This window comes from Alteromonas sp. 4NS20-0143 (genome assembly GCF_057542855.1).
This window is the reverse complement of record NZ_BAAJLR010000006.1, coordinates 115,343-230,685: the sequence shown is the minus strand read 5'-3', so window position 1 is coordinate 230,685 and position 115,343 is coordinate 115,343. Positions and strand designations below refer to the sequence as shown.

The window sequence follows — 115,343 nt, the reverse complement described above, 5'->3', positions numbered from 1 at the left end:
TTAAATCAATTCTCCATGAGAGATTTAGGCGTTATGCGCACTCGTTCAGATTCGGTGACCGATGTTGCCCGATTTGAGAGTAAGTCAGATACAGAAGCTGCGTGGTTTTACGCAAACCACTACACGCAAATTCCGTTTTATCACACCGAGACTTTGCTTAACCTGGCTGATAGCGACTTTCCTAGCACCGAAGGTGTGTCCGCAGGATTTTATAAAGATCAATTGCTGTACGCATTAGGATTAAAGCTATTAGACGAAGACAAGCAAAAAGGCCTTAATATTCTGCGCCTAGCAGACAGTGATAAAGCGAAAGAAAAATGGATAAGAGAAAGTTATAAACTCGGCTCTGTTGACGAAGTGAAAAGTGAACTTGAGTACATTATCGATAACCCTCAATCGGATACGCTATTGGCATTTGCTGAAGACTTCTATGCGCGCAAGTACAACAAAAAGCGCACCAGTACGGTGACCGATATGCTGCGCAATGCCAGCAGAGAACTATCGATTGATGTCAGCCAAAATCAGCAGGTTGAGCGTGGCGTGCTTGCCCATTATGCTAGGCATGGCATTGAAGGCTGGCGTACAGAAAACCGATTGTGGCGAAGCCTTTTTGGATTAACGTTTTGGAAGCAGCTTTATGAAGAGGATACCTTGGTAACGGAATTTGACCGACGCCCACTTTCGCTTAAGCAGAATAACTTTTACGCCAAATTTGAATCTAGTATTGAAGCGTTGCTGTCGTCGTTAGATACGCCGGAAAAATTGCTATTTCATATTCAAAAAATGGCGACGCAGCACTTCGGTAAGGTGAACAGCTTGTTCATGTGGTCTAGTCGACTATTAGTGCCCATAGAGTCATTGTTGCGATACGGAAAGCTTCAGTCTATTCACAGCTTATTGAGAATGATGTGCAAAGACTTTGAAAGTCTAAGAGATGGCTTTCCCGATATCATGGTGTACGACAACGGGTTGCGGTTTGAAGAGATTAAAGCACCGGGAGATCAGTTACGACGCAACCAGCTAGTTTCTATTCAGCGTTTGCAGCAGGCTGGGTTTGAGGTGGCAGTCACTACCGTAAACTGGGTACGCGACCCAGAACAGCCCTACGTTGTAGTTGATATAGAGACAACTGGCGGAAACAACAGCTATAACCGTATTACTGAAATAGGCATGGTTAAACTTATTGCTGGTGAAGAGGTTGCTCGTTATCAAACGTTACTGAACCCTCAGCGCCGCATTCCTTCAAATATTACTCGGCTAACTGGCATTTCAGATGAGATGGTAAAAGATGCGCCGCTTTTTTCTGAGGTTGCCAATGATATTGCAGAATTTACTGAGGATGCAGTATTTGTAGCTCACAATGTCAACTTCGACTACGGTTTTATTAAACAAGAGTTTGCCCGCCTTGAGCAGCCATTCCGCCGTCCGAAAATGTGCACGGTGAGAGAAATGCGTCGCACGCACCCTGGGCTGCCCTCTTATTCATTGGCCAATTTAACTAAGCACTTCTACATTTCGATGGAGCGCCATCACCGAGCACTCTCTGATGCAAAGGCAGCTGCCGAACTGCTAAAACTAGCATTTGAAAAAGATGACGAAGTTAATGACTTGGCCGGCGAGTAGGCGAACGACTAGCGCAGCACCTTCTAATAAAAATTGAACGAAGACGATATTTTTTCGTATGTACTGATAACGCAGTGTTTTACGTAAATATAGCGATATACAAGCGTTACCTTACGCAAAGCAAGCCCTGAAAAATACTGTAAAAAGACAACGTTAAAAAAGCGTTTAATAAGAGAGCGCTTCAATTTGATAATCGCTTTTACCTTAGACCGAGCAAAACCGTTTATGAGTACAACTATGTTAGACGAAGAACAACAGTCGCGAGTGATAGAAATGGCGTGGGAAGACAGAACGCCCTTTGAAGCCATTGAAAAGCTTTTCGGATTACCTGAAAAAGAGGTAATAAAGCTGATGCGCAAAAATCTCAAGCAGAAGACATTTAAAAATTGGCGAGCCCGTGTGTCTGGCCGCAAAACCAAGCATGCGAGTTTACGACCAGAGGGTGTAGACCGAGGTTATTGTCCGTCTCAGTACAAGGTAAAAAGTGCCAATAAATAGCGCCTGTTAGCAGGCGCTTTAAGGCAAATTTTCTGGGGTTATTCTACTGTGCTTACGGGCAATAAGAAGGCCATAAGCTGCTGTCGAAACGGGCTAGGGAATATAAGGGTGTTGCCTGATTCATTAATGGATTTAGCCTGGGCTATCATCGGTCGATATGCGGCATAAGCGGTGTCGTTTTTCTCCACCTCTTCTACCCTTTCCATAATGTTTTCAATAAACTCATTAGCGGACAACGCCTCCTCCCTCTTTAAATCCTCAGCTAATGCTTTTAACACGTAGGTTTCCCATTCTTTTCTATAGCTGTCTTGAAGTCTTTCGGGGTAAAGCGTTAGGTCGTCGATATCTTGTTTTAAGTCGACAACATCGAGAGGGTCGTCATACAAAACGCGCAGGGCGAGGAGCACATCGTCAGATAATCTGGAAATCGGGAGTTTCTCTTTAAGCTGTTTGTAACGGCTTTGCATAGTACTACCTTAAACGTCATGAAGTGTCCCTAAGGTTGTAGTTCGCTTCCTTGTTCTTAACACAAAGTCTAAAGAACTAGTGCCATAGTTTAAAGGCGTAGAGGTTAAAAATAAGTAATCTTTTATATATGAACTTGTGCAAATTACGGAGCGTATTTACTCACGCACTGTTAAAGTGTGTACGCGTTCTTGCTGTTTGGCCCACCGTTTGGTGGGCCTTTTTTTTTGCGCGTCATTTATGAGTGCAATTAGGGTGAGTAAATTGCTGCAATTTAACAGGTACGGAAATCGGGCATAAAAAAGCCGGTGCAAGGCACCGGCTGAAGTGGAGACGCGCTCCATAAGGTAAAACACACAAAAGAAAAAACAGTCATTACGGGAGACGTTTAAACTTGTGATAAGTATAGGCGTGTTGTTTGAACAAGAAAAACAGTAAAAATTGATTGTTGTAATCGTTAAATTAGAATCAATAGGAAACGAAAAACAAAAAGAATTAAGAGGGCATAAAGTTGGGCTGCACTTAAACAACAGTGCAACCCAAGGGGGATTAGGCTAGGCCTAGTTTCTTTTCAAGGTAGTGAATATTAGTGCCACCGGCAAAAAAGTTTTCATCTGCCATAATAGAGCGTTGAAGCGGAATATTTGTCTTTATTCCCTCTATCACAATTTCTTCCAGAGCATGGCGCATTCGCGCAATCGCTTCATCACGACTTTCACCGTAGGCGATAAGTTTGCCTATCATAGAATCGTAATACGGAGGAACAGTGTAGCCCGCGTAAATGTGTGACTCCCAACGAATACCCAAACCACCTGGAGCATGAAACATATTGATTAAACCAGGGCTTGGAATAAAAGTCTGAGGGTCTTCAGCGTTAATACGACACTCAATAGCGTGGCCGCGAATCTGAATTTGCGACTGATCAATAGACAGAGGCTGCCCTGCAGCTATACGAAGCTGCTCTTTGATTAAATCTACGCCTGTGATCATCTCAGATACTGGGTGCTCTACTTGAATACGCGTATTCATTTCAATGAAATAAAACTCGCCGTTCTCGTATAGGAACTCAAAGGTTCCCGCACCGCGATAGTTTATTTCAACACAGGCTCTGCGGCAGCGATCGCCAATTTTGGTTCGCATTTGCTCCGAAATTCCAGGTGCTGGCGCTTCCTCTACCACCTTTTGGTGACGACGCTGCATAGAACAGTCTCGCTCACCTAAGTGAATAGCATTACCTTGCCCATCGGCCAGTACCTGTATTTCTACGTGGCGAGGGTTCTCTAAGAACTTTTCCATGTAGACAGTAGGGTTGCCAAAGGCTGCGCCTGCTTCTGCTTGAGTAGTTTCTATGGCTTTTACGAGCTCGCCTTCGCTGCGAACAACACGCATTCCGCGACCACCACCGCCACCAGCAGCTTTAACAATGATTGGGTAACCAATGCGTTTGGCTATGGTTTTATTGCGCTCGTTATCGTCTGTCAACGGGCCATCAGAACCAGGAACACAAGGCACCCCTGCTTTCTTCATTGCATTGATAGCTGATACTTTGTCGCCCATCAGATTAATGGTGTCTGCTGTAGGCCCAATAAAGATAAAACCGCTTTTTTCTACGGCTTCTGCAAAATCAGCATTTTCCGCTAAGAAACCGTAGCCAGGGTGAATAGCAATTGAATTAGTTACTTCTGCTGCTGCAATAATACGAGGAATGTTCAGGTAACTCTCGGTTGCAGACGCTTTACCGATACAAATGGATTCATCGGCGAGTAATACGTGCTTTAAATTTTTATCCGCAGTGGAGTGCACGGCTACTGTCTTGATGCCTAGTTCTTTACAGGCTCTCAAAATACGTAGGGCAATTTCACCACGGTTAGCAATAAGTACTTTATCTAACATTGTGAATTGCTCACTTATTCGATGATGAACATAGGTTGGTCGAATTCAACCGGATCTTGATTCTCTACTAAGATTGCTTTAACAACACCGGCTTTATCAGACTCGATTTGGTTCATCATTTTCATGGCTTCAACGATACATAGTGTATCGCCAACTTTAACTTGCTGACCTACTTCGGCAAACGCTTTTGCAGTAGGTGAAGACGCGCGATAGAAGGTTCCTACCATTGGCGATTTAACCACATGGCCGGTTGGTGCTGCTGGTTCAGAGGCTGCTTCAGGCGCAGCTGGGGCTTGTGCTGGCGGTTGTTGTGGCGCTGCAGGTGCTGCAAAGCTGTAGTTAACCGGCGCATGAACGCCAGTTGGACCACGGTGAATACGTACTGACTCTTCACCTTCGGTAATTTCTAGTTCAGCTACACCAGACTCTTCAACTAGCTCGATGAGTTTCTTTATCTTTCTAATATCCATGTTCTTTCTCTGCGTTATTTTTGCGATTTCGGTAAATTGATTGCTGCGGTTAGTGCAAGGGAATAACCCATAGGGCCAAGGCCAACAATGACACCAGCTGCAACATCAGAAAAATAGGAATGATGACGAAAAGGTTCACGAGCGTGAACATTCGACAAATGAACTTCGATAAACGGAATGCTCACACTTAACAGCGCGTCGCGAATGGCCACACTTGTGTGCGTGAATGCAGCAGGGTTAATAATGATGGCATCTGTATTACCCATAGCGTCGTGTATGCGCTCAATAAGTGCATGTTCAGCGTTAGACTGAAAATGCGAAAGCGTCACATCGCTGGAGGCAGCTTGAGCCTGCAAGTCATCAACGATGTCTTGCAAAGTTTGCGTGCCGTACTTGTCGGGTTCTCTTTGGCCTAACATATTTAAATTAGGGCCGTTCAATAACAAAATATTCATCTAATTTGCTGCTATCTTCGTGTAACTGTCGTGGTATTCGTCATTTCAACAAAGTTTGCCGTCAGTTGCACGAAAAAAAGCCAATAACAGGTTCTGTTTTTAAATTTATATGTTGATTATAGAGATAGAGAAAGATTTAGCAGCAAAATACTGGTCTAATCAGGTGTTTTCGGCGCAAAGTTTTCGCTACATAAACATGATTTGAGCGTTTTTATTGTTAATGAAACGTTGCTTTTTTAAGCGTTGTATCACCTGCCATGCGTGGCTTTCAGCGATTTCCTGATGAGCTGCAAGCTAAAGTCGGGGGTTCTGTAGTGAAAACGGAACGCTTTGATAGCGACCGTGAAATTTTGCCACGTAAACACCGAAATGCAGGTGGGGAAGAGACGAAAAGCCGGTATTTCCGGTGTAACCGATAAGTTGCCCTTGGGTAATTCGTTGCTCTCGTTTTACCACAACACCTTCATATTTGAGGTGATAATATTCACCGGTGGTTCCATCGTCATGCAAAATGGCAACGTAATTTGCATGTTTCGCGAAATCTGGAGTAGGTCCGCCTTTTCTCCCATTGCGCTTGGTGTCTATAACAATACCTCCTCGCGCAGCAAGCACGGGTGTGCCTTCACTAGCACCAAAATCTAAAGCATATTTAGACGCACCAAAGTGACTAAATTTTCCGTTAACGCCCTGCACAATAGGATAGCTTTGTTGAGGTTGTAACGGAGACGCATAGGGATACTCACTATTATGAGCGGCACCGATATTACCTACAGTCCATTTCACGCGCATGGTGGACCAAAAGCGAGATGGTGACTGGGTCTCTCCTAAAATAATAGGGTCGTTATTAGCTAAAAAAGCGTTGGCATGGGCTTTATAACCGAGGTCTGTTGAATACAGCGTTAGGGCTACGGGTAAATCGATGAAACGCTGAACGCGTATGACATAGCTACCGCTAGTGTCGTCTTTTTCACTTAACAAAAAGCAAAAGCGGCGCTCATCAAAGCAACCCTCTCGTTGCACACTCTTTGAAAGGCTTTGCTTCGACGGGCTTTGATTCGACAGGCTATTTGACGGGACTTGTACAGCAGAGGTTAAGAGGCTGGTGGCCCGTAATGTCGTTGCCGAGGCGATTGGGTTTGATGAGGGCTGTGTTGATCCAACGAGCGTGGATAAAGCGTGTGTTGTTGAAGCCTGAAGTGGTGATGCCCAAATAAATAAAGCCCAAGCACCCAACGCCCACGCAAAGAATGCTCGTAACCGACCACTCACAGATTTTTTATGTAGCCACTTATTCTGCCACTGGTGTTGTCCAAGCCGCAGCGTGATGATGCTACTCGTCGCGGACATTATCGGCAGCGGCGCTGTCAGTAAGGGCTCTGTCATCAAGGGTACTGTCATCAAGAGCACTGTCGGCAAGCGCATTGTTAACGTGTGCTGCGAAGGCATCGGCTTTCATAAACCCGGTTACCCGTGACTGCCTTAACTCTTCACCGTTTTTATCAAAAAATAATATAGTAGGTAAACCGAGTACTTCAAACCTATCGAATACTTCCTGACGCTCGGGGGTGTTGTCGGTAAGGTCCATCTGCATCCATACGGTATTGCTCAGCGCGTTAACCACGTTTTGATCTGGGAAGGTGTATTTCTCGAACTCTTTACACGCCACGCACCAGTCGGCGTAAAGGTCTACCATTACCGTTTGGCCGTTGTCGTTAGCCTTTGCTATCTTCTGCTGTAAATCGGTAAGATCTCTTGCCTTAATAAATTCAGGGTGAGTTACTTTTTCGCCCCAAAGGCCAACGTTTTCACCAGTTTGATAAGTAATGCCTGCACTTCCCATAACGCCTGCCGCTACCAACATGGCCCGCAATAGCTTCATTTTGCTGTTAGGCGTCGCGCGATTTAACTTCCAATAGTAACCAAATAAACCGAAGCCCAGTGCTGCCCACAAAAAGTCTGAATACAAGCTGTTCCACAACCGCTCTACAAACACTATGGCGACGGCCAGCATCATGAAGCCGAATGTTACCTTCACGACGTTCATCCAGTTCCCCGCTTTTGGCAGCAGTTTTCCACCCGTAACGCCAAATATGATCAGCGGAATGCCCATACCAATACTCAGTAAATAAAGGGAAATAAATCCAAGGGTCATATCGCCGGTTTGCGCGATAAATAGCAATATGCCGGTAAGTGGCGCAGTGGTGCACGGCGAGGCAATTAGCCCTGACAGCACGCCCATAATAAATACGCCTAAAAAGCTGCCTGGGGTTTGGCTGTTACTTGCTGAGGTAAGCTTTTCCTGCCACTTTGCAGGAAGTTGTATTTCAAAACCGCCAAATAGGGCGACGGCTAACGTAGCAAATAAAGCAATGAAAACACCTAACACAATAGGGTGCTGAAGTGCCGCTTGAAATTGCGCCCCTGCTACTGCCACAACCAGCCCAAGTAGAGAGTAGGTAATTGCCATACCTTGTACGTAGACAAAGGTAAGCCAAAAAGAATGAGAGAGACTTTTTGTATTGCCTTGACCAATAACAATGCCTGACACAATGGGGTACATAGGGAATACGCAAGGGGTAAACGCAAGGCCGATACCCAAAATAAAGAATAACAACAGGGTAAGAGGGAGGTTTTCTTTATTAATTAACTTATTGGCAAGGGAGAATTGTTCACTCTCTGGTGCTAAAACGCCATTTTGAACAGATGCTTGCCCACCACTAACGATTTCATTGAGATAAACGACTTTTATCGTGGGTGGATAGCAAAGCCCAGCATCGGCACAGCCTTGATAACGCACTTTCACCACGCCATCAGAAGAGGCCTCTTCTAGTGGGAGCGTTATGCTAACGCTGTTATAAAAAACTTCCGACTTGCCGTAAAACTCATCTTCAATTATTACCCCTTTTGGATAGTTAGCTTCGCCTATTGCGGCGTCTTTAGCGACGTACTTAAACTGCTTTTTATACAGGTAATAACCATCTGCAATAGCAAATGTTAGCGTTAGCGTGCTGTCTTTCTGGTTAAAGTCGAAGGCAAACGCCTGCTCAACGTCTAAAAACTCAGGCTCTTGTGAGAATGCGTTGTCTAAGCTTTTGGGGAATTGTGCCTGCGCAGCAGCGGTTGCTGATGACGCGCTTACTAAAAAAAGAAAGATTGAAAATACCATTGCAGTAAAGGCAAACGTTCGACGGGGCAGAGATAATGTCGACACTCGGTTTAGTAGGGCATTAATCATATTAATAACTTCAACTTCTATTGTGAGTTCTAAATTGCTTATTTTAAGCCACTGTCAGTAAAGCCAGCGTTATTATTAGCTGACTCGGGACTTTTTCGGTGTTTTCTCAGTGTTTTCTCGGTACGGGCCCAGTACTGAATGAGCACTTTTATAGGCATTTATACACGCTTGCCTTACAAAAGGTGCTTAACTATACCAAAATACGGTATAGGGTTAGATATACTTCACCTTAAATAAGGGTAAGACTATCTACGTGACCGCTGCATGCCTTTTTAACAGAGGTTGTCCCGGCCCGAAATAGGTTGTGATGTTTTAGTTATCGGTCGTATTGAACCTGTATTTAACCGAAAGTAAACGAACCTTTGATTGCTTTTGGGCTCAACACCCATATAACACTTAATAGACTGTTTAAAGAGGACTCACCTTGCGGGTTTTATTCATTTTATTTGCCGTACTTCCTATTTTAGAAATCGCCTTACTGGTTAATGTTGGCAGCATTATTGGTGGTTGGAACACAATAGGGATAGTTATTCTCACCGCTTTTATTGGCTCTTATTTTGTGAAGCGTGAGGGGATCAGTACCCTTCAAACTGCGCAGGCAAAAATGCAGCGCAACGAAATGCCGGGGAAAGAGCTTGTTGAAGGGTTAATGCTAGTTGTAGCTGGCGTTTTACTGGTGACCCCAGGGTTTATCACCGACATATTGGGTTTCATGTTCGTATTACCCGGAACACGACATTTACTTGCTGCGCAGGTGAGCAAGCACATGAAAATGCGCGTTGTTATGCCCGGTGCGGGAGCTGGTGGTGCTGGGCCAGGTGCAGGTGGCTTCAATACAAACGGGCAACAAAGCCCATTTGGCAGCGATCCTTTTGGAAGTACTGATTCGCCATTTAATACATCAGCTAAAAAGAAAGACGATGTGATTGAAGGTGAATACACGGACAATACGCAAAACGACGAAGACAAGCGTTTGAAGTAAACTCACTCGATACCGCTAGCGAGTAGATTTTAATTTGATGCTGAGCCGTCTCATCCTCAAACTAATCTCCCCAAACACGTGTATTTCGCAAAAAAATCAATTTTTTTACATTTTTTTGCGGAAAAACACTTGAACTTGTTTGGGTACTGCCCCATTTATCCGTGCAGATAACATTTTAACTGCTCAGCAATGAGCGTTCCAGGCAATCAACATTCAAAACAGTGAATGTTGAATATTCTTTAATTTGAATAGTGGAATTTTCAGGAGACTTGAAAATGGCAATTCGTCCTTTACACGACCGCGTAATAATTAAACGCGCAGAGCAAGAAAGTAAATCTGCAGGCGGTATCGTTCTGACTGGTTCTGCAGCAGAAAAATCAACTCGCGGTGAAGTAATCGCTGTGGGTAATGGTCGCATACTTGAGAATGGTGAAATTAAAGCGCTAGACGTAAAAGTTGGCGACACCGTTATTTTCAGTGACGGTTACGGCGTTAAAACAGAAAAGCTGGATGGTGAAGAAGTTCTAATCCTTAGCGAAAGCGACATCCTAGCGATTGTTGAGTAATAACGACTAACGTTTAACCGAATTAGAGAGGAATTGAATCATGGCAGCTAAAGAAGTACGTTTTGGTGACGACGCTCGCACAAAAATGCTTAAAGGCGTAAACACGCTAGCAAACGCAGTAAAAGTAACGCTTGGTCCTAAAGGCCGTAACGTTGTTTTAGACAAGTCTTTCGGCGCACCTACCATCACTAAAGATGGTGTATCTGTAGCGAAAGAAATCGAACTTGAAGACAAGTTTGAGAACATGGGCGCTCAGATGGTGAAAGAAGTAGCCTCTAAAGCGAACGATGAAGCGGGGGACGGTACAACTACCGCTACTGTGCTTGCACAAGCTATTGTTACTGAAGGCCACAAGTCTGTTGCTGCGGGTATGAACCCAATGGACCTTAAGCGCGGTATCGATAAAGCTGTTATCGCAGCGGTTGCTGAGCTGAAAGCGCTTTCTACAGACTGTGCAGACAGCAAGTCTATTGCACAAGTTGGTACTATCTCTGCAAACTCTGACTCTGAAGTTGGTGACATCATTGCACAAGCAATGGAAAAAGTAGGTAAAGAAGGTGTTATCACTGTAGAAGAAGGTCAAGCACTTCAAAACGAACTAGACGTTGTTGAAGGTATGCAGTTCGACCGTGGTTACCTATCTCCTTACTTTATCAACAACCAAGAAAACGGTACTGTTGAGCTAGACAGCCCATTCATCTTGTTAGTAGATAAGAAAATTTCTAACATCCGTGAATTGCTTCCAACGCTTGAAGGCGTAGCGAAAGCTGGTAAGCCACTACTTATTATGGCTGAAGATGTTGAAGGCGAAGCGCTAGCAACATTAGTGGTAAACAACATGCGCGGTATCGTGAAAGTTGCTGCAGTTAAAGCACCTGGTTTCGGCGACCGTCGTAAAGCAATGCTTCAAGACATCGCGGTACTTACAGGCGGTACAGTAATCTCTGAAGAGATTGGTCTAGACCTTGAAAAAGTGCAGCTTGAAGACCTAGGTACAGCGAAACGCGTAGTTATCAACAAAGACAACACGACTATTGTTGATGGTAACGGCGACGAAGAAGCGATTGAAGGTCGTTGTGCACAAATCAAAGGTCAAATTGAAGACTCTTCATCTGACTACGACAAAGAAAAGCTTCAAGAGCGTTTAGCTAAGCTTTCTGGCGGTGTTGCAGTAATTAAAGTTGGTGCAGCAACTGAAGTAGAAATGAAAGAGAAGAAAGACCGGGTTGAAGATGCACTACACGCAACGCGTGCAGCGGTTGAAGAAGGCGTAGTGCCTGGTGGTGGTGTTGCTCTAGTTCGTGCAGCGGCTAAGCTTGCTGACCTAACTGGTGACAACGAAGACCAAACTGTAGGTATTAAACTTGCGCTACGTGCAATGGAATCGCCTCTACGTCAAATCGCGAGCAATGCTGGTGCAGAAGCATCTGTTGTTGTTAACGCTGTTAAAGGCGGCGAAGGTAACTACGGTTACAACGCTGGCAACGACACGTATGGCGACATGCTAGAGATGGGTATTCTTGACCCAACTAAAGTAACGCGTTCTGCACTGCAGTTTGCAGCATCAATTGCTTCACTTATGATCACTACTGAAGCCATGGTTGCTGAAGTACCTAAAGATGAAGCAGCTCCTGCAATGCCTGATATGGGCGGCATGGGCGGAATGGGCGGCATGATGTAATCTGCCCCTAAGCTTAACGCTTAAAGAAAAGGCGCTACTTCTTTGAAGTTAGCGCCTTTTTTATGTCTTGCCTTTCAGTTTTGGCTTTGCTTTCTACCCCTGCTTCTCTTCAATGTAAGCGTCAATTAACTCCTCAAGGATCGCCAAAGGAACCGCGCCATTTTTAAGTACCACATCATGAAAGTCTCTTAGGTCGAACTTATCGCCCAAGGCAGTTTTCGCTTTCTCTCGCAGTTCCAAAATCTTAAGCATGCCAACCTTGTACGAAGTTGCCTGTCCTGGCATCACAATATAGCGCTCAATTTCCGAGGTAACATCGCTGAGTGCCATACCTGTGTTACTTGCCATGTAGTCGATGGCTTCTTCTCGGGTCCAGCGTTTTTGGTGAATTCCAGTGTCTACCACTAAGCGTACCGCTCTGAACAATTCCGCTTGAAGTCGACCAAGGTTGTCCAGTGGATTGTCTTGAAAGCCCATTTCCCACGCTAAATACTCTGAGTACAGCGCCCATCCTTCTGTATAGGCAGTGAATGGAGACATTTTTCGAATAAAAGGCATGCCCTCCATTTCCATCGCTAGCGCTATTTGAAAATGATGGCCTGGAATACCTTCGTGGTAGGCCAGCGTTCGCATACTGTATTTAGGGGTAGCCTTTATATCGTAAAGATTAGCGAAGAAGCGCCCAGGTCTTGAGCCGTCTATGGCTGGCTGCTGATAATACGCACCAGGTGCAGTTTTTTCCTTAAACTCGGGAATGCGTACTACTTCCATACCTGCTTCAGGACGAATACGGAAAACCTCGCTCATACCTTTTTCAATTTCATCAAGAATGGTTTGATAGTCTTTGAGTATTTGTTCACGGCCAGCATCACTGTCTTCATAGTAATGAGAAGGATCTGCTGCAAGGGCATCCATTGCTTTTGTAAACCCTAACGTTACGTCGTAGCCTTCGCCTTCAAGAATTGTCAGCATTTCGCCTTGAATTCGAGCAACTTCTTTTAAGCCGATATTGTGAATTTCATCTGCAGTCATATCGGTGGTAGTGAAAAAACGAAGGGCGTTGGCGTATACCTTATCGCCATCGGGTAAGTGCCAATACCCGTGGTCGTTACCTGCCTTTGCCTGTAGTGTTGTGAAGTAGTCGATAAATAGCTGATAAGCGCGATTTACATCATCGTTAATGCGCGCTTCGGCTTTAGCCAAAAACTCATCCTGCTGTTCTTGCGACAGTGTTTCTACATCAGCCATTTTCTCTTTTAACGAGCTATACAAAATGTTTTCGTTAAGCGGCGAAGCAACAAAGCCGTTCATTTCATCGAGCACACGAGTAATAACAAATTGGGGAGGAATAATGCCTTTTTCCTCACGCAGTTTTAATCCTTCAAGTACTTGGGCAAACTTTTCATCTACCGCGCCTAAGCGACTTAGGTAATTTTCAACATCGGTTGCATCATTAATTTGATGTTGACCCTGCATGAAGCTTGGAAAGCCGTTTTGCACACCAAATAATTGGTTTACAGGATAGGTGTGGTATTGAAATGGCTCGTTGCCAATTAAATAATCCAGCAAATAAAGAGTGATTTTTTTAGAAAGTAGCTCGTCTTTACTCAGGTCTTCATTATCGTAATCGACGATAACTTGCCTAATGCCTCGGGCCTTATCAAAAAGGGCTTCGCCTTTCTCGGGGCTGGCATCGTCGAGTTCTGAATTATGACCTTTAATACCCACAGACTCTAGAAAGCCTAACGACGTTAAGGTTTCAGGGCTATCAAACGCTACCTTTACCATCTCTCTGTTTAAAAAATTATTAAAGTAAAAGGGTTTATCTGCATACCATTCGTGAGCAGCGAAGCTGCCGCCAAGCAGTACAACAACCAGTAAACCTGTACCAATCCATTTAAAAAATCGTTTCATTATTTTTATTGTCCACATTTTCGTTCCCACTCTACGTTAGCGGAATTTGCGCTACAAAGTAAACCAGATTAATGGGGGTGGTTAGCAAAGGCTGCTATATTTATGTGTCGTTTGCTACTGCCAGTATTAAGCGAAGACGGCCGGATAGTGAATCTCTCTTCTGCTGCACAAGCACCCGTGCAAGTTGATGCTATGAAAGGGCTTGTACATCTTCATGATGATTTTCAGGCTTATGCGCAAAGTAAGTTAGCGTTAACAATATGGAGTGAGCAGGTGTCCAAAACGCTTAAGCGTGGGCAAGTTAGTGTGTCGGTTAATCCAGGTTCGCTTTTAGCGTCTAAAATGGTGAAAGAAGGTTTCGGCGTGGCGGATAACGATCTGAGTATTGGTGCTCAAATACTGTGTAAAGCAGCCTTATCTGATGACTTTCAGCAGGCGTCAGGCAAGTATTTCGATAACGACTCACAGCAATTTGCTTCACCACACAATTTCGCACTGAATGCAGTAAACTGCCAAAAAGTGATGGAAGCGCTGCAGTCTGTTGTTGCGGGGTAGTTATAAAGCCGCTTATCAATACCTTTTAGAATAATGGCGTACGTTGTAAAAACCACTTGGATAAACAGTGATTTTTACAACGCCCTTATCTTATTTTAAGTGGCTGTTATGTTTGCTTTTTGTAATGCGCTTTTTATATCTTTACCGGCACAGTTGGGTACCCGAGACAGATATGATTCTATGCTTTCCATATTAAGCGTTAATCGTCTCTCATCTACATCTTTTGGGTCTTCCAACGGCTGCAGCCCGCAGCCATTTAACTGCGTTCCATAAAGCTGCTTTTCTCCATTATTGACCTTTATGCGATCGTAAAGATAGGCATAGTTACTTCCTTTCGCCATATCGTTATCAACGGCCTTCTTTACAATAGGAAGCATTTTTTTTTGTAGACTAAGGTTACTGTCGAGATGTTGAAAGACTAAAAAAACAGTGCTGCTCGGCTCATCACCAAAAACTGCTGGATCTGGCCAGCCGTGTTCCTTTAAGTATTTGAGCGTATAGTTTCCATGTTTATAAGTTTCGTTACTGATAAATTTTCGAATTAAGAAGTTCAAGGACTTACTTTCTGCTTCAGAAAAAGAGCTGTACCTCTCAGATTTTTTATTAACAAGGCCAAGCACAAGTTCCTGATCCCTTTCGGCCAAAACTGCAAAAGCGTGCTTTGTTTCTTCTACATTAAGACCAATAATTTGCTCAGGAAGATTTACGACAGAATCAGTTAGCGTTTTAAAAGCGTATTTAACACGAGCTGTGCTTGCATCAAATTCTTCTTTAGAATTGCTAGCGGCAAGTATTGTGACGGCAGCATTTAATTCGTAAAGTACACTGTCCGGTAGATGAAGCCCATGAAGTGAAATTTCATCATCCTTAAGCTGTTTGTATCTAGGCCTATTTTCGCGAATAAATTCGAGGGTGTATTGATGTAGCTCTGCTTGTAAGCTGTGCGCCTCACTTCTATGTTTTTCGTAAAAACGGTCGTCATCAACCATCACATTTCCCGTCAGAAGCGATTCAAGAGAGCCTTCTTCAGCACACGTTGGCAGTGCAAAACATAAAAATAGTAGATAAATAATGACGCGACTCATATTAGCTGTTCCCTGCTTTATTGTTAGAGATGTGGTGGTTTTAGAATGAACACTAAAAAGATACGTTAACTCTTTCGCTTACGTCAATGTTACGCGAAAGAGTTAAGTTAACGTCTGTAAATTTTTACACAATACAACGCCAATCCACGGGCTTATAACGGGAAGTGTTCGCTAGTCAGAATGCGCCACAATAGACACGGTATCATTGGCTCTAATGTATAAAACCGTTTCTTCATTGGCGCTGATGTTGTGCGAAAAAGAGCCTTTGGAGCTAAAGAAACTGCCAGGTTCAAGCATTACCGCTGTGTCGGTGTTCTTTGAATCATAGTTGGCCTTTCCTTTTATAATAACGCTCTTAAAATCTTTCGCCGTAGTGAAAATGTGACCTTCTTTGCCTTTAGCAAATTTGACCAAATAACCTTTTAGCTCAGCTTTGATATCAGATAAGTCACTTTTCTGCCAAAGGTGAGCTATTTCAACGCCATCGCCCTTAAGTAGTTCTGAGTCGTTTTCATTTAGCCAAATGAGGTTTGACGCATGCACGTTTATCGGTCTTTCGTTAGTGTCAAACTCAGCTTCTGGTGGCTTAACAAGATAGGGGCCGTTATCTATTTCAAGATAAATAAGGTTGGCTTTGCTGTTTGCCGCAGTAATGTGATTGTGTCCGGCAGGCTGAGTCCAGAAAGATAAGCTAGGCAACCACATGTGTTCTGCAGACGGCGTATCGTTATGAAGAAGCCCTTCAATAACAATACCTCTGTAAGTGATGTTGTGAATATGCGGTGGCGATGAAAACCCTTCTTTAAACTTAACCAACATACCCGTTGCTTGGTTTTTGGTTCTATCTCCCCACAAATCTGTTGCTGCTGGGCTTTTATCTCCGCGAAGTGGATTTAAATAACCCCACTGAAGCTCTGCAGACGATACAACTGAAGATGTACTATCATGGCTTTCTGCGGCTGCGTTGAATGACGCTATGGTAGTTAGTAAAAAGCCAGCGAGTAAAAGGCCGGTTAATAAAAAGCTGGTTAATAAAAGATTAGCTCGATGAATTGCATTGTTCATACATGTCTCCGTTTGAATAAAACTGCTAAAAGTTGAAACTGCAAAAGGAGCTGACTAGCAGCTCCCTATTGTTTGACGCGTTGTACTACTTATCAATAACGAACATTAATAAAGCTCGTTATCAAGCCCTTAGGCTATTAAAAGCAGTGGGTTAAACAGAAACAACAACCTTGCCTAACGCTTTGCCACTTTCTAATAGTGCATGGGCTTTACCTACTTCGGATAAGGTAAACGCCGAGTCGTCTACAACGGGCTTCACGCCGCCTGCTTCAACAATTTTGCTTAAATCGCTAAGAATGCGAGCATGGGCTTCGCGGCGATAGTTATGAAGCATAGGGATAAGCATGAATACCACGTGTATCGATAGCCCTTTAAAATGCGCGGTAGTGAGGTCAAGCTCTGTCATGGCCACTGTGGTAGCAACTTGGCCATTTAGCGCAGCCGCTTCAAACGAGTTGGTCATGTTAGCGCCGCCTACTGAGTCGAAGACGATATCGAATCCGGCGCCGTCAGTGTGCTTTTGTACGTAGCTTTCTACAGTCTCAGTTTTGTAATTGATAGGGCTAGCACCTAAGCTTTCAATTAACGATAGTTGAGTATCGCCGCCGCCGGTAGAAAATACATTTGCACCATAGTGTTTTGCCAATTGAAGTGCCACATGGCCTACACCGCCTGAACCACCGTGTACCAACACGTTTTGGCCAGCACTAATGCCGGCACGCTGTAATCCCTCATAGGCGGTTATGCCAACCAATGGCAGTGCCGCAGCTTCTTTCATCGATATATTTTTAGGTTTAAGGGCAAGTAGATTAGCATCTGCAACAATGTACTCAGCGAGCGTACCAGGAAGGTCAGCTAAACCGCCTGCGCAGCCATACACTTTATCACCAACGTTATAGCCAGTAACGCCTTCGCCTATCTCTTCTATTGTGCCCGCAAAGTCCATTCCTAACAGTGCTGGCGCAGCAGGTGATAAAGGCAAGTCGGCACCCATTTGACGAATCATAGTGTCAACGGTGTTGATACTGGTTGCTGCAATCTTCACCAAAATATGACCGGCTTTAACAGACGGCTTTGGAATGTCAGCGGCTTCAAAGGCATCCACGCTTCCGTATTGATTTACAATCATTGCTTTCATCTTCATCTCCTAGTGTATTCTTATCACTGAAACCCGTTGTGCAGGCATTGATGAGTCTGCGCTACGTGTTGTCTCTGTTGTTGATGGGTGTAGCTTAATAGTATTGATATTAGGAATAAATGACGTATAAAAGGAATGAGAATTCTGGTTTTGAATATAATCGTTAGAATAGTAACTTAATAAGTCAGAGGAACAGGAAATGGATACCAACGGCATTCGCTTATTTGTGATAGCGGCAGAAACGTTAAACATAAGCGAGGCAGGAAAGCGGCTAGGCCTCGCGCCTTCTGTCGCCAGTGCTCGCTTATCAAAGTTGGAAATGCAGCTAAAGGCCGACTTGTTCCACCGCTCTACCCGCAAGGTAGTGTTATCCATCGAGGGCGCGGAATTTCTCCCCTATGCAAAAGAAATTGTGGCCCAAGAAGATGCCGCTCATGCGGCGTTCGGACGAGGTAAAGCTACGGTGCAGGGCACGCTAAGGTTTGCATCATCTAGCAGCTTTGCACAGCTGTTTATCAGCCCTATATTGCCTGAATTCCTCGACAGATACCCTGGGATTAACCTCGAATTAAAGCTATCAGATACTCAAGCGAGCCTCATAGAGGGTGGGTTTGATTTAGCGCTGCGCAACTATGCCGTGGAAGACAGTAGCTTAATAGGTAGAAGGCTGGCAGACGATACCAGAATCATGTGCGCCTCTCCTTCGTACATTGAGAAACATGGTTTGCCGCGAACTGAAGCCGATTTGGCAAACCACCAAATCGTGATGTTTGCCAACGCTAAACCACGGGTATTGGTTAACGAAGCAACGGGGCATACATTCTCGTTTCCTGCGGCGTCTGAAAGGCCGCGGGTGGTGTGCGATGATGGCGCAAACATGCGTATCGCCGCAAAAGCGGGCGTAGGAATATGCATGAGCTCGGTGTGGAATGTGCACACTGAGCTATCTGAGGGAAGCTTAGTGAGAGTGTTACCCGATTACCGCATTAGCGATAGCGCGGCAATCTGGCTTGTTTACCCAAGATCGAATGTACTTACTGCAAAGGTGCGGGTGTTTATCGATTTTTTAATAGAAAAGTTAGGCGATTTATCGGTTTGGGATTCTAAGGCAGATACTAGAGTGAAATCGTAAAGCGAAATAGTGTAGCGAGCTAACACAACCAAAAAGCCAAAAGGGATAACCAAAAAGGAATAACCAAAAAGGAATAACAAAATAAAAACGTGTATCCTAACCGTCCTATTTCAAACTGCGTATTTCAGATTAAGGGCAATGTAATATGGCAACAGCAGCCGCAGTGCACATTTTGGTAAAAACCGAAAAAGAGGCGCTCTCTATTTTAGAGCAGCTTAAAAAAGGCAAAAATTTCGGCACGCTAGCCAAAAAACATTCAACGTGTCCATCGGGTAAGCGAGGCGGCGATTTAGGTGAGTTTCGTCGCGGTCAAATGGTGAAAGCGTTTGACGATGTAGTATTTAAAAAAGAAGTGCTAAAGCTACACGGGCCTATAAAAACTCGCTTTGGGTTTCATATTATTAAAACCCTGTATCGGAATAACTAAATTCCAGACTTTCATTTTAGATTCCCGATTCCCATTTTTCGCCGCATACGTGAGTTGCTGTATAAGCGTTAAAGGGGCTGTTGTATTGATGGATGTTTTTCCGCATTAAAGCATTGTGATCAACACTGATGAATGGGGTAGCGCTGGCTTTCCCAGCCTTATCTAAACGATAGTAGCTAGTAGAGTAGTCGGCCAGCAGCATTCGGTTAGTCGCGGCACTTTCTGTTAAACGCACTCGAGTCACGGCTTTAAACCTCGCCCTTTCATCACCTAGTGCCAAAATAGTGCGATAGTAATATCCTTTCTCTGTTTGTTGCTGAGAAAAACTATTCAGTGTCGCGATAAGATCTTTGAGGCTTATTGTTTCTCGCTGCAGCATAAAATCATGATGAATAATGTTGCCGCTACCGCTATTGTCACCACCGGCGGTATAGGCCTGCTCTTCCTCTAGTCGAGTTAAGTATTCTTGCCCTTCTTCGGTGTAATGCACAAGCGCTTCGGTATTCATGTGTACGAAGTAATCACTAATACCAGCAGGTACCACTTCAAATAGCATCACATCTGGTGTTACTGCACCCCGCTCTTCAGGCGTTTGTGGGCCTCTCGGTTCGCACTTTTCAGAAATAAAATAGTAGTATTGGCCAGCTTCAATGGCCTTGGCACTATGATGAAAAAAAGAAGATGCGATAACGATGCCGTATAACATCGTTATAAAGAAACGGAATGCCATAATACCAACGCCCTTATTTATATTAACTCACTCAAGCGTTAGTTTACGGGTATACGCATTACAATGCGATATGAAGTCTTGAATTGAAACAATATTGGCAGAGGCCAAAAACTACTGCTGTTTTTCAACTTCCTCTATTTTCTTCCACAGTTCTTCAGATTCTGCAGTAAGCATAGAATACGTTTTAATATCGCCTTTTCTTTGCGCAAGCATGGCTCGCTCTAAAAGCTGGTCGTATTCTTTCCGCATTTTCTTTGACGGATTCGATTTAAAAAGCCCAAACACTATTTTTCTCCCCACGCTGCACGGTAGATGTTTTACAAACACATTTTCTGAAAAAAAGCATACCGGCTGCGTACTCTGATGATGGTGTATTTGTTGTAATATTTTTAGTTAATAAAGCGCTTAGTCGCATATGAAGCTTTGTGCGCAATGAGTAAACGTTTTTTTTCTACTAACTGATCACATGATGGGAAAAAAGAAATGGCAAAAAAGAATGACAAGAAGAAATGATAAAAAAATGGCTCGCTTTTTTACCTAATAAACGAGTTGGAATTTTCGGTGCACTGCTAAATCTTGTTCGTTTTTTGTACCTTTACGGCTGTGCAAAAAACAACCTTCATACTTTAAATCTCCTTTTACTAATTACAATTCTGACAAATGAAAACAAACATAAGTGAGTTTCATATAAATTATAGTTATGTATTTAAACTTAAAAATTTTTGTAATAAATATCGCCAGGGCGTATGTTTACTAAGGTGTAGGGTGAAAATTGAACAGATTTTTTCCCGTGCTATCACGCAAATAAAATTTAAACGGGCGTTTAATTTAGTCAAAAAATAATCAGCATAAATGAATAAAATGGTTTCAATGAGAACAAAGAGTGTCATTCTCAAAGTGCCTAAGAATAAGGAGAAGCGTATGAAAGTTGTTGTTTTAAATGAATCTAAAACGCCAGACTCGCTAAATAAAGTGGAAAAGCGGTGTGCGGTTACGCCATCTAGCGCACAGCGCCTAATAAAGAAAGGGGCTTCTATTATCCTTGAGGCCGGAGCAGGACTACTTTCTGGCTACTCTGATAAAGAATATGAGGGTGTGGGTGTTTCTATCATTAGTGACGTGAATGAGTCGGTATCATCTGCAGATATGGTGGTGGCCGTAAACAAGCCGAGCGAATCGCAATTAGCGTTGATGAAAAAAGGGGCCATTGTGGTTGGCCATCTTGACCCTTTCTTTCAACAACCGCTTGTTGAGTCGATTGCTGAGAAGCAGCTTACGGCTATTTCAGTTGAAATGATCCCGCGTTCTTCCCGTGCTCAAAAAATGGATGCGTTAAGCTCTCAAGCGAGTTTAGCGGGCTATGTAATGGTGATGCAGGCTGCAAGTTTGCTCCCTTCTATTTTACCTATGATGATGACGCCATCGGGCACTATTAAACCCGCTAAAGTATTTATCATTGGCGCTGGCGTGGCAGGCCTGCAGGCTATTGCCACAGCAAAACGCCTTGGCGCTAATGTGCTTGCCTACGACACTCGCGAAGTGGTTGCAGAGCAGGTTGAGTCTCTTGGTGGAAAATTCCTTAAAATCGATATTGGTGAAACGGGCCAAACTAAAGACGGTTACGCCAAAGAGCTTACCGAAGAACAAAAAGCCAAGCAGCAAGACGCTCAGCGCGATGCAATTGCCGATTCAGATATTGTGATTACAACGGCGCAACTGTTTGGCCGAAAGCCTCCTGTGCTTATTTCAAAAGACACGCTGGCGCTAATGAAGCCTGGCAGTGTTGTGGTGGATATGGCGGCCACCTCTGGCGGTAATGTTGAAGGCTCAGTCGCTGGAGAAACCGTTGAGGTGAATGGCGTTAATGTTATTGGCGACGGCTACTGGAGTCAGTTTGTCGCGCGAGCTGCCACCGACATGTACGCCAACAATATTTATAACCTTGTGGACGAGTTCTTCGACACCGAAACCAATACGTTTAATCTTGATTTGGACGACGATATTCTTGCTGGCTGCGTTATTGCGCATCAGGGGAGCGTTACCAACGACATGCTGCTTAATGCATACAAAGGAGCTTAATTGTGGAAATCATATACTTACTTTTTATCGTGTTATTGGCAGGTTTTCTTGGTTTTGAACTCATCCGAAAAGTGCCTGCTACGCTTCATACGCCCTTAATGTCAGGTTCAAATGCTATTTCAGGTATTACCTTGGTTGGCGCCTTAGTGGCATCGGGTAGTGACAACAGCGTGTTAACTACCGTGTTGGGTACCATTGCGGTGGCACTGGCAAGTATTAACGTGGTGGGGGGCTATTTAGTCACCGACCGTATGTTAAATATGTTCAAAAAGAAAACGAAGTAAGGAGTACGCAGGTGAATGATATTGTAACCACGATTAACCTTGCGTACGTAGTTGCTGCGGCACTATTTATTCTTGGTCTTAAATTATTGAGTCACCCAGATACGGCGAAAAAAGGTAACTTTATTTCTGCTGTTGGTATGTTTATAGCGGTTGTTGTTACTCTGCTCGATCAGCAGATCATCAGCTACCACTATATATTGCTAGGGTTTGTTATTGGTGGCGCTTACGGTGCGTGGAAGGCAAAAACCGTTGAAATGACTTCAATGCCAGAGATGGTGTCGCTGTTTAATGGTTTTGGTGGCGCAGCATCACTGTTACTTGGTTGGGCGACGTTATCGAGCATGGGCATGGCGGCGCTAGAAACGGCCGGCGCGTTTACCTTTGTAACCTTATTTTTCACCATACTTGTTGGTGGAGTGACCTTTTCAGGCTCGGTAGTAGCGTGGGGGAAACTGTCGGGGAAGATGAGTTCAAAGGCGGTTGTTTTTACCGGGCTTCGCGAGCTGAGTATTCTTCATTTAGTGGGCATGTTAGCCGTTGGCTATTTGTTTACTACCGAACCATCAAACGCAGTGTGGCTGTATTGCGCTATCGCAATTGCACTTAGCTTTGGTTTATTGGCCACCATTTCTATTGGTGGTGCTGATATGCCCGTGGTTATTGCCTTGCTTAATAGTTACTCGGGCATAGCGGCCTCTGCTGCAGGTTTGGCCACCGGCAACACCATTCTTATTGTTACTGGCCTGTTGGTTGGCGCGTCAGGGCTTATCCTTACGAATATAATGTGTAAGGCCATGAACCGCTCACTAATGAACGTACTGCTATCTGGGTTTTCTACACCTGTTGAGGCAGGCGAAAAAATTGAAGGCGAGATTAAGGTACTTGCCGCACAAGATGCGTTTTACGTGTTAGAAGCAGCGCAAGCAGTACTCGTTGTGCCAGGGTATGGCATGGCGGTCGCGCAAGCACAGCACGCAGTGCGTGAGTTGCAGTCTTTACTGGAAGATAACGGCTGTACGGTAGATTACGGTATTCATGCAGTGGCAGGGCGTATGCCTGGGCACATGAACGTACTGTTAGCAGAAGCCGATGTTCCTTACGATCAGCTGTACGAAATGGACGACGTAAATCCTCGTATGGAAAATTATGACGTGGTGATTGTTATTGGTGCCAATGATGTAGTTAATCCAGCCGCAAAAGAAATGAAAGGTAGCCCTATTTATGGCATGCCGGTTATTGAGGCATACCGCGCCAAAACAGTATTTGTATTAAAGCGCTCTGCCAATGCGGGTTTTGCTGGGGTGGATAACCCTCTTTTCTTTAAAGAAAATACGCGAATGGTGCTAGGTGATGCGAAAGAAACCATCAACAGTATTATCCGTGAATTTGGTGACGACTAGTCACGTTCATCGGTAAGCCTAAAATGGGCCCGGCAATAACCCAGTTCGCCGGGCCCAACATATAGTCAAAACTCATGCCCAAGAAGCCGTCTTAATCGCATCACCCAAAACTACAAAATATGTAACGAGTGCAAGGTTGTTTAATCTTTCAATACGTTCTAACATCGAATCAATAGCTTTTTAGAATACTGAGCGTTAACCCTGTAATGAGTGACAACCCGTCTCATCGCCCATTTGATATTGAAATTTTTCAGAACTGTATTTTAGTGACGCTTCGCGGGCATTGGGATATGGGAACCAATATTAGTTACTTGGGTGAACTGTCAGATGCATTACAAAGCAGAAGAGGCAAACCCTTCCATTTATTTGTTGATATGCGCTCGTGGTCTATTCCAAATACCGATATTTCAAGGCGTATTAAAGAGCCTGTTCAACTCGACCGCAGAAACCAATTAAGTGAATTGTGGCTGGAAGATGATACGACTGATGCCAATCACATCGCAGATAAGTTTTTCAAAAATCAGCCTTGTACTTTTAGTCGCACTAACGATGTAACCACATTTTTAAGCGACGCTGGCAAGAGAGTTGAACCAAGCGTGATGGCATACGTAACATCATGGATAGATACAGCAACGCCGCGATAAATTAAATTAGTCGAAACAATCGATATTTTACGTCGCAACATTCATGGCTTTGTCTATAATACGCGACTCATTTTTGCACGCATAAGTTAGGTAAACCCTAACGCACTTTTTAAAAGGTGATCATATTGTCTAATTGGAGTATCGAGGAAGCAGAGCGCGTCTACGGCGTCTCTCAATGGGGTGGCGGTTATTTTCAGGTTGGTGAAAATGGCAACGTTCACATTACGCCCGTGCCCGAAAATCCGAGTATACGCATAGACTTCAATTCAGTTATTGAAGATATACGTAAAGAAGGTGTTCAGTTCCCTGTTGTTGTTCGTTTTCACGATATCTTGCGCTCGCAAGTAGCAGGGTTAAATAAGGCATTTCGTAAATCGATTGCCGAAGCTGAATACAAAGGCGAATATCAAGGCGTTTACCCAGTAAAGGTAAACCAAATGCGCGAAGTGGTTGAAGAGATTGTCGATGCTGGCAAACCTTACAACTACGGGCTAGAAGCCGGGTCGAAAGCCGAGCTTTTAACTGTGCTAGCCATGAACACAAACGAAGAGTCGCTCACCATTTTAAATGGTTACAAAGACGACGAAGTTATGCGCTTAGCCCTACTAGGGCGCAAGCTTGGCCGCCGCGTAGTCGTGGTTGTAGAGAAATACACTGAGCTATTGCTGCTGGTAAAAGTAGCAAAAGAATTAGATATCGATCCTATTATCGGCGTTCGCTCGAAAATGACGGTAAAAGGTCGCGGAAAGTGGGAAAGCTCAGGCGGCGAAAGAGCGAAGTTTGGCCTTACTATCACCGAGATAATCAATGCTGCTCGCTACTTAGAAGAGCAGGGCATGGCTCACTGCCTCAAACTTTTGCATTTTCATATTGGTAGCCAGCTTACCGATATCAGAGCGGTGAAAGAAGCTGTTACTGAAGGCGCTCGTATTTATGCCGACCTTCATAAAATGGGCTTTGAGCTAGATTATGTTGATGTGGGCGGCGGCCTGGGTATTGATTACGACGGCAGTAATTCAACCAACGAATCGTCGCGTAACTACAGCATGCAAGAATATGTTGCTGACGTTGTGTACGGCATGAAAGAAATGTGCGATCTAGAAGGCGTACCTCATCCTCACCTGGTGAGTGAGAGCGGGCGCGCCATTACGGCACATCACAGCTGTGTGATAACTGAAATTGTGGGCGAAATTAAATCTAATGCCGCCACCATGGATACGTCAGCCAAAGAAGGTGAGCACTTTTTCTTAAAGAATATTAGAGAACTCGCTGACACTTTTGACGAGCAAGAAAACATGCATGAGGTATATAACGATGCCTCGCAGTACAAAGAGCAAGCTCTTGATGCTTTCAAGCTTCGCGTCATTCCTCTTGAGGAACTTGCCAAAATAGAAACGTTGTATTGGCAAATTATGGGTAGGCTGCAAACTTGGTATCGCAACGAAGAATACGTACCGGAAGAACTGCAAGAGCTTGATTATAGCTTGTCGTCGCAGTACCTGTGTAACTTCTCTGTGTTCCAGTCGGCTGCCGACACATGGGCAATCGATCAGCTGTTGCCAGTAGTGCCATTAACGCGCATGAATGAGGAGCCAACGGTAAACTGCTCTTTGGTAGATATTACCTGCGACAGCGATGGCAAAATTGACCAGTTTACTATCGGCAGAGAGATTACCGATGTGTTGCCGATGCACCCGTTAAAACAGGGCGAACCTTACTATGTAGGGTTGTTCTTAACAGGGGCTTATCAAGACGTTATGGGTGATATGCACAACCTATTTGGGCGCTTAAACGAAGTACATATTTACAGCTATGACGACGATCCAGAAGATTTTTATATCGAGGAAGTCGTTAAAGGCTCATCGGTAGAAGATGTGCTTAACGTTATGCAGTATAACCCTCGTGCCATGGCATCTGACGTTAAACGCTTAATCGATAAACATGTGTGGGATGGTAAACTCAAGCCTAGAGAAGGCGTACGCTGGACAGACTTTTACGAAAAATGTCTAAACGGTTATACATACCTCAAACAGTCAAAGTAGATACCGTTGCGCTTGGCTAGCTTTTCTTCTGGATATGAAGATACAAAGTAGCCAGCACAGTGATAAGCAATTGAGTTAGTGCAAGCCGGCGAGCTTAGTCGTCGGCTTGTTTTAAAAAGCGTTTCCACAGCTCTGCGGTAGCGCTGTTAATCATGTTCGACTCTGCATTCATCAACATGACATACCCGGCCTTTTTCTCAGGCATGAAAGCCACGTCTGCACGATAACCTTTTACCCAACCGCCGTGATAATTTAGCTGTTTGCCATCAAGGTCGTAAACACGCCAACCCAAGCCATAGTGGGCGTCGTTAATCATACCTCGCCAGCCTCGACGATACGTTTCGCGCTTAGTGCGTACTCGTTCTGTGGTGACATATTCCACCATTTCTTTAGAGATTACGGTGGGAAATTCTCCCAGCAATGCCTGCAAATAAATGGTCATGTCATAAATACTGGCGTTAACCCCGGCGGCAGGTGAAAACCGGTAGTAATTGCTTTCTACTTTACCCTCGTGCCATTTATTGCGGGCAATGGCGATGTGTGGGCGTGCCCATGATTCTGAGGCTAGCAGCCCGCCTTTACCAACACTTGACGATGTCATACCCAGCGGAGAAAAAAGATAAGATTGAATTTGGCTAGAATAAGACGTGTCTTGCCCGCTGAAGTAGTACTCTAACGCGCCAAATAAGGCGTTTTGATACGTGTAGCAGTCTCCCGGTTTACACAGTGGCTCAAGCTCACCTAGGGAGGTTAGTACACGTTCTAATGAATAGTCGGCTTCAATTAAATTGTCGTAGGCATTTGGCATAAAGCCGCTTGATTGCCCAATAATATGCTGAAGTTCTAGTGCCTCCATACCCTTGCCCTTGAAAGGAATGTCTGGAAGCAGGGTTTTAATAGGCGTGTTCCACGATAGCTGATTTCGCTCTACCAATTTAGCGCTAAGCAGTGCTGTGAAAGTCTTCGATACGGATGCCAGACGAAATACGGTGTCTTTGGTTACCTTTTCGCCGCCCCGTTTGCGCGTTTTACCGTACACATAAACTCGGGGCGTTTTCCCCTGCTCATAAAAAACAAATGCATAGCCTGGTACATTGTATTTATCTGCCTCTTTTTTTACATAGCTGGCATAGTTATCAAGCCAGTCAGCAGACAATGTGTGCGAGTAAAGCATTAGCAGCGGGAATGCACACATTAGAAAAAAGCGCGACATCGAAATGCGCAAAATAGTTGGCATACAGTTAGCTCATTAGGCCGGCTTCTCTGCAATAAGAGATAGGCAGTTGTTATCAAGGTGGCGATATTATGCGGATAGGTTGGTCATTTATCAAATGCGCGTAAAAAACGGCACGTATGTAAAGAGTGCCGATAAATATTAATAAGCACTGAGAAACGGTAAAAAAGGCAATCCAGCGCGCAGAGCAGAAAAAGTATGACAAAATAGTGAGTTCCGATTTTGTCGCCTTAATTTCGATTTTTACGCGTAAACTTATTTTAAACGTGAACAAGGTATCTGTGGTTAAGCGCTTTAAAAAACAGCCAAGAAGCAAAAGCGTATGACCAAGGCCAATATAGCCAACGCAAGCTTAACGCGACTGATATGTGTAAGAGGTTTCAATGTCGTCAATAGACAGTGCTCAACAACAAGCCTATTCATCAGCCAGATGCAGCAGAGATGCGCGATTTGATGGTCGCTTTTTTGTTGCAGTGAAAACAACAGGAATCTTCTGCCGGCCTATTTGCCCTGCAAAGCTGCCGAAAGAAGAAAATGTGGCTTATTATAGTTTTGCGGCTCAAGCCATGTCTGATGGATTCAGGCCATGTTTGCGGTGTCGGCCTGACAGTGCGCCTCAATCTCCCGCTTGGGAAGGGGTAGACACTACGGTGCAGCGGGCACTGTCGTTATTGTCTGAAATACCAGCCCAGCCAATTAGTCATATTGCATCTCGCCTTGGCATAAGCGAGCGCTATGCCAATAAATTGCTTACCGACGCTATTGGTTTGTCGCCAAAACAATTTCAAACAATGCAGCAGGCGCTATTTGCTAAGCAACTTATACAGCAAACCACCTTGCCTCTGCTTGATGTAGCGATAAGCTGTGGCTTTTCATCTCAGCGTCAGCTACAAAGAGTCGTTCAGCAGTACTGTAAAACATCGCCATCAGGGCTTAGGCGCACTAGTAAAAAGGCTAGCCAAGAGCCAGGCCAAGAGAGAGGCCAAAATATCCGGCTATTTCTTTCCTATCGCCCTCCTTACGATTGGCCTTATGTGAGAGATTTTTTAGCTGGCCGTGCGGTTGCTGCAATGGAACTAGTGACCGAGAGCAGTTATCAGCGCTGGTTTGAGTTTGACGGCGTGAAAGGGCATTTTTGCGCCATACACAATGCTCGCAAAGGCGGGTTTGAAGTAGCAATAACATTGAGTGATTTATCGCCGCTTTACCGGGTAATTGAAAACATAAAAGCCATGTTAGATTTAAAGGCGGATCCTATGCTTATTGAGCGCGGCTTACTCAATGCAGGATTAATAAAGACGCAGCTTGTAGAAGGGTTAAGACTGCCAAGTGCATGGAGCGTGTTTGAGGCCGGTTGCCGAGCTATTGTGGGTCAGCAAGTTAGCGTAAAAGCGGCTATTGGCCAGCTGACTTTGCTAGTGCATCATTTGGGTAAAAGCGATGTCTTCGACGATGAGCTTCGCTATAGTTTTCCTTCAGCATCTGCGGTAGCGAGTAGCGATCTATCTTTTTTGCGGATGCCCCAGGCCAGAAAAAATGCGATTAAAAGCTTTGCTCAGCTGTTTTCTAGCAGTCAACCTGATGTCGCTTCGCCGAGTTCTTCAGATGGCTGTTCTGAGAGCCATTTTCCAAGCCGCTCTCAAAGTCGCTCCCCGAGCCATGAAGATATGCTGGCGGTAAAAGGTGTTGGGCCGTGGACAGTAGATTATATTAAGATGCGCGGCGAACGAGACCCCGATGTTTATCTTGAAGGCGATCTTATTGTGAAAAAAATGGCGAAGCGTTACCCCGTTTGCGCAGGTGATGCAGCGCCGTGGCGAAGCTATCTTACGCTGCAACTCTGGCAGCTCTCCCAGCTTCCTCAAGCAGGTGGCGCGCCTGAGCCGGATAAAAATTGTGCATCGAAACCAGACAGAAAACAAAGCGCCAACAGAGTCAAAAAGGATCTAAGCCAGTGAATACAGACACCGCATCAGAGGTTTTTTCTCAATCAATACTTACAGAGCAAGGCGTGGTAACGGTGACAGCAAGCAATATAGGCGTTACCCGCATTGCGTTTAGTGAGCCTGAAGGTTGCTTAAAAGACAGTGTAAAAGGCAGCGCTAAAGATAGCGCAAAAGATAGCGGTAAGGAGGGCGTACCTAATGGCATTACCGAAGAAGCTTGTTCACAGCTATCGGCCTATTTTGCAAAAACGCGTCACGAATTCGATTTGCCTATAGAAGTCAAAGGCACAGAGTTTCAAACGTCGGTATGGAAAGCGTTGCAAAGCATACCTTACGGACAAACCGTAAGTTACTTAGACATTGCAAAACACATTGGTAACCCTAAAGCAGTAAGAGCGGTAGGGCTTGCGAATGGTAAAAACCCCATTGCCATTGTAGTACCGTGTCATCGAGTTATTGGCAGCAATAAAACGCTAACAGGGTATGCGGGTGGTTTAGCGCGAAAGCAGTTTTTGCTCAATTTAGAGGGAGCCCAAGGCGGACTATGGGACTAAGAGATATAATCGCACTGGTGGTGTTAGCCGGTATCTGGGGGGGCTCGTTTATCTTCATGCGAGTGGCGGCCCCCGAATTTGGTATTTATGTGCTGGTGGCGGTTCGAACGCTGCTTGCTACGGCGGTGTTATTGCCGCTACTGGTGCTAAAGGGTGGGTTATCGCAAATTAGGCATCATTGGTTTGCCATCGCCTTGGTTGGCTTAGTGAATACCGCTATTCCATTTGTTCTTTTTAATTACAGCAGCCTGCACTTAGAGGCTGGGGTGAATGCCATATTAAATGCAACTGCGCCCATGTTCGGCGCCATTGTTGCCTGGCTGTGGCTAGGAGATAAGCTCACAAAAAGTGCCATTGTAGGTTTACTGGTTGGGTTTGTTGGCGTAGCTGTTATCAGTCAGCAAAAACTCGGTGAGGGTGAGGTGAGCTTCTTTCCCATTCTTACCGCACTGCTTGCTACTACTTGCTACGGAATAGCTGCCAGTATGATGAAAAAGTGGCTGCAAGGTGTTAAGCCTCTTGCCGTCGCGACTGGCAGCCAGGCTTTTGCGAGCATTATGTTAGCGCCCTTCGCCCTTGCTACGCTGCCGGCTACCATGCCAAGTAATAATGCGTGGATTAATGCGGTGGCATTGGCTATCGGTGGAACAGGAATTGCGTACATCCTATACTTTAAACTGATTGCTGATGTGGGGCCGGCAAAAGCGATTACTGTTGCCTATCTGGTACCGTTATTTGGCATTATTTGGGGCGTATTATTGCTGCAAGAACACCTTTCTGTGCAAACTATCGTTGGCGGTATCATGATATTGCTAGGCGTAGCGCTCACTACGGGTGTGTTAACCAAGCGTAGAAAAAAGTCGAAGCTTGAATCGGCCTAATTTAGCTTCATCCCAAAGTAAACAGCAATAAAAAAGCAGCGTGTTTCGGCACGCTGCTTTTTTTGTAGAACACAGGTTAAACGCCCTAGTCGATTAACTGCATACGCACTAGGTTGCTGCCATCTCGTTTAGCCTGATACAGAGCGTCTTCCGCATGGGCGGTCACTTCTTGTAATGGCCGTACTGAGGCGGTGTACGAAATACCAAACGATGCTGTAATCTGAATGTCTGGGTATTCGGCAAGTGGTGGCAGTGTTGCCACACCATGACGTAGGTTTTGTGCCAGCTCTAAGGCCACATGAGGCCCTGTTTGTGGCAAAAAGATAATAAACTCGTCGCTGCTCCAGCGCCCTAATACGTCTTGGTCTCGCAGCTTTTCTGATAGGTAAATAGCTACCTTATCTAAAATATCATCACCCGTGTTGCGACCGTGCGCATCAACAATGGTGGTCATTTCATCGACGTTTACCACTACAACACTTAGCGAACCGTGCTCTGCTAATAGGCTTTTGTAAATAAGCTGCAAGCTGTCCTTTTCGGGAAGGCGGTTTGTCTGGCGAACTATCAGGTCTGGCTGCATATCTTTTCTAAAGTAATACAGTAAGTTGTATATCAATAAAAATAGAGAGAACACAACCACAAGCAGTGTTACAACGCTAAATATAAAGGCTTGTGAAATCTCAGCTTGTCTGTCTTCTAGCGGGCTTAATAAAAACACCGTCCAGCCAAACTGATTCAGCTTTACCTCTGCAATCAAAAAGTCTTTTTCGTTAATGGTAACTAGCTTGTTGTTAAGCGCCTGCTCATTTTGAATGGAAAGCGGCAGGCTTGCGTACCAAGGTAATTCAGACAGGTTAGTAAAGTCTGAATAGGTGGCAACTAACGCTGGATCAGACGACAACATAATGTCGCCCTCTTTATCGACGAATAGAAAGTCGTAGCCGTACTCTTGTTTGTAAGAGTCGAATATTTCTATAAAGCTGCGCAAGCTTTTACCTACGCCAAAAAAGCCAAGAAATTCGCCTTCTTTATTGTGAATTTTAATGTCGATGTACAGGTGGGTGTCTTCCCACTTACCGATATCGGCCACTGCATCAGTAGGGTAATCGCGGTACTTAAAATACCAGCTTACTTCACCTTCAATTAGGTTAATGATGGTGCCATCGGAGTTGTATTGTTTTCTGTCTGTTTCGCTGGCGATGAAAAAAGACAGGCCAAACTCTTCTTCAAGGCGTTGTAAGGTGCTAAATGCAGCGTCGCTATCGACTGAATCTTGATTGAGTAAATCTACAAGCTCTGTCGAGTGACCAAGGGCGTCAGAAATATGCAGGGGTTTGAGCAGCTGTTCTACAATAAGCGATATAGCGGGTGAAAGTGACTGCTGCTGGGCGCGGCTTTGCTCTGCTACTATTTTCGAAATGCTAAAGTGCACTAAAGTTACAATCGCTACCACAACGACTGCAAAAAGCATCAATATGCTTCTATGTAGGGTTCTAAATGTGTTCACAGACTGCGCATGCTCCCTTGCCTGGCTGAACTGAAATTTTCCAAAACAAAGTATACCTGTTGCAAATATGAACTACTAGCACGTTTACCTCAAGATTAGCCTAAAGGGCTAACTAGAAAACAAACTGGCAGGTAGTTGGTGTATTTAAACCGTGACAGGGCGCATTCATCCGCTGACATCTCATCAATGCTTAGTTACACTACGTGCAGATAAAAACTATGTTTACACAATAAAGGGATTGTATGGCTTTTTCAGTGGTTGTTTTAGCAGCGGGTAAAGGTACTCGCATGAAATCTTCGCTTCCAAAGGTGCTTCATAAAGTAGGCGGCGTTCCAATGGTTCAGCGTATTATCAATACGGTGAAGTCGTTAGGTGCAGACAACATCCACCTTGTTTACGGCCACGGCGGTGACTTGCTGCAACAGACCATTGTTGAAGACAACCTAAACTGGTGCCTTCAGTCTGAGCAGCTAGGAACAGGTCATGCAGTTCAACAAGCCGCGCCTCATATAAAAAACAATGAAGATGTTTTAGTACTGGTAGGCGACGCCCCGCTTATTAGAGAAGAAACCTTAGATGCGTTAAAAGCGGTAAAAGCCAGCTGTGATTTAGCCTTACTTACCGTTGAATTAGACGACCCCACAGGCATGGGCCGAATTGTCAGAGAAAACGATAACATCACTCAAATTGTTGAACATAAAGATGCCTCTGATGAGCAGCGCGCCATCAAAGAGATTAATACCGGCATGATGATGATGTCTGGGGCTGATCTTAAGCGTTGGTTACACAACTTAAGTAACGACAATGCCCAAGGCGAGTATTACCTTACCGATGTTATCGCTATGGCAGCCTCTGAAGGAAAGCGTATTCAGTCTGCTCAGCCAGCGTCGGCGGTTGAAGTTGAGGGTGTTAATAACCGCATTCAACTGTCTAACCTTGAGCGCGCCTTGCAGGCTCGTCAGGCGCAGCAGCTAATGACTGACGGTGTTACGCTGTTAGACCCAGCACGCTTTGATATGCGCGGCACGTTAGCAGCTGGAAACGACGTTGTAATCGACGTAAATGTGATTGTGGAAGGTAATGTAACCCTAGGTAACAACGTTACTATTGGGGCAAATTGCATATTACGCGACTGCCACATTGCAGATAACGCTATTATTGAAGCCAACTCTATCATTGAGCAAGCAAATGTAGGCGAAGCCTGTGTGGTAGGACCTTATGCGCGCTTACGCCCTGGTGCGGTTATGCACAAAAACGCCAAGGTTGGCAACTTTGTGGAAATGAAAAAGACAGTATTAGGTGAAGGTGCAAAAGCAAACCACCTTACTTACCTTGGCGATGCCGAGGTTGGTGCTAACGCAAATATTGGTGCGGGCACCATTACCTGTAATTACGATGGTGTAAATAAATCGAAAACCATTATTGGTGAGAACGCATTTATCGGCTCTAACTCATCCCTTGTTGCGCCCGTAAATGTAGGCGATAACGCAACCGTAGGCGCCGGCTCAGTAATCACATCGGCAGTTGACGACAGCGCCCTCGCCGTCGCCCGTGGCAAGCAGCGCAACATAGCAAACTGGCCACGCCCCACCAAAAAATAAAATAAAAGGGGGTCAGAACCGAATAAAATAAGCCAGCAACATGGCTTGCATTTTATTCGGTTCTGACCCCCTTTATTGCTTTAGGAGTTGCTATGATCACTACGCTACTAGTCGGGTTTGGCTTTTCGGCCACCACTTTCCACTTGCCCTTTCTTCAGCACCTTTCTGATTTTGTCGTTGAGGGCGTTGTGTCCTCAAAGCCGGATGAGGTGAAAACTGCGTTGCCTGATGCCGTGGTTTATTCATCGTTGGAAGAAGCACTAAACAGCACGCAATTTGATTTGGTGGTAATAACAACGCCTAATCATTTACATGCGTCACAGTCCTTACTCGCACTTGAGCACAACAGCCATGTATTAGTAGAGAAACCTTTTACCCTAAGCGCAGCCGATGCAAAGCACCTGGTTGATGTGGCGCATGCGAAAAAGAAACAATTATGCGTGTTTCACAATCGGCGTTTTGATGGCGATTTTCTCACCTTAAAGCAGCTTATTGAGCAAGGTAAGCTTGGTGATATTAAGCGCTTTGAAAGTCGCTTCGACCGCTTTAGGCCTACTCCACGCAATCGATGGCGTGAAAACAAAGGCCCTGGCAGCGGGATATTCTGGGACTTAGGGCCACACCTAATCGACCAAGCACTTCAGCTTTTCGGCAAGCCCGTGGCGGTATCGGCCAGCGTACTAACGCTGCGAGATGGTGGGCAATCAGACGATACCTTTGACCTTACCCTTCATTACGCCGACAAGATTGTGAACCTTGGCAGTTCAGCATTTCAAGGCGGGGCAACACTTCGCTTTGATTTACAGGGAACGAAAGCAAGTTTTCGAAAGTTTCACCTAGACCCGCAAGAAAATCAGTTAAGGGCGAATATGAGCCTTGCAAGTGAAAGCTGGGCAGTCACTCCTGAAAGCGAACACGGCCTACTTTCAAATGAAGATATGACTGAGGTAATTGAAACCCGTCGCGGAGAATATTTGGCCTTTTTTGAACAGCTAGCGGGCGCTATCAAAGGCGATGCCGACTCACCTGCCGATGCAGCTAGCGTTGTTGAAGTGATCAACGTTATTGAAACAGCACTGAAAGCGAGCCAAGAAGAAAGAAAGTTGCTGTTAAATTGAGCAAAGTGCTTGAACACACTTTCATAATACCTTACGATTCTTTCAAATTGTAATTCATAGCTTTCGTTTTGAAAGTTATAAGCGTTTTTTCATATTTAAATGCGGTTTGTTTTTGAGGTATGGCAAATAAACTATGCCCCGACAAAGCTGCATACAAATGTGAAAGCTGAAACGCCGTATTTAAAGAAGTAGTTCAAGTTGAAGAGCAGTCATTCGGTTGATGAGCGTCGCAAAGGCATAGTGGAATGGGTTAATGACAATGGCCATACACGTGTAGAAACGCTAGCCAGCCAATTTAACGCGTCTGAAGTTACTATAAGAAAAGACTTAACTGCATTAGCAGCACAAGGTGCGCTAATTAGGCAGTTTGGCGGCGCTGTGCCTGCTGCTTCATCACGTACTGCTAATAATACCTCTGCAGTAACGCCTTCCGCTACTTCCACTACCCCTGTGTCTTCTACCTCTTTTAAAACAGAAGCATCATCACTAGCTGGTAGTGACCTTTCGAAGGCCATCGGACAATGCGCGGCCAATTTAGTTACGCCAGGTAGCAAGCTGGTGATTGACTGCGGCTCTACTACTTCTGCAATTTTACCTTATCTATCCGCTTTAGATGACCTAGTGGTAATGACAAATACGCTATCCACAGCCAACTATTTAACCCAGTGCGATACCGAGCCAACGGTACTAATGGCTGGTGGTACATGGGATGCCCTGTCTCAGTCATTTCAGGGCTCTATGGCTGAACAGCTAGTTAGTGCCTATAGTTTTGATATTGCGTTCATTGGCGCCGCTGGTATTGACGTTGAAAGAGGCACCACCACCTTTAATGAATTAACGGGAGTCACCCGCGCAATGGCCAATGCCGCTTCAAAAGTGGTGGTAATGGCCAGTGCAAAAAAACTATTGCATAAAATGCCTAACCTCGAGTTGGGCTGGGACAAAATTTCTGTGTTAATCACCGATGACACCATCAGTGATTCTGATAAAACGAATATTGAAAATAAGGGCGTGACGGTAATCGTCGCCACGCTTAATGGAGAATAAGCATGTGTGGAATTGTTGGCGCTGTTGCCGAACGTAATGTAGTTGAAATTCTGTTAGAAGGGCTAAAACGCCTTGAGTATCGCGGGTATGATTCGGCAGGCGTTGCATTACTGCAAAGCGATGGAAACCTAACGCGCATTCGCCGCACCGGAAAAGTTCAAGAATTAGCTGACGCGGTAGCTAACAGTGAAGCACTTGGCAGCACGGGTATTGCGCATACACGCTGGGCTACTCATGGTGGTGTAACAGAAGCGAACGCTCACCCTCACTTCTCCAGCGAACGCGTTGCCGTTGTACATAACGGTATTATCGAAAACTACGTAAGCCTTCGCAATCAGTTAACTGAAAAGGGCTACCGCTTTACCAGTGATACCGACACAGAAACAATCGCACACACAGTTCATGAAGAGCTCAAGTCTGGCAAGAACTTGCTCAGCGCTGTACAAAGCGCGGTGAACACATTTCACGGTGCATACGGCACGGTTATTATGGACAAAGAAGATCCTAGCCGTGTAGTAGTAGCACGCTCGGGAAGCCCTCTTGTTATTGGGCTAGGCCTAGGTGAAAACTTTATCGCTTCTGATCAAATGGCCTTGTTACCGGTTACTCGCCGCTTTATTTTCCTAGAAGAGGGTGATGTTGCTGAAATTACTCGCCGCACGGTAGATATTTTTGATAAGCATGGCGCACCAGTAGAGCGCGAAGTTGTAGAGTCTAATATAGAGCACGATGCGGGTGATAAGGGCGGTTACCGTCACTACATGCTTAAAGAAATTCACGAGCAGCCCACCGTTGTGCGAAACGCGCTTCAGCAGCGCATTACCGAAACGGGGTTAGCGCCTGACGTATTCGGCGAAGGCGCTGATGCTATTTTCAAGCAAGTAAAACATGTGCAAATTATTGCCTGTGGTACGAGTTATCATGCCGGCATGACCGCGCGCTACTGGCTAGAACAATACGCGAACGTGTCGTGCAACGTAGAAATTGCGTCAGAGTTTCGCTATCGCAAGTCCGTAGTACACCCAAATAGTTTACTTATTACTATTTCTCAATCGGGCGAAACTGCCGATACCCTTGCAGCGCTTCGTTTAGCGAAAGAGTCGGGATATATGTCGAGCCTTACTATTTGTAATGTTCCCGGGTCGTCGCTAGTCCGTGAGTCTGACTTAGCCTTTATGACCCGCGCAGGCGCAGAAATAGGCGTGGCATCTACTAAAGCCTTCACCACCCAGCTAACGGCGTTTTTAATGTTAACCCTCGCCCTAGGTAAAGAAAATGGCATGCTAGAAAGTGATGAGAGCGGCATTGTTGCAGCCCTTCACAGCTTGCCTGCTAAGCTAGAAGAAACGCTGGCTATTACTAACGGCATCGAAGATTTGGCAGAAGAGTTTGCAGATAAAAACCACAGCCTATTCTTAGGCCGCGGCGACCAGTACCCTATTGCAATGGAAGGGGCGTTAAAGCTTAAAGAGATTTCGTATATTCACGCCGAGGCCTATGCGTCGGGTGAGTTAAAACACGGCCCACTTGCGCTTATCGATGATGAAATGCCTGTGATCGTGGTTGCGCCAAACAATGAGCTGTTAGAAAAGCTTAAATCGAACGTAGAAGAAGTGCGTGCTCGCGGCGGCATTATGTATGTATTTGCCGATAAAGATGCTGCATTTGAAGGTGATGAGTCGATGCGCGTAATCAATGTACCTCACTGCGACGGCCCCATAGCCCCGATCATTTACACACTGCCTCTACAGCTGCTTTCTTACTATGTTGCGTTAATAAAAGGTACAGATGTGGATCAGCCTCGTAATTTGGCAAAATCGGTTACGGTTGAGTAACGGTAACTAGAAGCGACTGAGGAAATGTTAGAGCATATTATATTTGGTACTAGGCATATTATATTTGGTACTAGACATATTATATTTGGCAACAAATAAAAATTCAGCATTAAATTAGGTAATAAAAGTAGATTAGTTTATGCTCTATGTCATAGATGGCATAGGGCGTAGGCGATGAAGAAACTGCAATGGCTGACAAAAGAAGAAATCGATAAGCGCTTCGCAAGCGGCAGAGGAATGGGCCGTAAAAGCGAATATCAGCCATGGATTTACATTCAAGAAATATCCAGTGATGGCACGAGTTATCGTGCCTTATCTCACCGCACCGGCAGAGTAGTTCACTTGCTTTCCAAGCTAGAATACCTTGCTTTTTCACTCTACGACTGGAATGAGTCAATTTATGACATTCGAGAGCAGTATCCGTTTGCTCTAGAAACCACTCTGGAAGTAGCCGATAAAGCGGGCATAAAACATCCGCAAAAAGGCAATAAATATCACGTATTCACCACTGATTTGTTATTAGACTTTGATGGGTTAGAGAGCAATCAAATCGCGATTCAGGTCAAATACAATGATGAGCTGATGGATAAAAATGTTATTGCTAAGCTCGAAATAGAAAGGCGAAGTTGTCTGGCCAAAGGAATGCAGTGGAAGTTAATTACTGAACTCGACATACCTCATGTTCAACAAGCCAATATTGACTGGATACTAGGAGGAAAGGACCTTCACATTGGCGAATCTATTCAAATGCAAGTTTATGATCTTTGGGAAGAGATAAAGCGCTTCCCTGACATTAAGCTCGCTAAAGCTTGCTCAGATTATGATAAGCGTCATGGGCTTCCGTCAGGGGAAGCATTAAAGCTAGCTCGAAACGCCTTCAGCTACCGATTGCTGGCGTTTGATATCCATAAGCCCTATCAATACCTTATCTGCTCTGACATCCATAGCGTGACCTTCGGGTTCGATAGCGGAGATTTATATGCTGTTGGTTAATAGCGTAGTTGAAGATAACGGTCAATTTTATAGGGTGTTAGCCATCACACCGAATCACGCTATTTGGATTGATATATATAAACGACTTGCTGATCCTATCGAATTTGACATAAGCGCAATAGCCGAAGCTATTCAAAACAAATACGCACGAGTCGTCAATGATCCGTTCATTGATGAAACACTAAAACACCCCACCGAAGCTCAAAAAAACCGGCTAGAAGCGAACTGGTTAGTTATGCAAAAAGTTGCTGATAATCCTTATCGGCTCTTCAAGCATGGATGGCTTCGACTCTACGAGGAAGTTATCGATCAGAATCATCCTGAGTTTTCTAAAAAACACTTTTACAAGCTCCTGCGTCAATTTTTACAGCGTGGCCAGAACAAAAATGCCCTAAGACCTGATTTCCACAAGCAGGGTGCGCCAAAGCAACCGAGAAACATTGCTAATAAAAAAGTAGGCAGACCGCGTATCACGACTGTTGGCACAGGCATCCCAATTACGGATGAGATTAAACAATTGTTTAGGGAGGCCATTGATAAGTATTATTTGAATTCCATGAGAATGCCGTGGACAAAAGTTCATGACCTAATGCTACTTAAATTTAGGAAGCAATATCCCACTATTGCACGTCAAGATTCACCAACTGTTACGCAGCTAAAACACTTGTTTAATATGGAATACAAGGCCATTAAAACCGCACAAGCACGTAACACAGCAATAGCGTTCGAAAAGGACGTAAGACAACTTACCAGTACTGCAACGGCTCAAGTGTTAGGACCCGGAGACAGGTTTGAGTTTGACGCCACCATTATTGATCTTTATTTGGTCAGTGAAAAAGACCCATCAAAAATTATTGGTCGACCCACGCTTCTTATTGTAATCGATGTTTTTTCTCGTTTAACGGCAGGTTTCTACCTAACTTTTGAACCACCATCCTATGTTTTAGCCATGATGTCATTGGCAAACTGTTTAGAAAATAAAGTAGACGTTTGTAGGCGTTTAGGCATTTCAATCGAGTTTGAAGATTGGCCAGCGCTAGGTCTTCCAACGGCAGTATTAGCGGATAAAGGAGAGCTTCTTACCCACCAAGCAGATTCTTTAGTCAACGTGTTTAACACCCGTATAGAAAACGCAAAAGCTCGCCGCGGTGACGCTAAAGGCATTGTTGAACAGAGATTTAGAACCTTACAGGCTGAATTTAAGCCTTATGCCCCCGGCGTTGTGACAACAGAAACAGTTAAAAAAAGAGGGGGTAAGGATTATCGCTTAGATGCAAAACTATCTCTGCGACAAATGGAAGAGATAATTGCCTTACTTATATATAAGCATAATTTAAAAGGAATGAAAAAATATGATGCTGATGAAGGAATTCCCGAAGACCTGCCCTACACCCCAAAGGACTTGTGGAAATGGGGAATAATGAATAGGTCTGGTGCCTTAAAATCATATGACGTGGAAAAGTTTAAGGTACTAACTTTACCGAGAAATACCGCGACGGTTTCAAATGAAGGCATAAAGTATCAGTCTCTGACTTATAGTTGTTCAGAAGCATTCGAAAAAGGATGGTTTATTCGAGACAAGCACCGAACCAGACCACAGAAAGTCGAAATAGGATTTGACCCAAGGAGCACGAATAAAATTTATGTGTTCCCTCTGGGACAGACGTCTCAGTATTGGATCGCGCAGTTGACCGACCGAAGCCGTGCGTATAAAGATATGACGTTTTATGAAGCCAAGCTTTCTATGCAAGTAAGTAAACTAGCGAATAGTGAGGCTGCCAATGCCAATAAAGACAAACAGCTCTCTGCTGACGAAGAAATTCAAAAGCGCATGGAGTCAGCAGAAAAGCGTGCCAAAACTGGCAGTAAATCTGCGTCGAATAGTGCTCGTATTAAATCTATAAAAACTAATAAAAAGGAAGCTATAGCTCAAGAGCGCAAGGAACGTGCTGTCGGCAGCAACCCTGATAATGACCCTAAAACACCACCAAATAATGTTCAACCGATGAAAAGACAGGAAGATTTCTCTCACCCTGATATTCCAGATGATATTTATGGAGACGAAGATTGAAAACGCCTTATGTAGCGGTTACAGCAAATTATATTGATCCGGGGCTAGAAGAGTATCGTGGCAATCCGCTTATTGAAGCCTTGCCTAGGATTTACGAGGACGATCTTGTATTAGCAAAGACATTGGCATCCCGCCCAACACATAGTGAGGGTGACTTAAAGCTACATCCTAAATTGCGAATGCACGCGTTAGGGCGATTACTTGATGGTGACTTTTTTCATCCATTGCCAAACCACCTAAACCTCGAAAAAAAGTTGTCCCTGATGATTCGTAGCGGCTACGTTAAACGAAACCCTGCAAAACATTACGACAAACAATTGATGCAAGAAAACTATTTAAAATCTCAAGGAAAAGAAGAGAGAATTCAAGTATTCCCGACCACAGATCGATCAGTTCAGAGTACGACGTTAATTGGGTGCTCTGGCAGTGGCAAAACTACGGCGGTAAGGAAAGTTTTATCAACATACCCTCAATTAATTGAGCACCCTGACTACAATATGCATCAACAACTTGTCTACGTGGTTGTTGAATGTCCCTATAACGGCGATTTAGCGAGTCTATGTAAGAATTTCTTTCACTCGATTGACGAGGTGCTCAATACTAAGTATCACCGACGCTATGGTTATGAGATTCGAGTAGGCGAAAAAACTTTATTGCAAGCAATGAAACAGATAGTGATAGACCATTCGCTGGGTTTACTTGTGATAGACGAAATTCAGCACCTGCAAGATACCAAAGACAAACGTGATGAACTGTTAAAGTTTTTTACTGAATTGACTAATACCATCGGTGTTCCAGTACTTATCGTCGGAACCCCAAAAGCCTCGGGTATTTCGAAGGATTTGCGTGGCGCTAGGAGGGAAATTGGTTTTGGTAGTATGAACTGGGGAATATCCAAAACTGAAAGCGATATGAAGCAATGGCGGAGTTTTGCTATGCGACTATGGCGTTTTCAATGGGTTAAGAAGCGAACCCAAACGCCGGATAGCGATCTGCTTGAACACTTATTCGTACTGTCGCAGGGCATTATTGACATCACACTTAAGCTGTTTGTGATTGCACAGATAAGAGCAATTGTTACAAAAGCTGAAGAAATCACTATTCCATTGCTTGATACCGTTTATGCGGAAGAAATGAAAAGCGTACACCCTATGCTAGACGCTTTACGCTCTGGTAACGAGAAGGAAATCCTGAAGTATTCTGACCTTTTGATACCTACGGTTGATATTGAGGATGTTGTGAAAAACATGCCGCAATATGTTGAGGAACTTGATATCTCAGAGCAGAGGGAGCCTGAAGAAAATGGGCTGAAATCATTATTAGAGTTTTTCAAACTCGACTACAAGGAGCATGTCAGTGAAATTGCGCTTTTAAAAGATGAGTACCCGGACATCGACAATGTCAGCCTTGTAAGAAAGTTAATTGCTGAAGTTGATGCAAGCAAAGTAAGTTTAAAATCGGTTCAGAAAAAAGAGCAAAAACCAAAAACCAACGTCGTCCCATACGGGAAATGGTCGAAGCTTGATCATGACGATCTACGATATATTCGTTCCCAGTCCAATACTGAGTCCGAGATGCACTCGAATCTGGTCAAGGCTGGCTTAATAGCTGCTGTGGATTAGCTTTATTTGCATGAGGTTGATTTTGGTTGTGAGAGCTACCTGTATTTGAAACATCTGGCTGGCTTTGTCATTTATACTATGACAGGACTTTTCTTTCTCATGAATCAACACTATCTTTTATGTTGAAGTTATTTGGTAAGGCAAGAGAATTGGCGTATGAGCTTCTGGCAACTCTCGAAATTAGTCGGCTTTTAGCTTCTTATTCAAAGGAGGTTTCATGGATAAACTTGATGTTCTTCGACTTGCTGAAAGGGTCGCCCAAGAATCGGCATCGGGTTCTATTGCGGCTGAACTTTTGAGTAATGGAAATGATTTGTATGAGCCTAGTCAGACAAGTAAGAAACTCAGGCGAATTACACCCAATGGTGAAATCTCCGAAGGCTATCTTAAGGAAAATCGATTCGTCGTAGAAAAGATCTTTACCGTTTAACGCGATAGTTGATTTTTTGCGCAAATGGCTAACACTCTCCTCAGAGGTACTAGTGTGATCAGGAAGGGAAATTATCGGTCTAATTACCGAGCGACTTTGTCGCATGAAACTTAGCAGTTACTGTTATTATCCGCCATGAATCTATGAAAACTTGCTTTAAAGTATGACTTAATGCCACTTTTTGCTTAATGAAGATAGACTCAGACTATGCGGGGCAATTAATGTACACAATAAGTAAACTTGCGAAAGAAGCAAATGTAGGTGTAGAAACCATTCGTTTCTATGAAAGGAAGGCCTTATTGGAACAACCGATAAAACCATTGCAAGGATACAGGCAATATACACAGCAGGCACTTACCAGAGTGTTATTTATAAAGCGTGCTCAGTATTTAGGTTTTACATTGGCTGAAATATCATCACTATTAGTCTTGAGTACCAGCAGCTGTGACGACGTCCAGTCCCTCGCTGAGCATAAACTGGATATTATTGAAGATAAGTTAAAAGACTTAAGTCGTCTTAAAGGCAGCCTTGAATCCCTCGTATCAGACTGTAAAAACAACCCGAAAAACAAAATCTGCCCCATCATTCAGTCACTCCAGCCGTAAAATAACACTAACACTTGACTCCGTACCTAGATACGGAGTGTATGCTTCAGATTGTTTAAAAAATTACGTCATAATATGGTAAAAAGTAGTCAACTATCTATCTTAGGCGGTCTTGTTGCCGCCATCGGTGCTAGTGCATGTTGTGCTGGGCCGCTGGTGCTTCTTTTAATGGGTATTAGCGGAACGTGGATCAGCCATCTAACGCTTTTAGACCCTTATCGCCCTATTTTTATTTTTGCCGTAATAGTTTTATTTGGATTGGCAGGGTGGCAAATCCATCGGCCCGTAAACGACTGTGCAAAAAGTGAGTCATGTTCAATCTCTAAAGTAAGAGCGCGAAGAAAAGTAATTTTCTGGTCTACCGCGCTGTTGGCGTTTCTTTTTGTCACCAGTAATTACTGGATTATATGGCTAGTATAGCTACTACCACCTTAATTTTATCGGAGAAAAAATGAAGAAAATTTTAATCACATCACTGTTGTTAATAAGCAGCACTGCAACATTCGCGAAAGATGTAACACTTACTTTAGAAGTGCCTTCAATGGATTGTGCTACATGCCCGATAACAGTAAAAAAAGCGCTTGAGCGTGTTGAAGGTGTAATGGAAGTGGATGTTACATTCGAAAATAAACTTGCTGTTGTAAAATTTGACGATGAAGTAACTAGCCCTGATGTACTAACGAAAGCGACAGAGAATGCTGGTTTCCCTTCACGAGTAAAATCGTAACTTATTTTCGAATTGTTCTTTTTAACATACATGTGGAGCACCGCGCTTTGGCGAAAATAGAGCTTTTATCGACAATTACATGTCCTCAATGCAATCATAGCCAGCAAGAGGAAATGCCAACCACTGCATGTCAATTTTTCTATGAATGCACTCACTGCAAAATAGTGTTGAAACCTCTTAGCGGAGACTGCTGTGTTTATTGCTCATATGGAACAGTTAAATGCCCCCCAATTCAAGAGGATAGCGGTTGTTGCAGTTAGCAGATTAGCTGAGACTAATTATCCGTATTAGAAGAACACGCCTCTGCAATGCTATCTAACTGATGCAATACCCCGCACTCCTTAACCTTCTTATTATGATCACAAGCAGAACGAATTGAAACCAGTGTTTCTTGTAGTGATTTTAATTCAGCTATCCGATGTTCAATATCGTCAACATGCTTATCTATTGTGGTATTAACGTTTTCGCAGCTACTCTCTGGATTGGCTCGGGTTTCCAGTACTAACTTGATTTCCTCGATTGTCATATCTAAGGCGCGGCATTGCTTAATAAACAATAATTGTTTAAGTGCATCTTCTGAATAGCTTCGATAATTCGATTGTGTTCGCTCGGGTGCATGCAATAGCGATTTACGCTCATAAAAACGAATTGTCTGAATACTTACTCCTGCTTTAGCCGCTAAAGCTCCAATTTTCATCTCAACTTACTCATTGCTTGACCCTATACCAAGTATAGAGTTTACACTTTTGTCATAAGTGAGCAAAGCGAGTGTTTTTATGAGTGGTTGTGGGTGCGAAATAGAGATAAAAGACCAAGAACAAAAGGCAGTTCTCTACTGGCTATTGGGCATCAATGCTGTGATGTTTATCATTGAAATGAGTGTAGGCTTTATCGCTGACTCAACAGCGCTTATTGCAGACTCCCTTGATATGCTGGCTGACGCAGTCGTTTACGGTGTTGGTATATATGCAGTAGGGAAAACAATTGTTCACAAAGCCAATGCTGCAAAGGTAAGTGGATATTTTCAATTGGCATTAGGCCTATTAATTTTGTTTGACATAGCTCGTCGCGCAACCTTTGGAAGTGAGCCTGAATCTATGCTTATGATGGGCATGGGCTGTGTTGCACTTATCGCCAACGTTATATGTTTGGCGATAATCAGAAAACAAAAAAATGGTGAGGTGCATATGCGAGCAAGTTGGATATTCTCTGCAAACGACGTCATTGCAAACATGGGAGTGATATTAGCGGGTGGGATGGTTTATCTGTTTGATACTCGTTGGCCTGATTTGGTCATAGGTTTTATTGTTTCTATCGTAGTGTTACGCGGCGCAGTCTTAATTCTAAAAGACGCCAGACAGGAACTCCGTGAAAACAGCTCAACGAATGGAGAGATCGTATGAGTTTTAATCAAGCAGCAAAGCCTTACATACTTCAAAAACTGAGCGCCGCGCATAAATCCTTCTCGAACAATGACAATAAAGCAGCATTTAAGGCCTTAGAGGATGCTCATGTTATCGGTCAGCACTCTACATACCACCACACACGAGTGCATTATGAGATGCTTAAGTTTGGAATAAAACGCCGCGACCTTAAAGAGGTATCTGGGCAAATTTTTAGAATGCTAGGTGCGCTGACTAAAACAGCAATTGGCTTGTTGCCTGAGGGCAATACTGGTGGGGCGAACGTGAGTCCATTCAAGCCAATGCCCATTTCGCCCGAAAATAAAGCCATACTGGAAAAAATTAGAAATGCACAGTCATAACCATTCACACTCGCATGGGAATTCAGCCGACGCGTCTAAACGTATCGGCTGGGCGTTTTTCTTGAATGTGGTGTTCACTGTTATTGAATTCATTGGTGGATGGCTTACCAACAGCACCGCTATTATGGCTGACGCAGTGCACGATTTGGGCGATAGTCTGTCAATTGGTACAGCGTGGGGATTAAACAAGCTTAGCGATAAAGATTCTAATCAAACATTCTCATACGGCTACAAACGGTTTTCCTTACTCGGTGCATTGATCAACGGTATTGTGCTGACTGTAGGCTCCATTTGGATATTGTTTGAAGCGATACCTCGTTTGGCTGAGCCTGAAATGCCCCAAGTTGAAGGGATGGTTTTATTGTCTATCTTTGGGATGGCAGTAAACGGTTTTGCAGCTTATAAACTGAGTGAAGGTGACTCATTAAACGAGCGGGTGCTTAACTGGCATTTGCTGGAAGACGTGCTTGGTTGGGTAGCAGTATTTATCGTGTCCATCGTCTTAATGTTTAAGCCTTGGCCTGTTTTAGATGCAATCTTATCCATTGGCTTTACATTGTTCATCCTTTTCAATGTGTTTCGCAATCTCAAAGAAACCCTAATGCTATTTTTGCAAGCAACGCCCGATGAAGAGCAGCTTTCAAATATTCGAGGCGATTTACTTGCAAACGATAAGGTAAGTGATCTTCATCATTCCCATATTTGGTCTCTAGACGGTGAGCGTAACGTAATGACTGTCCATCTTGTTCTTGATGGAGATGTCAGTCTTGAGCACATCCAGTCACTCAAAGAAAGCATACACAGTTCGTTAGAAAAATATAATTTCGAACATACGACTGTTGAGCTGGAATTTGCTAATGAACAATGTCGTGACGAAGTGAAATAGGCTTGGTAGACTTTCATACATGAAAAATCTAAAACGCATAAGTTACATCGTGATCTCGCTGATACTCTTTCAGTCGTTTTCTGCTGTGGCGAATTCGTTAGATTTTCATGCAATAGACACTCAGCACTTGCAACACGAGCATAAGCATTCAGAACACAAGCAAGAGCAGTCTGAGCTGTCTGCCAATGATACCAGTGATAAAGTAAGTACAGAGCATCACAATCCTGCTGATTGCCACCATTGCGGCCACTGCCATGGCACACATGCACAGTGGGTTAGTCAGAATCATATCAACAGTCTGAAAACAGTGGTTTCAATCCACAATTTCAACTATTTAGATGCGGTAATTGACGCACCTATTAACCGATTACTTCGCCCACCCAAAATTACGTCCTAGTACTTTTTTCGATAGTGCCGCGCTGATAACACTCGCGACGCTAAACATTGATAAATTATTAGGATATTCCAATGAAAATGTTTCCTATTTTCGTGCATGCACCTGTCATTGTGTGCAGTTGCATACTGGGCTTATTACTCAGTCCACCGACCGCACATGCGGTGCAAGCTAACAGATTTGTAGACGAAAGTGTTCAAGCGCCAATACGAGAAACGCTGACTCTTGAAGACACTATTAGAATGACACTTGCCAACAATCCAAGTTTGTATGAGTTTGAATTTAAACAACGTGTTATAGACGGAGAGTCAAAAACGGCAGCGCTTAAACCAGCACTGAATGCCGGGGTTGAATTAGAAAACTTTTTGGGAACCGGCGAGGTATCGGGTCTCAAAGAGCTTGAAGTTACCTTGACACTTTCATCAGTATTACAGCTCAATGATAAGCCAGCAGCAAGGTTGAATGTACTCTCTGAACGGAGAATACAGCAAGATGTTGAAAAGCAAATACGCACCTTAGATATCCTCGGTGAGCTTAATCGTCGATACATCAAAGTACTCGTATTGCAGGCGAACTTAGAGGTAATAAAAGATGCAGAGACACTTGCACTTTATACATTGAATGCCGTAACGAAACGCGTTGAAGCAGGCGCATCCCCCTTGTTAGAACAAAAACGCGCCCAAGCCGCGCTTGCCCAAGCAAAGCTCGATGTTAGTCTCGCTCAACAAGACCTTCGATTTGGCCTGCGCAGTTTATCCATCATGTGGGGTGAGCAGACACCAAGCTTTAAGCGTGTGGAAGGCGATCTTTTTGCTTTTAATAAGATTGAGTCGTTTGATGCGCTGGCAGTCGCAATCCAAAGCAGCCCTCATATTGATCTATTCGCTAAACAAAGCCGTGTGCAAGCTGCGCAGCTTCGTCTAGCGCAAGCGAATAACCTCGCTGATATTGAGTGGTCAGCGGGGATTAAAAGAATGCAAGGTATTGATGAGACGGCACTGGTAGCCGGAATTAGCGTTCCACTGTTTCAAAAAGAACGAAACCTTGGTGAATACGAAGCACATAAAGCACGTCTTGACGCAATAGAGCTGCAAAAACAAAGCAACCTTCGCAGTCTATTACATTCAATTAATCAAGCGTTAGGCGAACATACACGTGCATTGCTAGAGGTTGAAACGATTCAACTCAACGTAATCCCCCCCTTAAAAGAAGCATTAGATTTAGTTGAGAGCGCCTACTTAGAAGGCCGTTTTAGCTACTTGGAATGGGTAATTACTCGACAGGAACTTCTGGCAACCCAGCTGACATTAATAGAGTCGGCGTCTCAAGTGCATTTAAGCAAAACAGAAATTGAAACACTCACAGGTCTCGCGCTGACGACTGAACACAATGATGACTCAACGCACTCAAGTCACCAAAACAATTGGCAGCAGTCATCTAACATTTCGATAAGAAGTCATGATTATGAATAAATTCACACTACAAAAAGTACTTATTTCTATCTTCACCCTTAGCCTTTATAGCTTCACCGCAATCGCAGGTTATAAACAAAGTGATGCAAATTCCAACGATAGAGGCAATCACGCAGGTGAAGTCGTAAGGATGAGCAATGAAACAGCAATTCATAGCGGTATTTCTGCAACTCCCGTGCTCGCACGCGAAATTGCGGTAAAAGCTACACTTTACGGACGAATTAGTGCAGATCCCGCCTCATTAAGTCATATAAGAGCACGCTTTGACGGCGTTATTAAGGATGTAAAAGTTAATATTGGAGACCCCGTTAAGAAAGGCGATATTTTAGCAGTTGTGGAGTCCAATGAGAGTTTGAAAAGTTATTCCATCACGTCACCTTTTGATGGCAATGTGATTGCGCGACATGCGAATAATGGTGAGCTATCAAACGGGCAAGTACTCTTTTCGTTAGCTAACTATAAAAAAGTATGGGCACAACTAACCGTTTTTTCGCAAATGCTTAGCAACATAAAGGTTGGACAGTCAGTTGACCTAAGCCACGCAGGTTTCAACCAAACCTCCAAAATTGCTTACATTACGCCTTCCGCTGATGGCAATCCACACTCTCTTGCCAATGTAACTGTCGACAATAGTACTGGATATTGGCCACTCGGTACGCTGGTCAAAGCACAGGTTACGACATCAACTAAGTCAGTCAATCATGCTGTTCCTCTATCTGCTGTGCAAGAGTATGAAGCCAAGCAAGTTGTGTTTGTGGTTGAGGGTGATGAGTATGAGCCCAGAGCGGTCGAGCTTGGGATCTCAGATGGTCACTATATCGAGGTCATCAGTGGCCTTGAAACAGGCGAACGTGTCGTGGCTTCCAATAGTTACATGATTAAAGCAGATTTAGAAAAATCGGAGGCAGGCCATGATCATTAACGCCTCACCACATAAAATGTTTTCCTGCCAATTGGCGTGTAGTTTTAAGGGAGGCTTATGATGCTAGCTTCCATTATTCGCACCGCAATCGAAAAGCGCGGCATTTTTCTGATGCTTTGTTTTTTGATAATTGGCTTTGGCTTATTCAGCTATCAAAAGCTGCCTATTGATGCCGTACCCGATATCACTAATGTTCAGGTACAAATCAACACACAAGCAAAAGGCTATTCACCGCTTGAAACCGAACAGCGTATCACCTTTTTGGTAGAAAACGTCTTGGCAGGTTTACCAAACTTAGACTACACACGTTCACTATCGCGCTATGGCTTGTCACAAGTGACGGCCGTTTTTGAAGAAGGCACGGATCTCTATTTTGCCAGAAACCTCATAAACGAACGGCTAGGCATTATCAAAAGCCAATTACCCGATGGTATTGAGCCTGAGATGGGGCCGATTGCCACAGGATTGGGTGAAATCTACATGTACACGCTTAGCGCGAAGCCCGGCACAGTAACTGCCGATGGCAGAAAGTTTGATGCAATGGCGCTTCGTGAGTTACACGACTGGGTGGTGAAACCTCAACTGGCCTTAGTGAAAGGGGTAACAGAGGTTAATGCTATTGGCGGTTTTACTAAACAATATTATGTGAAGCCTAATCCTCAACTCATGCTTAATTACGGCGTTAGTACTGACGATTTATTGCGGGCATTGGAGCGAAATAACGCTAATCAGGGCGCTGGGTACATTGAACGCAACGGCCAACAAATACTAGTACGTTCACAAGCGAGACTATCAAGCGTTGAGGACATCGGTAACGTGGTGGTAACGCTTACAAACCAATCTCCCGTTACGGTAAATGATATTGCAGAGGTCGCCATCGGTAAGGAGCTTAGAACGGGCGCTGCAACACGTGAAGGACAAGAGACTGTGCTTGGCACAGCGATGATGCTAATAGGCGAAAATAGCCGAGCTGTTGCGCTAGACGTGGCTGATAAAGTGGATGAAATCCAAGCAAGCTTGCCAGAGGGCGTGCTTATTCAAAGTGTTTATGATCGCACTGCGCTGGTAGATAAAGCCATCAACACAGTACGAAAAAACCTTATTGAAGGCGCATTGCTGGTTATTGTCGTCCTATTTTTACTATTGGGCAATATACGAGCTGCCATCATCACCGCTGCTGTCATCCCTCTTGCTATGCTTGCCACGATAACAGGTATGGTAAGAACGGGCGTAAGCGCGAACCTAATGAGTTTAGGCGCGTTAGACTTTGGACTGATTGTCGATGGTGCAGTTATTATTGTGGAGAACTGTATTAGGCGGTTAAGTGAATCGCAGCGGCGAACGGGTGCAATACTGCCTCTTAAAGAACGGCTGGAAGTCGTATTTGAGGCAACGAATGAAGTGATACGCCCAAGTCTTTTTGGCGTGATGATAATCACGATTGTGTACATTCCTATCTTTAGCTTAACAGGTGTCGAAGGGAAGATGTTTCACCCAATGGCGGCTACCGTAATATTGGCATTGTTAGCGGCAATGATATTTTCAATCACCATCGTGCCCGCAGCCGTTGCTATGTTCATGTCAGGCAAGGTTAGTGAAAAAGAGAGTCCAATAATAACAGGGGCTAAATCAGTTTACCGCCCTGTATTGGAGTGGGCATTAAAATTACGATGGTTAGTCGTAGGTGCTGCGACATTGCTTGTTATCATCAGTGTTTGGTTTGGGATGCGTCTAGGCTCTGAATTCGTGCCGCAACTTGATGAGGGTGACATCGCCCTTCATGCAATGAGAGTGCCCGGCACGGGAATTGAGCAGGCTGTCGATATGCAAAAACGGCTTGAACAGGTCATTATGCAATACCCACAGGTAAACACCGTGTTTGCTAAAACGGGTACTGCTGAGGTGGCTACTGATGCTATGCCACCCAATGTCACCGACACTTTTGTAATGTTAAAACCCATTGATGAATGGCCAAACCCTGCATTATCGAAAGCGAAGTTTGTCGAGCAATTAGAACGGGATCTTCAAAATGTGCCCGGCAATAACTATGAGTTTACGCAACCCATACAGATGCGCTTTAACGAATTGATTAGCGGCGTTAGAGCAGATTTAGGGATCAAAATTTATGGTGATGATCTGGATAAGCTGCGGGATTCAGCTGGTGATGTTTTAGCGGTATTACAAGGTATTCCGGGCGCTGCTGATGCACGAGTAGAACAAGTAGATGAGATCCCTATCTTCACGGTGAACCCGAAACCTTATGCGCTGGCGCGTTACAACTTAGACGTAACTGACTTGCAAACATGGTTAAGTGCATCCGTTGGCGGCAAAGAAGCTGGTTTGGTATTTGAAGGTGACAGACGTTTTGAGATTGTTGTTCGTTATTCTGAAGATATTCGCAATAACTTAGAAGCACTGGGAAATATACCCATCATGACCAATGATGGTGAGTATGTGCCAATCGCCGAGGTGGCTGAGCTTGAATATACCAATATACCCAGTCAAATAAGTCGAGAAAACGCAAAGCGCCGTATCGTAGTCACAGCAAATGTGAGAGATCGTGATTTAGGCTCTTTTGTGAATGATGCTAAAGAGCAGATCGCAGCCAATGTGGTACTGCCAAGTGGCTACTGGATAAGTTATGGCGGTACGTTTGAGCAATTGGAAAGCGCAAGTCAGCGACTGAGTTTGGTTGTGCCCGCAACGCTTTTTCTGATCCTTGCATTACTTGTGATTGCATTCGGCTCAGTCAAAGACGCCTTGATAATTTTTACAGGCGTCCCTTTGGCATTAACTGGCGGCATCTTTGCGCTTTGGATCAGAGATATGCCTCTTTCAATATCCGCAGGGATTGGTTTTATCGCGCTCTCTGGTATTGCTGTATTGAATGGTCTGGTGATGCTGTCTTTTATCAGGCAGAGGATGGAAGAAACTGGCGAGTTAGTAAACTCGATTATTGATGGTGCAATGACACGTTTGCGGCCAGTGCTGATGACCGCGTTAGTGGCGAGTCTTGGTTTCGTGCCCATGGCGCTTAACGTAGGTACTGGCGCAGAGGTGCAGCGACCTCTGGCAACCGTGGTCATTGGTGGGCTCATATCCTCTACCTTGTTAACTCTGGTTGTACTACCTGTACTCTATAGACTCGTTCACAGCAAAACTGCGATCTAATGTTAAGGGCTTTCTGATTAATGACGAAAGCCCTTATTTCGAATTATCCAGAACGGCGAAACTAGAATATTGTCGTGTCGTTCATTTTTTGACGTTGCAGGAAAGTATGGAACCAACAAGAAAAAGTGATTTGAAAAAGGCGAGAACGCTTCAAATATTAAATGTCATCTATGATGCAATTGAAGTAATAGTCGCTTTAATAGCAGGAATAATTGCCAATAGTTCAGCGCTCATAGGATGGGCATTGGACAGCACAATAGAGGTGATAAGTGCTGCCACCCTTGGCTGGCGTCTACACGGTGAGCTTAAAGGAATTGATGAAGATCAGGTAAATAGACGGAAGAAAATTACTCTCTACGTGATTGCAGTATCATTTACTTTGGTCTGTATATTTATATCTTATGATTCAATTACAAAACTTCTTAGTCAGCAAACTTCAAGCTGGAGCACTATGGGGTTAATCATTTTAGTTACTTCTTTGCTTATCAACCCTATTCTTATTTATTTCAAAAGAAAATATGGTCGTAAGCTGGACAGCCCAGCGTTACTTGCCGATGCCAAAGATACCTTTATCTGTTTATACCAGACTATCGTTGTTCTTGCTGGTTTGCTATTGGTAAATTGGTTAGGTTGGTGGTGGGCAGATCCTGTGGCGGCGTTGCTCATTGTACCTTATGCAGCAAAAGAAGGTTGGGAGGCCTACACTAAAGCAAGAGAAATCAACGTTGATAAGAAGTAACTGGCGAATACAATACTTTCTCTCAAAACTGACTTAATTCATAGTATAGAAACTATAATCGTTTTTTAGTTACTTAGATTTTTATCAGGTAATGCTGTTAACTGAGCAGATAAAACGAAGCGCCTAGTCTTCGGAAGACTACACAGAGTGTACGAAGCCATTTAGCCAATGTTTAGGATATAAAAATCAACAGGAATCCATAAAGCTTTTAACTGAATCAGGGTTAGATTTACATCGTGCGAAAGGAGGGGAAACATGAGTGAGTTTTTAACGCAATGGCAAGAGGCCGCCCACACTACTTTGGGCCTATTTTGGATGGCTTTTTGGGCCTTCGCGCTTGGTTACCTAATAAGCTCAATGATCCAAGTTTTTGTCACCAAAGAGAGAATGCAAAAGTCCATGGGAAAAACCGGACCCAAAAGCGTCGCATTGGGCACTTTCTTTGGTTTTATTTCCAGTTCCTGTTCCTTCGCGGCTTTATCAACAACGCGTGCTCTATTTGCAAAAGGTGCAGGCTTAATCCCTTCGCTTGCTTTCATGTTGGCGTCCACCAATTTGGTGGTGGAATTAGGCATAATCATTTCTATCTTTCTTGGGTGGCAGTTTGTTGTAGGAGAATATGTCGGTGGTATTCTACTTATCCTAGCCGTTTGGCTGTTGGTCAAACTGACGTGTAAAAAAGAGTTTGAGGAAAAGTCGCGAGAGCATGCAAAAAAAGCAGAAGGTGGCGATAACCAAGCGAATAGCAAGGAAAAAAGCTGGAAAGATAAAATAGTGAGTAAAGCGGGATGGCACCAAGTTGCTAGCCGCTACACGATGGAATGGAAGATGGTATGGAAAGATGTAACCATTGGATTCACTGTCGCCGGTATCATTGCGGTATTTGTTCCCACTGAATTTTTTCAATCACTTTTCATCGGAGCCGGGCAAGAATCGAATTCCTTTTTGCAAATTCTTGCGCAAACCATCGTTGGCCCCGTCGCGGCCTTTTTTACTTTTATCGGCTCCATGGGCAACATTCCGCTAGCGGCCGTGTTATTCGGGCTGGGGGTAAGTTTCGCTGGAGTAATGGCGTTTATCTTTAGTGATCTGGTGGTATTTCCAGTGTTGCGGATTCAGGCGCAGTACTATGGCTGGAAAATGGCCATTTATATACTGATTGTATTTCTATGTGCGCTTGTGGGCGTATCGCTCGTCATGCACTATGGACTCGATCTCTTGGGACACTTGCCTGATGCTTCAGGATTTCAGTCAATGACAGATCGTGAGTTTTTTAACATAGACTACACGTTTTTCTTGAACTTGCTCTTTCTCGCGCTAACCACTGCATTCATCGTTTGGCAGTACTATAAAAAAGAAAAATCGATGTCAATTAATCGAAGCCTTGGCGACTGGATACTGCTGTCGCTTTCGATTGTCGCGTATGGATGGCTTGCAATTGGTGTGGCTGTGCTTCCATTTTTCTAATCTACAAGCGCAGTTTTCTTAAATTGGGCGACTTGCATCGAGCCTACTTCTAGCCTCGTCTATACAGTCATATCTGAATTGCTGATAACCGTTGTGCTCAGTTAGTTTTTTTTGAGAGGGAATGCTCTGTATCATTTACACAAACACAAGTTTAGATTATCATGATAAGGTATTTTTAAGAGAACTGTATGTTTAAACCACTTTCAAAAGTCTTAGTTGTTGTTGCCATGCTTACTGCCTTTGTTGGGCAAGCATTTGCTTATACATCTATGTCTTGTGAAATGTCGGCAGATTCTCATCAATCTCATATGACTATGGAACACTCTTCAATGAAGTCTCATGAAGGTATGGAACATGGTGATATGAAGGCTAGTGCTTCAAGTTCAAAAGACTGCTGCGACGTAGACTGTATTTGTCCTGCAAATGCATGTACATCAGTCACATTTTTGAATTCAAACAATGGTTCACCTGATATTTTGGGCTTTACTGAAGCTATAGTGAACCAAGGCGCTGAACACCCAAAGTCAATGTCTACTTCCCTTTTCCGTCCACCAATATTTGCCTAACACAGGGTTAGTGCGTCCAAAATTTACGCACAGAATAACTTTTCTTGTTAATTAATTAAGCGCTATTGCGCCTATATTTTATCCAGCATTGTCTGGGGGCAAAATGATCAAATTATTTTTTAAGTTAGCGGTAGCTATACTGCTAATACCAGCGTTTACTCACGCTACCGAGCATAATCATGAAAGTCATGTCGAAGCAAAGCTAATCGAGTTATTAGTCTACAAAACTCCGACTTGTGGATGTTGCAAAAAGTGGATAACCCATATTGAAGATGAAGGGGTGATTGCGCACTCCAAAGATTACCGCAACATCTCCAATATAAAAACTAAGTACGGTATCAAACCTAATTATCGCTCTTGTCATACAGCCGTTACTAGAAATGGCTTTGCGTTTGAAGGGCATGTGCCTGCCAAATTCATAAAACAATTTTTAGCTGAAAAACACAACAACGCCATTGGTTTGTCAGTCCCAGCGATGCCTGTTGGCTCTCCGGGGATGGAAGTAGGTGAACGTTTTATGCCTTATAACGTGTTGATTCTATTTAAAGATGGTACTAGCGAAGTGTATGCAGAGGTGAAAACCTATGAGGAGCAATTCTAATGAAATTTGGAATTCCAAGTCTGTTAAAGATTACTGTTAGTTTAATGATCGGGTTTTCTGCATTTTATGCCCAAGCAGAAAAGATCATTTCACTTGATCAGGCGATAGCATTAGCACAGCAAAATGACCCTTGGCTGCACGGCAGCAAGTTGAAACAGCAAGCTGTTGAGTATAACAGTATAGCTTCTGGAACATTGCCTGACCCTATTATGTCTGTGGGCATGATGAATTTACCAACAGATACATGGAACTTAGATCAGGAAGGTATGACTCAATTTAAAGTTGGAGTTTCTCAAATGTTTCCTAGAGGAGATAGTTTGGAACTCAAACGACAACAGCTAAAAATCGAATCAACTAAATACCCGCTGTTACGCGAAAATCGTAAGGCGAAATTGAAAAGTGAAGTTTCCCAACTTTGGTTAGACGCTTTTCTAGCGCAACAAACCATTAAGTTAATCGAGAACGATTGGGAACTATTTGAGCAGATGGCGGAGATAGCAAAAGCCAGTTACTCAAATGTGATTGGAAAAACAAGACAACAAGATGTCATTCGAGCACAACTAGAAATCGTTCAATTGGAAGATAGGTTGACAGTCCAGAGGCAAAAATTAGAAACCTCAATTGCTCGTCTAAACGAATGGCTTCATCTTTATGATGACAGTAACTATGAAAAAGCGTTTGATTTTGACGCGCAACCAATGGCATTCAATGTCTCAGAAACTCTACCTGAAATTCGATTGCAAACCCCCGCATTTTTAAAGAAGGCTCATTATTCGCGAAATGCTCTGGCATTAGAATTAGAAAATCACCCTGCGATTCGCTCAATTGATGTTCAGAAAAAAGTGACTGAAACAGCTGTTGATATAGCCAAACAACAATATAAGCCCCAGTGGGGAGTAAACGCCAGCTATGCCTATCGTGATGATATGCCATCAGGAGATAATAGAGCAGACTTGTTTTCTGTTGGTGTGACGTTTGATTTACCGTTATTCACTGAAAATAGACAAGATAAACAAGTTGCCGCATCAATCGCGGAAACAGAAGCTGTCAGAACAGAGAAATTGCTGTTAACAAAACAAATGATTAGCGAAATTGAAAAAGAGCTAAGGCAGCTGAAAAGACTATCAGAAAGGCAGTCAATATATAAAGAACAATTGCTTACGCAAACCCACGACCAAGCAGAAGCTTCGTTGACTGCTTATACCAACGATGATGGTGATTTTTCTGAAGTTGTTCGAGCTAGAATCGCAATGCTTAATGCCAGAATTTCCGCACTAAAAATAGATGTTGATGCATTGAAAACAGTAACTCGTATCAATTATTTCTTCGCACAGTCACATTCAAAATCAGCACCCGCACACACTGGTAAATTCGGAGAGAAATAATGTCATCTAATACAAAAATAATTATCGCGATCATCATTGGTGCAGCAATAGGTGCTGGGACATTGGGTTTATTCCTAAATCCTAACTCTGAAGGACCGAAAACAAATTCTGAAGAGAAAAAGCCGCTTTATTGGGTTGCCCCGATGGATTCTAACTACCGCCGGGACAAGCCCGGTAAATCTCCTATGGGGATGGACTTAATTCCTGTGTATGAAGATGAATCATCAACTGATGACTTCGGCCCCGGTGCTGTTAGGGTCGCTCCTCATGTGGTGAATAATCTTGGTGTTCGTACCGCACCTGTTGAGCTAGAAAATATGCACACTGAAATCTCTACGGTGGGTTATGTACAATATGACGAAGATAAACTAATTCATATCCACCCACGTGTTGATGGCTGGATCGAAAAACTATACGTTAAGGCTGAGGGTGACCCTGTAGAAAAAGGTCAACCCCTTTACAGCTTATATTCTCCCCAGTTAGTTAATGCTCAAGAAGAATTGTTAATCGCCTTAAAGCGCAATAACGGCTCGTTAGTTACGGCAGCTAAAGATCGTCTTAAAGCCTTACAACTTTCAGCAGGCTTGATTAAAGAACTAGAGCAAACAAAAAAAGTTCAACAAACAATTACCTTTTATTCGCCTCAAGCAGGTGTTGTAGATGGGTTAAAGATACGAGAAGGTTTCTATGTGAAACCGGGAGATACTTTGCTTAGTATCGGCAAACTTGACCAAGTATGGGTAGAGGCTGAAGTGTTTGAACGAGATGCAGCGCTTATCAAAGAAGGGTTGCCAGTATCGATGACTCTAGACTACTTGCCCGGAGAAGATTGGACAGGTGTGGTTGACTATGTTTACCCAGCATTAAACAGTAAAACTCGCACACTTGGAGTTCGCTTGAAATTTGGTAATCCTGATTTTCAATTAAAGCCCAATATGTTCGCACAAGTTTCGATCCATGCGAATCAAGCCGACAGTGCGATTATTGTTCCTAAAGAAGCGGTCATACGCACAGGCAAGCAAGACAGAGTCGTCCTCGCCTTAGGTGACGGACAGTTTAAATCAATTGAGGTAACTATTGGTCGAGTTGATAAAGATAGTATCGAGATTCTGAGCGGTTTAAATGAAGATGATGTTGTTGTTACGTCTGCTCAATTCCTAATTGATTCGGAATCAAGTAAGTCATCAGACTTTAAGCGTATGACACATGATGAGGTGCCGAACTCTATCTGGATGCAGGGTGAAGTAAACAGCGTCATGACAGGACATCGTATGGTCAATATTACACATGGCCCGGCTGAAGCTTGGGATTGGCCGGAAATGACAATGGACTTTAATGTGGCTGAGAATGTTGATGTTGACTCTTTAAAGTCAGGTCAATCTTTACACTTCGAGGTGTCTAAAACCGAAGATAGTGGATATGAAGTAACTGGTATTCATATCATGAGTCAGCCAGAAGTATCCTCTGCAACAGTCTCAGGTTTAATTAATGAAATAACCTTAGGCAATCGCACTTTCAATATTAGTCGAGGCCCAATAGAGAAGTGGGATAGACCTGCTGCGACGATGGATTTTATCGTCGCGGAAAATATAGAAATAGCTGACTTTAATGTTGGTGACAACGTCACTTTCACGTTTGAAGTGAGAGATGAATTGGTTATCACTGAAATTTCCCTTGAAGCAAATGAAAAAAACAGCGACGAACATGAGACAAATCATGAACAGAAAGCTGTTGTCGATCATTCGAACCATTAAATAGGGAGATTAGGAATGATTGAATCAATAATTAGATGGTCAGTGGGTAACCGCTTCTTTGTGTTATTAACCACGCTTATCATCGCATTTGGTGGAATATTTGCGTTAAAAAATACACCTGTCGATGCGCTTCCTGATTTGTCAGATGTTCAAGTAATTATCAAAACGAGTTATCCGGGACAAGCACCTCAGGTAGTACAAGATCAAGTAACTTTTCCTTTAACTACTGCGATGCTTTCAGTACCGGGAGCACAAACGGTTCGAGGTTATTCGTTCTTTGGCGACTCATATGTCTACATCATATTTGACGACGACACAGACCTTTATTGGGCAAGGAGTCGTGTGTTGGAGTATTTGAGTCAAGTTGCTTCGAGTTTACCAGATTCAGCAAAACCACAGCTAGGGCCTGATGCAACAGGTGTGGGCTGGGTTTATATATATGCGCTCACTGATAAATCTGGTAATCATGATCTTAGTCAGTTGCGAAGTATCCAAGACTGGTTTTTAAAATACGAGCTTCAAACGGTTCCGGGAGTTTCTGAGGTCGCTGCAATTGGTGGCATGGTTAAACAATACCAAGTTCAAGTTGATCCAGATAAGTTGCGAGCCTACGGCATACCATTGACTCACGTTCAAATGGCGCTGAAAAGAGGTAACCAAGAAACAGGTGCGTCTGTTGTTGAAATGGCCGAAGCTGAGTACATGGTAACTGCCACTGGCTATATTCAATCCGTTGGTGACATCGAAAAAATACCGTTAGGCGTTAATGAGCAGGGTACGCCATTGCGTATTGGCGATATAGCTGATGTTGGATTGGGTCCACAGATGCGCCGAGGGATAGCGGAGTTAAATGGTGAAGGCGAAGTTGTTGGTGGCGTCGTGGTAATGCGCTTTGGAGAAAACGCACAGCAAACAATTGACGGTGTAAAAGAAAAACTTGAATCATTAAAAGCCTCTTTGCCTGAAGGTGTTGAAGTTGTTCCTGTTTATGACAGATCTAAGTTAATTGAACGAGCGGTTAGCAATCTATCAGATAAATTGATTGAAGAGCTAATTGTGGTTGCACTAATTTGTGCGGCATTTTTGTTTCATCTACGTTCTTCCATTGTCGCAGTTATTACCTTGCCTTTAGGAATTTTGGTGTCTTTTATCATCATGTACATGCAAGGTATCAATGCCAATATTATGTCATTAGGTGGGATTGCAATAGCGATAGGAGCCATGACGGACGGTGCAATTGTAATGATTGAAAATATGCACAAGCACATGGAAGCTCTTAATAAAAAGGGCGTGCCATTGACGGATGAAAACCGTTGGCAAATTGTTGCTAAAGCTGCAAGTGAAGTTGGTCCAGCATTGTTTTTCAGTCTACTTATTATCACAGTGTCATTCTTACCAGTCTTTATTCTAGAAGCTCAAGAAGGAAGAATGTTTGCCCCTCTTGCATACACTAAAACCTATGCGATGGCTGCATCCGCTGGATTGGCAATAACTCTGGTTCCCGTTCTTATGGGATATTTTATTCGTGGAAAGATTATATCGGAAAAGAAAAACCCATTGAACCGCGTACTGACCGCTCTGTATATGCCTGTGTTAAGACAGGTTATGAAATTCCCTAAATCAACCATTGTAATTGCGTTATTGGTTACCGCCGTGGGTTTTTGGCCTGTTAATAAGATTGGTAGTGAATTCATCCCGCCATTGGATGAAGGTGACCTGATGTATATGCCAACAACTTACCCCGGCATATCCATTGGTAAAGCTCGCGAATTATTACAACAAACGGACAAGTTACTTCGCACAGTGCCTGAAGTCGAGACCGTCTTTGGCAAAGTTGGTCGTGCTGAAACCGCCACTGACCCTGCCCCTTTAACGATGATTGAAACATTCATTCAGTTGAAACCACAAGAGCAGTGGCGAGACGGAGTAACCACTGAAAGTTTAAAAGCTGAATTTGATGAATTGGTTAAATTACCCGGCTTAACAAATGCTTGGGTGATGCCAATAAAAACCCGGATAGATATGCTAGCGACGGGTATCAAAACTCCTGTTGGAATAAAGGTAGCAGGACCTGACCTTGATAAGATTCAAGAAATAGGTCAGCAAATTGAACAATTGTTACCAGCGGTAGAGGGAACAGCATCGGTTTATTCCGAGCGTGTAGCTGGCGGCCGTTATATCAAGATAGATATTTCTCGTGAAAAGGCGAGTCGATTCGGGTTAAATATTGCTGATGTTCAGCAGGTGGTATCGACGGCTATTGGAGGCATGAATGTCACTCAAACTGTGGAGGGACAAGAGCGTTACCCTGTCAATTTAAGATATCCACAAGACTATAGAGATTCGCCTGAGCAACTCGCTAGATTGCCTGTTATTACTCCGAATGATCAGCGTATCGCATTGGGAGATGTAGCAGATATCCGTGTTGAGAATGGCGCTCCGGGAATAAAAAGTGAAGACGCTCGCATTAATGGCTGGTCATTTATTGATATCGAAGGCGTGGATGTCGGGACATATGTAGCGAATGCTAAAGAGTACCTTGAGCAAAATCTAGAAATTCCAACAGGTTACTCAATCTCTTGGGCTGGGCAGTATGAATATATGGAAAGAGCAAAAGAAAAATTGACATTTGTTTTGCCCTTAACGCTAGCCATTATTTTGATCTTGCTCTATTTGAATTTCCGCTCGTTTAGCGAAGTAGCCATTATTGTCGTGACATTACCTATGGCAATGATTGGTGGCTTATGGCTAATGTATTTGGAAGGATTTAACTTTTCCGTCGCTGTAGGTGTTGGTTTTATTGCGCTAGCAGGTGTTGCCGTAGAGATTGGAGTCATCATGCTGGTTTACTTGAATCAAGCTCTTACAGATCTCAAGGAAAAAGCGACCGAGCGAGCAGAACAGATTTCTGACGCAGATTATCAAGATGCCTTGTTACATGGCGCTGGTTTGCGTGTACGCCCTGTCATGATGACCGTGGCAACAATCATCATCGGTCTATTACCTATTTTATATGGAACAGGCACTGGTTCGGAGGTCATGAGTCGCATCGCAGCACCTATGGTCGGTGGGATGACGAGTGCAGTGTTACTAACTCTCATTGTACTGCCTGCTATTTATTCAATTGTTAAAAAGAGAGAAATAAATTTCTTTAATCAAGAGTTATCAAAAAGCTAAATTTAGTCGTTAAACCATAAATTTTAAAAGAGGTAAATATGAAAGCATTAATCAAAATCTTAGCGGTAATCAGCGTTGTTATTAGTAGCGCTGTGTTCGCACACGTAAATCTTGAAAAAAGTTCGCCTTCGGATAATGCAATGTTAATGACATCCCCAGAGGAACTTACACTTAAGTTCAGTAAAGAAGTGCGTTTAGTCAAAGTATCGTTAAAAAATAAGCAGGGAAAAAAAGTAAAGTTTGGCTTTAAACCTTCAAAAGAAGCGAGCAGTGAATTCTCATGGAAGCTACCTCAGTTGGCTCCAGCCAATTACATCGTAGATGTCACTTTCTTAGGTAAAGATGGTCACAAGATGAAGGACAACTTTGGCTTCATGGTTCATTAATTAAGTAGAGTAATTACTATGGAAATTTATATCTGGAATACGGTCATAGTGCTGACGAAAACTGCGTTCTACGTTGGCTTTGCCTGTATTGCTGGATATACATTTTTTGGCAATGTGTACGGCGGTAATACTTTGGAAAATGGAGAAAGAAGATCATTTAGTCAGATAACCCTTATTGCCGCCTTAATAGCTTTTCTAGCAAATGCAATTTGGTTCTTTGCTAACACTGGCGCAATGGTTGAAGAAGGAATAGTAGGAGCGCTAGACCTAGATATGATTAGTATCATGTGGGATTCGTCAATAGGCGATACCACACTATGGCGCTTGATTGGCCTGATTGGGGTTGCGATAGTAGTAATTTCTTCTCAATTTTGTGTTTGGAAGCTTACTAAATATGTCTTAAACGCCGTGCTTGTCATATGTCTATTTTTTCTTTCTTATTCATTTACTTTGGCTGGACACGTTTCCGTCATGGGGGTCTTTGAAAAAGGTCTATTAATGGTGCATGTCATTGTAATGGCGTGGTGGTTTGGTGCCCTTTACCCTCTTAAAAAAGCCTGCAATAAGTTGGAATTCGAAAAGCTTTATCAATTGATGGAAAGGTTTGGAAAACAAGCTAGTGTCATGGTAAGTCTGCTCTTAATCGCTGGCTTATTATTGGCAATTCAGTTGGTGGGTGGATTAGATGCTCTGCTATTTACTAATTATGGACAAACCATATTAGTTAAATTGTTGTTAGTGATTTGCGTAATGAAAATAGCCGCTACACATAAATTGAAATTAGTCCCGCAGCTCAAAAATAATGATGGCAGAAAAACATTATCCAAATCAATCTCAATTGAAATGTTTGTAGCTATTGCCATTTTATCTGTAACAGCAGTGCTTACTAGTATTGTCGGCCCTGTAAATTAAACCTGAAAAGAGAATGAAAATGAAAAAAAGAAATATACTACTCGTTTTATTAATGACGGTTAGCTTTGTAGTTCACGCTCATGGTGACAAACAAAAAGATAAAGGAATGCTTAAAGGGCTGGATACCCCAGCTGCAAAAGTTGTATTAGCTTTTCATGAAGCGTTAGAAACAAGTAACAAAGAGCTTGCGCGTGCTCAATTAGCTGATGATGTCACCATTTATGAGGGCGGTCGTGTTGAAAGAAGCGCAGACGAATACGCTCATCATCATATGTTGTCTGATATGAAGTACTTGGCGGCTATGAAGAGCGAAACATTAGAGCACCAAGTGACAGTTCTTGGTAATACTGCGATATCGGCCTCGCGTAGTCATACTACAGGCTCTTACAAGGGTAAAGAGCGCGATTACGAAGGTATGGAAACAATGGTGCTGGAAAAACAAAATGGTGAATGGAAAATCAAGCACATTCATTGGTCTCATTAATTTATTGGTAAAAAAGACTGAGAATAAAATTGACTTCACCACAGTGTTATCTGTGCGAAGCTTTGAGAAAAAATGGAACCCAGTATTATCAGGAGTGCGCTAAAGCTTGTCGCAACTTAATTGATATATGTCGGAAAACCGTGAAATCGTGCTGTTGTTCGTAAGAGTTTAATTGCTTTTTTTGTTTGGAATTTCTTGCGAAAAAAGTTTGTAATAAAACGTAGCAGACCATGTCAGCATCATAAAGCCTAGAAGTGATTGCATCGCTGTGATGAATTTAATATGGCCTTCGGGGTTGAACTCACTCAACCCTAGGGTCGTCATAGTCACTAATGAATGGTAAAAGTAATCTCTGAAAATTGGTTTAAACGCTTTAGTAAATTCACCAAGCTCAAGGAGTTGGTGAGCAGCCCAATATATGCCTGTAAAGTAAAATGACTCAACAATATGTACTGCAAATATTATAAGTAATGCAAGCATCGCCTGCCATACCGAAAGACAGCAGTCACATTTTACATAATACCGTTGAAGTCCGTACAGTACATAGTAATGTGTCAAACAGGCCGCTAAGACGCCAACTAGTGCGATTAAAACTGCTAAAACCATTGATCCCCTCTGCTTAACTCAAACTGTCAAACCCTCATAGGTTCATAATGTTGGTTCGTTATTTGCTATAATTCAAGAATTTGGTTTTAAATGGCTTAAGTACGGCCAGATTTATGTAAAGTTTACAAATCTTAATAAGGATTGCTAATGAAATATTCCAAGTTTGCAGCGATGATTATCACCTCTACTATTGCGATGTTCATTATGATGTATCTTAACACCTATACTGTTTCGCATATTTGGTTCAGCGAAACACGCTCGTATATGGCGCTCTATATGGGGGCGGGGATGGCCATAATTATGTTGGCGTTTATGCTGGGAATGTACACCAATAAGAAAATAAATACAGCGATTTTTATTGGGGCGGCATCTGTATTCTTGGTGTGCGTCTATTTGGTTCGCTCTCAGACAACGGTAGCAGATTCTTCTTACATGAAAGCGATGATACCGCATCACTCAATTGCAATATTGACTAGTGAACGTTCAGGCATTGAAGACGTTCGCGTCAGGGAGTTAGCCGATAACATTATCAAGGCCCAGCGCAAGGAAATTAAAGAAATGGAATGGTTAATTAAAGACATTGAAGCCAATGGTAAGGCGATCACACAGGCTGAAGCATCCCAAAGACCAGTTCCATCGTTTGAGGGTAAAGTCGGAAAAGGAGGGGAAGATGAGTAAAACAGTTAAACTATATAGAATGGTGACTGATGAGCATATTTGTCCCTATGGTTTGAGATCCAAAGACTTGTTAGAGAGGCAAGGATATGAAGTAGAAGATCATGAACTCACCTCTAGACAAGAAGCTGACGAATTTAAAGCCAAGCATGATGTACAAACGACCCCACAAGCTTTTATCGACGGCCAACGAGTTGGCGGGTACGATGATTTGAGAGAGTATTTCAATAAAGGCGAAGCAGGGCAAACGGGTACTACGTATACGCCTGTTATCGTCATATTTTCAGTAGCAGCGCTTCTGGCTATAGCCGTACAATACTTCGTTGCTGGTTCTTATATTTCTATCAGAACCTTGATGTTATTTATTGCATTTTCGATGACCTTTTTAGCGGTGCAAAAATTAAAAGATTTGTACAGCTTTACAAATTCTTTTATCACTTATGATTTGTTAGCGATGAAATGGATAAGATATGGTTATATTTACCCATTTATAGAAGCATATGCAGGGATCGGGATGGTTGCCCAACTGCCGGCGCTGGCAGTAGCTCCTTTCTCATTATTCATTGGAACTGTGGGTGCAATATCTGTCTTCAAAGCGGTGTATATTGATAAACGGGAATTAAAATGTGCTTGTGTCGGTGGTGACAGCAGCGTTCCCCTTGGTTTTGTATCGCTATCTGAAAATTTGTTTATGATAGCAGGCGCACTGATTATGTTGTTTTTATAATGTGTTTTAAGACTCGTTAGAGGTCACTAGACAGTTGCATAGCCGCCAACAGTCGAAATATTTAGAGCGTCTCGCTACCTTTTTTAGTGGCCGTAATTGGTACGAACACCACAGGCGGCTTGACGCTGCGCGGTGACGCAACAATACACAGTATTAAGATTCCTCTATTACGTCGTTTGGTGTCAACTATAAAGGTTATACTCAGGTCATATCTGACCTACCAATTTAAAGGTATGGATCCGATTTAATCGGTCAGTCCGTTCAGAGGGATTGCCCATCACGAAAGTGTCTAATAATCAGAAAGGAGCCAGCGAAAGACGCTGGAAACGCCTCTCACTGGTATTGCGACAGTACAATATCCTCAGCTTTACTATAGCTATTGCTCATGATTTAAGCAAAAAATTCAGTAAGTGGCCACTTAAGGGCTGATTCACCATAAAAAACCGCAACCGCGCCAGATCGCTCTTCGCATTGCCGTTAGCGTAAAAACGCTGATATGCGGGGCGAATACCGACCTCCACCATGCGTCTGTAACACATCATGTAGTACACAACTACATAGCTTCGATGTCGGTCTCTCGCTACATGCTTTCTGTAAACTAGCATCATTTATATTCTATTGATGGTTTTAATTGTATCGTTTGCCCATTTCGTAACTAGCTGTTTATTCATATTAAAAGGCGAAGAGCTTAGGCTAGGTGGGTGACGTGCAAAAGCAGATTTTATTTTATTCTTCGTTAGGAATTCTCTCGGCCAATTAAGCGAGTTATCTACCAAAGATAAAAGAATTGGATCGACCCTACTTCTAGCTTCATCTAAGCAACCATATTTGAATACCAGAGTTGATAGATGCTTAGTGTCTTTGCTGCAATTGTCAGCGGCAATGTAATCACTCAAATCAATTTCTATCAATGTAAAAGATTCCAGAGTTGAAGTGTCTCGTAAATGAGCTATTGCAGATAGTCGTGGTGCTTTGTTTGGTTTCTTAAGGTGTACCCTTGAGTGTCCTACCTTGCTTAGTTGCTTTGTTTCGAATCCTGCTAGTGCAAAATGTGGCTTTTGTGCAATTATATTGACCATTTCCCTAAATTTGTCAAAAACTGATACGTCAGCCATGTCGCTGGTGTTGCTTGACGTACTCACTGGCACAGCTAATCCTAAAATGTCTGGCAGATCCGTACTAGCAATGTCGCTCCCAGAAACTTCTCGCTCAGTATCATTCACAACTAGCCGTATCTTTCCGCTTTTAGTAAGCGTGTTGGCAGATCGCGATGGTTCCAGAGAAAATTCTGAACTGCTCTTAGACTCAACGATTCTCGCGGGCAGAAAAGTGCTCGCACTTTGTTCGTCATCAATTTCATATAGTTCAGGTGTGGAGCCTTCTTCACGCTTAGTATCATCTGACTTTTTGACTGTGGTAGTCAACCAGTCACGACTAACAAACCGAATGGTCTCTGGAAGTGAGTGAGGAACTTTGCTCAAGCTTGTTATTTCGCTGACGATTTGAATCGGATTTTGCCCGAAAATACCACCGTACTTAAGTACTTTTACGCTTAAAACACAACCATGGAGTGATGGAGCGTCGAAACCAAACGTCCACCACGTAGAGTAGGTATCACGGTTTGAATGTGTTGTGCCCTTAATCGATTTTCGATATTTCAGAAAATTTTCGTTTATCGATAAGAAAGCCTTGCGCCCTGCTTTATCTGCCAGCGTATAAGCGAATTTATTGGCATTGAAAATTCGCTCAAACTGACCTTTTGTTAGTTGGGCTGTCGGATTGACCTGAACGATAAGGTTTTCCGAGTCTGGTGTGAAAGTATAGAAGTCGATTGCTAACGATGTTGGTTCGAGAGCATAGTGAAATATCTTACTATTCTGGAGAAATAGTATTCTTGCGAGTTCTAGCTGAGGTATGGCGACATAACCCTTATTTGTTTCAACTATTAAATAGCGCTCGAATCTTTTGATTCCGTCTACTGGTGGAAGTTGAAGATCCACGCCACTCTTGTTACCAACAATTTTTCGCCACGCGAACGTTGTTATTTGTGTCGGACTTTGAGCATTTTCTGTTCTGTTATATTGCCGTCCGACAGCAAGATCTGGGATAAGAGAAGCTAAAACAGATTTTATTTCTGAATTCTTGAATCTGACCTGTATATACCAGTCAGCTTTATTTGCAGGCCTGAAAAGCTTACCGAGGTAAAGTAACTCATCGTTATCCTCTATACCTTTTATTTTGTATTTTTTATTATCCAATCGATACACCAGCCACATGTTGTTGTTACGACCGATGATATTGATCTTTGTGTATTTATTCTAGCGGCTCGGTATAGCTTCCATGGATTTACGCGTATATTTTTGGCGGTAAAAAAGCGAGCGCTTTGGATCAATCTTCTGCATTGATAGTCTTCATAAGACTCACTGTAAACCTTTAAAAATTTGTTGGTTAAGGGAAGTTGGCGGAGGTTTTTTTCTATAGTCGCCGAATTGGGCAAGCACGAAAGAAACCATCTCCTCGACCGCCGTGGTGAGTAAATGTCATTTTCTTCGTATAGTGCACGAAATAATAGCTTACACATCGCGAAGTCACGTTTCTGCCAAGAAACTCTGATCAGATCACCCTTTCGCTGAACTCTGTGCTGATGATTAACCTGCAACAACCAGCGTTTGTCAGCCCTGTAGAGTGCAGTATAAAGCTTCTCACTATCACAGTTTGAATACCGGGCGGCTTTCGGTCCGTGCTGCCGTAAAAGAATTAACCATGCATGTTTCCAATTTTCCAACGTTTCTTCTGAATGCTGAAATGAGCTTTTGCTATAGTTTTTTGGGTGTTGTATTGAAGGGATCGGTGAATTCGTAAGAGCGTCCCACCAATTACCGATATTTCCGTTGAAAAAGGGTAGTGCTGCAATCATATGCATCACATACATATGTTGTTTTCTGTGTTTTCTGAAAAGTGATGCGACATTGCCGTCAAAATATGACTTTGTAAAACCCAGCTTCTTTAGCCATCTCCATGTCCAGTAGCCTTTAATAAAATGTGAGATGTCGTTTAGCCTTAAGTAATGGCCTCGGTTGAAATTTCTTTCTAGGGCAAGCTGATGATAAAAATTAGTTAGTTGAGGAAAACTGAACTGATGATGATTGTGCACCAAATGCATGGTCGCCTTGGCGATTAGTTGTTCCTGCCAGAAAGCATATTTGATATTGATTTGGGTTTCGGAACAGAAAGCTAGCTCGTCCAATAAAGGTCGGAACGTATGTCGACTCAAACCATGAATAACATCGTTTGTTAAAACGAAGTGCACGCCATGAACGTGACAGCAATTCGTAAATAGTCCAAACCAGCGCCTGTCCCAAAACGGTTCACCGAAAAGCTCCAATTGTTCCTTAACGCAAACTGGACAGTATCGAAAGAAATGATTCTGTTTCAGTGCGCATGTAGCTATACCTAAACTCGTTGTGTATGTGTTGTTTTTACAAGCAAGCATTTGAGTAAACATCTTTTCTTTAATTCTGGCCTCGCTGAAAGCGGTATAAAGAGGAAATAATGTGTGCTTACTTATGATGTCTGTTGCTGAAAACATCGTAGAAGGTCTAACATTCTCAACGGCACGAGCTATGCCGTTAGGCATTTCTGGTGATGCGATAACAGTCTTCTTTCTGAAAACGTCCTCCAGCAGTAACTTGTCTGGCAGTAAGCCACACCGAACTTTATAACGAGCTAGTACGCTGTAGAACAGCTCGTTTGGGTAAGGCTCTGGAAATAGCGGTAAAGTTACCATAAGTCCCCAATTTCGGGACAATTATGTTTGTCATCATAATAGGGACAAAACACTTTGTCACTTTTTTGGGGACAAATGATAAAATCAACAAACCATCAGAGTTACCAGAAGCTGATTGCTTGGCTTAAAAAGTCCCGTCTCGATCGAGGACTAACCGTTAGGCAGCTTGGTGAGTTGTTGAACGAACCTTTTCAGTTTGTGAGTAAAGTGGAGAAGGGACAGAGAAATTTGTCAGTACATGAGTATGTGCAGTATTGTGAGGCATTGGGTATTGACGCGTGTATAGGATTAAAAGTTTTTAGTCGGTAAAAATGATCGATGAATAATTTTGAGACTTATACGGTAGTGACGGGTATATTTGCACTTAAGTGTTTGAAGAAGTTTGTTAAACTTCTGACGAATTTTATCGCTTTTTATGGTCTAAATACAAAGTAATCGAAGTATGTCTTACGGTGTCGTAGGGTCTTAAAAAGTAATTAGCAGGAAAGGAAAGTGTTAAAAGTTAACGGAAAAATGCTTACTTGGGCGAGAGAAGATTGTGGTCTTTCTTTGGAAGATGCAGCGCTTAAGCTCGGATATAAAGATAGTAAGCAAAGTTCAGCTGCTGAAAAATTACTTCACGTCGAGAAAACTGGAGAAATATCTAAATCCGCATTTACTAAAGCACAAACAACTTACCGTAAGCCTGTATTAACTTATTACCTCAATGAGCCTCCGATTCCTACTAGTGTTGGAGAAGACTTTAGAACGCCTGAAAGTGCTAGTGACCCTAGGCAAAACAACATAGTGAAAGCAATACTCTCTAATGTTGTAGCTAGGCAAAGCATGATCAAAGAGCTTTTGGTGACTGAAGATGAAGTTCAGCATTTGAAGTTTATTGGCTCTTTGAACATGAGCATGGAACCAGAAACTGCCGCTACAAAAATAAGAAAGTTATTTGACATTACTCTCACCGAGTACAGAAAAGGCACTGATTATGGACGCTCCTTTAATTATTTAAGAAAGAAAATTGAAGCAAAGGGAATTTTTGTACTGATAAAGGGAAACTTAGGCAACTATCACAGTGATGTTGAGGTCGGTACGTTTCGCGGTTTCGCTATCAGTGATGAAATAGCTCCATTTATTGTTATTAATCATCAGGAAGCAAAAAGTTCCAGAGCATACACTCTACTTCATGAGCTAACTCACGTCTTATTGGGCAAGACAGGCATCAGTGCTGATGTAGGCGAAGATAAAGTTGAAAGGTTTTGTGATAGGGTCGCGAGCCTCGTTTTATTGAGTGATCATGAGTTAAAATATTTTTCTCCGGCAACCGAACTGTTTTCTCAACTATCCAAAGACATAAGTGACTTTGCCTTAGCTAAGAAAGTTAGCAGTACTCAAGTTGCATATCGCCTTTTTCAACTTCACAAAATTACAAGTAGTGCATACAGGAAGCTATGTAAATTCTATTACGAGCAATGGCTTAGTAGTAAAAAGGCCGAACGCAACAAAGATGGCGGCGGTCCAAACCAAAATGTAATTAAGAAAAGCTACTTAGGTGGGATAGTCGATTTTGTTCATAGAATGTTTGAGTCCGGTGCTATTAGCTCCACTCAAGCAGGCATTGTGTTGGATACGCACCCAACTCGTTTGGGCAATTTTTTCAATAACGCTACCCCCCATTGATAAGGAAGTCATTTGCTATATTTAATGGACGCCAATACTTTCATTGAGGCAAAAGAGCTTTATTACCCTTTCGATATTGTTCCTGAGTATTGGGATTGGTTGGTTTATCAAGGTAGTCTTCAAAACTTAAAAGTACCCGTCGAAATATACACTGAAATAAATGGGGCAAATCAAGATAAAAAATATCATGATGAGCTAGCGAAATGGGCTCGGACAGTAGACGTAAAGAGTAATCTGGTGCTCGATGAAGAATTAGATTACGGTTTGGTTAATACTGTAATTACACAAGGGTATGTCGCTTCACCTACGGAGGCAGATTTGCTGAAAATGGGTAGAGATCCATTCTTAATTGCATACGCACTAACAGACCCTCAAAACATTACTGTTGTGACAACCGAAGCAAGCAAGCCAACAAAAAAAGGAGCTAACCGTCATGTACCGGATGTTTGTAAACATTTCGGAGTGCAATGCTGTAACACCTTTAGCTTGGTTCGCTCACTTGGTTTTTCTACCAATTGGAAAAAATCTGTGTGATAACAGTAGTCGCCAAAAAAGAGTTTTTTATTCGTGCTACAGGCTTGTTACCAAATATAATATACTATGAACTACTTAAATTAATATACGCCTACAGGAAAATCATGTGTTGTACCACATTTTAGGTACTGTAAGCGCAGTCGCTTTTTTGCTGACCTGGTACGGATTGGCGAAACAAATTATCAATATAGAGAAGCTGCGCGAAAGCAATCAGTCTTCTACCCAAAGCTTGTCGACGAACCAGTTCGCTTCAAGCTTTTTTGCGTTTTATGCCAACTTTATTTTCGGTATCGCCATAGAGCCTTTTAGTCATTACCTGGTGTGGACTCGCTTTGGTGCGCTACTTCTAATCCTAGTTATTTTGTTTCAGCTGTGGCACGACAGACGCTCAATACCCACAGGGCTCGTTCTAGGCCTTTGCGCCACTGCAATGGTAATAGGTTTATGCTCAATGGGCTTTCGACCTTATCCTAGCGTGGCAAAGCTTGGGGCCAATAGCTTAATGCTGATTGTGACCGCGCTGCTTATACAAGGTACGCTGCATCAGTTAATAGTGGTAAGGCGAAGCAAAGCAATAGGTGCGCTATCGCCCGCGCTATTTCGCAGTATTTTGATTAAAGATGTGACGACATTAGCGTTCGCGTTAACTATGCCAATTGCAGTGGCATGGCCTCTCATTGTGCTTAATGGGGCGAGTGTAATAACTCGAGGTGGTTTATTGGTTCAAATGAAAATGGTGGCAGAAAAGAGTGGTGAAAAGAATAGGAACAAAGATGCATCGTAGTACGTCATAACAGTAGGCAGTTCTGCTTACTCAAGGTTGTAAATGGGTGAACTAACCCTATGAAAATCAATTTAGAAACTTTATGATTAGCCTTATCGAGACCTAAAATTAACAGGTTTATTAAGATGATAAGGGTACTTCACCTTTTATTTGTTTTTGTGCCCATCGTCACCTTTTCTGCTTGGGCAAAAGAAAAAGTAGATGTAGCAATAATAGAGACGCTTCCAGTAGCTATTGTTACCGAATCACGCATTGCGTTTGAAGCCGAGCTACAGCGCTTGATGCCCGATAAAGACATTCACTTTCGCGTGTACAACGCTGAAGGTTCGGTAGAGCAAGCCGATGCGCTGCTGTCTGACATGTTAGCCGAATCTACCCCCGAACTCGTGGTGTCGCTTGCTACCCTTGCTACACGTGCCGTGTTAAATAAAGACGAACTATTGTCTATTCCAAAGTTATTTATGGTGGTTTCTGAGCCGGTTACCGAAGGCATTGTTCCCGCTTTTGGTGCTACGAGTAAACGCAACATTACCGGTGAATCCCATGTGGTGGATGCCACAGTAAAACTCGATATATTGAACGGTGTTTTTCAGGCATCCGAGCCCGTTAAAACGCAAAAAATTGCGTTGCTTCATACAACCTATCCGTCCTCGTTTAATGCCGCGAATGCGCTTTTAGCGCGACAAGCCGCTTACAAAAACATCCAGTTTATTCCTATTAAAACGCCTTATATCGCCAAAGAAGCGGGTTTAGAAACAATGAAGGAAGACATCATTCGTCTTTTGAAAGCGGAAAAAACAGCGCTTGATGGGTATTGGTTATCTGCAGGGCCATTAATAGAAACGCCCAATTTAATAGCAGATATAAAAAAGCAGACTGGATTGCTGCCTTTGTTTGCCGAGAGTGTGTCGGCAGTGCAGGAAGGGGCGCTTATTGGCATTGTATCTCAGCCTCAAGATATTGGCATATCTGCCGCTAATAAGGCTGAGCGTATTTTAGCGCTAGGTTCTTCTGAAACTATTCCTGTAGAACAAATTGAAAACTTTACCGTAGCAGTGAATGTAACCACTGCTATTAAATTACAGCTTCCCATACCTTCAAATTACCTGAAACTCTCTGAACAGCACGTTTATCAATAGGGTATGGATAAGAGTTAATATGCGAATAAAATCAAAATTATTAGCGATTTACATACCAATATTATTTGTTGGTATGGCGCTAACTGGCTACTGGGCCTATCTAATTGCTTACGAATCTGTGCGAGAGCGAGAGTATCAACTACTTACTCAAACATTGGCCTTCAACGTGATGGAAATAGTAGAGGATCGCAGAGCGCTATTAATAGACTCAGGCCTTGAAAATGTTCCCGTATTTAGAACGGCTTATCAAAAAGAAGTGTTCGAGGAACTTGAAGGTTTGTATACCCGAACAGGGCGTCATTTCTTAATTAGCGACGAAAGCACGCGGCAAACCCTTTACACCACGTTAAATCAGCAAGGCATTCCTGATACCAGCAGTGCATCGGTGATTACCGTGAGCGACTTCAAATTGGCATTTGGTGAATCGCAGTTCGATGGCCAAGATGTCCTATTTGCATGTACTACGTTTTCTCCTTGGAATTGGAAGCTTACCGTTATTCAGCCAGCCGATGAGCTGCAGGCTTCGCTGTCGAAAATTGCATGGCTGACCATATTGGTAACCGTGTTTGCCGTTGCGCTAGTGGCTCTTTTGATGGGAAAGGTGACTCAATACTTCGTTATTGCGCCGGTGGAAAAAATACGCAATGCAGCAAGCAGAATAGCCATTGACCATAAGCAGGTGAATATTAACGTTCAGCAAGACGATGAGCTCGGTAGCTTAGCAAGAGATGTAGAGGTGATGTCTGCGGAAATCGCTGATTATGTAAATCAGGCGCAGCAGGCTAACCGTGCGAAAACCGATTTTCTTGCGGTAATGAGTCATGAAATAAGAACACCATTAAACGGTATACAGGGCCTTGCGACATTATTGCTAGACACGCCGCTTGACGACAAGCAGCGAAAGTACTCTGCCGATTTGAAAGCGTCAGCGTCTATTTTGGCGAACGTGATCAATGATGTATTAGACCTTTCAAAAATTGAATCTGGAATGTCAGAGTTAGACATGGCGGAGTTCAATCTTGATGAAATGCTGAGCGATCTGATCACCTTGCTCGGGACCAATGCCAGTGCAAATGGCTCTCGATTGATTTACTCAAGTAAAAATCTTGATGATGTTGCAGTCACTAGCGACATTACTAAGCTACGCCAAATTGTCATTAACCTAGTGAGTAATGCGATTAAGTTTACTCGCGAGGGCACGGTAACAATATCGGCAAAGCTACAAAAGCCCTCTGAAAAACACACTCAAGATAATAAGCTCATCATATCGGTAAAAGACACCGGAATAGGCATAGAGCAAGACCGTTTAGCCCACATATTTGATAAGTTTACCCAGTCAGATTCGTCTATCACTCGTCAGTATGGCGGTACCGGCTTAGGACTTTCCATAGCCAAACAGCTCGCTGAATTATTGGGTGGTGATATTAAGGTAATGAGCAAAGTGGGCGAGGGGTCAAACTTCTTGGTCACCGCCATGGTGAAAAGCCGTCTGAAGGTAGACATAACTGAAAGCGGCTCTAATGCAAATGGACAAGGCGCAGCCCAACTTCGTAAAGGGATTAACGTACTTTTAGCCGAAGACAACGCGATTAACGCGGTAGTAGCAAAAGCCTTGTTAGAGCAGCTTAACTGTAACGTTACTCACGTAGAAAACGGCATGTTTGCCGTTGATAGGGTGGAAGAAGGTGGCATCGACATGGTATTTATGGACGTTCATATGCCGGTAATGGATGGTATAGAAGCCACTCGTCGTATAAGAAAGCTGTCGGGGAGTCTTGGTGAAATACCCATTGTGGGTTTAACAGCTGAAGCTTTTCAGGAACGACATATTGCGTTTAAAGAAGCGGGAATGAACGATATTGTTACCAAGCCAATTACTATCGATGGCTTACGGAATAGTTTATTGAAGCTAAATCTGTGATGATTTTTAGGGTGAATGGACGTTCTTGCGCTAGAATCATAGCTCCATTATAAAATTAATCATTTGCAAAACACGGAGGCGTTTTCCTTGCAGGCTAATAAAGCAAAAGAGCGAGTTCGCCTTCGAATAGCCTTAATTATTGGTGCACTCATTGTTGCGTGTTTTATGGTTGCAGACTTTTTCCTGTTGCCAAAACCCATGCATCAAATCTATCTCTATGACCGCCTCTTTGTTCAAATACCGATTATTCTTATCGCGTTGGTGCTGTCATTTTGGCGGCACTTTTCTCACTACCGAGCCTATATATTTACTACTGTCTTAGTGGCACTGACTTACTCCAACTACTGGGTAATCTGGGTTTGCTGGCAGGAATATCAATTTTCTTTTCCCTATGAGGGAACCATTTTATATGCGTTTTACTGTGTATTTGCCTTAGGCATTCCTTTTCGCTTTGCCATTACCAGTGCAGTAATCAATGTCATCGGCTTTATTGTGGTGATGTGGCTAGCCCCCGCCTATGGCGATCGTATGCCTATTTCAGTGGGCTTTGTCGCCGCCTCTTTGTTTACGTGCTCGTACGCAAAATATCGCTTAGACAGAAGCCTCACGTTACTGAAAAAGACCAATGATCGCCTTACCAAGCTCAGTAAGTTCGACCCCTTGTCAGACTTACTTAATAGGCGTGCTCTTCGCAATCAAAGCGAAAACCTGCTGGCCTATGCAAAGCGCCACCAGGTGTCATTAGCAGTCATCATGTTAGATTTAGATGATTTTAAAGCCTACAACGACCACTTTGGCCATCAGCAGGGTGATGAAGCGATACGTCAGCAATCTTCTATTCTGCGAGGCATATTTAAGCGTGAAACGGATATCATAGGCCGCTACGGTGGAGAGGAGTTTGTGGTTGTGCTTAGCGACGTGAATGAAGAGCAACTGAAGCAAAGCTGCCAAAAAATCTTACAGGGCTGGGAGGAGACGAACTTAGCTCATGCACCTAATGCGGCACATCCATTTATAAGTTGCTCTATCGGCGCTGCTATTATTAATACGCCCGGGGATGCATCAATAGATAGTCTTATTGGTGTTGCAGATAAAGCGCTGTATAAAGCGAAAGATAAGGGTAAGGCCTGTTACGAACTTGCCGCGCTTTGATTAGTGGCTCTTAATTAGTTAAGCGGAATTGGAGATTCTTAATTGGCAAAACAGTATAAAACACACCACAATTTGCGCCGTACTGCAGGCCTCAAACCATGGTGTGTTGTGTACAACGTGTCCGCTTAAACGCAGTCCTGATATCGTTCTACAATTTTACAATCATCTTGCCTGTATTTTTGCCTTCAAACAGCATATTCAAACCTTTCTCGGCGTTTTCTAGTCCATCGATGGCGTGGGCGCGATACTTTATTTTGCCTTGCTGTACGTAAGGTGTGAGTTTTTCAAGCAGTTGAGGTAGTTCGCCCCAGTGATCAGGCATAGCAAAACCGCGAATAGTAATACGCTTTTTGATAAGTGGGATCCAATTTGGACCTGCTGAAGGTTCGTCAGCCTGGTAGTCGGCAATCATGCCACACACCACTATGCGACCATGTGCATTCATTCTATTGAAAACGTGGTGCTGAATGGGGCCACCTGTATTTTCAAAGTAAACGTCAACCTTGTCAGGCGTTAGTTCAGCCAGCTTAGATTCAATATCATCAGTTTTATAGTTTATTGCGCCGTCAAAACCTAATTCGTTGACGATCCAATCCGCTTTTTCATCGCTTCCCACTACACCGATAACGCGTAAGCCATCCGCTTTTGCTAACTGGCCTACCATAGACCCTACCGAGCCCGCAGCGCCAGTGACTACAATGGTTTCACCTTCTTTCGGGTGGCCAAAGTTATACAAGCCTGTTGTTGCAGTAAGCCCTGGTAATGCAAATACACACAGTGCCATTTCTTCTGTTACACCAGACTGTAGCTTGTTAAACCCTGAGCCATCGCTTAATACGTATTCTTGCCAGCCAGTCATGCCCATTACTTTGTCGCCTACGGCGAATTTGGCATTTTTAGACTCAACCACTTCACCTACGCCGCTTGAGCGCATCACTTCACCTAGCTCTACAGGCGGAATATAACTTTCTCTGTCTTCACTCATCCAGCCAAGCATCGCTGGGTCTAAAGACATGTGGGTTTGTTTTATCAGTATCTGCCCGTCTTTTACCTCTGGAATGTCTAGTTCTTTGGTTTCAAAAAGGTGAGGCCCTATTTTTTTATCACTAGGACGCTGAACAAGGGATATCGATTTGTAGGTAGCCATGGTTACCTCCTTATAGTGTGAACCATCAGTTCCCTTAAAAAGAAAGGGACTGTTATTTGGTTTAGGCGTTTAACAAGGGTGGGGGCTATTCATTCAAACACAAGTAGCACAGATACTAGTAGTACACACAAGCGTTGGTCGATTTTCATTCAAGTGATCAAGTTGGAAGGAGTGTGTAGAGCGCCTAGCTATATTTCATCATTAACATAAAGAAGGCTTGCTGTTTACGTGCAGTTTTCATTTTAGGTTATAAATTCGGCGAACGTGTCGTTAAAATTGTAAAAATAGTGATAAAAGTGCGTGAATAGCATTTAGCATTGTTGAACAAATGTGCTCCTATCCGTAGAATGCGCGCTGCAATTTTTTCTTCAAATGAGTATTTTATGAAGCAACAGCTCTCTCTTCGTGCCTCGGTATGCCTAGCGTTAACAACATTCGCTTCTTCTTCAGCTTTTTCAGCTGGTTTTCAGGTTAACGAGCACAGTGCTAATGGCCTAGGTCGCGCAATGGCAGGCCAAGCCGCAACTCCCGAAAACGCCTCTATTCTAGCCACAAACCCTGCGGCAATTGGCGTGTTTACACAGTCACAATTTAGCAGCTCGGTTAGCGTTATTGCGCCAAGCGTAGATATTAGCGGTGATGTAAGCTACGCCGCCGGCGGACAAACCATTGGCTCTGCCGATGCGTCAAACAAGGACATTGCCGATACCGCTATTGTCCCAAGCATTTTCTATACAACGCCTATCAATGACAAATGGGCTGCTGGCGTGGGCGTATTTACTACCTATGGACTTCGCTCTGACTACAGCGACGACTTTGACGCACTGCACTTTGCCGATGCAGCAGAGGTGCGCTCAATTACCATTAACCCTGCTGTTTCTTATAAAGTGAATGAGCAGCTAATGCTAGGCGCAGGTATTAACGCTACTTTTGCAGATGCAGAAATAAGCTCAGCAATCTCTAATAGTTTATCGCCAATACTGAGCAATGCACTGCAAACGCAAGTGCCTGCTACAACCTCTATTTTTAAGTTGGAAGGTGAAGATTGGGGCTTTGGATGGAATGTAGGCGCTTTTTGGCAGCCAACAGACATGACGAACATCGCGTTGTCTTATCGCGCTGAAACTGAGCTAACGTTAAGTGGTGAAGTAAGTTCACAAATTACGCCTTCGTTAAATCAGCCTGGTAGCCTAGATTTGAATTTAGCAGCTATCACTGAGCTGGCAGTAAACCAAAAACTAGACAGTCAATGGTCGGTACAGGCCAGTTTTACGTTCACCGACTGGAGCACCTTTGAAAAGCTAGAAGCTAATTTAAGCGATGGTTCTGACTTTTTGATCAAACAAGAAAACTTTGATGACTCATTGCGCGTATCTGTTGGTGTTACGTATTTGTTCAGCGATGAGCTTACTCTACGCGCAGGTTATGCCTACGACGATGGTGTGGTTACGGTAGAAAACCGTTCACTCAGTATTCCAGATACCGATCGCCATTGGGTTTCAGGTGGCTTTACGTATTCGTTTAGTGAAAATACCTCTGTTGATGGCGCCTATGTTTACATCAATGGCCGAGAAGCGGATATCAACAAAACGCGAGCGCTGAATGAGCAAGGTACATTAACGTCTACGTTTGTGGGTACTCAATCTGCCACTGCGCATATTCTTAGCGTACAGGTTAACCACCGCTTCTAAGCGCATTTTGCTTCATGGTACACAAGTCGCAGCGAGACCGGCGGCTTGTGTGCCGTCTATCTATGTGCCGATTGCTTATGTGGATTGTAATTAGGTTAGATCCAAAGTTTGGAGGTTTTTTTAGTTTAATAAAGTGATAGGTTAAAGTATCTCAATCACTGATATCGACATAACGCTTTCATGAAAAAACACATCTTCGTACTTCTTTTCACCTTTAGTTCGCTGTGGCTATCCGGCTGCACATCAACCATTGATATTGACACTTCAAGCACGACTGCTTATGGGCCTAAAGTGTTTGAATCGCCGTCATTCACCGCTATTACCGTGGCTTATGCTCCTGAGATGCAGGGGATTTTGAATCGTATTGAGCAAGATCCAAATGCAAGTATTCACACCACAACGAATATCAAAGGGATAACGTATCGTTTAGGTACGTATCACGACCAGCCTATCCTCGTGTTTGCCACGGGTATGAGTATTGCCAATGCGGCGCTGTCCATGCAAATGGCGCTAGACTATTTCCCAGTAAAACAGGTGGTGTTCATGGGTATTGCCGGAGCGGTTAATCCAAAGTGGCGCCCTGGGGATGTCATTGTGCCGGCACGGTGGTATTACCACGACGAGAGTGTGTACACCAATGAAGACCCCAGTGCACCGGGCGAGTATATTCTTCCCGAGTATTATGAGGCGTTTGTGAAAGAGCAAGATGCCCGTCGGGTAAATGATCCACATTTGCCCCACTATAAGCCGTTTCAGTTTATTCACCCTGATGAAGTACTCATTGTAAAAGAAGGCATGGATGAGCCGGTGGACACGGCCTATTTCAGTGCAACTCAACGCCTACTGGATGCAGCGCAGACAGCCATGTCCACCATGCCAACACAGCGAGTGCTAGATGACCGGGACGCTACTCTTTTTGTGGGTGGTAACGGCGTTACGGGCTCGGTATTTTTAGACAATCGAGAGTACAGACAATGGACGCGCGATGTGTTTAGCGCAGAAGTGACCGAAATGGAATCGGCTGCCATTGGGCAGGTGTGCACTATCAATGATGTAGACTGGGTTATTATTCGCGCCATTAGCGACTTAGCAGGTGGGCAAGAAGGCCTTAATGTAGAAAGTAAATACGATACAGAAGTATCGAGAATTGGGGCTAATGTGCTTTTTTCAGTGCTAGACGAGCTATCGAAAGGGCAATAACATTTCACTGCTTGTGCGCTTAGACTGCTAGTAGCGCGCAGAGAAAAAGCGCGCTACTAGCAGAGTTGATATGGGACTAGCAATGATGTGCCTTTAGCGAATGGTTCGCACCATGTTGATAGTAGTGGTAGCTAATTTAACTTCAATTAAAAATACAATTAGCGCACTTATCAAAAAGATCATGGCAAGAATAAAAAGCACTATCACCGGTGTTTTTAAATCAACTATCCACAGCGAACCAGCAAATAACGCCATGATGACAGAGCACACGAGAAGGCCCGAGGTAACGCAAAGGCCGATGGCCCAATTGATAACTTTTACTCTTCTCCACAGCACTTTAATCTCGCGCTTAGACCTATCCACGATATGAGGGTCGGATAGCGTATGAATTTGTCTTTCTGCAACGCGAACCCTATCTGAAATTCGCCCTAGCCGCGAAGACATTACGTTTAAAAAGCCTGCAATCCCCGTGAGTAAAAAAACCGGAGCCACAGCGAATTCTATGAGTTGAGAGAGACTTGGGATTAGCGTGTTCAATACATTCTTCCTACATAGCTATGTCTAATTAAATGGTGCAATTACATGGTTATTGTACTTAAAAGTGGGTGAAAGCCAGATCTGTCTTACTTTTATGAACGTTTAACGTAATGCTTTTATTGTAGTGGTAACAATATCGTATAGTAACGTTATCATGCGGTTTATATTTTTATATATGCATATCTGATTTTGAATCGTTGTATCAGTGCGCACAGGTTTATCAATATTTGCTGAATAGGCTTGCGAATCGCAGTCGCTTGCCAGAAAGATAGCAAAGCATGAACATTTGCATCTGAAAAAAAGCTAGCACAAATAAAAACGGATACAAAAAAGTCACCGCAAACTTATTATTCAAAGGATTATTAATGACGTTTAAGCCGTTATTTCCATTGCCTCTTTTTAAATTGTCTATAACCGCATTGTCGCTAACAGCCGGTTTGTCCACTGTTTCAGCTGCAGAAAGTAGCGACAATATTGAGCGTATTGAAACCACCTCGTCGCGTATTGTAGGTAACGAAAACAATGTCGGCTATATCGTATCCTCAATCACGGAAGACACTCTTGACTTGTTATCGTTTCAGCACATTCAAGAATCGCTTAATTACATAGCGGGAGCGGGCGTACAGCGAGGCAATGGACAAGAGTACTTACCGGCACTGCGCTCTCCTGTACTTACTGGCGCAGGTGCCTGTGGCGGTATCTTAGCTGCTGAAGACGGCATCCCGCTGCGAGCTGCAGGCTTTTGTAATATCAACGAGCTGTTTGAAGCTCATGGCGAAATGGCTCAGCGTATTGATGTCATAAAAGGGCCGGCGTCTGCGCTTTATGGCTCAAATGCAATTCACGGCGTTATTAATGTGGTGACGCCTGATACCACCAGAGGGGGCGGAGTTGTAGGCTTGGACTACGGCTCTTACGGATTTCACCGCGTTAAATTAAGACAAGGCAAAGACTTCGGCGATAGTGGAATAGGCATTAATGCCAGCATCACCAGAGATACGGGTTATCGAAACGATGAGGGCGTTGATCAAGAAAAAGTGAATATTCGCCATAGAGCTGATTTCGATAATGTGTCGATAACAAGCGGTGTAACGTACACCAATCTCGATCAGGAAACGGCAGGCTATATTACCGGTTTTGAAAGTTATAAAGATAAGCAGGTAGCAAGGAGTAATCCAAATCCAGAGGCGTTTAGAAAGGCGAGAAGCTTACGCATTTGGAGCAAAGTTGATTGGCTATTTGATAACAACAGTGCACTGTCTATTACGCCTTACGTGCGCGATCAGTCTATGGACTTTAGAATGCACTTTCTGCCGGGCAAGCCACTTGAGCAAAACGCGCAAGAAGGCGTAGGTGTGCTAACGCAATACAATCACATTATGAGCCCTTCGTTGAATATTGATGTTGGTCTAGATGCTGAATATACCCAAGGTGAACTCATTCAATCGCAAGATGGTGTAACTATAGGCTCGGCGTTTCTCGTTGAAACTGTCCCCCAAGGGAAGCATTACGATTACAACGTGGACGCAACGCTGTTAGCGCCGTTTTTTGCCGTTAATTTGCAGCAAGGCGCATGGGATATTTCCATTGGCGGTCGATTCGAGAGCATGCGATACGACTATACCAATAATATGAATGTGGGGAGACTGACAGAGGACGGTTCTGAGTGCGGATTTGGTGGGTGTCGATATAGTCGGCCTGAAAGCGGCAAAAACGACTTTGATAACTTTAGCCCAAAACTGTCGATGCAATACGCTTTATCTGACACTACCCGTTTTTATGGTGGCATAGCCAAAGGTTATCGAGCGCCCCAAGCCACAGAGCTTTACCGCTTACAACGAGCGCAACAAGTGACTGACTTAGACGCGGTAGACGCTACCAACATAGAAGTAGGCGTTAGAGGCGAGATTGCCGACGGCAGCTATGTGCTGTCTCTATATAGCTTAGAGAAAGACAACGTAATTTATCGCGATAGCGATTTCTTTAACGTTAGCAACGGAGAAACCTGGCACAGAGGCGTTGAGCTTACCTTTAATTATGCTATCAACTCCCGCTTACGCATCGATTTTGCGGGCTCCTATTCTGCCCATACCTATGAGCACGATCAGCTATCTGGAGAGGTCAATATTAAAGGCAACGATATGGATACGGCGCCAGACTGGTTGGTAAACACTCGACTGCAATATTCGTTAACCGACGCCATAGAAACACAGCTAGAGTGGCAACATGTTGCGAGCTACTTTACTGACCCAGAAAATGCCAACGAATACGAAGGTCACAACCTTTTTCACGCGCGGGCAAGTTATGCCGTGTCTGACAATATGACGTTATATGCCCGCATAAATAACCTGCTTGATGAAACTTATGCTGAACGAGCCGATTTTACCTCCTTCACCGGTGCACGTTACTTTCCAGGGCGCCCACGTAACTTTATGCTAAGCGCCACATTCACGATGTAAGGTTATTATTCAAAGTTGCTAAATACGGATGCTAAATACGGTTTCTAAATACAGTGACTAACTGCGGCTGCCGCGTAAGATTACTATGCGAGGTGATCAGAAAGGGTGACTAGAACGGAGTTCCAAAGAGGGCTAATCAACATCACTTGTAGGCACAACGTGATAGGCGTAGTCTGTAGATGTGCTGCTTGCTCCAGATAAGTCACGCCACCTATAAAGTATTGCATCAGTGTTTATAGGTGGAATGATTTTTATAGGTAAACACGCATGCAGAAAATAGTCATAGTGGGAGGCGGCGCAGGTGGACTTGAATTAGCCAGTCGTTTAAGTCGCAAACTGGGCAGCAAAAATAAAGCTGATATTACGCTAGTAGATAGAAGCAGAACCCATGTCTGGAAGCCGCTGCTACATGAAGTGGCCGCAGGTGTTATTGATAAGCACTCTGACGGGGTAGATTACGCCATTCACGCAGCATCACATCATTACCGCTTCCAGCTAGGAGAAATGTGCTCAATAGATGCCGCGGCAAAAACGCTCACACTCTCACCTCTCATAGATGAAGAGGGGCATGAAGTGCTACCTGAGCGCCAGGTTGAATATGATCAGCTAGTTATGGCTATTGGTAGCGTAAGTAATGACTTTGGTACGCCAGGTGTGGCAAAACACTGCTACCTGCTTGATTCTTTGGCGCAAGCCGAGCGCTTTCATCGCGCCCTGTTAAATCAACTTATTCGCATTAACCAGCAAGAAGTTTCGAATTCAGATAAAAGCGCGCATATTAACGTTGCCATTGTGGGCGCTGGTGCTACAGGCACAGAGCTAGCGGCGCAGCTTCACCATGTAGCTAACCTGTCAAAGGCTTACGGCATGCCGGATATGTCGGCTTCGCGACTAAAAATTACTATTGTTGAGGCTGGAGAACGCATACTTCCCGCACTGCCGACACGCATTGCCAATACGGCTCGTGAGGCATTAAACGACTTAGGCGTTGTTATCAAAGAACAAACAACGGTAGCAGAGGCAGATTGCGATGGGCTTATCACCAAAGACGGTTCTCGTATCGACGCGGATTTAATGGTGTGGGCGGCAGGGGTTAAAGCGCCGGATTTTGTGACCAGCATGGGGCTGTTTGAAACCAATAAAGCGAATCAAATTCTTGTTGATGATCAGCTTCGAAGCACTACAGAAAAAACGATTTGGGTGCTGGGAGATTGCTGTGGTTTTCAGCAGGATAACGGAAAGTGGGTACCGCCTCGGGCGCAGTCCGCGCACCAGATGGCAGATATTGTAGCTCATAATATTTGTGCCGTAGTTAGTGGCAAAACAACAAAACCTTTTGTTTATCAAGACTACGGTTCGTTAGTGCATTTGAGTAAATACAGCACGGTGGGCAGTTTGATGGGCTCGTTGTCAAACGGCAGTATGTTTATAGAGGGCCGACTGGCTAAGCTAGTGTATGTGTCGCTGTATAACATGCACCAGTTTGCCGTTCACGGAAAGGTGAAAGGGGTGCTCAAGCTGTTGGTTAAAAAATTAAGCCACGCCATGAGCCCAAAACTTAAGCTTCATTAGGCGTTCTTTCGTTAATAACAGATGCTCGTTAATAACAGAAAGCCCGCATACCGGCTGTTGCTACAGCATCAAACCGGTACGCGGGCTTTTTATTCTGCTTGTTGCTCACTTATCGCAAGCTCACTGTGTGCTTATTGCTTAACGCCTTCCACGTGCAGCTCTAGTTCTACAGTTTGTGATGCTGGACCTAGGTCGTAATCAATACCAAAGTCTTTCAGTGCAATCACAGTCGTTCCCATGAACCCAGCGCGATAACCGCCCCACGGATCTTTACCTTCGCCAATCTTTTTCGCATTAATGGTAATAGGTTTGGTGACGCCATGAAACGTAAAGTCGCCCATCACGTCCATCATACCGTCGCCTTTTTCAACAATTTTAGTGCTTACAAATTTTGCTGAAGGGTATTCATCAACGTCTAAAAAGTCGTCGCTTTTTAAATGCTTGTCTCGTTCAGCGTGATTTGAATCGATGCTGTCGGTGGTAATGTTTACCATTATATTTGCATCACTTGGCTTTTCGTCATCATAGCTAAAAGTACCTTCAAAGTCATTGAAGCGACCAGTAAGCCATGAATAGCCTAAATGCTGAATTTTAAAGTTGATTGACGCGTGTGCGCCTTTGCTATCGATTACGTAATCAGCTGCTTGAACCGAGCTCATCGATAATGCGGCTGCTAGTGCCAGTGTTAACTTCTTCATAGTATCTCCTTTCATTGAATTTTAGCGAAGCCGTAACATCTGCTTCAGCGTGTCGTCTTTATTGAAAAAATGGTGTTTTAGCGCTGCTACTGCGTGCAGTGAGGCAGTAACAATAAGTGTCCATGCTAAATAGAAATGGACGTCGCCCGCGATATCCTCTTGGTTCTCAATGAGCTCACCGAGGGCAGGTACTGCAAACCAGTTAAAAACGTCGATCGCTCTACCGTCTGCAGTTGAAATTAGGTAGCCAGAGGTGAACATACTTAACAGCAGCGCATACAAGAAAAGATGTCCGACTTGACTTGCGCGCTTTTCAAGCCGGTTACCATGGGCAGCGGGTCGAGTGCTAAATAGGCGAAAAACTATGCGGGCTAGAGTTAGCGCTAAAAGAATGAGACCTGCACTTTTGTGCCAATGGGGCGCGGTCTTGTACCAGTCGCTGTAGTAGGTAAGGTCGACCATCCACAGCCCAGACGCAAACATACCAGCCACTGCTAATGCGGTAACCCAGTGGATAAATAAAAGAATTCGCGGCCATCTCTTGTTCATAGTGCGTCCATTTATCATGTTAAGTTCAGCATATAGTCTAAACTTAAGGATGAAAATTTCTAAAAATTCGACAGTTCGTTCTTTTTTTTAGAATTTAACCTGAATGACGACTCGCCAGTCGTGACTTAATCAATCATGTCTCTGCTAAGCGGTTAAAAAGAGACTCTGTAAAAGAAGTCTTTAGACATAAAGCTGTTTAAACGTAACTCGTGTTAATAAAGTTTAATAATGGGTAGGTGTTTATATATGCAATCTGGCTCGATTTTGGCAGCACTACTGGGGAATAACGAAAATTAGAACACTAATGCCGATTAGAAGTGAGGTAAGAACATGAGCAAAACGCCGCTCCCCACTAATGTGGTGACAAAAGCGTTCACGTGGGCAACTCAAGAATTAGGCCTAAATGTTACGCAGGTTTCTGAAATGCTGGGGATTTCTGCGCAAACCCTAGCAAAGAATACCTTGAATGGATTCGAAAACAGCACACCAGCTTACAGAAAGCAGCTGTCATTTATCCGTATGTATTATTTACTCAGTGCCATGTCAAAAGGAAACACTGAACAAATACACTCATGGTTTTATAGTTATAACATGGCGTTTGGATCAACTCCGTCGGATACGTGTTCGCAATATGACGGACTAGAACGTATATCCGACTACCTTCGTTCGTTAAAGCAAAGCGATGCGGTAGATCAATTTTCGCCCATTTTATCAAAACATAAACAGGGTGATGGCTCGGCGCTGCAAAAGACTACGATGCACTAATATTTTGAGCATGCTTATCGTTAATAGCGCAAATAAAATCAGCGCAACGCTGAGGTTGCGTTACGGGGATCATATGCCCTGCGTCGCCAATTATTTCTGATACAGAACCCGCGATAGTGCTTTTTACCGGATGTATATGCATGTCAGGCGCTAATATAGCGTCTTGCTCGCCATATAACACGCCAACAGGGCAAGTTATATTAGCGTAAGCTGAGTGCTGACGACCTAAACTACCTTGCGCTGCCACAGTATCGCGGCTCCCCTCGTAAAAAGACTTTGAATGCAGAGCCAGCGCTCCACCTCCATGTTTTGCAAAACTTTTTGGGACTGCTTCAGGGTGAAAAATCTGCGATATTTGTTTGCTGCCAAATTTTACTCTGAACGGGCTAGCGATAGTTTTAGATATGCTTTTACGTAGAAAGTTATTAGGAATGTAAAGAATGGAAAGCGGGCCTGCGCCTTTGAGTAACCGCGTGGTGAGTGGACACAGCAGCGATACAGCATTGATGCGCTCAGGGGCATCAATCGCCATGCGCAGTGCAATTCCGCCACCCATAGAGTGACCAACAAGATAGGCATTATCAATACCGACTTTGTCCATCCATTGACGTATCATGCTGCTTTGCTTTTCAAATGACGCTGATGTGGACTTTGCGCGGATAGAAAACCCATTTCCTGGTCTATCAATACTGTAAACGGTGTAGCGAGTTGCTAATATTGATGCGAGCTTCGAGAAATTGGCACTATTGCCTAACAGACCATGAATAAGCACCAGTGCGGGACCACTTCCCTGCATTTGCCAGTGAATTGTGCCACCCTCTACGGGAGTCAGCTTGCCTGTTGCAAAGAAATTTTGTTCAATTTTTTTATCAATGTTAGTGGTGAACCAAACAAGTAGGGCAAGAATAAAAACAATAATAAGCAACGCAATGAACATAAGTGTTCCAACATAAAATAGATAAATAAACGTATAGGTTTCTTGAAACAGCGTCAATAACGTAATCGCGTGTTCGTGTGAAAGGGCATAGCATTTGAGAAATGTATGGTTTGAGAAATGCGTATTGATGAAAAAAGAAAGCGGCGAAACGCTCATTACAAAAGTTATCAAGAAGCCCGTTAAATAGGTTATAGGAAGGTCAATGGAACGGAAAATAACGTCGTCAATATCAATTGATGAAAGCGAAATAGAGATGCAGGCTATTCGTGCACAGGGTGCGGGTGGTCAAAATGTAAATAAAGTAAGTAGTGCTATTCATTTGCGCTTTGATATACGGGCATCATCGCTGCCGGATGCTCTTAAAGAGTCTTTGCTCTCTGCAAAAGATAAGCGAATCACTACCGACGGTGTTCTTGTATTGAAGGCACAAAATTACAGAACGCAGGAACAAAATAGAGAAGATGCGATTACTCGACTGATAGGGTGGATTAAAGCAGCGACGATTAAGCAAAAACCAAGAAAACCCACGCGAGTGAGTCGCGCCGCGAAAGCGCGAAGAGTAGACGCAAAAAAATTACGAGGTGCGAAAAAATCTTTGCGTGGAAAAGTGGAAGTTTAGGAGTAAATAAACTAAAGTATTAGCTTCAAAATTTGTCATTCCGCAAGACAACGGAAAATTCTAATAAATATAACTAGATGTGTCTTGTGTGCTGGGGTGTAGTGCCTAACAGCGCATCTAATCGATGTGTGCTCACTCTCAATATCGGAAATTAGGAAAGCAGAAAAAGTGACTCGTTCAGAAGTTATCCCAATGGTGCTCTTTGCAGCTATCGTTTTTTGTCTTGGCATGAACACTCCCCAGGCAGCAAATGAAATCATTGCGCGACTATTTAATCAATCAATCACAAATAGTGAGCTGCAGCCTTCTGAGGCAGACGTAGAGCGTTTCCAATCGATGTTAACGGATAAGTCTGAAAAGGAAGTACGCCACCTACTTGCCCAACGTGCTTTAGGTAGCAAGATCACTGAATCGGTTCTAGCTGACTTTGCACATAAAAATGAAATTACCCCTGAAGACAGTGAAATTCAATCAGCCTATTCTGTAATAAAGCTGTGGACTGTCGATTTAGACAATGCGGGTGATTACCCTGAAGAAGAGCTTGAGCGCTACCGCATGGCCTTAGCGCAAAGTATGGCTAAAAGCTGGAAAGTGTCTAAAGCACTCTACGAAGCTTATGGCGGTGATGTTGTTTTTCAGCAAGATAACCCGCTTACTCCGGTTGGCGCATACCAGCAGCTTTTCGAGCAATACAGCGAGAAGGGTGAGTTTGTTATCTACGACCCAATATTTAAAGCGGCATTTTGGAGTTCGGTTCGCATGAAATACGCGAAGACTCAAGACCCAGACAATATCGACTTTTCTTTTCCGTGGTGGGAAAGAAGCATGAGCGCCTCTGAAAGCGGTAAAAGCAACTAAAAGACCCACCTTTTCATCATATGTTATGTGAAAAGGTGGATGCGTAGACTAATTGTCAAATTACTCATTAATCTACATAGCCATCTAACTCAGATGACTATTTAGTTCAGGTAGCTATTTAGTTTAAGTAGCTATCGACTTCACGCTCTGCTTCATCGCGATTTTTGCCGTATGCCTGCTGAACCTTACCAATTAATTCTTCTCTGCGACCATCAATTTTATCTAGGTCGTCGTCGGTAAGTTTGCCCCATTTCTGCTGCACTTTACCTTTCATTTCCTTCCAATTACCTTCGATACGATCACTGTTCATAATGTTTTCTCCTTGTCATAATGAATAAAAGCATTTGTTGGCCTTTGGAGTCGACCTGAGTTGCTTACTCAATGATATAGGTGCAATTCACAGTCCAACATGTAAGGTATTGAAATTAATGGCTATTGTTAATTTTGGATTACATGGCGCACTATAATTCGTGCAGTAATTACAAGCGCCTGAAAATTCTGCATGAACAGCGAGAGCTTGCTTACCCTGCTTTTAAACTATTTACAGACGCTTCGCTTAAACTATTAATAAACGCTTCGCTATCTTGCCGCTTTTCTATTTTATGCTGGTCTTCACTACGGCCTTTTTTCCAGTAGCTACTAATATAAAGCTGTTCGTGAGGCAGTTTTTTTTCGTCTTTCAGCCAGCGTCTTATATTTCGCATATCGCTGAATTCGCAAGCTATCCATACGGCAGGTAAGCCTTCGTGCCACGAAAGTGAAGCCACAGCTTCAGGCAAAGGTGCTTTTGCTTCCCATACAATTTCAACGTCGTCGGGCTTATTTACGTTGACGATATCACCCTCACTTTCAACAGTAATAACCGCATAGCCCTTTGTGTTTTTAGGTAGCGCAGCGAGGTGATTCTTAATACTTGGTAAGGCGGTCATATCTCCTGCAAGTAAAATCCATTGGTAGGTGTCGCTTAACCCTTTACTGGTTCCTGGGCCTGCCAGCAGTATGGTATCGCCAGGTTTGGCAGAGCTTGCCCATGCTGATGCGGGACCCGTTGCGCCATTACTGGCGTGTAGCACCATATCAATAGTCATTTCAGGTATCGATGGATTAAAGCTATTTACCGTGTAAGTACGCATTGCAACTTGGCTTTTATCGACCACATCGGTAAGCGGTTGGCCTTCAAGGTCAAACATCAACTTAACGTAAGCCCCTGGCGTTGTTGACGGAAATGTACGAAGCGCTTCGCCACCTAAATGAATTCTTTGGATAGAAGGGGAAATACGGCTTGTTTTGGTTACTTCTGCAAGACGCGGACTTGGTTTTGACATTATTGACTCCTCGATTTAATAATTACCATATTAGTTGATAATGATTATCATTAACATGTGCAAAATGCGGACAATAAAGCTAATTCAATTCGACTTTTTAGAAAGCGCTAAAATAAGAAAACAAATAGAAAAAGAGAGGGGATAAAAACAGGAAAGGTAGAAAAGAAAAAGGGGCATAACGCCCCTTAAAAAAACACAATATCACTTGGAAAACACATACACACTACATAAAACCGAACACTCAACGACTCCATGTATAAGTAAGAGGGCAAAGTTTAGAAAAGGTTCCACATTTATTTAACTTTATTTCGCTAAACACATAAATAAGTCAATATTTTCTGAGGTGACGTTCAAAAAGTAACGTGTTTAATGGGCTGCCGACCGCCTTATTTTATAAAGTGTGAGTAAAACGACGCATGAAATAAGAGCCATTAATATACTGGCTGCTGCAAATGGCAGTGCAATGTTAACTTGATAGAGTGTTGCAGCCAGTGGCGGGCCTACAATATATCCCATTGCCGTTGTTGCGGTAATTAAACCGGTAATTGATGACTGTTGCGACGGTGAGCAATAGGTTGTCGCTGCTGCAGCAAGAGACGGGTAGGCCATGCCCATACCCACGCCCATAATTGCCATGCCCAGATAAGAGACTGTAAAACTTTCCTGTAAAAACAGGACTAGGTAAGCCAAGGAAAGCAGCGGTAATGCTATCGACATCATGCTTTCTTTGCTTATGCGAGCTCTTTGCACCACAGTAAACTGCACTGTGAGTGAGGTTACTGCGCTCATCATCATCGCAAAACCCACTAATCGTGCGGCTTCAACAGGGCTTTTAGCATAAAAATCGATAAAGAAGAAACCCATGGTTTGCTGCATCATTGCCATTGCTGCAAATACGCAAACGCAGCTAGCAACAAAAACATAGGGTAAACGTGTTGGGTTATCTTGTACCAAATTTTGCGATTGAGTCTGTTTTTCTGAAGATTGCGGCGGTAATACAGGTAGCTTAAAAACGACTAATATAAGTGCCAACATTGTTAAAATGACGATGCTATAAAGGGGAGCGAGCAATCCAAAGCCCACAAGCAGCCCCGCATAGGCAGGTCCTATAATTTGACCAACATTACTAGCCGAGGTGACTTTGCTTATAGCGCTTACACGCCCAGAGGCTGAGCTAATCGCCACCGCGTAGCCCACAGCAGATGGAGGCGTCGCTGACATAATAGTAGATTGTAGACTGCGGCTAATAAGCAGTGCTAAAAAAAGGTTAGTTCCGCTGATGATGCCGGAAAAGCCTGCCATCCATGCACTTGCAAAAGCAAAGGTTCCTGCACTGTATCCTGCAAGCCCAACAATTAGGATGCGTTTAAACCCAGCTCGCCGCGCTATTTTGCTCCACACATTGGTGCCAATAGCAAAGATCAGCGCCGAGCTAGACATTATTGTAGCGATATGAAACTCAGATAGATTAGCTTCTCGCCCCATTGACGGTAACGTGGCAAGCATAACGCTTTGCCCCACCGATGTAGCAAGGAGCGCACAAAACAGAACTCTGAATACGATTGCCGACGAGGGCTGTAACCTTGATGAAGACGGCAAAAGACGGGATACCTAACAAAAATTGTACACCCTATTATGGTATCACGAAGTCATGGTGTTGCTTAATTTAGGGCAAAAAAATACCCGCCAAAGGCGGGCAAAAATCAGAGTTGTGTAAAGACCGGGATGGGTCTTGGGGGGGAGAGGCTAGTCGTCATGTGACAACTCATTGATAGTGTACGGGGTACATACCAACGTCCTCGCTATGGTTTCGCTGAAGTAACACACAGTCTTCAACGATACCAAATAAGTTACAATCCCTTGCTAGATACGACGTCAATGTCGATACTTTCGATGAGGGTACTGAGAAAAGTTATTTAAGTTCCGTATTAAATAGCCTTTTTGCATCCTGCTCAGTTTTATTGAGTTAATCCCAACTCAACCGCATCATCGATTAGTAGCATAACGGACATTCAGTGTCCTAAAGCGTGGTTCGGTTCAATCCATTTATCCGTGGTTGACACATTCCTTTTAATCGTGACAATTGTCTACCTACCAAACTCGCTTTTACGTAATATGGACTCTCCATTTCAAAAGCCTTCCTGGCTTCACATTACGCTCTTACCTTATCCGTTAGTATAATACATGCTTGAACTGTGCCATCTTTCTTTTCCTGCTTGAAAATTAATTATATTGTTGTTTTGTATAGGCTTTTTAGTTTTTCTCGGTTTATTTGTTAATTTTCGAGTAAAACGCGATAATTACCGAGTGTAAAATTTTCTTAATGTTTGAAGTTTTTTACACGCACTTTAACCAATTAACACTCCTCGGCGATTACTTTTAAAACGCTGCCTATTTCAGTCATTATTTGACGACGTATTCCAAGAGCTAATTCAAAGCACTAGTTCAAAGTACTGGCTCAACACTTTATCCCGAAAGGCTATAAAGAAAAATTGAATCAATGATTTAACATAAGAATATCTTTATATGGAGGGTTGCCTATTTAAGGTGGCGCGTGAAGTGAGTGTTAAGTCCGGCGCTGAATCTATTAAAAGAATAAGTATTGGAGTCTTCATTTAAACGCGCAATAAGCCAAGGGCTAAAGCGGGCATTAAAAGCGCTTGGTTTAAAATGCGAGCGCTAGCTAGCACAATATCTAAGTATAAAATGGCAAAGCTCTAGGCAAACTTCATACTACGCCTCAAAAATATAGGTGTAAGACAGCGTTTTTCTCTCGATACATATCTTGATGTCGTCTTCGCTTAGCCCACTGTTTTGCAGTACTTGGCGGGCGATTGTTTTTGACGACATTGTGCTGTGCTCGTCTATAAGTGTAGCAAATGCTTTCGTGATGTAGCTTTGTAGCGCCATGGCGTTTCACCATTTGTGTTGAACAAATTTTAAACGTTTAGTTTTGTCAATTTGATCACACCAACCGAAGTACATCGATTCAACAAAGCACAGGCGAGCAAAAAAAGCCCAACAAAAAAATGCCAACAAAAAAGCCCAACCGAAAAGAAAGCAGAAGCCCACGTTCTTAACGGTTAGATCTTTTCATCACCAATACGTTTAATAAGGCAAATTATCAGTAGCGATAGCTAATCGATATCTGCCATTCGCGCCCAGGATTGGGTACCTTGTCACCAATGGCAACGTCAGACTGCATAACGCGATTTACCCCTGCCGTATGTGGTGCGTAAAACTTGTCAAACAGGTTGTTTATCTGAGCGGTTAGCTGAAAGTTTCTATGAGGCTGCCATCGGGAAGATATATGCAATAAGCCATAGCCTGGTGTGCTGTCCTCGTTTTGTAATGACGAGGTGTGGCTCTGTCTTCCTACTAGCTCAGAGGTAACACTCATTGTCACTGGTGTTGTCAACACCGAGGTCTGCCAATCTATGGTGGTTAAAAGGCGTTCAGGGGCTATACGAAATAGGGCATCATCAATATCGTCTCGATTACCGTGTTGTATACTCAATACCGAATTTAGTGAAACCGTGTCCGAAAGCTGTCCGTTAACAGTCACATCGGCCCCCGTTATCACTGCGTCAGTGTTGCTCCACATAAAAGGGGCACGACCAGACATCATGGTGGAAAACATGTTTGCGGCCATGTTTGAGGAGGGCGAACCGGCAATATAATTTTCTATGTCTTGGTAAAACAGACGGGGTGAGATTTGCCACGATGCCATGGTGTAATCGATGCCTATCTCAAATTGCCGTGCAGTTTCGTTTTCTAACTCAAGATTGCCAATGTAGTTAAATCCATCCGCAAGCCCGCCAGTAATGCCAAGTGGAAGCCAGGTAAAACGCTCAAAAAACGTGGGCGCTCTATTTTTTGCGACGCACCTAGCACTATGTCGGTTTTATCATTTAAGTGATAAAAAACAGAGGCCGCAGCGTCAACCATATTATAAGTTTTGCTCCGCGGCCCATCATTGAAACTTTGCGCTAAGGAAGCAACAGCCTCGTTCATCATAGTTAGGCTCGAGGCTGCTGCATCTGCATCTAGGTTAACTCTGCTGTAACGCAGGCCAATTAGCGTAGAAAATGTTTTTGATGAATAATCCCATTCGGCGAATGCACTGGTGGTACTGCGGGTGCTGCTACTAAAATTATCAATAAAGAACATAGGGTTGTTAGGGTTAGAAATCACAGAGTTATTACGCCCCTTATGAAGGTTTACTCCCAACCGCAGTTCACCGTCTATCCATGGCGTAACAAAAGTAGTATCGAGCCCTTGCGCCACTGCGTCGGTTGTATTTAAGCGAGCCATGTTGGCCATCATCAGTGGCCGCTGAGAAAAGTTGTCCATAATGTGCTGATTACTGTTTCCAAACACATTAACGGTAAGGTAAGTGTTGGTATCTGCGTTGTAGCGATAACCTAGGCGATACCATGCGGCATCGATAAACGTAATGTCCATAGCGAGGGCGGGTGTGCCGCTTTCATTAGTATTCAGCCACTGATAGCTCGCGTCAAATTGATGTTGCCCAATTTGATGTCCTATGCGCAACTTACCGCCATTTCGTTGATAGTTACTGTTGGGTATTGCTTCTCCGTTACCAGACTCACGCTCTGACCGCTGTTGATGCATAAAGGTGCCGCTGAAGAAACTGTCCTGTGTGGCATAAAAAGCATTTCCTTGATACTGCTGAGCAGAGCCAGGCCCCATTGCGCTTGCGCTGATATTGCCTTGAAATCCATCGGCGATAGAAAACAGCGCATCAGCTGGCGATGCTATATTTACTTGGCCTCCGAGTGTTTGTACTCCTGCACTCACCGGCACAATGCCGCGATACAAGGTAGCAATTAACCCTGGCTCAGGCAGTACGTGGGAAAGAGGCGAGTCCATTGCATTAGGGCCTGCTCCAACAATGTTGACACCATCAACCGATATTCCCACCCTGTCGCCAAACAAGCCTCGATACTGAATGAGTGCAGTAACGGGGCCGTTGCGGGCTATCGATAAACCCGGAAGGGTGCTGAGTTGGTCGCCAAAATCTGCATCCATATTAGTTTGCGGTGTAATTGACTCACTTTTCTGAGAGCGTAATGGCGAGCCGATGACGGTAATGATTTCGGTGGATGCTGATGTTGATGCCGGTGCTATTACCGACTTCGATGCCATTGCCGATGCGGGAGCGCTCTTTTCTGGAGAAAGCGCACTGTTTTTATCAAGGCTGCGGTGGAGGTTTTCGTTAGCGGCGTAGCTTGAGTACGACAAGCCGATGCTCGCCACAGCGAGCGCAATTGCAGATAATTTCATAATACTTCCAAATATTAAATAGAGATGATGCTGCTTGGAATCTACAGACTCTGTGTCAGCAATTTTTTACTAAATGGTGTTATGAAATAGGTGGTGCGCGGCTTAGTGCAGCCGAGTAGGCAAAGGCAGTGTAAGGCTGCTGTTTGAGTCGAGTTTCAAGCGCCTTGTAGCGAATAAAAAGGGCGTCGATAGCATAGTGTGAAACACCGCTATCACTTGATGGAAGGTCTGCCAGTGTACCGTTTGTACAATCGATAGGTTGCGAGTGATCAAGGGTGTCGAGAGTATTCAGTGTATCTGAAAGTGCTGGGAAGTCGGGGGAGTCAAGATTGACATAAACAAATTCGCCTTTCAGTTGAGTTTGACTCACCGAAATGTAGCGCATGTTCTTGCCGGTACAAATTAGCTCTATGTCTTCGCTTACAAGAAGCTGTGCCTGTTGCATTGAAAATGCAGCAAGACCCAGTGCCAATGCATTTTGCATTAGCAATGATAAGCACAACAGCGTGGTAAGCGTAAAACGAATAATGATCTCGTCTCCCCAAATGTTTCAGTTATCCTAGCGCTTTTTACGGGAAGCCGTCTACAGGCAAATGATAAAACTGAGTTAGGGCTGGTTTAAAAGGTAGGATTAAAACAAAAGATTAAGAGAAAGCTCCTTTTATTTTGATATTTGCCTTTTGGAGTTTCCGGTAGAGTGTTCTCACGCTTACGTTTAAGGCTTCAGCGAGTTCTTCTACACTGCCAGTATAATTACGACAAACCTGTTTTAGATAATCTGCTTCAGCGTGCTCAAGCGTCATAATATTTTCTTTTAAGAATGCGTCTGAGTTTGCGGCAGTAAGTGTAGTAGATGTGCTGTTATATGAACCGTTCACTGCACGGTTAAATGTATTATCGGAGCTGTTATTCACAGCGCTATCAGTAGCACTATCAGTAGCTTCGTCAAAAATAGATTCAGGCAGGTCGTGCTCACGAATTGTTGTTTCATTAGCAAGCAGCGCTGCCTGCTCAATTATATTTTTTAACTCTCTAATATTGCCAGGAAAGGAATAAGTAGAAAGGCGGTTTAACACCGTTTTGTGAAGGCGTTTTTTCTCTGCTAGCGCCGATAAAATATGCGTAGCTAACATTGGAATGTCGCTAGGACGCTCTCGCAGGGCCGGCAGCTGAATGGGAAACCCTGCTATTCGGTAATAAAGATCTTGTCTAAATTCGCCACGCTGAACCATCGCTTTTATGTTTTTGTGAGACGCACAAACAAGTCTAAAGTTCGCTTTTTTTACAGTCGTGCTGCCCACCGGGCGGTAGGTTTGAGTTTCGAATAAGCGCAGTAATTTCACCTGCATGGCTAATGGTACGTCACCAATTTCATCAAAAAACAATGTGCCGCCCTCAGCGGCCTCAACCAGCCCTTTTTTACTTGAAAACGCACCAGTGAAAGCGCCTTTTTCGTAACCAAAGAGCTCGCTTTCAAATAACGCATCAGACAGCCCTGTGCATTCAATCACAACAAAAGGCTTGTTGGCACGGTAACTTGCAGAGTGCAAAGCCTGTGATACAAGCTCTTTTCCCGCCCCAGTTTCACCTTGTAAAAGTACACAAATGTCTGATTTAGCCGCACGATTAATTTTATTCAGCATGGCTTTAAACGCCTCAGACTCACCAATCATTTTACCGGGGGACGGGCTATTCGACGCAAATGTCAGCTTATCCAATACTTCCAGGTAGCCTAATAGTTCCCCCGCGCTACCGAATATTGGCCGCATAAGAATGTCGCAATAGCTTTGGCCTTCATTAGTGGCGTGAATATGCACCGCATTCGCTGCCCTGCCTGTTTTTTTACTTTCCTGCATTGGGCAGGTTTCACCGCATTCATTACATGGTTTGTTGTTTCGATGAGACACGTGATAGCAAGTGCTGAAACCTAACTTTATATCAACAGGGTAGGTGTCCCGATACGGTTTATTGACGGCTTCAATAACGTAGTTAGGGCTAATAAAAATAGCAGGCTTATCAATGGCGTTAATCATGGCTTGAATAATAGATATATTCATATCGCACTCACAAAATACATTAGCTAATCCTAATTTATTATTCCAAATACTATCACGTTGGCACGTTGCTTGTTTATCAAACGCAGAACCTTTGCTGTTAAGACAGCCTTTTCACCGCTGAAATACGTTGAAATAGTGCGAAAACACTGAGGAATTAAACAAACAATCAACACCTAAGGTTGGCAAGATGAATCCCTACTCATTTGACAATATCGCGACAAGTATAAGTACTAGCAAAAAAACGCCTCTACGCAAAGGGCTTGTGGTCATCAGTGCCTTCGCTTGCACCGTAGCCATACTGGCCACAGGGGCGGCAAATGCAACACAGAAACCGGCTTCACCAGATCATTTAGAAGACATCCGCATGGAAGCCAGAGGCCATGCAAAAGCCCTCGGCGGCGCGCTAAAAGTAAGGCTGCAGCAAGCGATTAAACGCGGTGGCTTAGAGGCAGGCGTCGCAGAGTGTAAACTGGTGGCAGAGCCCATAGCACAGTCGTTAAGTAACGAGGGTTGGACAGTAGGTAGAACCGCATTAAAAGTACGAAACCCTAATAATACAGCAGATGAATGGGAACAAACTCAACTAGCTCACTTTGCTGAGCAGCTATCACAAAACCTGCCAGGCCCTTTAGAAGCGATGCATGTGGATGAGCAGACAGGAGAAGTGCGATATATGAAGGCTATTCAAACTGGCCAAGTATGCACAGCGTGCCATGGCAATAATATCGCGCCTGACGTTTACCGTACCATCAAAGAAGCATACCCCAACGACGAGGCCACCGGATTTGATGTTGGAAGTTTAAGAGGTGCCTTTTCTCTTACCTATTTGCCACCTAAGCCACAGGCAGATTAGCTACCCACATTTATACTCAAGACATGTCAAATTTGTCATTTAATTGTCAAATTTGACATTTTTTATCTCGTCAGTCCTTTGCGTTAGATCAAAACCCTGCCTCTTCCTCCATGCAATAATTTTTATCACGGTAAATCAGTTTGCTCGTTGCTTTTACAGCAGGGGAGCTTTGCTGCTAGCTGTTACATGCATTAAGCCAATTACTTTAACCAACGCCAGATGCGAGCTGCGCATCTAAGATACAAGGGAGATAACCCATGAGCGATACGTTAATAGAACTATCGCGGTGGCAATTTGCGTTAACCGCAATGTTCCACTTTATATTTGTACCCCTAACCCTGGGGCTTAGCTTTTTGCTGGCCATTATGGAGTCGGTCTATGTCATGACCGGTAAAGAAATATACAAACAAATGACTCAGTTTTGGGGCAAGTTGTTTGGTATCAATTTCGCTATTGGCGTGGCGACAGGCCTTACCATGGAATTCCAGTTTGGAATGAATTGGTCATATTACTCCCATTACGTGGGTGATATTTTTGGTGCTCCCCTTGCCATCGAAGGATTAATGGCGTTTTTTCTAGAGTCGACCTTTGTAGGTCTCTTTTTCTTTGGTTGGGACAAAATGTCTAAGGTTAAACACCTTATGGCAACGTGGCTGGTAGCCATTGGCTCAAATTTCTCTGCACTGTGGATCCTCATTGCTAACGGCTGGATGCAGTATCCAGTAGGTGCAGAGTTTAACTTTGAAGCAATGCGCATGGAAATGACGAGCTTCGCTGAAGTTATTTTCAACCCTGTGGCGCAAGTTAAGTTTGTGCATACGGTTTCAGCAGGATACGTCACCGGCGCTATCTTTGTGTTAGCTATATCTAGCTATTACTTGCTTAATCACAAGCATATTGCGTTTGCCCGTCGTTCGTTTGCTATTGCGGCAAGCTTTGGCTTAGCAGCAACCCTATCGGTCATCGTATTAGGTGACGAAAGCGGGTATGAACTTGGCGATGTGCAAAAAGTAAAACTTGCGGCGGTTGAAGCCGAGTATGAGACGCACCCAGCGCCTGCTCCCTTTACTGTGTTTGGATTGCCTAACGACGAAAAGCAAGAGACCGAATATGCAATTCAAATCCCGTGGGCTATGGGCATTATTGCCACTCGCTCTCTCACTGAAGAAGTCACAGGGATAAAGGATCTCAAAGAACAAAATCGAGCGCGCATTTTGGAAGGCATCAAAGCGTATGAATTGCTTGATAGCGTGCGAAGCGGCACGGCAACAGAGCAAGAACTCGCCACGTTTGAAGCGCACAAAGACAGTTTAGGCTATGCCATGCTGCTAGAGCCTTACGCTAACGATGTTACCAACCCGTCTGACTTAGCGTTGCAACAAGCGGTGGACTACAGTATTCCGCCCGTCGCTCCGCTGTTCTGGAGTTTCCGATTGATGGTGGCGTCTGGCTTTATCATGTTGGCGCTGTTTATCTGTGCCTTTTACTACAGCACAAAACACCGGATTACTCAGCCCCGCTGGCTGTTGAAAGCGTCTTTGTTTAGCTTGCCTCTACCTTGGGTAGCCAGTGAAGCAGGGTGGTTTGTGGCCGAATATGGGCGTCAGCCGTGGTCAATTGCAGAAATATTACCCGTGCATGCCTCTGTATCTAATCTTGCTGTCAGTGATGTTGTAACCACTATGGTTGCCTACACCGCGTTTTATACTGTCATGTTTATTATCGCATTTTACCTAATGAAAAAGTTTGCCAAAAAAGGGCCAGTACCACCTGAAGAAACGCAGAGTGAATCTGAACTCGAGTTAATTGATATCGACAATGAAGGAGCAAAAGCATGATTGATTACGAGATGCTTCGCGTAGTGTGGTGGTGCTTAGTGGGCGTGTTGCTTATTGGCTTTGCGGTTACCGATGGTTTCGATTTAGGCGTGGGTGCGCTACTCACCCTCATCGGTAAAAACGATAAAGAGCGCCGCGTTATGATTAACACCATAGGCCCTCATTGGGATGGCAATCAGGTGTGGTTTATCACTGCAGGTGGCGCTATTTTTGCCGCTTGGCCCATGATTTACGCAACGGCCTTTTCGGGCTTTTACTTAGCCCTCGCGCTCACATTGATTGCGCTGTGGATGCGTCCTATTGGGTTTGATTACCGCAGTAAGTTACCTAACCCTCAATGGCGTAAAGCCTGGGATTGGGCATTGTTTGCAGGTGGCGTTATCCCTTCACTTATCTTCGGTGTCGCCTTTGGAAACCTGTTGTTAGGTGTGCCTTTTGAGATGGACAACACCTTGCGTTCAACTTACACAGGGTCTTTCTTTGGTTTGCTTACGCCTTTTGCACTTGTGGCTGGCCTATTGTCAGTAGCCATACTGCTGAATCACGGCGCTACGTGGCTGCAAATGAAAACCGATGGGTTTATCGCGGTTCGTGCCCGCGCCGTCTCTATTGTGTTGAGTTTAGTTGGGGTTGTGCTGTTCGTTCTTGCGGGTATTTGGGTGGCGTTCTTAGACGGCTTCGTTATTACCTCGGCAGTGGATACGATAGCCACGTCAAACCCGCTGAAAAAAGAAGTAGCAGTGGAAGCTGGAGCCTGGTTAAACAACTACCGCGATTATCCGCTAACCATTATTGCTCCTGTGTTAGGTACTGTTGCTGGTCTTGCTTGTGCGTTTTTCTCTAAAAGAGGTAACGGTGGGATGGCTTTCGTATCGAGTGCGCTTTTCATTGCAGGGGTTATTTTAACCGCGGGAATGTCCATGTTTCCATTTCTAATGCCTAGTATCACCATGCCGAATGCAAGCCTGACCGTTTGGGATGCTACCTCAAGTCATCTTACATTAAACGTGATGTTTATCGTTGCATGCATCTTTGTACCCATTGTGCTGAGTTACACGGCGTATAGCTTTTATGTCATGCGCGGTCGCATTAAAAACGACGACCTAGACCAATCTCATACTATTTATTAAGGAGACGATTATGTGGTATTTCGCTTGGATATTGGGTGTTTTGCTAGCGTGTTCGTTTGGCATTATTAATGCCATGTGGCTGGAGTCGACAGAGAATATGGACCGGCCTGAAGACGCAGACTAACCCTGTTTTAAAATATAGAAATGTAGACCGCAACAACCTAGCTAGCTCAGTTAATGAAGTTAGCTAAGATAGTGCAGTTAGTTAAGTTAGTTAAGTTAGTGCAGCTAGTTTGCATAAAGCAGGCGCAGCCACTTACACAATAGTGAAGGTGGCTGCACCTATTTTTGAATTAGTTTTTACGCGTGCTTTTGAATAACGCTAGACACACACAATAATATTAAACGAGTAAACAGTGACTAAAGAAAAGGTTCCCAACCGACAAACACTGACTTCCTGGTGTAGGCAGCTTGATGAGGCGCATAAGCTTGGTGTGCGTACATCACAAACACGTCTGGTCGTCATTAAGTGTTTGTCGCTTTTTTCTTTAATCATTGGTTTTTATTTTTTCTCTCATATCGCCCATAGCTGGGTAGTTAATAAGGTTCATGGAACACACTCTCATATCATCGGTCTTGGCCTTGCTTTACTGTTTGCCTGGCTACTGCAAGGGGTGTCTAACCACAAGTCTCTAGACACTAAAACCAATACATTGGCAAAGCTAGAGAAAGCCCTAACGGCGGTTTTTGCCAATCGTCAGCACGCACTGGTTCGACAGCAAACAGTGTTTTACTGGCAGTCGCTGTGGCAAAAGCAATTGCACGACGTAACTGACTGGGCAGTAGAATATAGCGTGCAGCAAGCCATCGCGGTAATAGTACCGCTACTCGCGCTGGCGGTAATATTTGTTGTGAACCCCGTTATCGGTGCAGGACTGCTCGTCACTTTGCCGGTGGTGCCTTTGTTTATGATCATTGTAGGCAAAGGGGCAGCCGCACTTCATCAGAAACACTTTATAGCACTGTCCCGTCTTGGCAGTATGTTTACAGATAGATTGGCGGCACTGCCTATGTTGTCCACCTTTCAAGCTCACGAAAAGCAAACCGATTTACTCAAAGAGGCAAGCGAGACCTTAAATTTACGCACCATGAAAGTGGTGAGTGTTGCTTTTTTATCTAACAGCGTACTGGATTTTTTTGCCACCTTATCTGTGGCGCTAGTCGCGGTTTTCATCGGCTTTACACTACTTGATGAGCTAAATGTTGGCCCTGAAATTACTTTGCAACAGGGCCTGTGGATCCTACTTGTTGTTCCTTTACTGCTAAGTGAAATGAAAAGGTTAGGACAAATCTATCACCAAAAAGCACAGGCCGAGTCTGCTATGGAAGCACTTAAACCAATTGTGGCGAGCTCCTTTTGTGATACCGAAATGAAAGACGATACAGTGGACGCAACGCAAACCATCTCAGCGCATGGTGAAAATGCCAATCGATTTGTTGCAGAAAAATTCGCGGTATTTGATGAGCTGGCAGAGGCAGGGCAAGGCAAGAACGCCATAGTCAGTGCGCAAACCCTGACGCTTAATAAAGGCGACTGCATTTTACTTAGCGGTCGTTCAGGGAGCGGCAAAACCCTGCTTTTAGAGGCATTAGCAGGTCAGCGCCGTGCAACACATCGCTGTCAGTGGCCGTCAATATGGTTAACTCAGCACCCTGTTATTTTACCCAGCAGCGTAAGAGACAATTTGTGTTTATACGACCGATACACAGACCAGCAGCTACTAGCGATGTTAGAAAAAGTCGAGCTGTCCCATTGGCTTAAGCAGCTACCCTTTGGTTTAGATACCCTAATGACCGACTACCCGCTACTTTCAGGTGGCGAGGCGCAGCGCCTAAGCATAGCGAGAGCCCTATTGCGCGATCGCCCATTATGGTTACTCGATGAGCCCACAGCACACCTTCCCGATGAGCAGCACCATCGAATAGCGCAACTTATCTACCGACTAACTCAGGATAAAACAGTGATATGGGCTTCACATAAAGCGTTGCCAGCCAATTGGTTTTCTGGTTTCTGGCACGTAGAGCACCAACAGGTTATTAATAAACATCCGTTGAGTCATGCTGAAAAGAAAGAGCAGTAAAATGAAGAATGAAAGCAGGCCTGCCTACATAACCCTTGTACTTGCTGTGGTTCACGCTACCGCCGGGCTCAGTATCTTAGTGATTTCTTCATGGTTTATCGCCATCAGCGCAATTGCACCAATGGGGTTTAACTACGTGATTCCCGCCGTGGTCATTCGTGGTTTGGCGCTGCTTCGTATAGCATCGGGATATGCCAGTATGTGGGTTGGCCATAAGGATCTGCTAGGTCGAATTGCAGCCGTGAGAATGGATGTTTTCTCACAACTACACAACTGCCAATTAGACGACAAAGCATCGTCTACGGAAGCATTAGCGCAGCACACCGAAGTGCTTGCTAGCAAATGGATAGCGTGGATTTCCCCCTTATCTAGCGTTCTATTTATTTTTACTGTGACGTGTATAACTGCGTTATGGACGAGCCTTCCCGGTGCTATTTATCTCGTTATTTTGTACTGCGCATGGATTATTCTGCTTACCCTTCAATGGCTAAGTGCATTAGCGATAGCGCGTGAAAACACAGAAGCAACGAGCGCATTTAGACGTGCTTCCTCACACTTTTTGGCGGCAAGCCCAATTTGGCATTTGAATAGCAAAAAGAATGTTGAAAATGCCCCAAGCGCGGCGTCTGTATGGCAGCAGCAGCTTCAGCAAAAGAGAAAGACAATACATACAGTGTGGATGTTCCAAGGTGCCGCTTTTTTACTTACGTTGTTATTGATGGCCGGTGTATTGCCGTTTGCAGAGGTCGCCGTGTTTGCTCCCATCGCGCTTATTGTGCCAATGGTGTTGTTAGCCGCGCCAGATTGGGCGTCGGCTAGCTTTAATGCGGTAGCAAATGCGGCGCAACATCAACAGAGCAGTAACGCGTTAGATAGCTTGAACACATCGCCTATACGGCATTTGGCAGAAAAACCGGTGTTAACGTCTTTACAGCTTACGCATTTTGCGGCGAAAGGTCGCAGTACTGTGCCGGTAACCATCAACTTACCTGCAAAGGGTGTGGTAGCGATAAGCGGTGCATCTGGCTGTGGGAAGTCATCTCTTTTGCAGGCAATAGCCGGCTTATTACCCGCTACGGCTAACGGTGAGCGAAAAGTAGATGGTCACGCCTTACCCGAAGGTTTGGTAAAGCGTTGGTTATATGTAGAGCAAGAACCCATTATCTTATCTGGCAGCATTAAAATGAATTTAGACCCCGCAGGGTGTGATATTTCGCAAAAAAGCATGTGTGAATTATTATCAGCATTGGGCTTGGACACGCTTTTACCGTTAACAAATTGGGTTGGAAAGTCGGGCAGGCAACTATCTGGTGGAGAGCGAAAACGGCTTGCTTTAGCACGAGCCGTGTTAGCTGAGCCAATCGTGTTAATGGTTGATGAGCCGTTTGAAGGCCTTGATATTAGAACCCAAGAGCAGGTGTGCGCTTTACTAGAAAAAGAGGCTCAGCGTAGATTAGTTATCGTGGCCTCTCATGTGCTACCCACTGCGCTGTCTATTGATAAGCATGTGGTGTTAGAAGAAGCGAATGTAGAAAACACAGGGTTGCACGAGCGCCAGTTGGCGTAAATTGGTTTGCTTTCTTTGCGGCCACGTAATTAGAGTTTAGTTTTATCTAACCTCAAACGATTCGGTAATTTGCTCTAAGGTTTTCCCCTTAGTTTCAGGGAAGTATTTAACGACCAATACTAAGCTTACTAGGGCAAAAATACCGTAGGAGAAAAAGGTCGCCGCAGCGCCTAAATTCATTAACTCCCAAGGAAAAACAAGCTGTACTAAAAAGCTGGTGAGTGAATTAATCACGCCCACAAGAGATATGGCGATAGCCCGGGTTTGATTAGGGAATATTTCCGCTAGCATGGCCCACATTACAGGGCCAAGGGATACAGCAAAAGACGCCACGAAGGCAATAATGCCAAATAGCACTAAGGGCGCGTTCATAGTAATACTGCTGTTGAGTATATTTTGCTGGTGTGTGTCATATTCAGCGGTGGTCAGCGTAGCCTGCAGACTCTGTTTAAAGGTGACGTCTGAGTAGTACACCACATCTTTTATCTCTGTGAGCTTGGCAGCAAGCTGCTGGTCTGTTTGTTGTATTACTGCAATATCGCTGCTGTCAATTTCATACACTGCCTGTTTAAAGCCGTAGGCACATACTGTCATGCTGATAGCAACACCGCAAAGGCCAATAATAAGCAGCGGTTTTCTGCCCCATTTATCGATGGTTAACATGGCAACCACGGTAAATGCGACGTTCACCAGGCCAATCCAAACCGCTTGCATAAATGCAGCGTCGGTACCCACACCACTTTGTTCAAAAATAGTGGGGGCGTAAAAGAAAATGACGTTAATGCCGGTAATTTGTTGAGCAATGGCGATGGTAATACCAATAAACAATGGATAACGCATCGATTTAACGGTGAGAGAGCTAAGCCGCTCTTTTAACGACCAGCTCTTTTCTGACAGCGATGAGTAAATTTCATCAAGCTGCATTTTTGCTTCACGGGGGTCGAAAAGCGTAGATATTGACTGCTTGGCTTCGTCGGTTTTTCCTTTCAGCATGAGCCAGCGAGGGCTTTTAGGTACAAAGAAAAGCAGGGTAAACCAGAGCGCAGCGGGCAGGGTTTCAAGTCCTAGCATGTAGCGCCAAGTATGGGTATCAATGCCAAGCTCTTTTACCCATGTGAGCTCACTGTTACTGAGCTGCAAGAAATAATAATTACTGAAGTAGGACAGGGCGAAGCCAAGCACGATATTCAGTTGGTTCACCGACACCATTTTGCCTCGGTGTTTAGCCGCGCTAATTTCAGAAATATAAACCGGTGCAATAATTAACGAGCAAAACGCAATACCGCCAATGAAGCGTGCAGCAACCAATAATACATAGTTTGGTGCCAATGCTGAGCAAATGGCCGAGATAAAATACAGTAGTGCAACAATAATAAGTGATTTACGCCTACCAATAGCGTCGCTTATTGCGCCCGCAAACAGCATGGCAAACAATGCGCCAAGGGTAGGAGAGCTTACAACAAAGCCCTGTTGCCAGTCGCTTAAGCCAAATTCAACGTCAATAAAGCCAATGGCGCCAGATATTACACTAGCGTCAAAGCCAAATATAAAGCCTCCAAGGGAGACGATAAGCGTATAGTAAAGCGAGGTAGGCACATTTTTTATCATATTAGCGCTTGCTCAGTGAATGTCTTTCAACGACTTCAGGCACAAACAAATGCTCAATAGCGTGGTTTATCTTGGTGTCGTAGACATTCTTAAGCACCCAGCGCGCGGCCATTTCGCCAAGGGATTGAATGGGGTTATTGATGGTGGTGAGCTTTGGGTATAAATAACGGGAAAACAGCACGTTATCGAAACCCACGATAGACAGATGCTGTGGAATTTCAAGCCCTGCCTCTCGCGCCGCTGTCATTGCACCAGACGCCATTTCGTCGTTGGCGCAGATAAGGGCGGTAATATCAGGAAAGTGCTGTTTCAAATAATGCATGCCCTCTTGCCCCGAGGATTCATGAAAATCACCTTCAAAAATATGGTCGTCTTTTGCTTCAATGCCTGCTTCAGTAAGCGCACGTTTATGCCCAGCTAGGCGATCGCTTGCATCTTTTTTGAATTTGGGGCCGCTAATGTAACCTATCTCTTTATGCCCCTGCTGTATTGCTGCTTGGGCGGCTAAATACCCCCCTTTTTCGTTATCAACAACAAAGCAATGATCATCCAGTCCGTCTACTTTTCGGTTAATAACCACAACGGGTAGGTCGGATTTGCACAAGGTTGTTAAGTACTCATCTGACACCGCTTCAGCATGCAGTATAAGGGCGTCGCACCGGCGACTTTTCAAAAACTCAATGGCGTCATGCTCACGTTTTTCATCCACGTGTCCGGCAGTAATAATAACGTGTTTACCATACAGCTTTAACGCCTGCTCTACGGTGCTCATTAGGTCGCCGAAGTAAGAACCGTGAAGTTCAGAAACTAATAGGCCCACACTATTAGTTCTATTAGATGCTAAGGACTGTGCAATGGCATTTGGCTGATAGCCTAATTCAGCCATTGCGGTCTCAACTTTTTTACGGGTGCGGTCGCTTACTTTCGTGTTTCCATTCATAACGCGGGAAACGGTAGCAAGTGAAACGCCTGCTGCTTCTGAAACTTCGTATATAGTTGCCATGGTGTGGGGTACTTATCCTTTTATCCTATCCCGCTAATGTAACATTAACTCTACTGTTGACCAGTTTTTGATAGGCAATACCACTTTGTTTTAACGTTCTTTTTTGAGTGCTGTAGTCTACATACACAATGCCAAATCGTTTTGTATAGCCAAGTGCCCACTCAAAATTATCCATCAGGCTCCACGCGAAATACCCTTTAATATCCACACCTGCCTTAACGGCATTGTGTACGGCGTTAAGGTGGGAGTTGAAATAGTCAACGCGGTCGCTGTCTGCAACTTCACCCTCTACCATTTCATCATCCATGGCGGCACCGTTTTCGGTAATGTAAATGGGTGGCAGTGAATATCGCTGGTGCAAATCTACTAATAGCTCAGTAAAGGCATCGGGAGTAATTTCCCAGCCCATGGCAGTTAAAGGCACATTCTCAGGTTCTTGTACGTCGAACCAACCATTTTCTGTGGATTTATATACGGTGCGCGTATAAAAGTTAATGCCCAAGAAATCTATTGGCTGAGAGATAATGTCCATGTCTCCCTCGAGAATATCCGGCTGTTGCTCTACGGGCAGTTGGTCGCACACATCCGGGTAGGTGCCTTCAATAATCGGCTGTAAATACCAACGATTATGGTATTCATCGGCAAGCTTTGCGGCCAACTTATCGGCTGGTGATTCTGTGGCACTGTGGCAAGTAGAAAAGTTAAGCACAATACCATTTAAGCTGCTAGGGCATTTCTCGCGAAGCACCTTCATACCTAGACCATGTGCTAACAGCAAATGGTGCGCAGACTTTCTGCCGTTGGCCACGCCGGTTTTGCCCGGTGCATGAATACCGAGTTCGTAGCCTAGGTACGCTGAGCAAAATGGTTCATTTAAGGTAGCGTAAGAATACACTTTATCACCTAACGCACTGGCTACTATGTCAGTGTAATGCGCAAAGGCTGTGGCCGTTTCTCTATTTAACCATCCGCCTTTTTCTTCTAAATACTGAGGAAGATCCCAGTGATACAAGGTGACGAATACTTTGATGTTGCGTTTTACTAACTCGTCAACCAAGTTTACGTAAAACTGCATGCCGATATGGTTGATGGTTCCATCGCTGTTAACCACCCTAGGCCATGAGATTGAGAGTCGATATGCATCAACTCCTAACCCTGCGATGAGTGCAACATCTTCCTGCCATTTTTCCACATGCTGACACGCAATATCACCATTGGAGTTGTCTTCAATGGTGTTATTTTGTGAACAAAATGTGTCCCAAATTGAGTCTAGTCGCCCGCTTCTATCACCCTCTATTTGAAAGCTTGAGGTGGCTACGCCGTATAAAAAGTCCTTTGATAACAACAAGGAGTCGGCGGGCAGCGTAATGTTTGGCATTTTCTCATGTCCTAGGCTTAACAAACTTTGATTATAGTTTGTTATTCATAAATCAAAAATAACATGATTTTTACATTGAATTCGGCAACGCTTCATGTAATTATTCACTGAAATGTAAGCGCTTACAAAGAGTGCATATCTCCATGTAAGCGCTTTCAAATGTTAATTTATCATTAATTACAAAAATAGCAATAGAGGTTATCAGTGGACATACCATCGCAAGCTGAATCACAACCAATGAACAGTGCGGCGCCAAACGGTAATTATCGTTTTGCTCTCATTTCATTAACAACGTTATTTTTCATGTGGGGATTTATTACCTGCCTGAATGATATTCTTATTCCCTATTTGAAAGGTGCGTTTAACCTCACTTTTACACAAGCAATGCTTATCCAGTTTTGCTTTTTTAGTGCGTATTTTATTGTTTCGTTACCCGCTGGCGCAATCGTCTCTAGAATTGGTTACCAAAAAGGCATTGTATTGGGGCTTGGCATAGCCTGCTTGGGATGCATATTGTTCTATCCCGCTGCAGAGAGCCAAATATATGGTGTATTCCTGCTGGCCTTATTTGTGTTGGCATCCGGTATTACCATTTTGCAAGTATCAGCAAATCCGTATGTCACTGCGTTAGGCGACCCAAAAACCGCCTCCTCTCGCCTTACTATGACACAAGCATTTAATTCACTTGGCACCACTGTAGCGCCTTTCTTTGGTTCGTATTTAATGTACGGTGCAACAGGTGAGCACAACGCTGCCACCGCATCGGCTTCTGACGTTCAGATTCCCTACCTTATACTGGCAGCTTCATTGCTATTGCTTGCTCTCGTGTTTTTGTATCTAAAACTGCCTAAGCTTAATCACACCAGCAGTAATACCGGTATCTTCAAAGGTGGCGCGTGGCAGCACAAGCATCTCGTACTCGGGGCAGTCGGTATCTTCATGTACGTAGGCGCTGAAGTGGCTATTGGCAGTATGTTAGTTAACTACCTTGCGAGTCCCTCGGTTGCAGGTTTAACCGAAGCGAAAGCGTCTAAGTTGTTGGCGTATTATTGGGGTGGTGCCATGGTAGGGCGCTTTATCGGTGCATTAATAATGCAAAAAGTGTCTGGTGGTATCGTATTGGCATTTAATTCAGCCATGGCTATCTTTCTAATAGTGCTATCAATATCGACCACGGGACCGCTTGCGTTGTGGACCGTACTTGGTGTGGGTCTGTTCAATTCAATTATGTTTCCTACCATCTTCAGTCTGGCACTTCAGCAGCTTGGTAAGGATACGCCACAGGGCTCAGGCATCTTATGTTTAGCCATTGTGGGCGGCGCTATCATCCCTTTATTCCAGGGTATGTTGGCAGACAGCATCGGAGTGACTATGTCATTCTTGCTACCGGCGTCTTGCTACCTGTATATCGCCTATTACGGTTTGATAGGCAGCCGCGTAACTCAACTGATAAAAGATTAAGGAATCACCATGCGAAATACATTACTCGCTTCAGTCATTGCTGGTGCTTTACTAAGTGGCTGCGCTGAATCTGAAAAAGACGTATCCGTTAATAATGTTGATAGTGCTAACCAGAGCAGTTCGCTAAAAACTAGCTCAGCTGACACAGGCGCTGCAGCAATATGGCCTAAACTCGACATAGAAGTAAAACAAGACCCTGCTGTGGAAAAGCAAGTGTCAGACCTTTTATCGCAAATGACGCTTGAGCAAAAAATAGCGCAGATGATCCAACCGGAAATTCGCAATATCACGGTTGAAGAAATGCGTCAGTATGGTTTCGGTTCGTATTTAAATGGAGGTGGTGCCTTTCCAAACAATGATAAGCACGCCACGCCGGATGATTGGGTTGCCCTAGCTGAAAAATTATACCAAGCGTCTATCGATGACAGCCTCGACGGCTCTGCAATTCCAACCATGTGGGGCACAGATGCAGTGCACGGTCACAACAATGTGATTGGCGCGACCTTATTTCCTCATAATATCGGTTTAGGAGCTGCAAAAAATCCAGAATTGGTAGAAAAGATAGCCCACATTACAGCGAAAGAAGTCATGGCGACGGGTATCGATTGGGTTTTCGCGCCTACCGTGGCGGTGGTGAGAGATGACCGCTGGGGCCGGACCTATGAGAGTTATTCAGAAGACCCAGCCATTGTGCGCGACTATGCGGCATCAGTAGTTAAAGGGCTGCAGGGCGCGGCTGATAAAGATTTTCTCAGTGACCAACGAGTTATCAGTACGGTAAAACACTTTGTGGGTGATGGCGGAACCGTTGGCGGCGACGATCAGGGTGACAATGTTGCTAGCGAACAAGCGTTGTTCGATATTCACGCTCAGGGCTATGTGGGTGGTTTAACCGCAGGCGCTCAATCGGTGATGGCGTCGTTTAACAGTTGGAATGGCGCAAAGCTTCACGGCCACAAATATTTACTAACTGATGTGTTAAAAGAGCAAATGGGTTTTGACGGCTTCGTCGTTGGAGATTGGAATGGTCATGGCCAGGTTAAAGGCTGCAGCAACGTTGACTGTGCACAAGCAGTTAACGCTGGCTTGGACATTTTTATGGTTCCTAGCGACTGGAAAGGGGTATATGAATCTACCTTAGCTCACGTTAAAGATGGCGTCATTCCCATGTCACGTATTGATGACGCGGTACGCCGTATTTTGCGAGTAAAATTGCGAGCGGGTTTGTTTGATAAGCCAAGTCCTGCCAACCGCCCTTTATCTGGCGATCGGTCGCTTATCGGAAACGAAACGCATCGCGAGGTAGCACGTCAAGCTGTGCGTGAGTCTCTGGTTTTGCTTAAAAATAAGCAGGGTATTCTTCCTCTATCTGCTGCTAAACGCATAGTAGTGGCTGGCGATGCAGCAGACAATATAGGCAAGCAGTCTGGTGGCTGGAGTATTACGTGGCAGGGAACCAACAATACCAACGCTGATTTTCCTGACGGCACATCCATATACGACGGCATTAAACACCATGTAGAGGCTGCGGGTGGCGATGTCGTGCTTTCTGTTGATGGTGAAATTGCACAAGGCGGGAACACGCCAGATGTGGCAATTGTAGTATTTGGCGAAGAGCCTTACGCAGAAGGCCACGGTGACAGAGAGACGCTAATTTATCAGTACGGCAATAAAAAAGACCTAGCGCTGCTTGAGCGCTTCAAGTCACAGGGTATTCCTGTAGTGTCAGTCTTTATCAGCGGTCGCCCTATGTGGGTAAACGCAGAGCTTAACGCATCTGATGCGTTCGTAGCGGCATGGTTGCCTGGTTCAGAGGGCGCGGCGGTGGCCGATGTATTATTTGGCAAACAAGACTTTAAAGGTAAGCTTCCTTTCTCATGGCCAGCACAGCCACAGCAAATTGTGAATATTGGCGACGACACCTACGAGCCACTTTTGCCATACGGGTTTGGCCTCACTTACGGTGACGACAATGTGCTAGCGGATAACTTGAACACCGAGGTCAGCATAAGCAGTGACAACAGTCAGTCTCTTGAAATATTAAACGGTGCGGTGCAGTCGCCTTGGGTGTTATGGCTTTACTCTGGCGATGAGTCGCTAACGGTTAATGCGAGCACCCATAACGTGGGCGCGATTACCTATCGCACGGTGGATAAAGTCGTTCAGGAAGATGCCCGTAAAGTCACCTTTGATGGCAGTGAGTTTGCCGCCATGCGTTTTGCGAGCAAAAGCTTCTTCCGCGAAGACTTAAGTGCCCAGTTACTTAATAAAGCTGCGCTTACGCTAAATATTAACCCTCATAGCGCGGTTGAGGGCTCCCTCACTGTGGGTATGAATTGTGAAGGCGAGGGCGATAAGCCAGGTAGCTGTTCTGCACAACTTGATATTAGCGAACAAGTGGACGCCTTAGAGCAAAACACATGGTCTTCGCTCAGTATCGATTTACAGTGTTTTGTAAATGCAGGTATCGACTTTACCGGCCTTGTGGTTCCGTTTGAGCTTGGTAGCTCAGGCAAGGCAAGCATCAGCGTTGCAGATATTCAGTTTACGCCTCAGGCTGCTGAATCGGCCGATATAGTATGTAATTAGTTGTTAGTGTATCCGACAATTCTAGGGCTGGTATTGTAACATTCCATTTTAGTTATGGTTCTATTTGTAGTTTAAAGGGTACGTTAATTATACCTTTATATTTATTAACTCAAAAAAGCGATTTACTAATGTAAGTCGCTTTTTTATTTGTTTTTTCGCAGTGCTAGCGCACTTCGACGACTTCATTAATAACTCATTTTCTTAGTCTTTTCTCAAATTATCTAACACCTGCCTGTAAGCCTTACTTGATTTAATGGTGTCACTTTGTTGAATTCAATTGTCGTACCTTCACGAAGGTTAAGTATTGTTATAAACTCGATTTCTAGCCAACGTTGCTAGTTCACAAAAAAAGGGATTCATGTGACATTAATTAAAAATCAAAAATTCATTCCAACAGTCGCTCTCATTGCCATTGTAGGAATCGCGTCAGGGTGTGCCACTACATCATCTAAAGTTGTTGAAACTCCGAAGGTAAATAGCTTTAACACTCAGTATAACGGTGAAAA

General features: G+C 43.9%; 104 protein-coding genes (2 of these 104 running past the window's edge). 70 read left to right on the top strand and 34 right to left on the bottom strand.

The annotated features are described in order from the left end of the window. Positions 1-1,623: the 3' portion of an exonuclease domain-containing protein gene (locus AC27HD_RS13970; protein ID WP_032097763.1), read on the top strand. The gene continues 522 nt to the left of window position 1, outside the view; only the last 1,623 of its 2,145 coding nucleotides appear in the window; its start codon lies off the left edge, out of view; the stop codon is at positions 1,621-1,623. Between the two features lie 225 nt (positions 1,624-1,848). Beyond that, positions 1,849-2,121: a TIGR03643 family protein gene (locus tag AC27HD_RS13965; protein ID WP_235207857.1), complete on the top strand. Its 273-nt coding sequence runs from the start codon at positions 1,849-1,851 to the stop codon at positions 2,119-2,121. Positions 2,122-2,159: 38 nt separating this feature from the next. Here the strand turns inward: AC27HD_RS13965 and AC27HD_RS13960 are convergent, their stop codons facing one another. The 6 genes from AC27HD_RS13960 to AC27HD_RS13935 form a co-directional block, all read right to left on the bottom strand. Then, a complete protein-coding gene (locus AC27HD_RS13960; protein ID WP_032097610.1) occupies positions 2,160-2,588 on the bottom strand; it encodes a hypothetical protein in 429 nt (142 codons plus the stop codon). Positions 2,589-3,135: 547 nt separating this feature from the next. Beyond that, the gene (accC, locus tag AC27HD_RS13955) at positions 3,136-4,479 is read right to left on the bottom strand and encodes an acetyl-CoA carboxylase biotin carboxylase subunit (protein ID WP_032097611.1); all 1,344 of its coding nucleotides are present in this window, start codon (positions 4,477-4,479) and stop codon (positions 3,136-3,138) included. A gap of 14 nt (positions 4,480-4,493) precedes the next feature. Continuing rightward, entirely contained in the window at positions 4,494-4,949 is a 456-nt protein-coding gene (gene accB / locus AC27HD_RS13950) for an acetyl-CoA carboxylase biotin carboxyl carrier protein (RefSeq protein WP_032097612.1), read from the bottom strand. A 14-nt stretch (positions 4,950-4,963) separates the two neighbouring features. Further along, positions 4,964-5,404, bottom strand: a complete 441-nt coding sequence (gene aroQ, locus AC27HD_RS13945) for a type II 3-dehydroquinate dehydratase (RefSeq protein ID WP_487106601.1) — start codon at positions 5,402-5,404, stop codon at positions 4,964-4,966. A 294-nt stretch (positions 5,405-5,698) separates the two neighbouring features. After that, positions 5,699-6,802 (bottom strand): M23 family metallopeptidase, encoded by a 1,104-nt coding sequence (locus AC27HD_RS13940; RefSeq protein WP_487106599.1) that lies wholly within the window; start codon positions 6,800-6,802, stop codon positions 5,699-5,701. Further along, positions 6,735-8,570 carry a protein-disulfide reductase DsbD gene (locus tag AC27HD_RS13935; protein ID WP_487106676.1) on the bottom strand — a complete coding sequence of 612 codons (1,836 nt, stop codon included), beginning with the start codon at positions 8,568-8,570 and terminating at the stop codon, positions 6,735-6,737. Before AC27HD_RS13935 ends, AC27HD_RS13940 begins: the two co-directional genes overlap by 68 nt. 493 nt (positions 8,571-9,063) lie before the next feature. Between AC27HD_RS13935 and AC27HD_RS13930 the strand changes: the two genes are divergently transcribed. From AC27HD_RS13930 to groL, 3 genes are all read left to right on the top strand, one after another. Beyond that, positions 9,064-9,621: an FxsA family protein gene (locus AC27HD_RS13930; protein WP_487106597.1), complete on the top strand. Its 558-nt coding sequence runs from the start codon at positions 9,064-9,066 to the stop codon at positions 9,619-9,621. Positions 9,622-9,896: 275 nt separating this feature from the next. Further along, positions 9,897-10,187, top strand: a complete 291-nt coding sequence (locus tag AC27HD_RS13925) for a co-chaperone GroES (protein ID WP_071980927.1) — start codon at positions 9,897-9,899, stop codon at positions 10,185-10,187. Between the two features lie 40 nt (positions 10,188-10,227). Continuing rightward, positions 10,228-11,868, top strand: coding sequence for a chaperonin GroEL (gene groL / locus AC27HD_RS13920; RefSeq protein ID WP_487106595.1), 1,641 nt, complete (start codon positions 10,228-10,230; stop codon positions 11,866-11,868). 93 nt (positions 11,869-11,961) lie between these two features. Here groL and AC27HD_RS13915 read toward each other — a convergent pair whose 3' ends face one another. Then, positions 11,962-13,782 carry a DUF885 domain-containing protein gene (locus AC27HD_RS13915; RefSeq protein WP_487106593.1) on the bottom strand — a complete coding sequence of 607 codons (1,821 nt, stop codon included), beginning with the start codon at positions 13,780-13,782 and terminating at the stop codon, positions 11,962-11,964. Positions 13,783-13,884: 102 nt separating this feature from the next. Here AC27HD_RS13915 and AC27HD_RS13910 point away from each other — a divergent pair, with 102 nt between their 5' ends. After that, positions 13,885-14,337, top strand: a complete 453-nt coding sequence (locus tag AC27HD_RS13910; protein ID WP_487106592.1) for a Rossmann-fold NAD(P)-binding domain-containing protein — start codon at positions 13,885-13,887, stop codon at positions 14,335-14,337. A 95-nt stretch (positions 14,338-14,432) separates the two neighbouring features. On the opposite strand, the gene AC27HD_RS13905 is transcribed toward AC27HD_RS13910, so the two are convergent. The 3 genes from AC27HD_RS13905 to AC27HD_RS13895 form a co-directional block, all read right to left on the bottom strand. Further along, positions 14,433-15,422, bottom strand: a complete 990-nt coding sequence (locus tag AC27HD_RS13905; protein ID WP_487106590.1) for a DUF6624 domain-containing protein — start codon at positions 15,420-15,422, stop codon at positions 14,433-14,435. 171 nt (positions 15,423-15,593) lie between these two features. Next, a complete protein-coding gene (locus AC27HD_RS13900) occupies positions 15,594-16,487 on the bottom strand; it encodes a DUF4437 domain-containing protein (protein ID WP_487106588.1) in 894 nt (297 codons plus the stop codon). A 151-nt stretch (positions 16,488-16,638) separates the two neighbouring features. Then, positions 16,639-17,625, bottom strand: coding sequence for a zinc-dependent alcohol dehydrogenase family protein (locus tag AC27HD_RS13895; protein ID WP_487106586.1), 987 nt, complete (start codon positions 17,623-17,625; stop codon positions 16,639-16,641). 199 nt (positions 17,626-17,824) lie between these two features. Here AC27HD_RS13895 and AC27HD_RS13890 point away from each other — a divergent pair, with 199 nt between their 5' ends. Then, the gene (locus AC27HD_RS13890) at positions 17,825-18,757 is read left to right on the top strand and encodes a LysR family transcriptional regulator (protein ID WP_487106584.1); all 933 of its coding nucleotides are present in this window, start codon (positions 17,825-17,827) and stop codon (positions 18,755-18,757) included. A gap of 145 nt (positions 18,758-18,902) precedes the next feature. After that, positions 18,903-19,184: a peptidylprolyl isomerase PpiC gene (gene ppiC, locus AC27HD_RS13885; RefSeq protein WP_487106583.1), complete on the top strand. Its 282-nt coding sequence runs from the start codon at positions 18,903-18,905 to the stop codon at positions 19,182-19,184. A 16-nt stretch (positions 19,185-19,200) separates the two neighbouring features. On the opposite strand, the gene AC27HD_RS13880 is transcribed toward ppiC, so the two are convergent. Beyond that, a complete protein-coding gene (locus AC27HD_RS13880) occupies positions 19,201-19,914 on the bottom strand; it encodes a hypothetical protein (RefSeq protein ID WP_487106581.1) in 714 nt (237 codons plus the stop codon). A gap of 111 nt (positions 19,915-20,025) precedes the next feature. Then, positions 20,026-20,199, bottom strand: a complete 174-nt coding sequence (locus tag AC27HD_RS13875) for a DUF6435 family protein (protein ID WP_269518209.1) — start codon at positions 20,197-20,199, stop codon at positions 20,026-20,028. Positions 20,200-20,835: 636 nt separating this feature from the next. Here AC27HD_RS13875 and AC27HD_RS13870 point away from each other — a divergent pair. The 5 genes from AC27HD_RS13870 to speA all read left to right on the top strand — a co-directional run bounded on the left by AC27HD_RS13870 (position 20,836) and on the right by speA (position 26,363). After that, on the top strand, positions 20,836-21,993 hold the full coding sequence (locus AC27HD_RS13870) for an NAD(P) transhydrogenase subunit alpha (RefSeq protein ID WP_487106578.1): 1,158 nt from the start codon (positions 20,836-20,838) through the stop codon (positions 21,991-21,993). Positions 21,994-21,995: 2 nt separating this feature from the next. Next, positions 21,996-22,277, top strand: a complete 282-nt coding sequence (locus tag AC27HD_RS13865; RefSeq protein WP_269518211.1) for an NAD(P) transhydrogenase subunit alpha part 2 — start codon at positions 21,996-21,998, stop codon at positions 22,275-22,277. Positions 22,278-22,288: 11 nt separating this feature from the next. Further along, a complete protein-coding gene (locus AC27HD_RS13860) occupies positions 22,289-23,677 on the top strand; it encodes an NAD(P)(+) transhydrogenase (Re/Si-specific) subunit beta (RefSeq protein ID WP_487106576.1) in 1,389 nt (462 codons plus the stop codon). A gap of 206 nt (positions 23,678-23,883) precedes the next feature. Then, positions 23,884-24,321, top strand: a complete 438-nt coding sequence (locus AC27HD_RS13855) for an arginine decarboxylase (RefSeq protein WP_487106575.1) — start codon at positions 23,884-23,886, stop codon at positions 24,319-24,321. A gap of 125 nt (positions 24,322-24,446) precedes the next feature. Beyond that, on the top strand, positions 24,447-26,363 hold the full coding sequence (gene speA, locus AC27HD_RS13850) for a biosynthetic arginine decarboxylase (protein ID WP_269518214.1): 1,917 nt from the start codon (positions 24,447-24,449) through the stop codon (positions 26,361-26,363). Between the two features lie 94 nt (positions 26,364-26,457). On the opposite strand, the gene AC27HD_RS13845 is transcribed toward speA, so the two are convergent. Then, positions 26,458-27,576: a serine hydrolase domain-containing protein gene (locus AC27HD_RS13845; protein ID WP_487106674.1), complete on the bottom strand. Its 1,119-nt coding sequence runs from the start codon at positions 27,574-27,576 to the stop codon at positions 26,458-26,460. A 404-nt stretch (positions 27,577-27,980) separates the two neighbouring features. On the opposite strand from AC27HD_RS13845, the gene AC27HD_RS13840 reads away from it, so the two are divergent. From AC27HD_RS13840 to AC27HD_RS13830, 3 genes are read left to right on the top strand one after another with little or no spacing between them, the layout of a single operon-like run. After that, positions 27,981-29,555, top strand: coding sequence for a DNA-3-methyladenine glycosylase 2 family protein (locus AC27HD_RS13840; protein WP_487106572.1), 1,575 nt, complete (start codon positions 27,981-27,983; stop codon positions 29,553-29,555). Next, entirely contained in the window at positions 29,552-30,097 is a 546-nt protein-coding gene (locus AC27HD_RS13835) for a methylated-DNA--[protein]-cysteine S-methyltransferase (protein WP_487106570.1), read from the top strand. The genes AC27HD_RS13840 and AC27HD_RS13835 overlap by 4 nt, the downstream gene beginning before the upstream one ends. Further along, entirely contained in the window at positions 30,088-30,978 is an 891-nt protein-coding gene (locus AC27HD_RS13830; RefSeq protein ID WP_487106568.1) for a DMT family transporter, read from the top strand. Before AC27HD_RS13835 ends, AC27HD_RS13830 begins: the two co-directional genes overlap by 10 nt. 85 nt (positions 30,979-31,063) lie before the next feature. Here the strand turns inward: AC27HD_RS13830 and AC27HD_RS13825 are convergent, their stop codons facing one another. Continuing rightward, positions 31,064-32,449, bottom strand: a complete 1,386-nt coding sequence (locus tag AC27HD_RS13825; protein WP_200883161.1) for a sensor domain-containing diguanylate cyclase — start codon at positions 32,447-32,449, stop codon at positions 31,064-31,066. Positions 32,450-32,727: 278 nt separating this feature from the next. On the opposite strand from AC27HD_RS13825, the gene glmU reads away from it, so the two are divergent. From glmU to AC27HD_RS13765, 12 genes are all read left to right on the top strand, one after another. Next, entirely contained in the window at positions 32,728-34,086 is a 1,359-nt protein-coding gene (glmU, locus tag AC27HD_RS13820; RefSeq protein ID WP_487106566.1) for a bifunctional UDP-N-acetylglucosamine diphosphorylase/glucosamine-1-phosphate N-acetyltransferase GlmU, read from the top strand. 92 nt (positions 34,087-34,178) lie between these two features. Beyond that, positions 34,179-35,204, top strand: a complete 1,026-nt coding sequence (locus AC27HD_RS13815; RefSeq protein WP_032097650.1) for a Gfo/Idh/MocA family oxidoreductase — start codon at positions 34,179-34,181, stop codon at positions 35,202-35,204. Between the two features lie 198 nt (positions 35,205-35,402). Further along, positions 35,403-36,251, top strand: a complete 849-nt coding sequence (locus AC27HD_RS13810; RefSeq protein WP_032097651.1) for a DeoR/GlpR family DNA-binding transcription regulator — start codon at positions 35,403-35,405, stop codon at positions 36,249-36,251. Between the two features lie 2 nt (positions 36,252-36,253). Continuing rightward, positions 36,254-38,086: a glutamine--fructose-6-phosphate transaminase (isomerizing) gene (gene glmS, locus AC27HD_RS13805; RefSeq protein ID WP_032097652.1), complete on the top strand. Its 1,833-nt coding sequence runs from the start codon at positions 36,254-36,256 to the stop codon at positions 38,084-38,086. A 174-nt stretch (positions 38,087-38,260) separates the two neighbouring features. After that, on the top strand, positions 38,261-39,079 hold the full coding sequence (locus AC27HD_RS13800) for a TnsA endonuclease N-terminal domain-containing protein (protein ID WP_159120557.1): 819 nt from the start codon (positions 38,261-38,263) through the stop codon (positions 39,077-39,079). Then, positions 39,066-41,150: a Mu transposase C-terminal domain-containing protein gene (locus tag AC27HD_RS13795; RefSeq protein ID WP_159120558.1), complete on the top strand. Its 2,085-nt coding sequence runs from the start codon at positions 39,066-39,068 to the stop codon at positions 41,148-41,150. Before AC27HD_RS13800 ends, AC27HD_RS13795 begins: the two co-directional genes overlap by 14 nt. Next, complete coding sequence (locus AC27HD_RS13790) at positions 41,147-42,772, top strand: ATP-binding protein (protein WP_159120559.1); 1,626 nt, start codon at positions 41,147-41,149, stop codon at positions 42,770-42,772. The genes AC27HD_RS13795 and AC27HD_RS13790 overlap by 4 nt, the downstream gene beginning before the upstream one ends. A 217-nt stretch (positions 42,773-42,989) precedes the next feature. After that, positions 42,990-43,202, top strand: coding sequence for a hypothetical protein (locus tag AC27HD_RS13785; protein WP_118491370.1), 213 nt, complete (start codon positions 42,990-42,992; stop codon positions 43,200-43,202). Between the two features lie 221 nt (positions 43,203-43,423). Beyond that, complete coding sequence (locus AC27HD_RS13780; protein ID WP_159120560.1) at positions 43,424-43,807, top strand: MerR family transcriptional regulator; 384 nt, start codon at positions 43,424-43,426, stop codon at positions 43,805-43,807. 75 nt (positions 43,808-43,882) lie between these two features. After that, positions 43,883-44,227 carry a mercuric transporter MerT family protein gene (locus tag AC27HD_RS13775; protein ID WP_334019627.1) on the top strand — a complete coding sequence of 115 codons (345 nt, stop codon included), beginning with the start codon at positions 43,883-43,885 and terminating at the stop codon, positions 44,225-44,227. A 31-nt stretch (positions 44,228-44,258) separates the two neighbouring features. Then, positions 44,259-44,534 carry a mercury resistance system periplasmic binding protein MerP gene (merP, locus tag AC27HD_RS13770; RefSeq protein ID WP_159120562.1) on the top strand — a complete coding sequence of 92 codons (276 nt, stop codon included), beginning with the start codon at positions 44,259-44,261 and terminating at the stop codon, positions 44,532-44,534. A gap of 32 nt (positions 44,535-44,566) precedes the next feature. Beyond that, entirely contained in the window at positions 44,567-44,794 is a 228-nt protein-coding gene (locus AC27HD_RS13765; RefSeq protein ID WP_487106560.1) for a GDCCVxC domain-containing (seleno)protein, read from the top strand. 14 nt (positions 44,795-44,808) lie between these two features. Here AC27HD_RS13765 and cadR read toward each other — a convergent pair whose 3' ends face one another. Further along, complete coding sequence (gene cadR / locus AC27HD_RS13760) at positions 44,809-45,231, bottom strand: Cd(II)/Pb(II)-responsive transcriptional regulator (RefSeq protein ID WP_487106558.1); 423 nt, start codon at positions 45,229-45,231, stop codon at positions 44,809-44,811. A 79-nt stretch (positions 45,232-45,310) separates the two neighbouring features. On the opposite strand from cadR, the gene AC27HD_RS13755 reads away from it, so the two are divergent. The 17 genes from AC27HD_RS13755 to AC27HD_RS13675 all read left to right on the top strand — a co-directional run bounded on the left by AC27HD_RS13755 (position 45,311) and on the right by AC27HD_RS13675 (position 64,615). Further along, positions 45,311-45,937 carry a cation efflux transmembrane domain-containing protein gene (locus AC27HD_RS13755; RefSeq protein WP_487106556.1) on the top strand — a complete coding sequence of 209 codons (627 nt, stop codon included), beginning with the start codon at positions 45,311-45,313 and terminating at the stop codon, positions 45,935-45,937. Then, positions 45,934-46,299, top strand: coding sequence for a DUF3703 domain-containing protein (locus tag AC27HD_RS13750; protein WP_487106554.1), 366 nt, complete (start codon positions 45,934-45,936; stop codon positions 46,297-46,299). Before AC27HD_RS13755 ends, AC27HD_RS13750 begins: the two co-directional genes overlap by 4 nt. Then, entirely contained in the window at positions 46,286-47,185 is a 900-nt protein-coding gene (locus AC27HD_RS13745; protein ID WP_487106552.1) for a cation diffusion facilitator family transporter, read from the top strand. The genes AC27HD_RS13750 and AC27HD_RS13745 overlap by 14 nt, the downstream gene beginning before the upstream one ends. 19 nt (positions 47,186-47,204) lie before the next feature. Beyond that, positions 47,205-47,582, top strand: coding sequence for a hypothetical protein (locus AC27HD_RS13740; RefSeq protein ID WP_487106550.1), 378 nt, complete (start codon positions 47,205-47,207; stop codon positions 47,580-47,582). 71 nt (positions 47,583-47,653) lie between these two features. Further along, positions 47,654-49,051, top strand: a complete 1,398-nt coding sequence (locus AC27HD_RS13735) for a TolC family protein (RefSeq protein WP_487106548.1) — start codon at positions 47,654-47,656, stop codon at positions 49,049-49,051. Continuing rightward, on the top strand, positions 49,044-49,973 hold the full coding sequence (locus tag AC27HD_RS13730; protein ID WP_487106546.1) for an efflux RND transporter periplasmic adaptor subunit: 930 nt from the start codon (positions 49,044-49,046) through the stop codon (positions 49,971-49,973). The genes AC27HD_RS13735 and AC27HD_RS13730 overlap by 8 nt, the downstream gene beginning before the upstream one ends. A 60-nt stretch (positions 49,974-50,033) precedes the next feature. Next, on the top strand, positions 50,034-53,144 hold the full coding sequence (locus AC27HD_RS13725; RefSeq protein ID WP_487106671.1) for an efflux RND transporter permease subunit: 3,111 nt from the start codon (positions 50,034-50,036) through the stop codon (positions 53,142-53,144). 106 nt (positions 53,145-53,250) lie between these two features. Beyond that, complete coding sequence (locus tag AC27HD_RS13720; protein ID WP_334019628.1) at positions 53,251-53,883, top strand: cation diffusion facilitator family transporter; 633 nt, start codon at positions 53,251-53,253, stop codon at positions 53,881-53,883. Between the two features lie 255 nt (positions 53,884-54,138). Beyond that, on the top strand, positions 54,139-55,350 hold the full coding sequence (locus AC27HD_RS13715; protein ID WP_487106544.1) for a permease: 1,212 nt from the start codon (positions 54,139-54,141) through the stop codon (positions 55,348-55,350). 188 nt (positions 55,351-55,538) lie between these two features. Next, positions 55,539-55,916, top strand: coding sequence for a hypothetical protein (locus AC27HD_RS13710; protein ID WP_189408562.1), 378 nt, complete (start codon positions 55,539-55,541; stop codon positions 55,914-55,916). Positions 55,917-56,019: 103 nt separating this feature from the next. Then, positions 56,020-56,517: a DUF411 domain-containing protein gene (locus AC27HD_RS13705; protein WP_024017190.1), complete on the top strand. Its 498-nt coding sequence runs from the start codon at positions 56,020-56,022 to the stop codon at positions 56,515-56,517. Beyond that, positions 56,517-57,902: a TolC family protein gene (locus tag AC27HD_RS13700; RefSeq protein ID WP_338853901.1), complete on the top strand. Its 1,386-nt coding sequence runs from the start codon at positions 56,517-56,519 to the stop codon at positions 57,900-57,902. The genes AC27HD_RS13705 and AC27HD_RS13700 overlap by 1 nt, the downstream gene beginning before the upstream one ends. Next, on the top strand, positions 57,902-59,656 hold the full coding sequence (locus AC27HD_RS13695; RefSeq protein WP_338853900.1) for an efflux RND transporter periplasmic adaptor subunit: 1,755 nt from the start codon (positions 57,902-57,904) through the stop codon (positions 59,654-59,656). The genes AC27HD_RS13700 and AC27HD_RS13695 overlap by 1 nt, the downstream gene beginning before the upstream one ends. Before the next feature lie 15 nt (positions 59,657-59,671). Further along, positions 59,672-62,833, top strand: a complete 3,162-nt coding sequence (locus AC27HD_RS13690) for an efflux RND transporter permease subunit (RefSeq protein WP_159120569.1) — start codon at positions 59,672-59,674, stop codon at positions 62,831-62,833. A 38-nt stretch (positions 62,834-62,871) separates the two neighbouring features. Then, positions 62,872-63,219: a copper resistance CopC family protein gene (locus tag AC27HD_RS13685; RefSeq protein WP_338853899.1), complete on the top strand. Its 348-nt coding sequence runs from the start codon at positions 62,872-62,874 to the stop codon at positions 63,217-63,219. A gap of 18 nt (positions 63,220-63,237) precedes the next feature. Next, the gene (locus AC27HD_RS13680; protein WP_024017185.1) at positions 63,238-64,131 is read left to right on the top strand and encodes a copper resistance D family protein; all 894 of its coding nucleotides are present in this window, start codon (positions 63,238-63,240) and stop codon (positions 64,129-64,131) included. Positions 64,132-64,144: 13 nt separating this feature from the next. Further along, positions 64,145-64,615 (top strand): YybH family protein, encoded by a 471-nt coding sequence (locus AC27HD_RS13675; protein WP_040816290.1) that lies wholly within the window; start codon positions 64,145-64,147, stop codon positions 64,613-64,615. A 168-nt stretch (positions 64,616-64,783) separates the two neighbouring features. On the opposite strand, the gene AC27HD_RS13670 is transcribed toward AC27HD_RS13675, so the two are convergent. Further along, positions 64,784-65,221 (bottom strand): ion channel, encoded by a 438-nt coding sequence (locus AC27HD_RS13670; RefSeq protein ID WP_147402509.1) that lies wholly within the window; start codon positions 65,219-65,221, stop codon positions 64,784-64,786. Positions 65,222-65,368: 147 nt separating this feature from the next. Between AC27HD_RS13670 and AC27HD_RS13665 the strand changes: the two genes are divergently transcribed. Next, positions 65,369-65,899, top strand: coding sequence for a DUF305 domain-containing protein (locus AC27HD_RS13665; protein WP_118491398.1), 531 nt, complete (start codon positions 65,369-65,371; stop codon positions 65,897-65,899). After that, positions 65,892-66,623 carry a MauE/DoxX family redox-associated membrane protein gene (locus tag AC27HD_RS13660; RefSeq protein WP_189408576.1) on the top strand — a complete coding sequence of 244 codons (732 nt, stop codon included), beginning with the start codon at positions 65,892-65,894 and terminating at the stop codon, positions 66,621-66,623. The genes AC27HD_RS13665 and AC27HD_RS13660 overlap by 8 nt, the downstream gene beginning before the upstream one ends. A 608-nt stretch (positions 66,624-67,231) precedes the next feature. Here AC27HD_RS13660 and AC27HD_RS13655 read toward each other — a convergent pair. Together AC27HD_RS13655 and AC27HD_RS13650 are read right to left on the bottom strand one after the other, a co-directional pair. Further along, entirely contained in the window at positions 67,232-68,881 is a 1,650-nt protein-coding gene (locus AC27HD_RS13655) for a Tn7-like element transposition protein TnsE (RefSeq protein ID WP_487106538.1), read from the bottom strand. Further along, positions 68,857-70,410, bottom strand: a complete 1,554-nt coding sequence (locus tag AC27HD_RS13650) for a TnsD family Tn7-like transposition protein (protein WP_487106536.1) — start codon at positions 70,408-70,410, stop codon at positions 68,857-68,859. Before AC27HD_RS13650 ends, AC27HD_RS13655 begins: the two co-directional genes overlap by 25 nt. Positions 70,411-70,485: 75 nt before the next feature. Here AC27HD_RS13650 and AC27HD_RS13645 point away from each other — a divergent pair, with 75 nt between their 5' ends. The 7 genes from AC27HD_RS13645 to AC27HD_RS13615 all read left to right on the top strand — a co-directional run bounded on the left by AC27HD_RS13645 (position 70,486) and on the right by AC27HD_RS13615 (position 77,608). After that, entirely contained in the window at positions 70,486-70,719 is a 234-nt protein-coding gene (locus tag AC27HD_RS13645) for a helix-turn-helix domain-containing protein (protein WP_162889826.1), read from the top strand. Between the two features lie 183 nt (positions 70,720-70,902). Beyond that, positions 70,903-72,078 (top strand): ImmA/IrrE family metallo-endopeptidase, encoded by a 1,176-nt coding sequence (locus AC27HD_RS13640; protein WP_334019635.1) that lies wholly within the window; start codon positions 70,903-70,905, stop codon positions 72,076-72,078. Between the two features lie 12 nt (positions 72,079-72,090). Next, positions 72,091-72,612, top strand: coding sequence for a DUF4411 family protein (locus AC27HD_RS13635; protein ID WP_205422072.1), 522 nt, complete (start codon positions 72,091-72,093; stop codon positions 72,610-72,612). A 106-nt stretch (positions 72,613-72,718) separates the two neighbouring features. Next, positions 72,719-73,396 (top strand): hypothetical protein, encoded by a 678-nt coding sequence (locus tag AC27HD_RS13630; RefSeq protein WP_487106533.1) that lies wholly within the window; start codon positions 72,719-72,721, stop codon positions 73,394-73,396. Between the two features lie 125 nt (positions 73,397-73,521). Continuing rightward, positions 73,522-74,535, top strand: coding sequence for an ABC transporter substrate-binding protein (locus AC27HD_RS13625; protein ID WP_032097654.1), 1,014 nt, complete (start codon positions 73,522-73,524; stop codon positions 74,533-74,535). A gap of 19 nt (positions 74,536-74,554) precedes the next feature. Continuing rightward, the gene (locus AC27HD_RS13620) at positions 74,555-76,456 is read left to right on the top strand and encodes an ATP-binding protein (RefSeq protein WP_487106531.1); all 1,902 of its coding nucleotides are present in this window, start codon (positions 74,555-74,557) and stop codon (positions 76,454-76,456) included. A gap of 87 nt (positions 76,457-76,543) precedes the next feature. After that, positions 76,544-77,608: a GGDEF domain-containing protein gene (locus tag AC27HD_RS13615; RefSeq protein ID WP_487106529.1), complete on the top strand. Its 1,065-nt coding sequence runs from the start codon at positions 76,544-76,546 to the stop codon at positions 77,606-77,608. Between the two features lie 148 nt (positions 77,609-77,756). Here the strand turns inward: AC27HD_RS13615 and AC27HD_RS13610 are convergent, their stop codons facing one another. After that, complete coding sequence (locus AC27HD_RS13610) at positions 77,757-78,755, bottom strand: NADP-dependent oxidoreductase (protein ID WP_487106527.1); 999 nt, start codon at positions 78,753-78,755, stop codon at positions 77,757-77,759. A gap of 383 nt (positions 78,756-79,138) precedes the next feature. On the opposite strand from AC27HD_RS13610, the gene AC27HD_RS13605 reads away from it, so the two are divergent. Together AC27HD_RS13605 and AC27HD_RS13600 are read left to right on the top strand one after the other, a co-directional pair. Then, entirely contained in the window at positions 79,139-80,446 is a 1,308-nt protein-coding gene (locus AC27HD_RS13605) for an OmpP1/FadL family transporter (protein WP_487106525.1), read from the top strand. Between the two features lie 180 nt (positions 80,447-80,626). Then, positions 80,627-81,646 (top strand): 5'-methylthioadenosine/S-adenosylhomocysteine nucleosidase, encoded by a 1,020-nt coding sequence (locus AC27HD_RS13600; protein WP_032097659.1) that lies wholly within the window; start codon positions 80,627-80,629, stop codon positions 81,644-81,646. 93 nt (positions 81,647-81,739) lie between these two features. Here the strand turns inward: AC27HD_RS13600 and AC27HD_RS13595 are convergent, their stop codons facing one another. After that, positions 81,740-82,183, bottom strand: coding sequence for a DUF2721 domain-containing protein (locus AC27HD_RS13595; protein WP_487106523.1), 444 nt, complete (start codon positions 82,181-82,183; stop codon positions 81,740-81,742). A gap of 365 nt (positions 82,184-82,548) precedes the next feature. Between AC27HD_RS13595 and AC27HD_RS13590 the strand changes: the two genes are divergently transcribed. Together AC27HD_RS13590 and AC27HD_RS13585 are read left to right on the top strand one after the other, a co-directional pair. Then, a complete protein-coding gene (locus AC27HD_RS13590) occupies positions 82,549-84,642 on the top strand; it encodes a TonB-dependent receptor family protein (protein WP_487106521.1) in 2,094 nt (697 codons plus the stop codon). Positions 84,643-84,909: 267 nt separating this feature from the next. After that, the gene (locus tag AC27HD_RS13585) at positions 84,910-86,214 is read left to right on the top strand and encodes an NAD(P)/FAD-dependent oxidoreductase (RefSeq protein ID WP_487106519.1); all 1,305 of its coding nucleotides are present in this window, start codon (positions 84,910-84,912) and stop codon (positions 86,212-86,214) included. A 131-nt stretch (positions 86,215-86,345) separates the two neighbouring features. Here the strand turns inward: AC27HD_RS13585 and AC27HD_RS13580 are convergent, their stop codons facing one another. Both AC27HD_RS13580 and AC27HD_RS13575 read right to left on the bottom strand, forming a co-directional pair. Continuing rightward, the gene (locus AC27HD_RS13580) at positions 86,346-86,912 is read right to left on the bottom strand and encodes a YceI family protein (RefSeq protein WP_032097663.1); all 567 of its coding nucleotides are present in this window, start codon (positions 86,910-86,912) and stop codon (positions 86,346-86,348) included. 21 nt (positions 86,913-86,933) lie between these two features. Continuing rightward, entirely contained in the window at positions 86,934-87,461 is a 528-nt protein-coding gene (locus tag AC27HD_RS13575) for a cytochrome b (RefSeq protein WP_032097664.1), read from the bottom strand. Between the two features lie 330 nt (positions 87,462-87,791). Here AC27HD_RS13575 and AC27HD_RS13570 point away from each other — a divergent pair, with 330 nt between their 5' ends. Further along, positions 87,792-88,226 carry an SAM domain-containing protein gene (locus tag AC27HD_RS13570; RefSeq protein ID WP_487106516.1) on the top strand — a complete coding sequence of 145 codons (435 nt, stop codon included), beginning with the start codon at positions 87,792-87,794 and terminating at the stop codon, positions 88,224-88,226. Here AC27HD_RS13570 and AC27HD_RS13565 read toward each other — a convergent pair. Further along, the gene (locus AC27HD_RS13565; protein ID WP_487106514.1) at positions 88,213-89,163 is read right to left on the bottom strand and encodes an alpha/beta fold hydrolase; all 951 of its coding nucleotides are present in this window, start codon (positions 89,161-89,163) and stop codon (positions 88,213-88,215) included. The two genes, AC27HD_RS13570 and AC27HD_RS13565, sit on opposite strands and share 14 nt — an antisense overlap. 202 nt (positions 89,164-89,365) lie before the next feature. On the opposite strand from AC27HD_RS13565, the gene arfB reads away from it, so the two are divergent. Together arfB and AC27HD_RS13555 are read left to right on the top strand one after the other, a co-directional pair. Beyond that, positions 89,366-89,782: an alternative ribosome rescue aminoacyl-tRNA hydrolase ArfB gene (gene arfB / locus AC27HD_RS13560; RefSeq protein WP_032097666.1), complete on the top strand. Its 417-nt coding sequence runs from the start codon at positions 89,366-89,368 to the stop codon at positions 89,780-89,782. A 168-nt stretch (positions 89,783-89,950) separates the two neighbouring features. After that, a complete protein-coding gene (locus tag AC27HD_RS13555; protein WP_487106511.1) occupies positions 89,951-90,640 on the top strand; it encodes a hypothetical protein in 690 nt (229 codons plus the stop codon). Positions 90,641-90,758: 118 nt separating this feature from the next. Here AC27HD_RS13555 and AC27HD_RS13550 read toward each other — a convergent pair whose 3' ends face one another. The 8 genes from AC27HD_RS13550 to AC27HD_RS13515 form a co-directional block, all read right to left on the bottom strand. Further along, positions 90,759-90,950, bottom strand: a complete 192-nt coding sequence (locus tag AC27HD_RS13550) for a CsbD family protein (protein ID WP_032097668.1) — start codon at positions 90,948-90,950, stop codon at positions 90,759-90,761. Between the two features lie 211 nt (positions 90,951-91,161). Beyond that, the gene (locus tag AC27HD_RS13545) at positions 91,162-91,965 is read right to left on the bottom strand and encodes a siderophore-interacting protein (RefSeq protein ID WP_487106509.1); all 804 of its coding nucleotides are present in this window, start codon (positions 91,963-91,965) and stop codon (positions 91,162-91,164) included. A 366-nt stretch (positions 91,966-92,331) separates the two neighbouring features. After that, positions 92,332-93,564 (bottom strand): MFS transporter, encoded by a 1,233-nt coding sequence (locus AC27HD_RS13540; RefSeq protein WP_487106507.1) that lies wholly within the window; start codon positions 93,562-93,564, stop codon positions 92,332-92,334. A 1,134-nt stretch (positions 93,565-94,698) separates the two neighbouring features. Continuing rightward, a complete protein-coding gene (locus AC27HD_RS13535) occupies positions 94,699-94,875 on the bottom strand; it encodes a hypothetical protein (RefSeq protein WP_160173378.1) in 177 nt (58 codons plus the stop codon). Between the two features lie 214 nt (positions 94,876-95,089). Continuing rightward, positions 95,090-95,791: a TonB-dependent receptor gene (locus tag AC27HD_RS13530; RefSeq protein ID WP_487106669.1), complete on the bottom strand. Its 702-nt coding sequence runs from the start codon at positions 95,789-95,791 to the stop codon at positions 95,090-95,092. Then, positions 95,740-97,272, bottom strand: a complete 1,533-nt coding sequence (locus tag AC27HD_RS13525; RefSeq protein WP_487106505.1) for a TonB-dependent receptor — start codon at positions 97,270-97,272, stop codon at positions 95,740-95,742. The genes AC27HD_RS13530 and AC27HD_RS13525 overlap by 52 nt, the downstream gene beginning before the upstream one ends. Before the next feature lie 79 nt (positions 97,273-97,351). Next, positions 97,352-97,756 carry a hypothetical protein gene (locus tag AC27HD_RS13520; RefSeq protein ID WP_235207851.1) on the bottom strand — a complete coding sequence of 135 codons (405 nt, stop codon included), beginning with the start codon at positions 97,754-97,756 and terminating at the stop codon, positions 97,352-97,354. Between the two features lie 160 nt (positions 97,757-97,916). Continuing rightward, on the bottom strand, positions 97,917-99,305 hold the full coding sequence (locus AC27HD_RS13515; RefSeq protein ID WP_032097776.1) for a sigma-54 interaction domain-containing protein: 1,389 nt from the start codon (positions 99,303-99,305) through the stop codon (positions 97,917-97,919). Positions 99,306-99,516: 211 nt separating this feature from the next. On the opposite strand from AC27HD_RS13515, the gene AC27HD_RS13510 reads away from it, so the two are divergent. The 6 genes from AC27HD_RS13510 (at position 99,517) to AC27HD_RS13485 (ending at position 106,798) form a co-directional block, all read left to right on the top strand. Continuing rightward, on the top strand, positions 99,517-100,182 hold the full coding sequence (locus tag AC27HD_RS13510; protein ID WP_487106503.1) for a Tll0287-like domain-containing protein: 666 nt from the start codon (positions 99,517-99,519) through the stop codon (positions 100,180-100,182). 257 nt (positions 100,183-100,439) lie between these two features. Next, a complete protein-coding gene (locus AC27HD_RS13505) occupies positions 100,440-102,020 on the top strand; it encodes a cytochrome ubiquinol oxidase subunit I (RefSeq protein WP_032097671.1) in 1,581 nt (526 codons plus the stop codon). Continuing rightward, positions 102,017-103,150 (top strand): cytochrome d ubiquinol oxidase subunit II, encoded by a 1,134-nt coding sequence (cydB, locus tag AC27HD_RS13500; RefSeq protein WP_032097672.1) that lies wholly within the window; start codon positions 102,017-102,019, stop codon positions 103,148-103,150. Before AC27HD_RS13505 ends, cydB begins: the two co-directional genes overlap by 4 nt. 10 nt (positions 103,151-103,160) lie before the next feature. Continuing rightward, on the top strand, positions 103,161-103,274 hold the full coding sequence (cydX, locus tag AC27HD_RS13495; RefSeq protein WP_032097673.1) for a cytochrome bd-I oxidase subunit CydX: 114 nt from the start codon (positions 103,161-103,163) through the stop codon (positions 103,272-103,274). A 232-nt stretch (positions 103,275-103,506) separates the two neighbouring features. After that, complete coding sequence (locus tag AC27HD_RS13490; protein WP_052010360.1) at positions 103,507-105,231, top strand: ABC transporter ATP-binding protein/permease; 1,725 nt, start codon at positions 103,507-103,509, stop codon at positions 105,229-105,231. Position 105,232: 1 nt separating this feature from the next. Beyond that, a complete protein-coding gene (locus AC27HD_RS13485) occupies positions 105,233-106,798 on the top strand; it encodes an ATP-binding cassette domain-containing protein (protein ID WP_032097674.1) in 1,566 nt (521 codons plus the stop codon). Positions 106,799-106,840: 42 nt separating this feature from the next. Here the strand turns inward: AC27HD_RS13485 and AC27HD_RS13480 are convergent, their stop codons facing one another. From AC27HD_RS13480 to AC27HD_RS13470, 3 genes are read right to left on the bottom strand one after another with little or no spacing between them, the layout of a single operon-like run. Next, positions 106,841-108,406, bottom strand: coding sequence for a sugar porter family MFS transporter (locus AC27HD_RS13480; RefSeq protein ID WP_032097675.1), 1,566 nt, complete (start codon positions 108,404-108,406; stop codon positions 106,841-106,843). A 1-nt stretch (position 108,407) separates the two neighbouring features. Continuing rightward, on the bottom strand, positions 108,408-109,409 hold the full coding sequence (locus AC27HD_RS13475; RefSeq protein WP_032097676.1) for a LacI family DNA-binding transcriptional regulator: 1,002 nt from the start codon (positions 109,407-109,409) through the stop codon (positions 108,408-108,410). A 25-nt stretch (positions 109,410-109,434) separates the two neighbouring features. Then, positions 109,435-110,787 carry a GH1 family beta-glucosidase gene (locus AC27HD_RS13470; protein WP_032097677.1) on the bottom strand — a complete coding sequence of 451 codons (1,353 nt, stop codon included), beginning with the start codon at positions 110,785-110,787 and terminating at the stop codon, positions 109,435-109,437. Positions 110,788-110,991: 204 nt separating this feature from the next. Between AC27HD_RS13470 and AC27HD_RS13465 the strand changes: the two genes are divergently transcribed. From AC27HD_RS13465 to AC27HD_RS13455, 3 genes are all read left to right on the top strand, one after another. Further along, the gene (locus AC27HD_RS13465) at positions 110,992-112,248 is read left to right on the top strand and encodes a sugar MFS transporter (protein ID WP_032097678.1); all 1,257 of its coding nucleotides are present in this window, start codon (positions 110,992-110,994) and stop codon (positions 112,246-112,248) included. 9 nt (positions 112,249-112,257) lie between these two features. Then, positions 112,258-114,837, top strand: coding sequence for a glycoside hydrolase family 3 protein (locus AC27HD_RS13460; RefSeq protein ID WP_487106498.1), 2,580 nt, complete (start codon positions 112,258-112,260; stop codon positions 114,835-114,837). A gap of 369 nt (positions 114,838-115,206) precedes the next feature. Further along, positions 115,207-115,343: the beginning of a CsgG/HfaB family protein gene (locus AC27HD_RS13455; protein WP_487106667.1), read on the top strand. 535 nt of this gene lie beyond the right edge of the window; 137 of the gene's 672 nt are visible here — the first part of the coding sequence; the start codon lies at positions 115,207-115,209; its stop codon lies off the right edge, out of view.

Coding starts and splice junctions, on each gene's coding strand:
- AC27HD_RS13625 (WP_032097654.1), top strand. CDS start 73,522: ATGATAAGGGTACTTCACCTTTTATTTGTTTTTGTGCCCATCGTCACC.
- AC27HD_RS13620 (WP_487106531.1), top strand. CDS start 74,555: ATGCGAATAAAATCAAAATTATTAGCGATTTACATACCAATATTATTT.
- AC27HD_RS13775 (WP_334019627.1), top strand. CDS start 43,883: ATGGTAAAAAGTAGTCAACTATCTATCTTAGGCGGTCTTGTTGCCGCC.
- aroQ (WP_487106601.1), bottom strand. CDS start 5,404: ATGAATATTTTGTTATTGAACGGCCCTAATTTAAATATGTTAGGCCAA.
- AC27HD_RS13815 (WP_032097650.1), top strand. CDS start 34,179: ATGATCACTACGCTACTAGTCGGGTTTGGCTTTTCGGCCACCACTTTC.
- AC27HD_RS13800 (WP_159120557.1), top strand. CDS start 38,261: ATGAAGAAACTGCAATGGCTGACAAAAGAAGAAATCGATAAGCGCTTC.
- AC27HD_RS13715 (WP_487106544.1), top strand. CDS start 54,139: ATGAGTGAGTTTTTAACGCAATGGCAAGAGGCCGCCCACACTACTTTG.
- AC27HD_RS13550 (WP_032097668.1), bottom strand. CDS start 90,950: ATGAACAGTGATCGTATCGAAGGTAATTGGAAGGAAATGAAAGGTAAA.
- AC27HD_RS13575 (WP_032097664.1), bottom strand. CDS start 87,461: ATGAACAAGAGATGGCCGCGAATTCTTTTATTTATCCACTGGGTTACC.
- accC (WP_032097611.1), bottom strand. CDS start 4,479: ATGTTAGATAAAGTACTTATTGCTAACCGTGGTGAAATTGCCCTACGT.
- AC27HD_RS13740 (WP_487106550.1), top strand. CDS start 47,205: ATGAAAAATCTAAAACGCATAAGTTACATCGTGATCTCGCTGATACTC.
- AC27HD_RS13825 (WP_200883161.1), bottom strand. CDS start 32,449: ATGCTTTTTGCAGTCGTTGTGGTAGCGATTGTAACTTTAGTGCACTTT.
- AC27HD_RS13685 (WP_338853899.1), top strand. CDS start 62,872: ATGAAAGCATTAATCAAAATCTTAGCGGTAATCAGCGTTGTTATTAGT.
- ppiC (WP_487106583.1), top strand. CDS start 18,903: ATGGCAACAGCAGCCGCAGTGCACATTTTGGTAAAAACCGAAAAAGAG.
- AC27HD_RS13795 (WP_159120558.1), top strand. CDS start 39,066: ATGCTGTTGGTTAATAGCGTAGTTGAAGATAACGGTCAATTTTATAGG.
- AC27HD_RS13545 (WP_487106509.1), bottom strand. CDS start 91,965: ATGTCAAAACCAAGTCCGCGTCTTGCAGAAGTAACCAAAACAAGCCGT.
- AC27HD_RS13755 (WP_487106556.1), top strand. CDS start 45,311: ATGAGTGGTTGTGGGTGCGAAATAGAGATAAAAGACCAAGAACAAAAG.
- AC27HD_RS13525 (WP_487106505.1), bottom strand. CDS start 97,272: ATGAAATTATCTGCAATTGCGCTCGCTGTGGCGAGCATCGGCTTGTCG.
- accB (WP_032097612.1), bottom strand. CDS start 4,949: ATGGATATTAGAAAGATAAAGAAACTCATCGAGCTAGTTGAAGAGTCT.
- AC27HD_RS13830 (WP_487106568.1), top strand. CDS start 30,088: ATGGGACTAAGAGATATAATCGCACTGGTGGTGTTAGCCGGTATCTGG.
- AC27HD_RS13940 (WP_487106599.1), bottom strand. CDS start 6,802: ATGACAGTACCCTTGATGACAGAGCCCTTACTGACAGCGCCGCTGCCG.
- glmS (WP_032097652.1), top strand. CDS start 36,254: ATGTGTGGAATTGTTGGCGCTGTTGCCGAACGTAATGTAGTTGAAATT.
- AC27HD_RS13520 (WP_235207851.1), bottom strand. CDS start 97,756: ATGCAAAATGCATTGGCACTGGGTCTTGCTGCATTTTCAATGCAACAG.
- merP (WP_159120562.1), top strand. CDS start 44,259: ATGAAGAAAATTTTAATCACATCACTGTTGTTAATAAGCAGCACTGCA.
- AC27HD_RS13590 (WP_487106521.1), top strand. CDS start 82,549: ATGACGTTTAAGCCGTTATTTCCATTGCCTCTTTTTAAATTGTCTATA.
- AC27HD_RS13690 (WP_159120569.1), top strand. CDS start 59,672: ATGATTGAATCAATAATTAGATGGTCAGTGGGTAACCGCTTCTTTGTG.
- AC27HD_RS13475 (WP_032097676.1), bottom strand. CDS start 109,409: ATGGCAACTATATACGAAGTTTCAGAAGCAGCAGGCGTTTCACTTGCT.
- AC27HD_RS13675 (WP_040816290.1), top strand. CDS start 64,145: ATGAAAATGAAAAAAAGAAATATACTACTCGTTTTATTAATGACGGTT.
- AC27HD_RS13470 (WP_032097677.1), bottom strand. CDS start 110,787: ATGCCAAACATTACGCTGCCCGCCGACTCCTTGTTGTTATCAAAGGAC.
- groL (WP_487106595.1), top strand. CDS start 10,228: ATGGCAGCTAAAGAAGTACGTTTTGGTGACGACGCTCGCACAAAAATG.
- AC27HD_RS13750 (WP_487106554.1), top strand. CDS start 45,934: ATGAGTTTTAATCAAGCAGCAAAGCCTTACATACTTCAAAAACTGAGC.
- AC27HD_RS13515 (WP_032097776.1), bottom strand. CDS start 99,305: ATGATTAACGCCATTGATAAGCCTGCTATTTTTATTAGCCCTAACTAC.
- AC27HD_RS13725 (WP_487106671.1), top strand. CDS start 50,034: ATGCTAGCTTCCATTATTCGCACCGCAATCGAAAAGCGCGGCATTTTT.
- AC27HD_RS13645 (WP_162889826.1), top strand. CDS start 70,486: ATGATAAAATCAACAAACCATCAGAGTTACCAGAAGCTGATTGCTTGG.
- AC27HD_RS13670 (WP_147402509.1), bottom strand. CDS start 65,221: ATGGTTTTAGCAGTTTTAATCGCACTAGTTGGCGTCTTAGCGGCCTGT.
- AC27HD_RS13535 (WP_160173378.1), bottom strand. CDS start 94,875: ATGGCGCTACAAAGCTACATCACGAAAGCATTTGCTACACTTATAGAC.
- AC27HD_RS13745 (WP_487106552.1), top strand. CDS start 46,286: ATGCACAGTCATAACCATTCACACTCGCATGGGAATTCAGCCGACGCG.
- AC27HD_RS13480 (WP_032097675.1), bottom strand. CDS start 108,406: ATGATAAAAAATGTGCCTACCTCGCTTTACTATACGCTTATCGTCTCC.
- AC27HD_RS13665 (WP_118491398.1), top strand. CDS start 65,369: ATGAAATATTCCAAGTTTGCAGCGATGATTATCACCTCTACTATTGCG.
- AC27HD_RS13605 (WP_487106525.1), top strand. CDS start 79,139: ATGAAGCAACAGCTCTCTCTTCGTGCCTCGGTATGCCTAGCGTTAACA.
- AC27HD_RS13855 (WP_487106575.1), top strand. CDS start 23,884: ATGAGTGACAACCCGTCTCATCGCCCATTTGATATTGAAATTTTTCAG.
- AC27HD_RS13720 (WP_334019628.1), top strand. CDS start 53,251: ATGGAACCAACAAGAAAAAGTGATTTGAAAAAGGCGAGAACGCTTCAA.
- AC27HD_RS13485 (WP_032097674.1), top strand. CDS start 105,233: ATGAAGAATGAAAGCAGGCCTGCCTACATAACCCTTGTACTTGCTGTG.
- cydB (WP_032097672.1), top strand. CDS start 102,017: ATGATTGATTACGAGATGCTTCGCGTAGTGTGGTGGTGCTTAGTGGGC.
- AC27HD_RS13700 (WP_338853901.1), top strand. CDS start 56,517: ATGAAATTTGGAATTCCAAGTCTGTTAAAGATTACTGTTAGTTTAATG.
- AC27HD_RS13570 (WP_487106516.1), top strand. CDS start 87,792: ATGAGCAAAACGCCGCTCCCCACTAATGTGGTGACAAAAGCGTTCACG.
- AC27HD_RS13840 (WP_487106572.1), top strand. CDS start 27,981: ATGTCGTCAATAGACAGTGCTCAACAACAAGCCTATTCATCAGCCAGA.
- AC27HD_RS13935 (WP_487106676.1), bottom strand. CDS start 8,570: ATGGTATTTTCAATCTTTCTTTTTTTAGTAAGCGCGTCATCAGCAACC.
- AC27HD_RS13735 (WP_487106548.1), top strand. CDS start 47,654: ATGAAAATGTTTCCTATTTTCGTGCATGCACCTGTCATTGTGTGCAGT.
- AC27HD_RS13915 (WP_487106593.1), bottom strand. CDS start 13,782: ATGAAACGATTTTTTAAATGGATTGGTACAGGTTTACTGGTTGTTGTA.
- AC27HD_RS13785 (WP_118491370.1), top strand. CDS start 42,990: ATGGATAAACTTGATGTTCTTCGACTTGCTGAAAGGGTCGCCCAAGAA.
- AC27HD_RS13900 (WP_487106588.1), bottom strand. CDS start 16,487: ATGAACAATGCAATTCATCGAGCTAATCTTTTATTAACCAGCTTTTTA.
- AC27HD_RS13890 (WP_487106584.1), top strand. CDS start 17,825: ATGGATACCAACGGCATTCGCTTATTTGTGATAGCGGCAGAAACGTTA.
- AC27HD_RS13565 (WP_487106514.1), bottom strand. CDS start 89,163: ATGTTCATTGCGTTGCTTATTATTGTTTTTATTCTTGCCCTACTTGTT.
- AC27HD_RS13710 (WP_189408562.1), top strand. CDS start 55,539: ATGTTTAAACCACTTTCAAAAGTCTTAGTTGTTGTTGCCATGCTTACT.
- AC27HD_RS13905 (WP_487106590.1), bottom strand. CDS start 15,422: ATGAGTCGCGTCATTATTTATCTACTATTTTTATGTTTTGCACTGCCA.
- AC27HD_RS13705 (WP_024017190.1), top strand. CDS start 56,020: ATGATCAAATTATTTTTTAAGTTAGCGGTAGCTATACTGCTAATACCA.
- AC27HD_RS13965 (WP_235207857.1), top strand. CDS start 1,849: ATGAGTACAACTATGTTAGACGAAGAACAACAGTCGCGAGTGATAGAA.
- AC27HD_RS13695 (WP_338853900.1), top strand. CDS start 57,902: ATGTCATCTAATACAAAAATAATTATCGCGATCATCATTGGTGCAGCA.
- glmU (WP_487106566.1), top strand. CDS start 32,728: ATGGCTTTTTCAGTGGTTGTTTTAGCAGCGGGTAAAGGTACTCGCATG.
- AC27HD_RS13585 (WP_487106519.1), top strand. CDS start 84,910: ATGCAGAAAATAGTCATAGTGGGAGGCGGCGCAGGTGGACTTGAATTA.
- AC27HD_RS13870 (WP_487106578.1), top strand. CDS start 20,836: ATGAAAGTTGTTGTTTTAAATGAATCTAAAACGCCAGACTCGCTAAAT.
- AC27HD_RS13730 (WP_487106546.1), top strand. CDS start 49,044: ATGAATAAATTCACACTACAAAAAGTACTTATTTCTATCTTCACCCTT.
- cydX (WP_032097673.1), top strand. CDS start 103,161: ATGTGGTATTTCGCTTGGATATTGGGTGTTTTGCTAGCGTGTTCGTTT.
- AC27HD_RS13460 (WP_487106498.1), top strand. CDS start 112,258: ATGCGAAATACATTACTCGCTTCAGTCATTGCTGGTGCTTTACTAAGT.
- AC27HD_RS13895 (WP_487106586.1), bottom strand. CDS start 17,625: ATGAAAGCAATGATTGTAAATCAATACGGAAGCGTGGATGCCTTTGAA.
- AC27HD_RS13780 (WP_159120560.1), top strand. CDS start 43,424: ATGTACACAATAAGTAAACTTGCGAAAGAAGCAAATGTAGGTGTAGAA.
- AC27HD_RS13910 (WP_487106592.1), top strand. CDS start 13,885: ATGTGTCGTTTGCTACTGCCAGTATTAAGCGAAGACGGCCGGATAGTG.
- AC27HD_RS13880 (WP_487106581.1), bottom strand. CDS start 19,914: ATGGCATTCCGTTTCTTTATAACGATGTTATACGGCATCGTTATCGCA.
- AC27HD_RS13680 (WP_024017185.1), top strand. CDS start 63,238: ATGGAAATTTATATCTGGAATACGGTCATAGTGCTGACGAAAACTGCG.
- AC27HD_RS13505 (WP_032097671.1), top strand. CDS start 100,440: ATGAGCGATACGTTAATAGAACTATCGCGGTGGCAATTTGCGTTAACC.
- AC27HD_RS13650 (WP_487106536.1), bottom strand. CDS start 70,410: ATGGTAACTTTACCGCTATTTCCAGAGCCTTACCCAAACGAGCTGTTC.
- AC27HD_RS13925 (WP_071980927.1), top strand. CDS start 9,897: ATGGCAATTCGTCCTTTACACGACCGCGTAATAATTAAACGCGCAGAG.
- AC27HD_RS13660 (WP_189408576.1), top strand. CDS start 65,892: ATGAGTAAAACAGTTAAACTATATAGAATGGTGACTGATGAGCATATT.
- AC27HD_RS13510 (WP_487106503.1), top strand. CDS start 99,517: ATGAATCCCTACTCATTTGACAATATCGCGACAAGTATAAGTACTAGC.
- cadR (WP_487106558.1), bottom strand. CDS start 45,231: ATGAAAATTGGAGCTTTAGCGGCTAAAGCAGGAGTAAGTATTCAGACA.
- AC27HD_RS13610 (WP_487106527.1), bottom strand. CDS start 78,755: ATGGCTACCTACAAATCGATATCCCTTGTTCAGCGTCCTAGTGATAAA.
- arfB (WP_032097666.1), top strand. CDS start 89,366: ATGGAACGGAAAATAACGTCGTCAATATCAATTGATGAAAGCGAAATA.
- AC27HD_RS13600 (WP_032097659.1), top strand. CDS start 80,627: ATGAAAAAACACATCTTCGTACTTCTTTTCACCTTTAGTTCGCTGTGG.
- AC27HD_RS13960 (WP_032097610.1), bottom strand. CDS start 2,588: ATGCAAAGCCGTTACAAACAGCTTAAAGAGAAACTCCCGATTTCCAGA.
- AC27HD_RS13845 (WP_487106674.1), bottom strand. CDS start 27,576: ATGTCGCGCTTTTTTCTAATGTGTGCATTCCCGCTGCTAATGCTTTAC.
- AC27HD_RS13580 (WP_032097663.1), bottom strand. CDS start 86,912: ATGAAGAAGTTAACACTGGCACTAGCAGCCGCATTATCGATGAGCTCG.